Below are 115,343 nucleotides of genomic sequence, written 5' to 3'. Positions count from 1 at the left end.
GACTGGCAGGTCGAGGTCAAGCGCATCGAGTCCGGCCTGCGGGCGGGCCTGTCGGGCGCGGTCGGCGCCCCGGGCGTCGCGGACGTCCGGGTGCTCGGCGCGATCGGGGTCGTCCAGCTGGACCACCCGGTGGACCTACGGGCCGCGACCGAGGCCGCCGCCCGCGAGGGCGTCTGGCTGCGGCCGTTCCGGGACATGGTGTACACGATGCCGCCGTACGTGACGGGCGACGAGGACCTGGCCCTGATCGGGGCGGCCGTGACGGCGGCGGCGGCGGCCGGATGACCGTCCTCTTCGTCACCGGCACCGGCACCGAGGTCGGCAAGACCGTGGTGACGGCGGCCGTCGCCGCGCTGGCGGGCCCTCGGGTCGCCGTACTGAAGCCCGGCCAGACCGGGGTGACGCCCGGCGAGCCCGGCGACGCCGCCGAGGTCACCCGGCTGGCGGGCCCGGTGACCGCCGTCGAGCTGGCGCGCTACCCCGAGCCGCTGGCCCCCGACACCGCCGCCCGGCGGTCGGGGCTGCCGCCCGTCGGGCCGAAGCAGGTGGCCGAGGCCGTGGCCGAGCTGGCGCAGCGCCACGACCTGGTCCTCGTCGAGGGCGCGGGCGGGCTGCTCGTCCGCTACGACGACGAGGGGCACACTCTCGCCGACATGGCTCTTGCCACGGCCGACCTGGGCCTGCCGGTCCAGGTGCTGCTCGTGGCCTCGGCCGGGCTCGGCACCCTCAACACCACCGCGCTGTCCGCCGAGGCGCTCCGCGCGCGCGGACTGGAGCTGCGCGGCGTGGTGGTCGGCTCCTGGCCGGCCGAACCCGACCTGGCCTCCCGCTGCAACCTCGCCGACCTCCCCTCGGTCGCGGGCGCCCCGCTGCTGGGCGTCCTGCCGCAGGGCGCGGCCGCCGAGGGCGGAGCGCCGTTCCTCTCCCTGGCCCGCGCGGGACTGGCTCCCGCGCTGGGCGGCGGGTGGGACGCGGCCGACTTCACCGCCGCGCAGCAGGCGTCCCGTCCCGCCGAGGGAGCGCTCACTTCAGGGGCTTGACCCAGCGGCTCCACTGCGGCTCGGCCGCATAGCCGGCCGCCTGCCAGGCGTGCTGACCGAGTTCGTTGTGGTCGAGGACCATCGCATCGGCCCGCCGTCCGCCGAGGGCGGCGAACCTCGCCTCGGCCGCGGCCAGCAGGGCCGCGCCGATGCCCTGACGCCGCTGGTCGGGGTCGACCGCGAGGCGGTAGAGATGGCAGCGCCAGCCGTCGTGCCCGGCAATGACGGTGCCCACGACGGCGCCCGCACGCTCGGCCACCAGCAGCGCCTCGGGGTCGCGGGTGATCAGCCGCGCCACGCCGTCCTGGTCGTCGGTGATGCTGGTGCCCTCCGCCGCCCTGGCCCAGAAGGCGAGCAGCGCGGGGATCTCGTCGAGGGACGCGTTACGGATCTTCATCTCGCTCATGAGGCCTGTCTACCAGCAGCTTCGCAGCGGGTGCGGCGAATTTCGACCCCTGGAACGGCCGGTGACCGACGGCCCGTCAGGTGGCACAGGGCGCCCGGTTGTCTCAGCCGACCTGCGAGAACGCCGGAGTGAGCTGCCAGACGGTAGTGGTCTTGAGCGCCGTGTCTTCGAGATCGGCCACGACCGGCACCTCGTAGGCGGCCAGAGCCGTGAACCGCTCGCGCGGGAGGTACGCCCTCCCCGGGTCGCCGACGATCACTCGGGCTCCCCTGGCCTGCGCCCGCTCGAGAAACGGCAGGAACCGGGCGGCCATCGCCCGCTCGTAGAACACATCCCCGGCCAGCACGACCTCGGCAGGACCGCCGTCGCCGTCGAGAAGGTCCTCGACCGCCGCATCGACCCGGACTCCGTTCGCCTCCGCGTTGATGCCGATGGCTGCCACGGCGTAGGCGTCGATCTCAGCGGCCCGTACCGACCTCGCACCGGCCAGGACGGCTGCGATTCCGACCAGTCCTGATCCGGCCGCCAGGTCGAGCACCGTCCGCCCCTCCACCAATCCGGGGTGGTCCAGCACATACCGGGCGACAGCCACCCCACCGGCCCATGCGAACGCCCAGAACGGGGGCGGCAGCCCGATCTCGTCGCGCGCCGACTCCGTCGCCTCCCAGAGGGCAATGGCGTCGTCGGCCATGTGCAGGCTGACCTCGGGAACGAAGGGAACGAGAGTCAGCCGGGTCTCCTCCTGCACGAAGGCCGTGTCCGACAAAGTGGTTGTGCCCGGATGCAGGGTACGAAGCTCGTTCGGCATGCCCGCAGCATAGAGCCCCGCAGCATAGGGCTCCGCCCATCCACCAGGGACGACGGACGGGTGGGGTTCCGCGCCGGTACGGCACCAGAACCCCAACCGTCCGTCCACCTCCTGCACGCCCTGGCAACCCGCTTCTGATCGCCGGACAGGCCGCACCGCACTCAGCGGATCCCCCCATTCGGCCCCCGCCATCCGGCGGGGATTCGTTTCCCAATCGCCCCTTCCGAAAATGATGGAGAGTCACATTGCGCCCACTCTGTGCAATTTCACTATTTGACGGCGCATCTAACAGCAGATCACGAAGTATAACGTTTGCATAAAGTCACCATCCTCGAATCGCCGCCGAGGACTAGACCACTGGCGGGATGAAGTGTCAACTCAGCATGATTACAAGCCAGTTGACGATACGATGCGAGCAACCGTTCGATGGTTGAACTAGCTACATCTTCGCGCGTAGAGCAACGGCGTTCAAGACAGCCCGCCCTTCTGGCAGGATTCCCGGCACTCAACCCCTCCATAGGAATGAGGTGTGGTTTGTCCGGACGTAGAAGAGTGGTCAAGAGGCGGCGCAACACCCGTGTGGTGCTTGTCGCTGCGGTCGTGGCCGCCGCGGGGGTCTTCGTCGGCACGGCCGCGATGGGCGGTGCCTTCAGCGACGAGCGGACGGTGGCCTCGGCCGGCGTCTCCGGCGCCGATGCCGCGGCGGCGTCCGAGCCCGAACACGACGAGTCGCCCCAGCCGGTGGCGTCGATACCCAAGAACGACCCGCCGCACGGCATGGTGTACACCGGCCTGCGAGCGGCGCCGAAGGGCGACCGCTGCGTCGGCGTCCTCAGAACGGCCGACGGTCACTGCACCCACGGCCCGGACGCCCCGCCCAAGGGCGTCGACATCGGCAAGGACACCCCGCCGGTCGTGAAGACGGAGCTGCCGGCCACGGACCCGAACCGGTCCGGCACGCCGCAGCCCTCCACGCCGGGGGCGTCCGCATCCGGGCCGGCCGACGACACGGCGACGCCCGCCGTCGACGCACAGTCCGGCCAGTCCGCGGCGGCCGCCGCTCCGCCGGCTGCCCCGAGCTCAACTGCCGCTCCGCGCAAGGCGGCTGCCGCCCAGGACGGCCAGAACGTGCCGTGCGACGGCGACGGCAGCACCGGCAACCGCGTGCAGGTGGTGTACGTGCACGGGCCGGGCCGGGACCGGTACTCCCAGTACGCCGGCTCGTTCCGCAAGTGGGCCGCCGACGCCGACACGATCTACTTCGCCAGCGCCCAGGAGACCGGCGGGGTCCGGCACATCCGGTTCGTGACCGCTTCCGACTGCACCCCGACGGTGCTCAACGTGGAGCTGTCCGACGCGGCACTGTCGGAGTTCAGCGCCATGAACTCCGCGCTGGCGTCGAAGGGTTTCAATCGCCGCGACCGCAAGTACATGGTCTTCGCGGACGCCAACGTCTACTGCGGCATCGGCACCTTCAACGGTGACGAGCGCCCCGGTCAGGACAACCTCAGCAACTTCGGCCCGTCCTACGGCCGTACGGACTCCGGCTGCTGGAGCGGATCCACCGCCGCGCACGAACTCGGCCACAACCTCGGCGCGGTCAACAACAGCGCGCCCAACAGCAGCCGGGCCGCGCACTGCACCGACGAGTGGGACGTCATGTGCTACTCGGACGCTCCCTACTACCCGGCGATGCGGACCGTCTGCCCGGACCGCGGGCACGACGAGCGGCTCGACTGCAACCACGACGACTACTACAACACCAGCCCGCGGCCCGGTAGTTACCTGAGCACGCACTGGAACGTCGCGAACAACCAGTTCCTGATGACCGGCAACGGCACCAAGCCCGACCCGAACCCCACACCGAATCCGAGCCCGTCACCCACCCCGAGCCCCAGCCCGACCGGCAGCACGGGGCCGTCGACCGGGCCGGACGCGACGGTGGGCCAGCTCGCGCCGGACTCGGCCGTCATCAGCTGGCAGGCCGTCAACTCGGCGGCCTGGTACCAGGTGTTCCTGAACGGCGGCCACCTCGCCTGGGTGCAACCCAACTCGGTGCGGATCTACAACCTGCGGCCGGACACCGACTACACCGTCGCGGTCTCGGTCCGGGACCGCTCCGGTCGTGACTCCAGCCCCGGCCGCACGGTGTCCTTCCACACCCCGCGCACAGGCGGCACCACCACCCCGGCCACCGCCTACACGATGACCAACGGCGCGACCGGCCTGGCCGCGACGATCTGGGGCGGCAAGACGGCCGACAACACCGTCCTGGTCGGCTCTCAGGCCACCGGCTACGCCGACCAGCGGTGGTACTTCGACGACGCCGGCAGCGGCTATCTGCGGATCCGGTCCGCCGTGTCGGGCAAGTGCCTCCAGCTCGGCGGCGCCCCGGCCGTCGGACAGTGGGTGGCCCAGCAGCCCTGCGACGGCAAGGCCTCCCAGCAGTGGCGCCTCGCCTCGTCCGGCAGCGCGCTGAGCGTGACGGCCAAGGACAGTCCGCTGGTACTGGGTGTCGGCAACCGGCCCTACTACGGGGCGTGGCTGCTGGAGCTCCAGGACCCGGGCAGTGCCGGGCAGCACACCTGGACCGTCCAGAAGGCTTCCTGACGATCCATCAGCGACTGGGGGCCCGCGCCTCGCCCGAACGGGGCGTGGGTCCCACCGCGAACCTCCCCCACCCACAGGAGCCTTCGTTGATGCCTCACCGCAGCTCCGTCGTCGCGTGCACCGCCCTGGCCGGCCTCTTCGCACTGGGCCCGGCCGCCACGGCATACGCCCACGGCGACACCATCCGACTCACCGTCACCGGCGTCGCAGCCGGGCACCCGCAGTTCACCGCCGCCTGGGAGAACGACAACGACCCCGTCGACGAACGGATCGCCGGCACGCTGAGTGCCACCGCGGTCGACGGCACCGCCGTCGGGCCGTGGCGCCTGGTCCCCGTCCCCGGCCACCCCGGCGCCCTCACGACCAACGAGGTACTGCCGCCCGGCCATTGGACCATCACGGCGGAGACCGCCTTCCCCGGACTCGGCCGGGGCGAGGGCGTGGTGGACGTACCGGTCGTCGACCCGCGGCCGGCCACCACCCCGTCCGTCGCGACCTCCACCGCCGCAACTCCGCCCGTGGCAACCCCGCCCGTCGGTCCGACCGTCCCCGGCGGCTCGCCGACGAGCGGGCCGTCCGGGCAGCCGACGGACCAGTCCCCGAACGGTTCGCCGAAGGCGGCCTCGGACCATCCCTCCGGGTGGACGCGCACGTTCGCCGCCCTCGGTGTGGCGGCCGTGTCCGTGGCCGCCATCGCCGCAGGCGTGTGGTTCCTGCGCCGTTCCGCCCGACCCTGACCCTTCGTCAAGCCGGGGCCGCCGGCCCGCGCAGGCCGGCCCCGTCCCGGATTCCGGATCAAGGAGCACGATGCACAGACTCCGCGCGTCCCGCCGCAGGAAGACCCTGATAGCCGCGATCGTCGCCGCGCTGTCCGGTGCCCTGGTGTTCGGCATCGCGACCTTCGCCCAGGCCGGCCTGGTCACCGGTACCGTCATCGGCGGCCAGGGCCGCTACAGCACCGTCAACCACCGCGCCCAGCCGTCGGTCTCGGCCCAGATCAACGGCTCCTCCCGGGTCGGCGACAAGGTCCCGACGGCCTGCAGGACCACCGGCGACACCGTCGAGAACGACTCCCGGTGGATCTGGTCCGGCTCGTACTACGTCGCCGACGCCTTCATCCAGGAGAACACCAACGGCCTTCCGGTCTGCGGCTCCACCCGGCCCACCGGGCAGACGACGCTCAACATCAGCATGCAGAAGCAGGTCAAGGACCAGTGGTGCTGGGACGCCTCCGGCCTGACCATCGCCAACTACTGGGGCCGGACCGGCTACTCCCAGGCCGACTTCTGCCGGCTCGCCGCGCAGGGCACCTGGGTCGACTGCAACGACCAGCCCGCCACCCTGGAGGACATGGCCAACGGCCTCGCCCGGATCGGACTCGCCAACAGCGGTCGCAGCCTGTACCGCACCGCCAGCTTCAGTGAGACCAGTGGCGAGATCGCGGGCGGCCGTCCGTTCGCCGTCCGGATCGGCTGGAGGTCCGGCGGCGGCCACATGAACGTCATCTACGGCTACGACAGCAGCAGCAACATGATCGCGGTCGGTGACCCCTGGCCCAGCACCCAGACCTACACCTGGTGGAACTACTCCACGTACTCGAGCAACAACTCGTTCCAGTGGACCCACTCCCGCATAGGCATCCACGGCTGAGGAGACGACCGACCATGCAGACCATCCGACGCCCCCACCGTGCGGCCGCCCGGGCCGCCGCCATAGCCGCCGCAGCGCTCGCCGTGCTCTGCGGCACCGCCCCGGCGCAGGCCGCCGGCGGTGACGACATCCCCGACTACAAGTCGGCGCAGCAGGTCCTCCGGACCGGACAGCTGCGGGACACCGTCTCCCGCTTCCTTGTCGCAGCCCCCCACGCCGGGACCCCGGCCGCGGCCGCGGCCGACGGCGGCACCGTGGGCGCCCCGGGGAACGCGCCCGCCGCGCCGCCCAGGTTCGATCTCAAGGACCCGGTGCCGATGTTCGAACTCAGCCCCGAGTTCGTCTCCGGCAAGGTCCAGCCGACCGCGCAGAACGCGGTGCGACTCTCGTACCTGGCCTCTCGGGTGAGCGCCGCCGACGGCCACCAGGCCGCGGTGCTGCTCGCACCGCAGGCCGCACCCCAGGCTTCGAACGGCCAGAACGGCACGGCTCAGAACGTCGCCCAGCAGGGCTGGCAGCTGGCCGGCATCCGGGACGGCGATGCCGAGGTGAGCCTCGCCGAGCGCGGCACCCCACAGGCCCGCACCTTCACCGAGCCGCAGATCCACGCCTGGTACCGGATCACCGAGCAGGGCACCGTGGAACCGCTCAACCAGGAGGCGACCACCAGCCTCGGAGGCAAGCGCAGCGTCACCCTTGCCGCGTACCAGAAGCTGGTCGCCTCCCGGTACGGCGACAAGCTGCCCGGCTCCGCCTACGACCGCAAGGGACTGGCCGGCGGGTTCGGACTCGCCGAGGACAAGCCGGTGCAGGAAGCCGGCCGGTCCTGGCAGCCCGCCGTCGGCACCGGGGCCGCGGCCCTTGCGGCGGTCGCCGGGGCAGCGGCGTACCGAGCTCGCCGGCGGTCGGCAGCCACGCGCTGACCGAACCGGTGGCGGTACCGGCCGGCGCCTGTCCACCCACAGGGGGGTGGACAGGCGCCGGCCCGTTGCTCGCGCTCAAGCCGGGCCGCGTCCGGGCCGGTGCGGCGCCTTCCCAGTCAGCTCTCCGGCAGGAAGAAGGTGTGCCGGTCGGCGACCTGCTCGTATGCCTCCAGTCGTGCCTGCGTGCGCTCGGGAAGGGCGTCGGCCATCGCCTGCAGAAGCGTCGCGGTGAGAACCACGGGTGCGGCGTAGGAGTCGAAGACCAGGCGGGAGCCGGTGCCGGCGCTGAGGACGATGTCGGCCGTGTGGGCCAGCGGGCCGAGCGGCTGGTCCGTGATGAGTGCGACCTGCAGACCCGTCTCCTTGGCTGCCTGGACCGCGGCCAGGGTCTCGTTCGAGTAGCGCGGCATGGCGAAGGCCAGGGCCCAGGTCCCGCCTGCCTCTTTGACCTGGAGAAGAGCGTCGTTGGCGACGCTGCCGCCGCTGGTGATCACCCGTACATCGGGGTGGATGCGCTTGGCGGCGTACGCGAAGTACTCGGCCAGCGACACGGAGATACGCACGCCCAGTACCGCCATGGGCACCGAGTGGGCGAGGTTGTGGCCGACCTCGATCACGGGGGACGGGTCGCTGAGGAGCCGGCGCAGGCTCTCCAGGTTGGCGATCTCGGCGTCGACGGCAGCCTGCAGCTCGTTGCGGCGGATCTCCTCCGGGCTGTCCGGGGACGCGGCGATCGCGCTCAGGGCGATGGGGTGCAGGGCGTCCCGCAGCGCGGGGAAGCCGCTGAACCCCAGGGCCGAGGCGAATCGCGTCACCGACGGCTGGCTCACCCCGACGCGTTCCGCGAGGTCCGTGATCGAGAGGAACGCCGCGTCGGTGATGTGGTCCAGCAGGTACTGGGCGATACGCCGTTGGGCGGGCGACAGGCGGTGCCCGTCGAAGATCGCGAGAAGGCGGGCGGTCGGAGCCGCTTCCGCGGCAGGCTGCCGCCCGCGCGCCCCTGCCGGCGAGGTACCTGTTCGGCGCCTGTTCTCCACGATCCACCCTTCCCTCGGATTCCCTCGCGGGCCGCTGAGTACGAGCGTATTCGTGCCGGGGTTCGGCCGGGACAGCGGGCGACACCGAGCGCACCCCCGCAGGATCGGGGTCTGTCTGCCGGCACGGCCCGCACGGGTGCCGCTACCAGGTGGTCCGGGGCAGGCCGGCGCCGTTCAGGAGGGCCCGGGTGACCAGTCGAACGCTGCGGGCGGTGTCGTGGAGCACCGAGAGCTCAGTGGCGTACAACCGGATCGTCTGCTCTATGACCTGGTCGGAGACACCCATCGTCCGCAGGTCGACGCGAGCCGTGTGCAGCCCTACCCGAAGGGCACGCTGCTCGTGCTGGAGCTGAAGCTGGACGTGCCGGGCGAGGACGGTGTACTGGCCCGTCATCGTCGCGTAGGAGGAGTAGCGGGCCGGCAGCAGTCCACGCAGCCAGCGTGCGGCGCTGTGCTCCCAACCCGGGGTGCCGAACGGCGTGATCTGTCCGGGCCAGTCGGGGCTGCGGTAGGTCGATGTACAGGCTGTTGTCTGGGCTGACAGGAGCATCGTCGCCACCTTCTCGTCGGATCGGCGCGGGCTGCTGTTGACCCGGCGCAGCCGCGCATGCCCAGCCAATATGCACATATTCTCACATGATGGCAAGGGTATGAATGAATTCATGCACTGCCCGATGGCGGATCTGAAGGACCGTCCGGTGAAGACCGCGATGGCGTGGCGCCTGTCCACCCGAGCGGCACGGGGCTACGTACCGTTTCGATACCGAAGCCGTTATGAGCTGCGGAAACGCTCGCGGCCGAGGTGGCTCGCGGGTACGATCCGGCTCACGCCCTCCGGCGCCGTGACCCCGCGCGGTTGATGAGCAGGGCACGCTGCCCGGTCGGCGAAGTCTCGCGGGGTGTTTCGGTGGTCCCCGCGCACTCGGCACCGCGCGCCAGAGCTGTGGCGCGCACGCGGAAGGGCAGCGTCTTGGCGGATCGGCTCACCGGAGGAGACTCCTCCCTGCTGCGTCGGATCAACGCTGCGGTCACGTTGCGCGCACTGCGTGACGGCCAGTCGGTCACTCTCACTCAGCTGGTCGGCGACACCGGGCTGTCCCGGCCGACGGTCGAAGGGGTGATCGAGGGTCTGATGGAGTCCGGTCTGGTCGCCGAGGTCGAGCACACGCAGGACAACGGCCGTCAGCGCGGGCGGCCCGCACGCTGGTTCAGGTTCCGCGCCGAGGCCGGGCACATCCTGGGCGTCGAGGTCGGGGTGCACGACATCCGGGTGATCCTCGCCGATCTGACGGGTGAGGTGCTGGGCACCCACGCCAAGCCGGTGGGCGAGACGCTCGACGCCGACGAGCGGCTGAGCTGCGTCCGGACGACCGTCGCCGAGGTGCTGCGCAAGGCCGGGGTCTCCCGGGACAGCCTCTGGGCGGTCGCCGTCGGCACCCCCGGGATCGTCGACCGTGAGGGCACCGTCCGGCTCGGCACCGCGATCCCCGGCTGGACCGGCCTGGACCTGGGAGCCCGGCTGCGGCGCTCCTTCCGCTGCCCGGTGGTGATCGAGAACGACGCCAACCTGGCCGCCATCGCCGAGCACTGGCAGGGGGCGGCGGTCGGCAAGGGCGATGTGGTCTTCGTGATGGCCGGCCTGAGCCCCGGCGCAGGCTCGCTGATCAACGGCCGGCTGCACCGCGGCTTCGGCGGCGCGGCCGGCGAGATCGGCGCGCTGCACCTGCTCGGCCAGGAGGCCACGCCGGAGCGGCTGCTCTCCACCACCGGCAAGCCGCTCGACCCGCTGGACGAGGCGGCGGTGGCGCGGGTGCTGCGGCTGGCCCGGGAGGGGGACGAGGTCGCGCAGGTGGCCATGGACCGCTTCCTGCGGCGGCTGGTGCACGATGTGGCGGCGCTGGTCCTCGCGCTGGACCCGGAGTTGGTGGTGGTCGGCGGCTGGGCGGCCGGTCTCGACGGCGTACTGGAGCCGCTGCGGGAGCAGTTGGAGCTCTACTGCTTGCGGGCGCCGGAGGTCGCGCTGGCGTCGCTCGGCTCGGAGGTGGTCGCGATGGGCGCGCTTCGGGTGGCACTGGACCACGTCGAGGAACAGCTCTTCGCGGTCGACCCGCCCGGGGCCTCGGCACGCTGACGCCGGCTCGCCCCGAACATGCCTCGGGCCCGTACGCGAGATCTCTGTCGCGTACGGGCCCGAGGCCTTGGAGCCGTGTGGTCAGGAGGCGGTGCGGACGGCCCCGGCCTCGACCGGGGTGACCTCGACCAGGCCGGTCTCCCCGAAGGTCAGCTTGCAGGTGTCGGCGCGGTAGGTGGAGACGGCGAGCGCGACCAGCCGGCCGGCGGCGGCGTACTGGGTGGTGACCACCAGGACCGGGGTGCCCGGCGGGCGCTCCAGCAGGGTGGCCTCCTTGGCCTCGGCGACGCCGAGCTCGACCGAGCGGGACTCACCGTCGACACCGAGGCGGTCCAGCTGGCGCAGCACCGAGCGGGCCCGGTCGCTCTCCGCCGCCCCACCCACCACATGCGGGACGGCGGGCAGGAGCGGCACCGCCGAGTCCGGGACGTGCAGCGACTCGGCGGCCATGATCTGACCCTGCACCAGCCGCAGCCGGCGGACGGTGTGCACCGTCTCGCCCGGCGGGATGCCGAGGGCCAGCGCGAGCTGGGCGGAGGCCGGGGCGCTGACGCAGTCGACCGCGCGCCAGGCCTGGGTACGGGTGGTGCCGGGCCAGCCCTCCTCGCGACGGCTGACCGGGACGCCGACGCGCGGCGCGGCGATCAGCGTGCCGATGCCACGGCGGCGGACCAGTCGGCCCTCAAGCTCCAGCTGGTCGAGCGCCTGCCGGAGAGTGGCCCGCGCCACACCGAAGCGGGCGGCGAGCTCACGCTCGTTCGGAAGTACCTGGCCGGTGGAGAACTCCGAGTCGATGGTGCGCACCAGGACGGTACGCAGGTGCCAGTACTTCGGCTCCGGTGCTGCCGTGAGCTGTCCTTGCCCCACCGTGTCCTCCACCCTGAAGGAGTGCGGGCCTGCCCCGTGCCCCGGTGTTGCGGCAGGTGGGAGGGGCGGGCTTTATCCGTCCTTCTTTATTAAAGGTCTTTGCAGTAAGCGACCCTAGGGGGTGCCCGAGGAGATGGTCAAGACCAATGACGCAGTGCGGTCGGGCACACCCGCCGGGCCGCGCCGGTTACCCTTCCCCGGTGACTGTGGTGACGAGTGTCAATGTGAACGGTGTGAGGGCGGCCGCCAAGAAGGGCTTCCTCGAGTGGCTCTCCGCCACCCGGGCGGACGTGATCTGCCTGCAGGAGGTACGGTGCGAGCCCGGTCAGCTGCCCGTCGAGCTGCGGGAGCTGCCCGGCTGGCACGCGGTGTGGGCGCCCGCGGCGACGAAGGGGCGCGCGGGCGTCGCCTTGCTCTCGCGGAAAGCACCGGAGCGGACGGCGATCGGATTCGGATCCGCCGAATTCGACAATTCGGGCAGATATGTGGAAATCGACCTGCCGGGAATGACGGTGGCCAGCCTCTATCTCCCCTCGGGTGAGGTCGGTACGGAGCGCCAGGACGAGAAGGAACGCTTCATGGCGGAGTTCCTCGTCCACCTCACCGAGCTGCGCCAGCGCGCCGCCGAGGACGGCCGCGAGGTCGTGGTCTGCGGCGACTGGAACATCGCCCACCGCGAGGCCGACCTCAAGAACTGGAAGGCCAACCAGAAGAACGCCGGCTTCCTCCCCGAGGAGCGCGCCTGGCTCACCCGGGTCCTCGACGAGGCCGGCTACGTCGACGTCGTCCGCCAACTCCACCCCGACCAGGTCGGCCCCTACTCCTGGTGGTCCTACCGCGGCCGCGCTTTCGACAACGACTCGGGCTGGCGGATCGACTACCAGATCGCCTCCCCCGGCCTGGCCGAGCGGGCCGTCAAGGCCTACGTCGAGCGTGCCGCCACCCACGAGGAGCGCTGGTCCGACCATGCGCCGGTCACCGCGGTCTTCGACCACAGGTTCTGACCCTGGCCCGCTGTCCGTCCTGGCATGCTGAGTGCCCTCGCTCCTCGACGCCCTGCCGTCGGTCCACCGCCCATGCAACCCGCGCCAGCCTGACCCCACCGACCAGGACGCACTCTTCTGAGCTCACCTGGACATAAGTGTCTGGTGCTTCGAACTTTTCGCAGCCGACATCCTCTGCGCGAAGTCCGGATCGCGGTTACGTTGACGGGATCTGCTGTCAACCCGTCAGAGGTGGACGATGAAACCGAGGGTCCTGCTCCACGAGGTGAAGGGCGAGGGACCGCCGGTGGTCCTGGTGCCCGGCGGGCTCACCGGATGGGTGTCGTGGACACCGCTCGCGGACGCCCTGTCAGCGAGACGCAGGACCATCAGGGTGCAACCAATCCACAACGAGCTCGGCTCCGCCGGCGAGCGCGGCGACGCCGGATACACCGCGGCGATCGAGCGTGAATCGCTGCTCATGACCATGGACGCCCTCGGGATCGAGACCGCCGACTTCACGGGGTGGTCCGGCGGCGGGCGCGCCCTCATCGAGTTCGCCCTGGCCCATCCGGAGCGGGTGAGGACGCTGACGCTCGTGGAGCCCGCGGCGTACTGGATCCTCGACGGCCTCGGCGAGTCCGACCCCGAGGTCACCCGCTTGAACCAGTTCCTGCATGCGCTGGCCGGACAGGACGTGTGCGAGGACGACCTGGCCGAGTTCCTCGAACTCGCCGGACTCGCGCAATCGAAGGACCAGGCCCGCAACCACCCCGCCTGGCCGCGCTGGGTCCCGCACCGGATGGCCCTGTCCTGGAGCTCGGAGCAGGCCGACCGGCCCGACCGCGACGTCGCCGAACTCGCCGGCATCCGGTGCCCCGTCCTCCTGGTCCACGGCTCCGCGACCACCGACTGGCTCAAACGGGTCGTCGCCGTCCTCGACGAACGACTGCCCGATACCCGCATCCTCGAGCTGCCTGGCGACCACGCCTGTCACCTCGAGAACCCGGACGCATTCCTCGCTGCGTTGGAGCTACACCTGGAGTAAGCCGGCGGCGCCACCCACTCCGTCACCGGCCTCGTGACCTGGCTCGTGCTCGGTACGGTGCAGTGTCTGGCCAGCGGCCTGCGTGCGGCGCGTCAGTACTTCCGAGGGCGCCCACATCACCGGCCTCCACTACGTCTGCAACGCGGAGAAACTGAGCCGCGTCGTCGTCCTCGGTGGGGTGTCAGCGGCGGCGTCGATCGGCACCACGCGCCGGTTTGCGGCCTGGATGGCAGCACGCCCGTCGGCGGCGCCGCAACAGCCACCTCCACAGGCCGGCCGTTGCGGTCAACGCAGCAGCTGCGATCACCCACGGGTTGCCGAGCCACGCGGCGAGCGCGCCGGAGGCAGCGGCGATGATCAAGGCGGGCCCGGCGCAGCAGACGACCGCCGCGACGGCGGCCGCCACGAACAGGCCCAGCGGGCTGCTCGGGCCACGCGGGTCACGATGCGGGGTCCCGGTCGGCTCGGGCATCGGGCTCACCCGGGCTGTTCGATGCCGGTGGTCAGCAGTGGGCCGAAGATGGCGGTGCCGAGGCGCTCGGCCTGCGTCTGGGTGAGGATCTCGCCGCTGAGCCCCGGCCGGGCCTCGATCCAATGCGCGGCGGTGGCGCGGTCGGTGAAGAAGCGCAGGTACCCGCAGCACGCGGACGCAGCTGGTCCGCCTGCGGCACGTACACCGTGGGAGACCACCGCCGAGGCCGGCTGCCAGCGGGCCCGTCCGCCGGTGAACTCGACCCGGATGGGCCGGCCGGTGACGGGGTCGGTGGAGGTGATGTCCGCGTCGCGGCCGAGCATGACCGGGATGCCCAGCGCGTCGATCGCGCACATCGCCCACACCGAAGATCCGCCGGCGATGTGGACCACGTGATCGGTCTCGGTGGCCAAGAACGGGTACGCGGCCCGGATCCGGCCCGTCTCGTCCAGGGTGAGGAAGTCCTCGGCGGCCAGTTCCGCGAGCACCTGCGCGGCCGGCACGCCGTACGGCCGGGTAACCCGGTCCAGATCGGCGGCTTCGGGCGCACGGCCGACGACCGCGAACGATCGCAGCACGGCCTGCTGGACCGCCCGGTGTCCGCCCTCGACGGGGGCGAGCCTGCCCCGGCCACCCCGCCCGGCCGGGCCCGTCGACGGATCGGCGGCGGCTGGCGTGCCGGACTGACCGAGCACGCGCCGCAGCTCCTCGACGCTCGGGGCACCGTCCACGCGACCGTCCGCAGTGCGGTAGAGGCGGCAGGACACACTTGTCGGCGTGCCCGGTGCAGCGAACGGGTCGATCCCGTCGACCAGCAGCGTCGGCGAGCCACGCATCCCGAGTCGCCCAGCCGCCCCCTGGTCCTCGACCACACGGTGCAGCACCTCGACACCTGGACGGTCCGCCAGCACCACGGCAAGCCGCTCCTCCAGAACCGGGCCGTTCGGGCACTCCGGGACCGTCAGCATCTCCACCCGCACAGCCGGCACCTCCCTCGTCCTCCACTGCTGCCAACGCTAGACCTTCCATCGCACTGGAAGGTCAAGAGCTACCGTGGAGGCATGCGCATCGGAGCCCTCGCCGGAGCCACCGGCACCACGACCAAGACCCTGCGCTTCTACGAGCAGGCCGGGCTGCTGGACGCACCACCGCGCACACCCGGCGGCTACCGCGATTACCCGTCCCGGGCCGCCGCTCGGATCTCGTTCATCCGTGCTGCGCAGACCGCCGGCCTGAGCCTCGCCGAAATCCGCAGCGTGCTCGCAGTCCGCGACGGCGGCCAACCCCCGTGCGAGCACGTCACTGCGCTGCTCGCCGAGCACCTCGCCGACGTCGAGCGCCGCCTCGCCGAGCTTGCCGTGACCCGCGCAACGCTCCGCGACCTGGTCGACTCCGCCTCCGCCACGGACCCGGCCACCTGTACCGAGGGAGACATCTGCCGCATCATCACCGGCCGATGAGATCCGAGCGCTTGGTCCGAGCCTCCTCGGATCACCACTGCGGTCCCCATCGGCGACCTCCCCGCGCCCACCCGCCAGGTTCGCTGATGCGGGATTGCTCTTCAGCCTGCTCCCGACCGACAGCACCTTATGCCGGAAAGTCGACGGGCATGCCCCCGCGCAGACCGGGTCGCGGCCTGCACGCGGATTCAAGATCCCGGCGGCGTCAGGTCCTCAGCGCTGCGGGCGTGTGAAGCTGTCGCGCGCCCACTCGGCCCTGGAATGACGGATCACGCAGGCTTCCGCGTGATCGTTGATCAGCCCCATCGCCTGCACGCCCGGCGTCCGTTCTCTCAGGCGGTGAGTCGGAGCTCGAGGTCGCGCAGGTCCTTGGTGATCGAGCTACGGACCTGGCGCCCCATCAGGGGAGCCGCGAGCCGGAGGTACCCTCGCGCGTCTCCCCGGAGGTGCCGGCGGTGAGTGGACAGTGCGATCTCCCCGCGGGTCAGCGGCGCAGGTGGAAGGTGAGCAGGTCCGAGGCGGCCCCGTTGATCGTGGTGAGGGTGATGTCCACCTGCCCGTGGGCGCCGCTGAAACGCTCGGTGCCGCCGGTGACAGCGAAGGTGGAGTGCTCCATGTGGGCGAACTCCTCGCCGCCGGAGAAGACGAGGTTGCCGTCCGCAAGTCGGACCGTGCAGTCGAGGAGGTAGCTGCCGCCTTCGAGAAGCTGGACCCGGGTGAGCGAGTCGCCGATCTGGTGTCCGTCGCCCGGGTCGACGGCGGGCTCCTCGAACAGCAGGACGTCACCGGGCTTCATCGAGTTCGGGTCCCCGAACACCGGCGGCTGCTCGACCAGCGCCACCGCGACGGTGTACTCGCCGCGGCCGTGCCCGCCGTGACCGCGGTCCTGGGCGACCGCCGGAGTGGCCGCTCCCAAGCCGACCGCGAGCATCGCCGCAGCGGCGCAGGCGGACGCCGCGCGCAGCCCCAGTCCTCGGGAATGAGCCTTGATCATCTGTCAGTCCGTTCTGTATAGCCGATGGTCCGGATGCGGGGGTCGTCGTCAAGCTGCCCCTCCCCACTTTGCGGCCGTCAGACTTCGTGCCGGCGGCTCGAACACGACCGCCGCGAGGAGATTCACCCGCATGCCGGAGAGAGCCCCTGCCCCGCAGGCGAGCGGATCGGGAGGACCCCGCGGCGCGTCCTCCCTCGCCCGCAGAATCAGGAACTACGTCGTTTGCTGGAATGGCGCGAACAGCGATGACGACCCGTTCGGCGGACGGTGCAGAGCCAGCACGGACGACACCCCGTGGTAGACAAAACGGACAAGCCTCATCACGGGTGAAGGAGAGTCTCCGCATGCGTCCCTCACGCAAGCTCGTCGCCGTCGCCGGCCTGGCCTCACTCCTGGCTGTGACGGCCCAGGCCACCGCCTCGGCCTCCGCCCCCGACGAACTGCACACCTACCAGGTGACCTTGGAGAACCTGACGCATGGACAGCCGTTCTCGCCGCCCGTCGCCGCCACCACCCGGCACGGTGGCCCGCACATGTTCCAGGTCGGGCGGCTGGCGTCCAGAGAGCTCGAAGAGATCGCGGAGGACGGCAACGAGGTACCGATGTTCGACCTGTTCGGCGGCGCATCCGGGGTGACGGATGCGGTGGACGTCGGACGCCCGCTGACCCCGCAGGGCACCAGCAAGGGCGCGTTCGACGACCGGGTCACCTTCACCATCAAGGCCCACCGCGGCGACCGCCTGTCGCTGGCGACCATGCTGATCTGCACCAACGACGGCTTCCTCGGCCTGGACCACGTCCGCCTCCCGCTCAAGGGCCACCCGTCCGAGTTCCAGCTCAAGGGCTACGACGCCGGCACCGAGCGCAACACCGAGCGCACCGAGGACATCGTCGACCCGTGCAGCGCACTGGGCCCAGTCCAGCTCGCCGGCGACCCGAACGGCAATATCGACGACGCCGTCGACGAGACGCCCCACCAGCAGATCCGCCTGCACCCCGGCATCCAGGGCAACGGCGACCTCTGCCCCGAGCTGCACGGCTGGGAGAACCCGGTCGCGAAGGTGACCGTGGAGGAGATCGACGGCTGAGCCACGGTCAGCGGTCTGCTGCGAGCACCAGCTGCCGGGCGGTGCGCCCTTGCCTCCGGGGCATGGTCGCTCGTCCCCGCGTCCCGGGACCGGAGTGCCTGTGGGCCGGAGGCGCACTGCTGGGCCAGCTGCGGACCGCCCGCCTCGGCAGCCCGGCCCCTGCGACGGTACCCGTGGCCGGTGAGCAGGTGTAGCTGGTCAGAGAAGTCCGTACGGACCGCCGTCGGTCTGGCAGGCACGCTGGGCGGCGCGCAGCTGCTGGTCGGCAACGCCACCGAGATCGCCGACCGGCTGGGAGTGGCACGGACAGTATCGGGTTCACCCCCGCTCACAGTCGCCCTCGTGAAGGCCGGGCAGCAGAGGAAGGGCGAACAGTGTCGCGATCACGGCTGCTGGAGCCACTCCTCGAGCGCTGCGCGAGCCAGGAACCAGCCTGTAGGGAAGTCGGCCGTCGGCTCCGGTGCCGGCTCACCGGGCGAGGGAGCCGATGGCGGAAGGAGAAACGCGAACTTCTCGATCCCCGCAGCGTTGTACCGGGGGATGATCTCGTCCTGCCGCCACTGCGCGGTGTCGGGGTTCGGCGAGAAGGCAAACCGAGTCACATCGATCATCACGTGGCGTGGCCGGTGCTCTTCCGAGAGTTCGGCCAGCCGTTCCAGACTGCGCCGAAAGTCCTGGTCGGCCATCCTCTCGGTGGACTCGAACCACTCGAGCTCAAGCCTCCTGGCGGACGGATCGTGTGTGATCCGACCGAAATCGTCGCGGTCGAGTTCAGTCGTCATGCCAACTCCTCGGATCAACTGGAAATCCGTCGGCCAGGCTCTCTACCCAGCACCGCATCACGGCCCGCGCAGGCCCGCGCGTCGATCACCCACCCGGCTGCGGCCACGAACCGGATGCGTGGCCGTGCCGGCCGGCACGCGCGCCGGCCCGTCAGTGGGACGCCCGGCACACCTGGACTCTATGCGCTTTTCCAGGAGAGACCCGATGGGGCGCACCGAGTTGCGGGCAGCCCGGGCGCACCCATCCGGCTGAGCCTCATCGGCCGGGGACCTCTGCCTCGCCTCGGGCTCGGCGCGGCAGCGACGTCGGTGTCCCGCGCAGTGGGAGGCCCCCGAGAACCACCCGGACCGCGCTGACCACGTGGCGCGCCAGGGCGCCTGCCGTCACTTGGCTGCGGGCGTCAGGTCTGCGGAGCCGAAGCCCACGGAGAAGCGGCTGCACCAGATGACCGCGCTGTGGAACTGGGAGAGGTCGGTGCCGACTGGGATCGTGTAGTTCTGGTTGCCGCGATTGCCCTTGAGGTGGTCGAGCTCCACCGCGCCGTCGCCCAGGGTGTCGGCCTTCGACTCGGCGGCGGGCCGCTTGGAGAGATACACCCGCACATCGGGGCCCTCCGATGTCCGCAGGTCCTCCAGGCGCAGCACGATGCCGCCGTCGCTCAGCCGCACGACGCGTGCCGTACCGCTGGTGTCGTGCTCACCGGAGACGAAGCTGCCCCTCGCAAGCTCGACCGGGGCGGCCGCAGGCGTCGACGTGTTCCCCGGCGTGCCCTGCGTCTGGGCCACGGTCGGGGCTGAGCCGGCCGGCTTGTTATGGCCGCGTATTCGGCGAGGGGGCGGGCATCGGCGATGCAGGCGATCCGTGCGGCGAGAGTGGTCAGCTCGGGCGGCAGCAGGTCGGGGTCGGCGGTCACGTCGGTGATGCCGGATCAGCCTGTGAGGAACGGAGTGGCGATGTCGCGCGCAAAGTCGGCGAACCCGCGGGCCTCACGACCGGTCAGTTCCCCGAACGTCTCGGTGGTGTGTGAGTTCACGCCCGCTCGGAGGGACTGGAACACGGCCACGATCTGCTCGGCCAGCCAGGCCGGCACACCGCCCTCGGCCAAGCCCGCAAGAGCCGCGTCGTCCGGCACGTCGACGTACTCGATCGCACGGCCCAGGGCAGCGGACAGTTGCTCGGCGACGTCCGCATGGGTGATCGCCTCAGGCCCGGTGATCAGGCAGGTCTGCCCGTCATGCCCGCCCGCCGTGAGGACGGCGGCTGCCGCGGCGGCGACATCGCGCGGATCGATCATGGCCACGTGCGCCTCGCCGGCGGGCAGGAAGAACTTTCCGGTCCGGGCGATGGTCTCCGCCGAACCCAGGATGTTGGACATCAGATAGCTGGACTGAAGGATCACAGCCGGTACGCCGCAGGCGCGCAGGTGCTGTTCGATACGGCCGTGCTGGTCGGCGAACGCCGCCGGTGCGCCGGCCTTCGCCCCGACTGTGGAGAGCATGACGATCCGCCCCACGTGCTCGGCGGCGGCCGCGTCGATGACGTTCGTCTCGTACTCGACCTGCCGAGGATCGTTGCCGCACATCAGAAAGACGGCGTCGACCCCGGGCAGGGCCCGCCGGATCGAGTCGGGCTCGGCGAAGTCGCCGGCCGCGATCTCGACATCGCCGCCGAGGACGGCGACGGCTCGATCCGGATCGCGCACGAACGCACGTACGAGGACCTCGCTGTCTCGAAGCTCCGCGACCACTTTCGATCCGACGTTTCCCGTCGCCCCGGTCACCAGGACTCTCGTCATCGCAGGTAACTCCTCATGAGGGCCGGCAGCATCGGCCACACTGCCAGGACAGCAGGTCAGACCGGCGCGTTCTCCATCCAGTGGTCGGGGCCCGGGTCGCCGCCCTCGGCGCGTACGGCCAGCCGCTCGACGTAGTGGGCCCAGCCCTGCTCGTGGGGCGCGCGGGCCTGCGCCGGGAGGTCATGGTGGACCAGGCGCAGCAGGGTGCCCTCGCCGTCCGGGTGCAGGGTGATCTCGACGGTGGTGGAGCCGGGCGGGACGGGCATGCCGCCGGTCTCCCAGCCCCAGGTGAAGACCACGCGCTTGGGCGGGTCGAGCTCGAGGAAGCGGCCGGCGGCGTGATTGTCACCGGTGACGTTGGTCCGGTAGGCGCCGCCGGGTTCGAAGGAGAACTCGCCGTCCTTGCCCATCCAGGAGAGCCAGCGCTCGCGGTCGGTGAAGAAGGAGAACACCGTCTCGGGACGCGCGGCGATCCTCCGCTCGACGGTCACCGGTTCTGCGGTCATCAGGTCGTGCCCTTCTCCTGCGCTGCGCGTTCGGCCTGTTCGGCGAGGTCGGCCAGCGTGTCGAGCCTGGCGGCCCACATGGCCTGCAGGTAGTCGGCGAGCGGCCCCATGGCCGCCCGGTCGGCCCGGTAGTAGCGCTTGCGGCCTTCCTGGCGCAGCGTAACCAGGCCGGAGTCCCTCAGCACCTTCAGATGCTGGGACACGGCGCCGAAGGTGACGTCGAACTGCTCGGCGATCTCGCCCGCGGACAGCTCGGTGTCCCAGACCAGTCGCAGGATCTCGCGCCGCCTGGGCTCGGCGACCGCTTGCACCGCTTCCATGAGCCTCATTTTAGCCATGGCTTGAACTTGCCACCGCGCCCGCTGTCGTTTTAGTGTTGACTAAAGCGATGAGAAAGGGGCACTGCCATGGCGGACATCGCGATGCAGCTGCACATCGAGGCCGACGCGGACACCGTGTACGCGGCGATCTCCACCACCGAGGGCATCCGGAGCTGGTTCACCACGACCGCCACAGCCAGTGACGCTCTGCACGAGCTGTCCTTCCTCGGCGTGCCGGAGCCGTGGCGGCTGCGCGTCACTGAGGCCGAGCGCGGCAAGCGGCTCGTCCTGGCGGGTGAGAACGGCCCCTGGGCCGGCACCGAGCAGGCCTACGAGCTGCTGCCGGAGGCCGCGGGCGGCGTGGTCCTCCGCTTCACCCACAGCGGCTTCCCAGCCGTCGACGACGCCTATCGCAACTTCACCTACGGCTGGGCGACCAAGTTCGTGCAGCTCAAGGCCTACGCCGAGACCGGCGAGCCGTCCCCGTTCTTCACCGGCTGACCTAACCCCCCACGAGAGAGACCGCCATGCATACCGCCATTCAGGAATTCGCTGCCGCCTTCGCCGAGACCGCCTCGGCCGTACGGGTCGAGCAGCTCTCCGACCGCACCCCGTGCAAGAAATTCACCGTCGCCGAGCTGCTGGACCACCTCGCCGGCGTCCTTCCGTCCTCCGAGCGCGCGGCCCGCAAGCTGCCGCAGCCGGTAGCCGGTGACCCCGCGCCGGCCACCCCGGCGGCCGTGGCCGGGTACGCGATGAGCGCGGCGGCCGCGTGGGCCGACCCGGCCGCGTACGAGGGCCTGACCGAGTTCGGCCCCGGTGAGATGCCCGCCGACTTCGCCGCCGCGATCACCCTCCAGGAGCTCGCCCTGCACGGCTGGGACCTGGCCACTGCCACAGGCCGGCGCTTCACCGTCGGCGACGACTCCGCGAAGGCCGCGCTCGCCGTCGTCGAGCAGATCGCGGAGAACGCCCGCGCCACCGACGCCTACGGCGAGCCCGTGGCCGTACCGGCCGATGCGAGCGCCTTTGACCGCGCGCTGGCCGCCAGCGGCAGGAATCCTGGCTGGAGCGCCTGACCTGCCCGGCGCGGGTGAGCGGCGACGAGACGAGGAAGCAGCGATGACGATCGATGAGACGGCGCAGCGGGTGATCCCGCTCCCGCCCGAGCAGGTGGCCGCGTACGCCATGGACTGGCGCCACGACCACGAGTGGACGCAGGGCATTCGGACAGCGGAGCTCACCCGGGAGGCCGACGGCGGAGGCTTCGGCGTCGGTGCCGAGGTCACGCGCACCGCGTACTTCCTGGGCAAGCGGATCGACTACGTCCTACGGGTGGCCCGGCACGACCCGCCCACGCTGCTCGACATGGTGTCGGTGGCCGGTCCGATGCCGATGCACGTCACCTATTCCTTCACCCCGGACGCCGGCGGCACGCTCGCCCGGATCCAGGTGCAGGGCGACGCGGGCGGCTACTACCGGCTCGCCGCGCCCCTCATGGCGCGCAAGGTCCGCTCCTCCCTGACCAAGGACCTGCGCGACCTCGAACACAGGCTCACCCCAGCACCATGACCCCCGATCCCCACACCACGCACCGCACCACCCTGAGCACAAGGAGCACGACGATGTCCGAAATCGCCTTCCAGGTCGAGATCGCGGCCGACCGCAAGACCGTCTACGAGGCCCTGAACACGCACGACGGCCTGACGGGGTGGTGGACAAACGGCGTCGACCGCAAGGACGAGATCCTCCTCTTCGACTTCCCCATGGTCCCCGAGCCCTTCCAACTGCGCCGCGACGAGGCCACCGAGAGTCGCGTCGCCTGGACCTCCATCGGGGCCTTCCCGCCCCACTGGTCCGACACCACGATCACCTGGGAGCTCTCCGACAGCCCGGAGCTGGACGGCGGCACCCGCATGCTCTTCCACCACCGGGGCTGGCAGGACGGCGACCCCGGCCTGCCGCCGGCCGCCTACACCTGGGGCCAGCTGATGACCCGACTCAAGGAGTACGCCGAAACCGGCGTGCCGCAGCCGCTGTTCACCCTCTGAGAGGCTGCCATGGCCATCGACGAAGGCCTTGCCCAGCGGATCCGCGAACAGCTGGGCGAGGTCCCCGGCCTCACCGAGAAACGCATGTTCGGAGGCCTGGCGTTCCTCATGAACGGCAACATGGCCGTCGGAGTCCACAACGACGAACTCATCGTCAGGATCGGCCCCGACGACACGGACGCGGCCCTGGCTCGCCCGGGCGTCCGCCTCTTCGACATCACCGGGCGCCCGATGCGCGGCTGGGTCCTCGTCGACTCCTCCGCCCTCACCGAGGACGCGACCCTCCGCGACTGGATCGACCGAGGCCGCAGCTTCGCGGCGACCCTGCCACCCAAGTAGCGGGCCTTGGGCGAATACGGCCTCGCCCGGGTCCGCCGGCGAGGCCACCGAGGTCCGGCACACGCGCCTCCATGACACGGTCACCGCTCTCGGTTGGCGAGTCAGTCCTCGTCGGTGTGGCGCTCGTCAGCCGCACCGCGGTCTTGAAACGCGCGATGCGCCAGGGCCTCTGCTGTCACTTGGCTGCGGGCGTCAGATCTGCGGCGCCGAAGCCCACGGAGAAGCGGCTGCACCAGATGACCGCGCTGTGGAACTGGGAGAGGTCGGTGCCGACTGGGATCGTGTAGTTCTGGTTGCCGCGATTGCCCTTGAGGTGGTCGAGCTCCACCGCGCCGTCGCCCAGGGTGTCGGCCTTCGACTCGGCGGCGGGCCGCTTGGAGAGATACACCCGCACGTCGGGGCCCTCCGATGTCCGCAGGTCCTCCAGGCGCAGCACGATGCCGCCGTCGCTCAGCCGCACGACGCGTGCCGTACCGCTGGTGTCGTGCTCACCGGAGACGAAGCTGCCCCTCGCAAGCTCGACCGGGGCGGCCGCAGGCGTCGACGTGTTCCCCGGCGTGCCCTGCGTCTGGGCCACGGTCGGGGCTGAGCCGGCCGGCCGGCTTGTTGCCGCAGCGGTGGTGGCGGGGGCCGGCAGGGCCTCGTCGACCGTGGTGCTCGTGAACGCCTTCCACGGCTGGAACAGGTAGAAGCCGCCGCCGGCGCCCGCCAGGACGAGCACCGTCATCAGGACCAGCAGGTTGCGCGGGATCCTGCCGAGCAGCGGAACACGGTCGAGCATCACAGCCTCCACAAGCCATCACCACGGTGTCGTGCCTGCTCATGGATACACCACGTCAGAGCAGGTCAGCACCATCATGAGCGCGCTGTAAGACTCCGATAATGCGGTGACGTCGCACGAACCGGTTCTCCTCCGCGGGCGGGGCTTCGGCTGCCGGGTCATTCATGATTGTTCGCGGCCTCGTTCGGCGATGAGCAGTGCGTAGCCGAGTGTGCCGTCGGCGACGGCGGTTCGGGCCGCCGCAAGGACGGTCGCGGTCGCGTCGGGGCTCAGGCCGGTGGAGGTGAGTGCGCCTGGGGCGGTCATCTTGAGCAGGCCGAGCCGGGCTTCGATCTGGTCGATCATGCGGGTCAGGGCGGTGTCGTGCCGCTCGGTCAGGATCACGCCCAGCCCTACGGCCTTCAGGATGGCCGCGTAATCGGCGAGGGGGCGGGCGTCGGCGATGCATGCGATCCGTGCGGCGGGGGTGGTCAGTTCGGGGGGCAGCCGGTCGGGGTCGGCGGTCACGTCGGTGATGCCGAGTCTGCCGCCCGGGCGCAGGACCCGGGTGAACTCGGCTGCGGCGGCCGTCTTGTCGGGGAAGGTGCAGAGTGCACATTCGGAGAGCACGGCGTCGAAGGTGTCGGCCGGGTACGGGAGTTGCTCGGCGTCACCGTGTGTGAAGGTGGCCCGGTGGCTCAGCTCCAGGGCCTCGGCGGTGGCCTGTGCGCGGGCGATGTTGGTGGCGGAGTAGTCCAGGCCGTCCACCTGGAGGCGGTAGGCGTCGGCGAGCAGCAGGGCGCTAGTGCCTCGGCCGCAGGCGACGTCGAGGACCCGGCTGCCGGCGGTGAGGCCGAGGGCATCGACGAGGCGGCGGGTCAGGGCGGTGCCGCCAGGGTGATAGGAGTCGCCGAGGATCTGGGCGACGGCGTCGCAGGAGTACGCGGCGGCGCAGCACGCCTTCATCTCCTCGCCCTTCATGAGTTGCCGCCGTCGGCGCGCGCGATCTTCGAGCCGTACGGGGAGTCGGCGAGGACGGGTGCCAGGGGCAGGGCGTTGGGGACGACGTCGGCGACAGGGACGCCGGACATCTGGGCGCGGATCTGTTCGCGGTAGCCGACGGAGTTGTAGGCGCAGAAGGGGATGAGCCGGCCGTCGGGGGTGATCTCCTCGACGCAGCACTTCATCAGCTGTTTGACGTTGAGGGTGTAGGGGTCCTGAAAGTCCTGAACGACGATCATGAATGCCTTGTCCTTCAGGTCCCGGATGGCGGCGGGCAGGTCGACGCCGCAGGACTGCGCGCAGTCGAGCGCCTCGGCGGCGGCCCGGAGCTTGGCCTCTGTGATGGCGGTGCCCATGAAGGCGGAGGCGGACCAGAGCTTCTCCAGTGCCTCGCGGATCCCGGCGTCCGGCAGGACCCTGTTTGCGACGTAGTCGAGGTAGTCCTCCATCTGGACCAGGCGCGGAAGGGGGACGACGGCAGGATTGCCGGGTTCACCGTCGGTCAGCAGATAGGTGATGGACCGGCAGGTCGGGAAGCAGCACGGTACCGGGAAGAAGTCCTCTCGCTTGATCCACTGCGGTAGCTGAGCTGCCATCAGTTTGATGACGTCCGGATTGGTGAGCCGGTTCAGCGGGTCGAAGGCGAGGTGCCGCCCGGAGTGGGTGACCGGCTGGAACACGACGGCGCGCACGGCCGGATGGTCGAGGCCGAACTCGACGATCGGGCCCACCTCGTGCTCGTTCAGTCCACGCTCGACGGCGGCGGCCAGGCTGACGTACAGGCCGGCCTCGGCGCAGTTGTCCAGCGCCTGCTGCTTGAATCGCCGCAGGTCGCGGCCACGGATCTCGACATGGGTGCGCTCGTCGAAGCCGTCGAACTGCAGGTAGACGGTGACGGTCTTGCCCGGGGTGCGGTTGCGCTCGCCGAGTTCGGCGACGAAGCGCTTGTCGGTGGCGATGCGGATGCCGTTGGTGTTGAGGGCTACGTTGCGGATCGGGCGCTCAAGGGCGAGGTCGATGAAGTCCAGGATGTGCTGGTGGATGGTGGGTTCGCCGCCGGAGAACATCACCACCTCCGGCTCGCCCTCGCTCTCGACGAAGACGTCCAGCATCGTGGCGCACTGCTCGTGTGTGATCGAGTAACCGTCGCTCTGGTGTCCGGAGTCGGCGAAGCAGATCGGGCAGTCGAGGTTGCAGCCGGTGTTCACCTCGATGATGCCCAGGCAGGCGTGCTGCTTGTGCTCCGGGCACAGCCCGCAGTCGGTGGGGCAGCCGTCCTTCACCTCGGTCTGGAAGGTCAGCGGGATCGTCCCTGGCTTGTTGAACCGCGCCGAGGCGAGGTACTCCTGCGCGTCCCCGTAGACGAGGGCCTCGAACTCGCCATGTTCCTTGCAGCGTTTGCGCAGATACACCTTGTCGTCGCGGAGGTTGACCTGCGCGTCGATCGGTGTCTTGCACACCGGGCAGATGGACTTGGTGAACTCCACGAACACCTCGTCCCGATCGCGCTTCCCACTCGCCCGTTGGGTTGTTCCGTCCACGGTCATCGCGTCTCCACGGTCTCGTCGTGTTCGTGCCGGCCGCGCCCCGGGGGCGCTGTGCCGAGGGTCGGCGGCCGGTCCGGAGCGGCGCAATCGCCGTGGGGCCAGTGGCGCGTTGCGTCCGGTCATCGGCGAACCTGCCTGCGTACGCCGAGCAGTGCCCCGGTGATCCGGTGCATCCGGGGCGAGGCGATTTGGTCGTACACCTCTGCGAGGGCCGCGTTCCACGGCCCGTCGGCGTAGGTCGGGTAGGGGTGGATGGTCGCCGCGTAGCGGGAGGGCGTCCAGTGCAGGCGCACGGCGGTGGCGAGGTGGGCGATGGTCTCCCCGGCTCGCGGGGCGACGACGGTCGCACCCACGATCCGCCCGCGAGGGCCGAGCACCAGTCGGGTGAAGCCGTCGGTGCGGCCGTCCGCGACGGCCCGGTCCACCAGCCCGTGGTCCAGCTCCCTGACCCGGACGCGGTTCCCGTACTGCGTGCGGGCCTGCGCCTCGGTCAGACCGACACGCGCCACCTCGGGGTCCGTGAACGTCACGACGGGAACCGCCAGGTACTCGATCCGGCGGCGTACGCCCAGCAGCGCATCCACGACAGCCACGGCCGCCTGCGCTCCGGCGAGATGCGTGGACGCGGACTGTCTGGTGATGTCCCCGGCCGCATAGACCCGGTGATTGGTGGTCCGGAGCCGGCTGTCGACCCGAACGTGGCCGCGCTTGCCGAGCACTACACCGGCGTCGGCCAGGCCGAGCCCGCCGCTGCTGCTGGCACTCCCGGTGGTCACCAGCAGGCGGTCGAAGGGAAGCTCCCGCCCTGCCCCGTGCACCGCGCCCCCGCTGACGCGCTCGGCAGTGAAACCGGTCAGCACGGCGATGCCCTCATCCTCCAACCGTTGCCGCAGCAGCCGCGAGACACCCGGCTCCTCGCGCGGGAGCAACCGGTCCACCGCCTCCACGATCGTCACTCGCGAACCGAGGCGTGCGAAGGCCTGCGCCAGCTCGCAGCCGGTAGGACCGCCGCCCATGACCACCAGCCGCTCCGGGAGGTCTTCCAGGTCCCAGACGGTGTGGCTGGTCAGTGGCTCGGCTTCGTTGAGGCCCGGAACCGGCGGCAGCGTTGGGATCGATCCGGTGGCGAGCAGCGCGTACCGGAAGCCGATCGCTGTCCCGTTGACCGTCAGCGAGCGCGGTCCGGTGAAGTAGGCCGCGCCGTGCTTCACCTCGACGCCCAGCGGGCGCAGAGCCTCGGCCGAGTCGTGCGGGGCGACCACCGCGATGGCGCGGTGCACCTGGGCCATGACCGATCGCAGCTCAACCGGCCCGTCCCGGGACGCAAGCCCGTACGCTCCGACGCGCCGTGCGGCGTGCACATCGGCGGCGGCGTGCAGCAGCGCCTTGCTGGGCACGCAGCCGGTCCACAGGCAGTCGCCGCCCAAGCGGTCCCGTTCCACCAGCAGCGTGCGGGCACCCAGGCGCCCGGCTATCCGTGCCGCGGTCAGCCCAGCGCTGCCGCCCCCGACCACCACCATGTCGTAATCACCCACGAGCCCTCCGCCAAACGGGTGCGCGCCGCCTCAGAGCAAGCAGGAAACCCGGCACGGCACTCGGCTCCTTCCACCGTCGACGGCGATCCACCACGGCAGGACTTCCGGATGTCCGCTCTTGCGCGGGCAGCGCGAGCCTCCGAGGACGTCGGGGCGATCAGTTCTACTGTGCGCTCCATGGGAGAACCCGCACACTCGACCCGCCTCGAGCGCATCCTCGGCGTTCAGCTTTCGGAGGATGCCGTGCGCCAGTGGCCGCAGAGCGGCGAACTCATCAGGGGGAGGTCACGGATCGCTGACGTGGAGTCCCACTTCGTCGGGCTGAGACTCGGGGTGGGAAGGCGGCTTGCCTGCTTCAACACCGTCGTCGTCGAGTGGAGCACCGACTACGGCGACGGCCGGGTGTACCGGAACGTCTCCCTCGCCGAGCTTGACGACGGAATGGCGGTCCGGGTGACCGACTACTGGGGCGAGCCGTTCACCCCACCCCCGTGGCGGCAGACGCTGGCAGAAGGCCTCGAGATGCCCGCAGACGGCACCTGGCCCGCCGCCGACGCCCTCACGCAGGACTGAGCCGCCGGCGTCCGGCAGCCGTCACAGCCGCACGGCGACGATGCGCCGCAGCGGCACAGGTAGGTCCGCACGGACCCTGACCAGCGCGTTCAGCCACCGCTGGGCCGCTCGCAGCCGCGCGGCAGACACGCCGGGCAGGTAGAGGGAGGACAGCAGCAGGTCGGCGTCCTCGCGCGTGCCCAGGCGGTAGGCGAACCGCCGGCGCCTGTCGTCGGCCAGGCACAGCCCTGCCGCGTCCAGCAGCTGCGGCAGTCGACGCCTCAGCGCCCGGTCGTTGGGGTAGCCGATCGGCCGACCGAGCGCGCCGAGGAGACCGCCCAGCCACAGCGGGTCGATGAGGTGCAGCGGCCGGCGGTCGGGCACCAGTGCCACGAGTCTGCCGCCAGGAACCAGCACCCGGCGGATCTCGGCCAGGGCGGTGGGCAGCGGCGTGATGATCTGCAACGCCATCGCGCACACCACCGTGTCCACGCTCTCCGCGCCGAGCGGGAGCGCTCTGGCGTCGGCGAGCAGGAGCGGACCGGCTCCTCGGCTGCGGGCGAGGGCCAGCTCCCCCGGTGAGATGTCCAGGCCGAGGTAGCACTGCTGCCCCAGGGCCGGCCACAGCGGCGCGCTACCGCAGGCCAGATCCAGCAGCCGCCCTGCCGGAGGCACCTCCTCGAACAGCCACTCGTAGCCGGTTCCACCCTGGCAGTAGGCGCGGGACAGCACCGCCTCGGTGATCCCGGGCCGCCGCTGGTGAAACTCGGCGAGATACCTCTGCCACATCACACCGTCCACTATCAGGGCACGCTGCGAGCCGCTGCAGCGCCCGCAGGGCATGTCGCCGCTGGCGGGCCAGGGTGCGCCGCTGTCCGCCGTACAAGACGTGGCCGTCGGACGGGAAGGGCGCCCGTAGGCGTGACCAAGACTGGTCAGCGCATGGAAAGTGCTGATACGGGCATGCTGTACGCGGTGCAGGCGAGTTCCCCGAGCAGGACGCTTCGGCCGTCGCCGAAGCGTCTGGAGGGTACGCCGGCCCCGGCGGCCATACGCTCGACGGTCACCTGTGAGATGGCGACGAAGCTGTGGACAGCCTCGCCGGCCGCGTACTCGGCGGCGGCTGCAAGGAGGCGCTGGGTCAGTTCGTACCCGCTGCCGCGCACGTGTGCCGGCCGGGTGACGCACAGTCGGCTGATCTCCCAGGTCTGCGGGTCGCAGGGTGCGGGTGCTCCGCGCAGGGCCTGGGGGAAGACGTCGCGCAGCATGTAGGGACCGGTGGTGGGGAGCATGCGCAGGCTTGCGGTCACCGTGCCGGATTCCGTGTGGCAGCCGATGACATAGACGGGGTCCAGGTCGTCGAAGCTGTCCCGCTCACGGCCGTTTCGGCTCCGCACCTGCCACCGCAGCCGCTCGTGGAAGACCTGGTGCCGCAGGCGGAACATGGCGTCGCGCAGCTCGCCGGGCAGATGGGGGTCCGCTGGACGACCGGCGACGATGCGATGCACAGCGGAGGTTCCTTGCTTGGCGGGCGGGGTGCTGGTCAGCCAGCCGGGACCGGTTCCTGACTCGGACGCAGACTCCCGCGCCGGTAAGCGGGTCTGTACGGTGCTCACTCCGATCCGGGCTGGCGCTTGGTGGCGGCTCGGTGCTTGTGCCGGCGCAGGCGGTGACGGTGTGCTCTGAGCAGTAGACGGGTCGCGAGGACGAGGGCGGAAACGGTGAACAGGCCTGTGGTGATCAGCGCCCAGCGTGGCAGGAACACGGATTCGTCCAGGTCCGTGGTGACTGCATAGCCGTCGACGAGGTTCAGGATGAGGGGCAGCCAGACGAGGAGGAGCAGGACGGAGATGAAGGCGGGAAAGCGCAGGTAGTTGAGGTAGGCCGGGGCTTGGTCGGGTTCGGCGCCGGAGGCCGGCGCGGTCTGTGCGGTGCGATCGGCGGCCGTGTACAGGGGGAAGAGGACGAGATCGTGGACGACGGCCGCACCGACGAACCAGACCACGACGAGGAGCGCCTCCTGGTCCAGCATGCGGGTGCCGGCTTACCAGGCGAGGGCGAAGGAGGCGGCGAGGGCGAGCAGGTGCAGCGGGCTGGAACCGTACCAGCGTCGGAAGCGTTCACGGTCACGTCCTGAAGGTCAGGCCGCCCACCCACTTGGTGTTGTGCACCCCTGGGGCGGCGGGAACGATGGTGCGGGCCGGGAACCCGTGGTCCACGGAGAGGTCGGCGCCGTTCACACGCAGCGCGAGCAGCGAGCGCCCGTCGTGGATCTGATTGCGGGCCAGCACCGCTGTGCGGAAAGTGCCCTCGGGCTGGACGGATTCGACCAGGACCGTCGAGGCGTCCGGAACACCGGCCAGCGCGGCGAGGGCCGCAAGGGGGACGCCGGCACCGGGCGCAGAGGTCGGACCGGGCCAGATCGCCACCTGGGGACGCGCCACCACCCACCGGGCGGACGCGTTCGGCTTCACCTGGGACCGCACCGGAACGTCCAGCAAGCACTTCCCGTTCGACTGGAGCGGCCCAAACTGAGCGACATCCCGCGCTCCGACGCTTCAAGCTGCGACTGCCTGGTAAGGCCGGCCGCGCGCGGCGCGCCGGTTCGCCGGAGTCCTACGGCTGACCACGCTCAGAACACCGGTACTTACGGACGCCGCCGACCGCGGCTAGCGTGGAAGTACGCCGCTCCTCGGCCGATCCCGCGGAGCGGAACCAGCCATGAACACCTCCCGCTCACCACCGCCACGACCAGCCCCGAACGCCGTCCGGAAGGACCGGACGACGGGGCCGCGAGTGAGAGGGAGGAATTTCATGACGTACACCATTTCCGGTAACTACCTGGCCGCCTGCTCCTGCGCCGTGGTCTGCGGCTGCAGCGTCGACGCCCAGCCCAGGGACCCGCAGGGCGGCACCGAGTGCCTTGGCGCAGCGGTGTTTCACATCAGTGAGGGCCGCCTGGACGACACCGACCTCGCCGGGGTCGACTTCGCCTTCTACAACCAGTTCCCCTCGCACCTGACCGCCGGTAACTGGAAGGTCGGCCTGGTCATCGACAGCGGAGCCAGCGACGCCCAGGCGGATGCGGTCGGCCGGATCCTGTCCGGCCAGGAGGGCGGCCCGTTCGGCGAACTCGCCCAGTTCATCGGCGAGTTCCTCGGAACCGAACGCGGCGAAGTGTCGCTCACCGACGACGACGCACCGGGCCTGGACGTGCCCGGGCACAGCCGGGTGACGTACGAGCCGCTGCTCGGCGTCGACGGCACCCCGACCACCGTCAAGAACGCGATGTTCGGCTTCTCCGCCGAGTACGGGATCGGCAAGGCCGGCGGCACCTCCAGCGCCTTCGGCCTGACCTTCGAACCCGTCTACGGCGAGAAGGCCGATTTCGTCTTCAGCAGCGAACAGGAGGCGGGAGCGCCCAAGGGGCGGGTGTGAGCAGCCCCGACGCACCGCGGAGGAGGTCTTCCCGGCCTCCTCCGCGATCCGAGCCGCCGCCGCGCCTGCTGGCCACCGTCTTCTCGCGGGCCTCACTGGCGAAGTGTGTCCCGATCGCGTTGGTGGTCGGCACCCTGCTGTCGTTGGTCAACCAGGGCTCGGTGCTGTTCGCGGGTACCGCCACGGGCGTGACCTGGCTGCGGGTAGCGGTCAACTACCTCGTGCCGTTCTGCGTCTCCAGCGCCGGCTTCTACGGAGCCCGCCGCTCCCGGCCGTGAGGGCCACATCATCGGGGGCTACATCATGTCGCCCGGGGTGAGGCCCGGCAGCAGCCAGCTCTGGAAGGGCGCCAGCACCGCCAGCACCAGGAACGCCACCCCGCTGACCCGGGCCAGCAGCGGGCGCGCCGCCACAGCTTCTCCAGGAAGATCACCACCGCGATCCCGGCCATGGCCGCCACGTTCATCACGCCGAGCGGCACCAGGACCACCATCAGTGCCCAGCAGCAGCCCAGGCAGTACCCGCCGTGGTGCAGCCCGACCCGGAGGTCCCGCAGCGGCGGCCGGTAGCCCGCGTAGTGCATCAGCTGAGCCATCGGGCTGCGGCAGTGCCGCAGGCACACGTACTTCAGCGGACCCAGCTGATACAGCCCGGCCAGCGCGAAGGCGGCCGCGCCGATCCACTTCCCGACGTCCGGATCGCGGTCCACCAGGTGCCCGGTGAGGGCCAGCCCGCCGTAGGCCAGCAGCCCGAAAGACGTCCACACCAGCAGGTAGCCGCCCAGGAACTCCGCGGTACGGACCGCCCGCTCCGCCCCGCTCGCCTGCCGGCCGATCCCGCGCGCCCAGGTCACCGCCACCGGCGCGACCGACGGCAGCATCATCGCCGCCATCATCGCCAGCCACAGGACGAGAAACAGCGGCAGCGCCATCCCCATCGTGCCCGGCTCGATCCCCATGTCCCGGGCCTGCCCGACCGTGAACACCCAGGCCAGGGCCGCGATCACCACGATCAGGCCCCAGGCGAGGGCCAGGTCCCTGGCGGGCATCAGCACCCCAGGGCGCAGCGGCTGCTTCTCCACGGTGACGGTACGCATGCTGCTCTCCTGCCTGGTCCTTCCAGGACAGCACACGACGCCGACGGCAAAACCCGGCCACAGTCGCCGCGAAGACTCGTGTACCACCTTCCCCGAGTGACGCCCGCGCCATCCGCGCATACAGGCGTCAGCCTGGCACCGTGTGCCAGGGGGCGTCCGAGCGTGTCGGGTTGGGGCTCGCGGCCAGTCGGAGGGCGTACACATCAAGGTCGCCGTGGTCGGCGACGGGACCGAGGTGGCCGAGGTAGGTGTGGCCGGTGAGGTGGCACCAGGCCGGCAGGTCGAGCGGGGCGGCCGGGTCGGTGGCGACGACGTGGACCACAGTGCCAGCCGGGACGCCCGCGATGCGCTTGCGCAGGTGCAGGAGCAGGGCCACGCAGAGCATGCCGGTGCCGTCCACGACGACCGGCTCGTCGTCGGCGGTGCGGGGGCCGGTCATGCGGCGCCGGCCTCGACGGGCAGAGCGGCGAGGCGCCATTCGAGCATGCCGTCGGCGAGCCGCTTCGCGGTGCGGCCGCGGGCGGCCAGGAGTCGGACGGCGTCGTGGGCGAGGACGCAGTTGGTGCCCCGGCAGTAGGCGACGACTTCCGTGTCGGCGGGCAGGTCGGCGAGGCGCGCTTCGAGTTCGTCCAGGGGAATGGAGATGGCGCCAGGGATGTGGCCGGCGGCGTACTCCTCGGCGGGTCGGACGTCGATCACGATCGCCGTGCCGGACCGCACCCGGTCCAGCAGCTGTTCGCGGGTGAGGTGGTCGGTGTCCTCGGGCCCGAGGTAGGCGGCGCGCGCCTGCTCGGTGGCCGCAAGGTGCGTACGGGCGACCTCCTGCAGTAGTGCGTACAGGGCGGCGACGTCGTCCCCGGCGAGCCGGTAGTGGATGCGCACCCCCTCGCGGCGGGTGGTCACCAGCCCAGCCTGCTTGAGGGTCTGCAGGTGCGCGGAGGCGGTGGTCAGCCCGAGACCGGCGGCCTTGGCGAGGGCGTCGACGCTGCGCTCGCCCTGGGCGAGCAGGTCCAGCAGTTCCAGCCGCTTGCCGTTGGACAGCGCCTTGCCGGCGGTGGCGAGAGCGTCGAACAGCGCGGCCTTGCGGGTGGGGTCTCCCATGGCATCCTCCATAAATCCATGGAATATTGTATGAGTAGTCGGGTGGGGACGCCACCCGCACCGCCACAAGGCTGGAGGACGCCATGGGCTTCGCCGACGAGCACCTGATACCCCTGGTCGACGCGGGGCTGGGCAACAGCGCCTACCTGGTCGACCTCGGCGACGGCCGCGCCTTGGCCGTGGACGCCTCCCGCGACCTGCGGGCCCTGCGGGCCGCGGCCGCGAAGCGCGGCCTGACGGTGGCGTTCGCCGCCGACACCCACCTGCATGCCGACTTCCTCACCGGCGCGCTCCAGCTCGCGGCCGACGACGGCGCCACCGTGCTTGCCTCCGCCGCCGGCCACCGCGCCTTCCCGCACACTCCGCTGGTCGACGGCGACGAGGTGGACCTCGGCGGGCTGGCCCTTCGGGCGCTCGCCACCCCCGGCCATACCGACGAGCACGTGTCGTTTCTGCTTCTCGACGGCGCCCGGGAGCTGGGGGTGTTCACCGGCGGGTCGCTGATCGCCGGCTCCGCCGCCCGCACCGACCTCCAGGGTGCCGACCGGGCGGAGGAACTGGCCCGCGCCCAGTACCGCTCGCTACGGCGCCTGGTCGCCCTGCCGGACGCGACCGCAGTGTGGCCGACCCACGGCGCCGGGTCGTTCTGCTCGGCCCCGCCCGGCAGCGAGCGGACCACCACCATCGGCGCGCAGAAGCGGGCGAACGACCTGCTCGCGGCCCCGGACGAGGACACGTTCGTCCGCAGCCTGCTCGGCTCGCTCGGCTCCTACCCCGCGTACTTCGACCGCCTCGGCGAGATCAACCGTCGGGGCCCGGCCCTGCTGAGCACCACGCCAGGCCTTCGGCCGCTCACCGCCGCTGCCGTGCGTGGCCTGCTGGCCGACGGCGCGTACGTCGTGGACGCCCGACCGGTCGCCGAGTTCGCCGCCGGACACATCCCGGGCGCGGTCTCCAACCCATTGCGGCCGGCGTTCGCGACCTGGCTCGGCTGGCTGCTGCCGCCGGACGTGCCGCTCGTTCTTGTCCTCGGCCGCGGCCAGGACGGCGCCGAGCTCGCCTGGCAGGCCGCGAAGATCGGCTATGACCGGCTCGCCGGTCAGCTGGCAGGTGGCATGGACGCCTGGCACGCCGACGGCGGCCCGGTCGAGTCGATCGAGCTGGTGACGGCCGAGAAGATCGGTACCCGTCCGGTGCTGGACGTACGGCAGGACACCGAGTTCACCAGCGGGCACATCCCCGGCGCCGCCCACCGCGAGCTCGGCGACCTGGTCGCCGACGGCCAGGAGGTGGGCGACGGGGTGGTGGTGATGTGCGGGCACGGCGAGCGCGCGATGACTGCCGCCAGCCTCCTCGCTGCTCGCGGTGCCCGCGACCTCGCGGTGCTGGTCGGCGGAGCCCAGGACTGGGCGGCCGCGACCGGCCGCCGGCTGGAGGACGGCCGGTGACCGCCCCCGCTCCCGCAGAAGCCCCCACCGGCGAGATTCGGCTCGGACTGCGCGTCAACCTCGCCCAGTTCTCCCTGCTGGTGGCGGTCAACGCACTGGTAGGCGGAATGCTCGGCCAGGAACGCACCGTCCTGCCGCTGCTGGCCGACCAGACCTTCCACCTGTCCGCCTACACCGCCGCGCTCACCTACATCGTGGCGTTCGGCGCGACCAAGGCCGTCACCAACTTCTTCGCCGGCACCCTCTCCGACCGGTACGGCAGAAAGCCCGTCCTGGTCGCCGGCTGGATCGTCGCGCTGCCGGTGCCGCTGCTGCTGATCTGGGCTCCGTCCTGGGGCTGGGTCGTGTTCGCCAACGTGCTGCTCGGCGTCAACCAGGGCCTGACCTGGTCGACCACCGTCATCATGAAGATCGACCTCGTCGGCCCGGCCCGCCGCGGCCTGGCGATGGGCTTCAACGAGGCCGCCGGCTACGGGGCACTCGCCGCCACCGCGATGGCCACCGGCGCCATCGCCGCCCACTGGGGACTTCGACCCGAACCGTTCTTCCTCGGCATCGCCTACGCCGCCCTCGGCCTCAGCCTCTCCGCCCTCGCCGTCCGCGAGACCCGCGACCACGCCCGCGCCGAGGCCGCCCTCCACCCGGTACCGGCCAACCCGGACCACCACGGCGAGCTGACCACCGGACAGATCGCCCGCACCACCAGCCTCACCGACAAGGCCCTGTCCTCCGCCAGCTGGGCCGGGATGGTCAACAACCTCAACGACGCCCTCGCCTGGGGCATCTTCCCCCTCCTGTTCGCCGCGCACGGGCTCAGCATCGGCCGGATCGGCCTGCTCGCCGCCCTCTACCCCGCCGTCTGGGGCATCGGGCAAATCCTCACCGGCTGGTGGTCCGACCGCATCGGCCGCAAACACCTCATCACCGCCGGCATGCTCCTGCAGGGCGTCGCCATCGCCCTGGTGGCCGCCGGCACCGCCTTCCCCGTCTGGGCCACCGCGCAGGTCCTGCTCGGCGCGGGCACCGCGATGGTCTACCCGACCCTGCTCGCCGTCATCGGAGACGTCGCACACCCCGCCTGGCGCGCCCGCGCCGTCGGCGTCTACCGGCTGTGGCGCGACGGCGGCTTCGCCGTCGGCGCCCTCCTCGCCGGAACCCTCGCCGACGCCTACGGCCTCACCACCGCCATCTGGACCGTCGCCGTGCTCACCGCCGCCGCCGGCGTGGTGGTCGCGGTGCGGATGTACGAAACCCATCCCCGCACCTGACCCAGCAGCCGCCGCCTCCGCCGCGGCCGGTGGTTCACCGGCGGGCGAGCTTGGCGGCGTACGCCGGGCCGAATCCGGTGCCCTCGCGCTGCCACACGTCGGCAGTGCTCTGGGTGGTAGCCGAGCAGACCTCTCGCAACGACGGTATCGGCAAGCCCGGCAATCGGAACTTGCGGAAGTGGGGACCTTGCTGACGCGCCGCAGGCCACGCGGCCGACAACGGATGCCGCTCGGATGCCCGCGCGCTGACAGCCGGGTTGGGGGTTCGGGTGATCTTCGCCGCGCTCGCGGAGTTCATCCGCGAGCTGTCGGCGTAAGCCCTGGCACTCTCTACAACCACATCCGCGACATCAGAAACTCCGCGCCTCCGGGCGGGTTCCGAAGCAGCTCACCGCTGGCTGACCGCTACCGCCGTGCTCCGGCCCGACACCCAGCCCGGGGGTTACTCATCCTGGGCGGTCGAATCCGCTGGGCCTCGGGCCGGATCGTGCAGTCCCGAGCGTGGTCGTTGATCAATCCCATGGCCTGCATGAACGCGAACACCGTGGTCGGCCCGACGAACTTCCAGCCGCGCTTCTTCAGGTCCTTCGACAGGGCAACCGAGGCCGGGGAAGTCGACATGGTCTGCGGCTCGGCCAGGTCGGCTGCGTCGGGTTCGAAGCGCCAGACGAACGCCGCCAAAGACCCCTCCCGTTCGACCAGTTCCTCGGCCCGGCGGGCGTTGTTGATCACCGCCTCGATCTTGCCGCGATGCCGGACGATGCCCGCGTCACCCAGGAGACGCTCGACGTCGTACTGGTCGAATCGGGCGACGGCAGGGATCTCGAAGGCCGCGAAGGCCGAGCGGAAGTTCTCGCGCTTGGCCAGGATCGTGCGCCAGCTCAGCCCGGACTGGAAGCCCTCCAGGCTCAGCTTCTCGAACAGGCGCTGGTCGTCACCGACGGGGAAGCCCCATTCGGTGTCGTGGTAGGCGAGGAACTCCGGGGCCGTTCCGCTCCACGCGCAGCGCGGCGCGCCGTCAGGTCCGAGGAATGGTGTCGTCACAGCAGGAAGCTCAGTCGCTCGTCCGCCATGCCCGGCGCGATCTCGATGATCTCCGGCGTGACGACGTCGTGGGCGACGAACGGGTCCTCGTCGACGCGCTTCTGCAGCTCCTCGAGCGAGGTGTTGTGGGCGAGGACCGCGCCGCCGAGGCCTGGCTGGATGCTGCCGACCAGCAGGAAGACCCCGTCGTCCAGGCCGCGCTTGATCCACTCTTGATGGCCAGCCATGTGCTGGCCAGCGGCGGACTTGTTGTCGGAGAAGCGAAGCAGGACCACGAACATGCGATCTCTCATTTCTCGTAGGTGTGCAGCCAGTCGCGCATCCGGTCGACTTCCCGCTGGATGAACGCCTCATCGCGGAAGGCGTTGGCCATGACGGCGACGCCCTGGCTGAAGGCGAGCACGTGCATCGCCAGCTCGTCGGCCTGCTCCGCCGGCCCGATCAGCGCGAACTGCTCGCGGAGCCAGGTGCGGAACACGGCGAACAGGCGGCCGGCTTGGCCGAGCATGGCGTGCTCCAGCTTGGCCAGCTCCGTGGTCAAGGTGCCCACGGGGCAGCCGTAGTCCTGGATGTCGGCACGGTTCGTCAGCACGATCTCGATGTACCGCATGATCCGGCCGGCCGGGGTGGATGCTTCGGCCTCCCACTGCTCGAGCATCCGCCGGGTGTCGGCGAGGCGGGCGTCGATCACCGCGTCGAGGATCGCGTCCTTGGACTTGAAGTGGTAGTAGAAGTTGCCCCGCGACAGCCCGACGGCTCCGGCGATGTCCGCGAACGAGGTGTGCTCGTAGCCGTGGTGGTAGAAGAGCCGGTCGGCCGCCGCCACGATCTGTTCGCGGGTAGCCACAGCAGCCACGGTGATCCCCTTCCGATGCTGTAGGACAGTCGACCTAGAGCCACAACGTAGGTCAGCTGTCCTAGATCGTCAAGCCGTTGACACCACGGAGGCGGCAGACCTAGCGTGACGGCGCTCTAGGACGACTGTCCTACGATGTTCGCCGCAACGCTGGAGCTCTGCATGCACCTCGACTTGTTCACGCCGTTCGACCTTGGCGGTCTCACGCTCGCCAACCGGATGGTGATGGCGCCGATGACCCGTAACCGCGCCAACGCCGACGGGTGCGTTTCTCCGCTGATGGTCGCCCACTACCGGCAGCGTGCCACCGCGGGCCTGATCATCGCGGAATCCACCACGGTCTCGCTGCAGGCGGTGGGCTACCCCTTCACGCCCGGGCTGTACACCGACTCCCACGCGCCGAGCTGGCGGCGCCTGACCGACGCGGTGCACGCGGAGGGCGGCCGCATCTTCGTCCAGCTGCAGCACTGCGGCCGCGTCTCCCATCCGAGCCTGCTGGACGGGCAGGCGCCCGTCGCCCCTTCGGCGCTCGCACCCGCGGGCCAGGCCGTCACCTACGCCGGCCCGCAGGACTTCGTGACACCCCGCGCGCTCGACGCCGACGAGCTGCCGGGAATCGTCGACCAGTTCCGCCGCGCCGCCGAGTTGGCCAGGCAGGCGGGCTTCGACGGCACCGAGGTCCACGCCGGGAACGGCTACCTGTCGACCAGTTCCTGCGTGACGGGACCAACCACCGCTCCGATGTGTACGGAGGCAGCGCAGCCAACCGCATGCGCCTGCTGAACGAGGTCCTCGAGGCCGTCTGCGAGCAGTGGCCCGCCGAGCGGGTGGGGGTTCGCCTGACGCCGGAGAACGGCTTCAACTCGATGTCGGACTCCGACCCGCAGCGCCACTTCGAGTACTTCCTGGGGCAGCTGAGCGCGCGAGGCCTGGCGTACGCGCACGTCCTAGAGGGCGACATGGCGACGACGACCGCCTCCGTCGACTACCGCGCGCTGCGGGAGCGGTTCGCCGGCCCGTACATCGCCAACAACGGCTACGACCTCGCGCGCGCCCGGGCAGCAGTGTGCGCCGGGTACGCCGACCTGGTTGCCTTCGGCACGCCGTTCATCGCCAACCCGGACCTGGTCCGCCGCTACCGCGAGAACCTCCCACTGGCCGCGGCCGCCCCCACCACGTTCTACGGCGGCGGCGAGGCCGGCTACACGGACTACCCGTTCTACCAGGGCGACGAATCCCGGACAGGCGCCCTCGCGGCTGATGCCGATGACCGGCACGACCTACCGCCGCTGCCCGCTCTGCAGGGCCTGCCGCCGGTCGGCTGAGGGCGAGGCCCTGGCCGGGGTCTTCGGCGATCATGGCCGGCGCCATGTCCGTCCCGGAGGTGACGCCGGCGCAGGTCCGCACGTGCCCGGAAGGCGACGATCACGACGCGGTGCGGTGGGGGCACGCCTTGATCATTCCGCCCGGCCGGAGATGGCTGCAACGACGACGACCGGCAACGGCGCTCGTGGCGTCGACCACCGGCGGCTCGAGCCTCGGTGGTGAAGGCCGAAGGCCGAGCGGGTCAGGCGTGCGTCCGTCCGGTCACCGCGGCGAGGGCCGCCGCGGCCGTCTTCTGCAGCTGATGTGCGTCGGCCCCGGCACGGGAGCGGAGGTTCACTCCGTAGGCGAGCAGGGCCAGCACGTCGGCGGAGGCCACAGGGTCGACGCCCGGGGCGAGCTGGCCCGAGGCTCCGGCCGTCAGCAGGGCAGCGCGCAGTGCATCGCGAAGTCGATCGTGGTGCCGGTCCACGATCTCCCGAACCCCCGGATCTCCGCTCTCGGCCCCCGCGTGCGCGTTGGAGACCATGCAGCCCCACCGCGCGTACTCACCGGTGCAGCGCGCCGCGATCAGGGCGTCGAAGAACTCCGAGATCGCCGGCAGCCCCCGCGCATCGTCGGCGAGCCGGCCGAACATCGGCTGGGAGCGCTGCTCGAGGTAGCGCCGCAGGGCGGCGAGGTAGAGGTCCCGCTTGCCGCCGAAGGTGGCGTACAGGCTGGAACGGCCGACCCCGGTCGCGGTCACGATGTCCTGGATTCCGGTCGAGGCCATGCCCTGCTGCCAGAACAGCTTCTCCACCGTCTCCAAGGTCGCGTCCGGATCGAAGTGCTTGATGTCCGGCATCCCGCCACCCTTCAACTTGAAATGATGGTTCCAAGATACTCCCCCAGGGTGCCGCCCCGGGCTATCTTGGACCGATCGTTTCAGGATAGTTGCAGCGCCCAACGCGCTGCCCTGCCAAGGGAGAACGCCCCGCCATGGCCCAGTTCCCGCTCCACGACGAGACCACCGCACCCGAAGCCGCCCGCCCCCATCTCGCCTCGGCGAAGCGCCGGATGGGCTTCATCACCACGCTCAACGCCGTGATGGCCGAGTCCCCCGAACTGCTCGCCGGGTACAACGCCCTCGCCGAGCAGTTCGGCAAGTCCTCGCTCCCCACCCCGGCCAAGCACGTCGTGTGGATCACCGCCAGCGTCGAGAACGACTGCGCGTACTGCGTGGCCGCACACTCCACCATGGCCCTGCGCTCGGGCCTTCCGCAGGAGACGGTGGACGCGCTCCGCGAGGCCAAGCCGCTGCCCGACACCGCCCTGGAAGCCGCCCGCCGCCTCACCCGGTCGATGGTCACCAACCGCGGCTGGGTGTCCGACGAAGAGGTCGACGCCTTCCTGGCCGCCGGCTACACCGAGCGCCACGTCCTCGACATCGTGCTCGGCGTCGGCATGAAGACGCTGTCCAACTACACCAACCACGTCGCCCACACCCCGCTCGACCCCGCCTGGGAATCCCAGGAGTGGACCAAGGCCTGAACAGAGCAGGACGTGACCCGCCGCGGCGCCAACGGCCCCCGCGAAGTCGGCCTCACCGACATCGAGCTGGTCGAGGTCATCGCGCACGTCGCCCGCAACATCTTCATCAACTACGTCAACGAAGCGCTCGACGTCACCGTGGAACGGCCGATCGTGCGGCCCCTCGATCGGCAGACCGCACAGCAGTGACACCGTGTCCGCCGCCGGGCCCAGCAACCCCGGCGGCGGACCGTCGTCTAACGAGACCTTACGAACCTCGGACCGCTGTCGCGAGGGCCTGGCGCCGGGGCCGTCGGCCGGATATCCCTGACGGGACACCCACAGCCGACCATCCGGAGTCACCCGATGCCGAACACCCGCCGTCGCCGCCCCTTGCTCGGCATCGCCACGGTCGCCGTACTCCTCGCCGCCGCTGTGGGCCTCTACCTCTTCCAGCCCTGGAAGGCCTTCACCAACACCACCGTCGACGAGGCCCTCCCCGCGGTCACGGCCACCACCGCGCCCACGAGCACCGCCGCCGCGGCACCTCCGAGCGCCTCCCCCGACGCCACCAGATCCACGAGCGGCCCCGCCGACCTCGCCCGCGGCACCTTCCGGTCCGGCGAACACGCCACGACCGGAACAGCGCGCCTCGTCCGCCTCCCCGACGGAAGCACCGTCCTGCGACTCGAGGACCTCGACACCTCCGACGGCCCTGACGTACACGTCTACCTGTCCACCGCCCCCGCAACCGAGTCCAAGTCGGACCACCTCGGCGCCAAGCCCCTCGAACTCGACCGCCTCAAGGGCAACCACGGCAACCAGAACTACGCCGTCCCCGCCGGCACCGACCTCACCGCCTACCGAAGCGCCGTCATCTGGTGCAAGCGCTTCTCCGTCGGCTTCGGAGCCGCCGACCTCACGCCCGTACCGAGCTGACCCTCACCGCACCACGGGCCCGGCCGATCCCGCGCCGCCCTGCGCCATACCAAAGAGGCCGCCGGTGCCTCCGTCCCGGAGTTTCCCCGGCCCGGGCGGCTGTCATCGCAGCGCGGCTGGGTTCAGTCGGCTTCGGCCTGGGCCTCGATGTCCTCGATGCCGCTGGGGCTGCCCGCGCGTATCCAGCGGACGAAAAGGCCGCCGCCGATGAGGAGGGTGGCGACGAGGGAGAGGATCGGCCAGCCGCGCAGCAGGTTGACGAGCAGGGTGAAGGCGACGGCTGCGGCGGCGATGGCGTTGACGGCGGCGAGCAGGGGCTTGCGTTCGGTGCGGGCGAAGCGGGTCATGGCGAGCAGGCCGACGAGGAAGCTGACGAACACCGAGACGGCGTAGAAGAGGACGAGTTCCTGTTCCTGGCCGGCGGCGGCGACGATGATCACTGCGGCGGCAGCGAGGTAGACCACGACGGACCAGTACGGGGTGTGGTGCTTGTTGGTGTGGCCGAGGATCGGCGGCAGCACGCCGGGGCGCTCGTCGGTGCCGGCGAGGGCCTTGAGGAGTCCGGGGCCGGCCTGGAAGGAGGAGCTGGCGGCAGCGAGCAGCAGCAGGGAGCTGGTGAGCTGGAAGGCGCCGTAGAGCCAGCCGGGGCCGGCGGCGGCGTGGGCGATGTCGGCGATCTGGGTGGAGTCGGCACCGGGCAGGCCGATGTGGAGCTTCACGGCGAGGGCGGTCAGGGCGAGGGTCAGGCCGCCGACGATGACCAGCAGCAGGGCCAGGGTGCCGCGGCCGAAGCGGCGCCGGTGGGTGTCGTCCAGCTGGCCGAGCTGGGCGATGGCGGTCGACGGGGCCTCGATGCCGGTGGCGAGGGCCATCGCGACGGGGAAGGCGAGGACGACCGCGAAGACCGCGGAGCGGCCCGGGTCGGTGTGGGCTGGCGCGGTGCCGATGCTGTGCGGCGCTGCGAAGCCGAGCACCACCACCGCGACGGCGGCGAGGACGAACACCACGGTCATCGCAGCGAAGAGCAGCCGGCCGCCGTGTCCGAACCAGGTCAGCCCTGCCACGATCACCAGCAGCACCAGGGCCAGCGGGATGCGGACCGGCGCGAGACCCGGGAACAGGGCGATCATCGCGCTCGCCGCCGCGGCGATCGAGATGCCGATGGTCAGCACGAAGTCGACCACGAGCGCGCCGATCGGCAGGAACGTCCACCGCGGACCGAACGCCCGCCCGGCCGCTGCTGCGGCGCCGCCGCCCTTGGGGAAACGCCGGACCAGCTGCCAGTAGTTCGCGGTGACGACCACGACGAGGCCGACCACCAGCGCCATGGTGGGCAGCAGCAGTCCCAGGTCGCCGTGGAGGGCGTGCAGGGCGGCCTCGATCGCGTACGCGACGGATGAGACCGGGTCGGCGATCACGGCGAACGCGAAGGCGAAAAACAGCACCGAGCGGCGCGGCCCGCGCGCGACCGGGATCGGCGGCGCGGCGGTGGGTGCGGCGGTCTTGGGGAAGGTCACGGCAGGACCCTTTCCGGGAAGAGACGGATTCCATCGCCGACCAGACTTCCCGGCACACCAGGCCAGAACAGTACGTCAATAGCCCGCCAGTAGCGCGTCAAGGAGTCGTTAAGACTTTGGCCCTGGAGCGATGCGTGTGCGCTCTGTACGCTGCCCTGCGCACGGCAGGGGGCCGGTGCAACGTGGGGGGCGGCTGTGGCGGTTGCGGTGGTGCTCGTGCTGGCGGGCCTGGTGGTGCTGGCGTGGTGCGCGGACCAGTTGGTGCTGGGGGCAGTGCGGATCGGCGAGCGGCTGGGTCTGTCGCCGGCGTTCGTCGGGGTGGTGGTCGTCGGCATCGGCACGAGTCTGCCGGAGCTGGCGGTCTCGGCTCTCGCGGCCGGTCGGGGTGAGACGGGCCTTGCAGTCGGCAACCTGGTGGGTTCGAACATCTTGAACGTGACCCTCGTCCTGGGCCTGGTCGGCATCGTCGCTCCGGTGGTCGCCGAGCCGCGCGTGGTGCGGACACTCGGGCCGCTGTCGGTCGGTGCGGTGGGGCTCTTCGCGGTCCTGGTCGGCGGCGGGCTGGGCCGCTCCGAGGGCACGGTGCTGGCGACACTGCTGGTCCTGGCGCTGCTGGCCCAGCTGCGGACCGCCCGGCTCGGCAGCCCCAGCGTCATGGCGGTGCCCGTGGCCATCGGACAGGTGTCCCTGGTGAGGGAGGTGCTGCGGACTGCTGTCGGTCTGGTGGGCACGCTGGGCGGTGCGCAGTTGCTGGTCGGGAACGCGACGGTGATCGCCGACCGGATGGGGATGTCGCAGGCGGTCATCGGGTTCACGCTGGTGGCCCTCGGCACGTCCCTGCCGGAGCTGGTGACCTCGCTGCAGGCGCACCGGCGCGGCGCGTCGGAGCTGCTGGTGGGCAACCTGCTGGGCAGCAACCTGGTCAACAGCCTCGCGGGCGGCGCGACCATCGCCCTCGCCACGCCGACCACTGCGGCGGGAAGGGTGCCCGGAGTCGGGGGTTCGGTGCTGACCGCGATGGCGCTGACCGGTGTGCTCGCGTGGATGCTGCTGGCCGGCGGGCGGCTCAGCCGCGGCGGGGCGCTGGTGCTGCTGGCGGTGTGCGCGGTGGTGCTGCCGCTGCTGACCGGCTGACCCGGCAGCTCACGCGCGGCCGCCGCCGGTGTGGGGTGGTTCGTCGTTCTGGAAGGTGGCGAGGCGGTCGAGTCCGACGGCGCGCAGGGCGGCGCGAGGCTGCGGGGCGGCGTTGCGGATGACGATCTCGCTGCCGGTCTCCCGGGCGGTCCGGGTGAGGGCGAGCAGGGCGGTGCTTCCGCTCGGCGTGATGTGCGGGACGCGGGCGAGGTCGATCTCGATCCGGGCGGGCGCGCTTCGCAGCGCGGCACGCAGGCGGTGGGCGACCTGGTCGGCGTTGGCGGTGTCGATGGTCCCGCGCAGCCTCACCAACACGGTCCTCGGGCCCGGCGCCCGAGCGCGGCCCGGCCGCAGGCGCTGGAGTGCGGCCCTCATCTCCCGGCCCGCCCGCTGCACTATCCACGCGCACGCGACCAGCAGGGACGTCTTGAACCATGTCTGGTCCACGATCGCCAGTGCGATCCAGGCCGTGGCTACGGCGCCGGCCAGCCAATCGGCCGCGACGGTGGCGGGCCATGCGAGGCGGTTCATCGGCGCTCGCCCGGGGCGGGCAGCGGGCCGGGGTAGATGAGCAGGAAGATCCCCCCGAGGGCACACAGGCAGCCAGCGGCGATGCCGAGCAGCACGACGGCCTCGGAGGTGTGCAGGGCGCGGGGGATCGTGTTGAGCGGGATGTTGCCGTAGAGCAGGAGCAGGCCGATGCCGCGGCGGCGGACCGGCTCGAGCCAGCCCCAGCCGCGCGGCACGCGGCCTGCGGCCATCAGGACGGCTGCCGGCACCCACACCAGGGACAGGATCGCCAGCAGGGTCCAGAGCACGGTGGCGGTGTTCACGGCCGCACCGCCCGGACGCAGGATGGTGCCGGTTGGCGGGGGCGGCGGGGGTGTGGCACGGTGCGGCTCCGGGGCGCGTCAGGTCATGACGCCGACCAGGCTTCCCGGCTCACCAGAACGCGATCGTAGCCGCCGGGCCGGCCTGCGGCGACAGGTGGACCGCGAGTCCGTCCCGCGTTCGGCCGTCAAAAGACTGTCAGAGAACCGTAAAAGTCGGATAAAGTCCGTGGTGGAGTGCCGGAAAGCCTGGTCGGCGAGCAAGGGGACAGCCCTCTTTGCTCCTCGCCGATCCGGGGGTGACCCATCGTGGTACTCGTCGCGTGCTTCGGGGCCGCACTGCTCGTCGCGGTCCTGCTGTCGGGCCTGGCGGCCCGCTCCGTGCTCTCCGCCTCACTGCTCTTCCTGGTCTCGGGCGCGCTGGTGAGCGACGGATTCCTCGGCCTGATCCACATCACCCCGGACAGCCCGATCGTGGCGGCGACCGCGGACCTGGCCCTGTTCACGGTGCTGTTCACCGACGGCATGCACGTCTCCTTCCCCTCCCTGCGCGCCGCGTGGCGCAACCCCGCCCGCGCGCTCGGGCTCGGGATGCCGCTCGCGTTCGTCGGCATGGCACTGGTGACGCACTTCCTCGTCGGGCTGGATTGGACGACGTCGTTCCTGGTCGGGGCGGTGCTGGCGCCGACGGACCCGGTGTTCGCCTCGGCGATCGTCGGCCGCAAGGAGGTCCCGGCCCGGCTGCGGCAGCTGTTGAACGTGGAGTCGGGGCTGAACGACGGACTGGCGCTGCCGGTGGTGCTGGTGCTGATCGCCGCCGCCGGACCCACCTCCCCGGGCGCCGAGTCCTCGCTCGGCGCGATCGGCCTGGAACTGGCCGGGGGCCTGGCGCTGGGTGTCGTGCTGCCGATCCTGGTCAACCTGCTGGTGCGCGTACCAGTGCTCGGCGCCGAGGCGAAGCTCCAGCCGCTGCTGCCGCTGGCAACCGGCGTCATCTTGTACGCCGTCTGCCACCTGACCGGCGCCAACCCCTACCTCGCCGCGTTCTCCGCCGGCGCGGTCCTCGCCTCGGTCTCGCCGGAGTCCAAGCACGCCTTCGAACCGCTCGGCGAGGCACTGGCGGAGCTGTCCAAGTTCGCCGCCCTGCTGGTCTTCGGCGCCCTGCTCACCCCACAGCTGTTCGGCGACCTGAGCATCGGCGGATACGTGGCCGTCGGCCTGGCGATCCTGCTGATCCGCCCCGCCTCGCTGCTGATCTCCCTGATCCGCTCTCGGATCGACCGGCGCGAGCAGCTGGTCGCCGCCTGGTTCGGCCCCAAAGGCTTCGCCTCCGTCGTCTACGGCCTGCTCGTCCTGCAGGCCGGCATCCCGCAGGGCCGGCAGGCGTACACCCTGATCGCGGTGTGCATCGCCGTCTCGATCGCGGTGCACTCCAGCTCGGACGTTCCGGTGGCCCGGCTCTTCGACGTCGAGGAGCCGGCCCCGTCGGCCGGCGCCGACGATGGAGCAGGAGCGGCTGCGGCGGATTCGTCGCGCTCGGCACCGACCGGGGCCATCCCCGCCCAGGCGACCGCCTCGTCCCTCTCGAAGGAGCACCCCGATGCGCGCACGTGACCTCGCCGAGCCCTACCCCACGGTCGCCCTGGATGACCAGGCCCTGGACGCCGCCCGTCTTCTCGCCGTGCACCGCCTGCCCGGGGTCCTGGTCGTGGACGGCCCCGGCACCCCGCGCGCCCTGCTGCCCGCCTCACAACTGGTGCGGCTGCTCGTGCCCGGCTACATCATGGAGGACCCCACCCTTGCCGCGGTGATCGACGAGGCCCACGCCGACCGGCTGTGCGAGGCCCTCACCGGCCTGCGGGTGCGCGACTGCCTGCCCACCGACGCACCCGCGCCATCGGTCGCCGACGCCGACGACACCGCGGTGGAGATCGCCACGCTGATGGCCCGCACCCGCAGCCCCCTGGTCGCCGTCGTGGAACGCGCACCCAACGGCCCACGCAACCCGGCACCCGGACGGCTGCTCGGCGTGATCACCGCCTCCCACCTGCTCCACCGTCTCCTGGGAAACCCGTGAACAACTGGCAAGCCTGGGCGTCACTGGCCGTCTTCGCCGCCGCCTACGTCCTGATCATCACCGAGTGGGTCCACCGCGTCGCCGCCGCCCTCGGCGGCGCAGGCGCGATGCTCGCCCTGCGGGCCACCGACGACGAGGCCGCGTTCTTCTCCACCCACTCCGGCATCGACTGGAATGTCATCTTCCTCCTCACCGGGATGATGATGATCGTCGGCGTACTCCGGCGCACCGGCCTGTTCGAGTACCTGGCCATCTGGGCGGTCAAGCGCGCCCGGGCGAAGCCGTTCCGGGTGATGGCCATGCTCATGATCATCACCGCCGTCGCCTCCGCCCTGCTCGACAACGTCACCACCGTGCTGCTGGTCGCCCCGGTCACCCTGCTGGTCTGCGACCGCCTGAAGCTCAAGGCCGCGCCGTTCCTCATCGCCGAGGTGTTCGCCTCGAACGTCGGCGGAATGGCGACCCTGGTCGGCGACCCACCGAACATCATCATCGCCAGCCGAGCCGGCCTGTCGTTCAACGACTTCCTCGTCCACCTCGCCCCGCTCGCCGTAGTCCTGACCGTGGTTCTGGTGGCGATGTGCCGCCTCCTGTTCCGCCGCTTCTTCGTCTACGACGAGGACCGCGCCGCCGAGGTCATGTCGCTCAACGAGCGCGAGGCCATCCGCGACCCTCGCCTGCTCGTCCAGGGCCTGGTCGTGCTCGCCCTGGTCATCGCCGGGTTCGTCCTCCACTCTGTCGTGCACTACGCGCCGTCCGTGGTCGCCCTCCTGGGCGCCGGACTGCTCGTCGCGATCTCCAAGGTCGAGATCAAGGACGTGCTCGGCGAAGTCGAATGGCCCACCCTCGCCTTCTTCGCCGGCCTGTTCATCATGGTCGGCGCCCTGATCGAGACCGGCGTCATCGGCGAGGTCTCCCGGGCCCTCGCGGACGCGACCGGCGGCGCGCCCCTCGGCTCCGCCATGCTCCTCCTGTGGGCCTCCGCCGTGCTGTCCGCGATCGTCGACAACATCCCCTACGTCGCCACCATGGCCCCCATCACCGCCGACCTCGTCCACACCGTCGGCGACACCCACGGCCACGTCCTGTGGTGGGCCCTCGCCCTCGGCGCCGACCTCGGCGGCAACGCCACCGCCATCGGCGCCTCCGCCAACGTCGTCGTCCTAGGCATCGCCGAACGAAACCGACAACCCATCAGCTTCTGGACCTTCACCCGCTACGGCATCCCCGTCACCGCCGTCACCATCGCCATCTCAGCCCTCTACCTCTGGCTGCGCTACTACGCCCTGGCCTGACACGGACGGACCGCCCGGCGCAGGTCCTGCGGCGGGCGGCTCCGAGTCGCAGAGCGCCCACGCGGTGCCCCGTTTGTGTGAAGGCGAACCGGATGCTCCGGAGATGGCAGTACGCGCTGCCTGCGCGCTGCTGTTCGCCGCCGCCTAGACGGGCGTACTCGCCTGCGAGCGGCACATCGCCTGGCTCTCCGTGCTCTGCCCACCGGCATCGGCCCGGTCATGGTTGGCCGTGTCGTCCTGCCGGGGCGTCTGCGGGAAGCGGTATTCCGCGTCCCTCCAGTCGGCGAGGACCTCGGTCGCGGCGGGCAGGCATCCGACCGGGGCCGGGCGAGATGACGGTCGGCGGCGCGCGCCCGCGTTCCCGGTCCGACGCGCGGGGTAGGCGGGCGATCGGGTGCGCCTGGCCCTGGGAGCGCGAGGCGGTGCGGCGGGACAATCGGGGCAGCCTCGATGGCGCGAGGTTGCAGGAGCCGCGCAGGAGGTGCCATGAGCGGTGCGAGGAATGCCCGCCGTAGGCGGCGGCTCGGATGGTGGCACCACGTGGTGCAGGCCTCGGGGCTGGACCGACGCGAGCTGCGCCGGCCCGTCGACCGGACACGCAGCCGTCTGAAGCTGGCGCTGCCGCTGCTGCTGGCACTGGCCGCGGCCTGCTCGGTATTCGCGGCCGTGGCCAACTTTCACCACGGGCAGGCCGAGGCCCGCGCGCAGGCGGCTCACCTGCACCGGATGGACGCTGTCGTGGCCTCCCTTCCGGCGCAGCAGGTACGGCGGCACATGACGCACCCAGCCGCGGGCGCGCGGACGCCTCGTGGGTGGCCCCGTCCGGCCAGACAGTGACCGGGTGCATACCCGTCGCGGCCGGGGTAGGGCCAGGTTCGACGGTCGCCCTGTGGGTCGACGACGCGGGTGCACCGGCACGCGTTCCCCAGTCTGAGGTGGAGCTGCGCGGCAGCGCCGTCGTGATCGGCATCGGCACCATGTCGGGCCTGTCCCTGGCCGTGGTGGCCGCGCTCGCGGAGGTCGGGCGGCGCGTCGAGCGCCGGGCCGAGGCGCTCTGGGAGCGGGAGTGGGAGCGAGTGGAGCCGGGGTGGTCCGGCCGTGCCCCCAGCCCGCCGAGCGGTTTCGTGTCCTGAGCACGCGGCAATTCACGGCGCGGCCGTGCCCGCGCGCAGCGGGGAGGAGGTACATGATGGCCTCGACGATCGGGGCGGCGTGTGGCGGGTCCGCCAGCCTGACCTTCGTCACCGCCCAACTGCGCACGGGCCGCGGCAGGGTCACCGTCTACCGGGTCACGGCCACCATCTCCAGCGCCCTCAGCAGCGCCGTCTACGACGGCCGGCTCGCCCGCAACCCCGCCAAACCCTCACTCCTCCGCCGCCCCACCTGAGCCCCCAGACGCCTGTGTAGCGAGGAGCAGGCCGCCCGCTTCCTGCGACCGGCGTCCCCCGCATCGCCATCCACGACCTGCGCCACGTCATGACCAGCTTCGCCCTGGCCGCCAGCGTCCCCCTGCCCGTCATCTCCAAGACCCTGCGTCACCGCACCCTGTCGACCAGCGCGAACACCTACGCCGACCTCACCCGCCTCGCCGCCCGCGCGGCCGTCGACGCCGTCGCGTGGACCCTCGACAACGCCGACCGCGCCATCCTCGGACGACCCGTCTGCCGCGCCCAGCGACCCTCGCACCAGCACCCACGCCCAAACCGGCAACTGCCCGCATATCAGCAGGCACGAACAGAAGAACCATCGCCGCCATGGCCGATGTGGCCCGGCGACCACAATGCGACCACCAGCTGACGCAACAACAGAAAGAGCCGACACCTGCTTCCCAAGCACCTGCTGTCACACGGCGGATTCGTATCACCGGCCGACCGGTTGACGTCAGATCGGCCGGCCTTCGCCACCATCCTGTTCGCGCCGCAGCGACCGGCGGCGACCCTCGATGTCGCGTACAACCGCAGGGCGGCGCGACGACCATCCGGTCGGGGGTGGCCCGGACAGTCAGCCCTCCCACGCCGCGACACGCGAACGACCGACAGAAGACGCCGACACGCGATCGTCGTGGCGGCCTCGACCCGCCCTCCGGGGCAGTGTGACCCGCCCCGGGATCCAGAGGCAACCTCACCGAGCAGGTCCTCGCCGCGGCCCGCCCGGAGGATCATCGTCAACCTGGTTTCCTGTCAGGCGCTTTGGCGACTCGACAACGATGCGGCATGGCGGATCGACTACCAGATCGCCTCCCCCGGCCTGGCCGAGCGGGCCGTCAAGGCCTACGTCGAGCGTGCCGCCACCCACGAGGAGCGCTGGTCCGATCACGCCCCTGTAACCGTGCACTACGACCACTGACTCTGGTCGGTTCGGCCGAGCTGCTTCACGCGCGCGCAGCGGGGGAAGCTCAGCGCCGACGGCCTTTCGCCGTCACCCCGCCCCATCCGCAAAACGCATACCAACGGCATAGCGCGCAGATGACCGGCAGTCAGCTGGACGAACAGGCCAATCACCTCGAAGCGCCGAAATCAGTAGCGCCACCGAGCGCCCTGCGGCTGCACCATCACTGGCGTCGTGACCCTGCCAGGAGGCGCCGCGGGGCGTCGGTTGTCATCGGGGCGCGGACTCAGCGGAGTTCCGTTGCAGCCATCGCTCGGTGTTGCCGACGTGCATCAGTGCGGCTGCCTTGCTGAGAGAGGCGTCACGACTGGCCAGGGCCTCGTAGATCGCCTCGTGTTCGACGAGGGTTCTCCCGGCGGCTTGGGCGTCGACCAGGCCGCGCCAGATGCGGGCGCGAAGGGTACGGCCGGAGATGCCCTCCAGCAGGGTGAGCAGTGACTCGTTTCCGGTGGCCGCGATGACGGCATGGTGGAATGCCGCGTCGTGTGCGTTCAGCTTCTCGACGTCGTCCTTTGCCTCCCGCATGGCGTCCAGGTGGCGCTTCACCTCGGCAAGTCCCTCGTCGGAGATCCGGACGGCGGCCAGCGCGGTGGCTGCGGGTTCGAGGAGTCGCCTGACCTCCATCAGGTCGAGCAGGGCATCGGAGTCACCCTGGAGGAGATCCACCGCACCGCCGAGGCCCTCGAGCAGGAGACTCGGCTGCAGGCTGGTGACGTAGGTGCCGTCGCCTCGCCTGACCTCGAGTACCCGTGCGACGGCCAGCGCCTTGACCGCCTCGCGTGCGAGGTTACGTGACAGGCCGAGCTGAGCCGCCAGCTCCTGCTCCGGGGGCAACTTCGAGCCCGGAGGCAGTGCACCCGAGCGGATGAGCTCACGGATCTGTGCGATGGCCCTGTCCGTGAGAGACAACGGGAACTCCTTCCGTGAGTGTTTGCCGTGCGGCACCCGGTCCGCTGGAATCGACGCGTGTGTCGGACCTGATCAGGCCCCGACTGCGGAGATCCTCCCAGAGGCCTTCGGGGATGTGCTGTCCGTACAGCGCCGCGTTACGCGACACCTGTTCCGGATTCCGCATGCCGAGGGTGACGTTGATGATACTGGCGTGAGTGAGCGGAAATGCGATCGCTGCGGCGGGGAGGGTGGTGCCGTGCTGCTCACAGACCTCGGCGATCGCCCGGGCACGGGCGACAAGTACGGTCGGGGCGTCCTGGTAGTCGTACTTCATGCCCTGCGCGGGCCGGTCACGGGAGAGCAGCCCCGAGTTGAACACGCCGACCGCCACGACGCTCTTGCCGTGCTCCTGAGCGGCGGGCAGGACGTCGTCCAGTCCCGACTGGTCGAGGAGGGTGTAGCGCCCGGCCAGCATGACCACGTCCGCGGCGGTCTCGCGAAGGAAACGCGCCAGCATGGCCGACCGGTTCATCCCGGCGCCGATGGCACCGAAACCCCTTGATCGCGCAGTTCCGCCAGGGCGGGCATGGCTTCCTCGGCTGCCTGCGGCCAGTGGTCGTCGGGGTCGTGCAGGTACACGATGTCCAAACGGTCCAGCCCCGTGCGCTCCAGCGTGTCCTCGATGGAACGGAGGACGCCGCCCCTGCTGAAGTCCCATTGCCGGCGCAGGTCGTCCGGTACGGCGAAGCCTTCGGTGTCCGTGCCTCTCGGCTGCTCGTTGGGCACGAGCAGCCGGCCCACCTTGGAGGACACCACGTACGAGTCACGCGGGCGATCCCGGAGGGCAGCTCCCAGGCGGTGCTCCGAGAGCCCGAGTCCGTAGTGCGGTGCCGTGTCGAAGTACCGGATGCCGGCGTCCCAGGCCGACTCGACGGCGGCTGCAGCGTCACGGGTGGATGTGATCCGGTACAAGTTGCCGATGGCCGAGGCACCGAAGCCGAGTTCGGTGAGCTCGACGGAGGTGTTCGTGATCTTCCGATGTCGCATGAGGTCCTCCTCGGGACGCGGTGATTCGGCCGGGGATCAGCGTCTGACGTGGGCGGAGGCGCCCGCCATCAGTTCCTCGACCTCGGCGAGTGAGGCCATCGAGACATCGCCGGGCGTTGTCATGGTGAGCGCACCGTGGGCCGTGCCGTAGGCGAGGGCGCGCTCCAGGTCGGCGCCGGTCAGCAGGCCGTAGATCAGCCCGGCGGCGAAGCCGTCGCCGGAGCCGATGCGGTCCAGCACATGGAGGCCGGACATCCGGGGGCCGGTGACGAGACCGGTGTTCGGTGACCAGGCCGCCGATGACCAGTCGTTGACCCCTGCGGAGGGCACGTCGCGCAGGGTCGTGGCCAGCACACGAGCCCCGGGCAGCAGGGCGGCCACGTCGGCGAGTACGTCCGGCAGTTCGTCCGCGCCGATGCGGTCGGCCCCGGGGTGCTTTCCGGCCAGGCCGAGGGCACCCACCACGACGTCGGCGTGCCGGGCGAGCCGCAGATCGGTCTCGCGCGCCCGGTCGGCCCCGCCCCGGCCGGCCCACAGGCTGGGGCGGTAGTTGGGGTCGTAGGAGACGGTCACCCCGTGCCGCCGAGCCGAAGTCATCGCCTCGTCCGCCACCTCGACGGTGGTGTCCGACAATCCGGCGAAGATGCCGCCGGTGTGGAACCAGAGCGGGGCTGCCGAGAACACCGAGTCCCAGTCGATGTCTCCCGGCCGCAGTTGGGACACGGCGGTGTTGGCACGGTCGCTGACGCCGAGCGCGCCGCGGATGCCGAAGCCGCGTTCGACGAAGTTCAGTCCGTTGCGGGCGTTGCGGCCGATGCCGTCGCCCTGGACCCAGCGGATGAGCGAGGTGTCGACACCTCCCTGCAGGATCAGGTCCTCGGCGAGCCGGCCGACCGGGTTGTCGACCAGGGCCGTCACGACGGCGGTACGGAGGCCGAAGCAGCGGCGGAGGCCGCGCACGACGTTGTACTCGCCGCCGCCTTCCCAGACCTGGAAGGAGCGGGCGGTCCGGATCCGGCCCTCGCCCGGGTCGAAGCGCAGCATCACCTCGCCCAGGGCGATCACGTCGGTGCCGAGGCGGCCGCGCCCGGTCACGTCCTGCCCCTGTCCACGGCGTCGGCGGTGAGCCGGCGGATCTCCTCGTACTCGCCGCGCTCCAGATGACCGGCGGTCGCCATCCAGCTGCCGCCGACGGCCAGGACCGCCGGGTGCGCGAGGTAGGCCGGAAGGTGGGCGGGACCGATGCCGCCGGTCGGCACGAACCGCATCCGGGGAAACGGTGCCGCCAGGGCCTGGAGCATCGACGTGCCGCCGAGGGGTTCGGCGGGGAAGAGCTTGACCGTGTCGAGGCGGGCCCGCACGGCGCACATCAGCTCGCCGGCGGTGGCGATGCCGGGCACGACCGGCACGCCCAGCTCCCGGCACCTGGCGACGACCTCCGCGTCGAAGCCGGGCGACACCACGAAGCGGGCACCGGCGGCCACGGCCCGCTCGGCTTGCTCGGGTGTGAGCACGGTGCCGGCCCCGACGGCGAGCCCGCCGTGCGCTGTCATCGCCTTCAGCACCCGCTCGGCCGACGGTGTGCGGAAGGTGACCTCGGCGGCCTGCGCGCCGCCTCGCATGAGCGCGTCGGCCAGCGGGGCGGCGGTCGCTTCGGAGGGTACGGTCAGCACCGGCAGGATCCGGCTGCCGAGCAGTCCGGAGATCGGGTCGGTGGTCATCGGCCCAGCCAACCGCCGTCGACCGGCAGAACGGTGCCGTGGACGTAGGCCGCCGCGTCGGAGGCCAGGAACACGGTGGCGCCCGCGAGGTCGTCGGCGGTGCCCCAGCGTCCGGCCGGGATGCGGTCCAGGATGGCCTTGCTGCGCACCGGGTCGTCCTGCAGGGCCTGGGTGTTGTCGGTGGCGATGTACCCCGGGGCGATGGCGTTGACGTTGACGCCGTGCGGGGCCCATTCGTTGGCCAGTGCCTTGGTCAGGCCGGCGATGCCGTGCTTGGCGGCGGTGTAGCCCGGGACGGTGACGCCGCCCTGGTACCTGAGCAGCGAGGCGGTGAAGATGATCCTCCCGTGACCGCGGGCCACCATCGCCGCGCCGACGGCCCGGGTCAGCGTGAACTGCGCGGTGAGGTTGACCTGGAGCACCAGGTCCCAGTCTGCGTCGGTGTGTTCGGCGGCCGGGGCGCGGCGGATGGTGCCGGCGTTGTTGACGAGGATGTCCACCGGCCGCTCTCGTCCGGCGAGTTGCTCGCCCAGGGCGCGTACGGCGTCGGGGTCGGCGAAGTCGGTGCGGATCGCCTCGAAGGAGCGCCCGGTGGCGAGGACGTCCTTCTCCACCGCGCTGCCGGACTCCTCCAGGCTGGCGCTGACCCCGATGATGTCGGCCCCGGCCTCGGCGAGGGCGCGGGCCATGGCCCGGCCGATGCCGCGCCGGGCGCCGGTGACGACGGCGAGCCTGCCGGTCAGGTCGAAGACGCTCATGCGGTCGCTCCCCGCTGCTGGCTGGTGCAGTCCACCAGGATCTTCATCACGTCGCCGCCGGCTTCCAGGGCCTCGAACGCCGAGGGGGCCTCGGTTAGCGGCACCACCTTGCTGATCAGCCGCTCTGCGGGGACGGTGCCGTCCGCCACCAGCGCCACTGCCCGTTCGAAGTCGGATCGGTCGTACAACCGGGCGCCCACGAGGGTGAGTTCACGCCAGAAGAACCGGTGCAGGTTCACCTCGCGGGGGCGCGGATGGATGGCGACCAGGCACAGCCGGCCCCGTACCCCCAGGACTTCGACCGCCGTGTCGACACCGGCCGCGGCGCCGGACACCTCGAACGCGACATCGGCGCCCGCGTCGCCGGTCTAGTCCTGCACCAGCTTGGGCACGTCGTGCGTGGCGGGGTCCCAGGTGGTCAGGCCCAGTTGCTCGGCGAGCAGCCGGCGGTGGGCGCTCAGCTCCACGATGCGGACATCGGCTCCGGCGGACCGCGCGACCAGGGCGATGAGGAGGCCCACCGGTCCGCCGCCGACCACGACGACCCGTTCGCCGTCCTGGACGCCGGCCCGGCCGACGTCGTGCACGGCCACCGCGGTGGGCTCGACGAGAGCGGCCCGGTCCAGGGAGACGGAGTCGGGCAGGCGCACGAGCGTCGAGGCGGGCACGGTCCAGCGCTGCTGCATCGCGCCCGGGGAGTCGATGCCGATGAAGTCCAGGTGCTGGCAGATGTGCCGGTGGCCGGCCTGACAGGCCGGGCAGCTGCCGTCCCAGCGCACCGGCATCACGGTGACCGCGTCGCCGGGCGCCCAGCCCTCCACGTCCGGTCCGACGCGCACGATCCGGCCGGACATCTCGTGCCCGAGGACGGCGGGCGTGCTGACGCGGGCATCCATGTCGCCGTGGAAGATGTGCAGGTCGGTGCCGCAGATGCCGACGTAGGCAGGGGCGAGCTCCACCTCCCCGGGGCCGGGCGGTGAACTGACGGCGGGAGCGGTGTCCAGGGTTCGGGCGCCGGTGTAGCGGACGGCGAGTGTCGTCATCGTGAGATCAGGGTCCCTTCAGCGCGGACGCCGATGGTCAGCAGCAGGTTGGCGTAGGTACGGGTGTCGGCGGTGACGATCGCGAGCGCCAGGTCGGGCGAGCGCGCAGCGTCGTAGAACTCGTGGCGGCCGAGCGTGTCCACGGGCACGGGTGCCAGCAGGGCGCGGTACTCGGCGATGACCGGCGGCTCCGGCTCACCCTCGGGCGGCACCATCACTTCGGTCAGCAGCATCGGGCCGTCCTCTCTCAGAGGGCTCTGTCGGGCACCAGCCCGTAGAAAGCGGTCACGGTGCCGGCCAGGACCGCCTGGGTCTCGCCGTCGGAGCAACCGTGCAGGAGCTCCTCGACGGTGGCGGCCCAGCGGTCCCAGCCGCCCGCGAGGATGCAGACGGGCCAGTCGGAGCCGAACATCAGCCGCTCGGGTCCGAACGAGGAGAGCAGGACGTCCCATACCGGGCGGACGTCGGTGATCGTCCACCCGTCGTGGTCGGCCTCGGTGATCAGCCCGGACAGCTTGCACGTCACCTGCGGGTGTGCGGCCAGCAGCCTGACCTGCCGCTCCCACTCCGCGAGGTCCTGCCGGGCGATGGGCGGCTTGCCCGCGTGATCCAGCACGAGGGGCAGGTCCGGGAGGCGTTCGGCCAGTCGGATCGCCTGCCGGAACTGGTGGTCGCGGATCAGTACGTCGTAGGCGAGGCCGCGTTCGCACACGGCCTCCAGGCCTCGTTCGACCTCGGGGCGCTGCAGCCACTCGGGGTCGGACTCGCCCTGCACGAGGTGCCGAAGGGCTCGCAGGTATCCGCCGCCGGGCCCGGCGCGCAGCTCGTCCAGCAGGTCGCCGAGCGCCGGGAAGGTGAGGTCCGCCCAGCCGACGACGCCACCGATGAGCGGGTCGTACTCGGCCAGGGCCAGGAGTTCCCGTGTCTCCGGGACGGAGGGCATGCACTGGACGACCACGGTGCTCTCCAGCCGCCGGCCGGCGATCGTCCGGGTGGCGGTCGCGCGCAGGTCGTCGGGGCCGGAGGTGCGGCGGATCGGTTCGTGGGCCGGCTCGTCCAGCCACGGCTGCGGAGGGCGGGCCAGGTCCCAGAGGTGGTGGTGCGCGTCGACGAGCCCTGCTGACACGACGTCAGACACGGGTGCTCCAGACGGGGCCGTCGGGGTAGGCGTACTCCTTGAGGGACTCGGGGAGCATCTGGGCGCTCAGGCCGGGTGCGGTCGGCGCGAGGTAGTTTCCGTCACTGATGCGCACCGGGTCGAGGAAGTGCTCGTGCAGGTGGTCGACGTACTCGATGACGCGGTCCTGCAGCGTTCCCGAGACGGCGACGTAGTCGAACATCGACAGGTGCTGCACCATCTCGCACAGGCCGACCCCACCGGCGTGCGGGCAGACCGGCACTCCGAACTTCGCGGCGAGCAGCAGGATCGCGAGGTTCTCGTTGACGCCGCCGACCCGCGCCGAGTCGATCTGCACGATGTCCACCGCACCGGCCTGCAGCAACTGCTTGAAGACGACCCGGTTGGCCACGTGCTCCCCGGTGGCGACCTTGACGGGCTCGACGGCCTTGCGGACCGCGGCGTGGCCGAGGATGTCGTCGGGCGAGGTGGGCTCCTCGATCCAGTACGGCTGGTAGGGGGCGAGCTCGCGCATCCAGTCGATCGCCACTGCGACGTCCCAGCGCTGGTTGGCGTCCACGGCGATGCGGATACCGTCGCCGACCGTCTCGCGGGCGGTCCGCATGCGCCGCACGTCGTCCTCCAGGGACGCGCCGACCTTCAGCTTGATCTGGGTGAACCCGTCCGCGACGGCTTCGCGGGCGAGTCGGGCCAGCTTCTCGTCGGAGTAGCCGAGCCAGCCGGGGGTGGTGGTGTACGCGGGGTAGCCGCGCTCCAGCAACCGGGCGGTCCGCTCCGCGCGGCCGGGTTCGGCCCGCTGCAGGATCTCCAGTGCCTCCTCGGGGGTGAGGGCGTCGCTGAGCCAGCGGAAGTCGACCTGCGCGACCAGTTCCTCCGGCGACATCTCGCCGAGGAACTGCCAGACGGGCTTACCCGCGCGCTTGGCCGCCAGGTCCCAGGCGGCGTTCACGACCGCGCCGGTGGCCATGTGTATCGCGCCCTTCTCCGGGCCCAGCCAGCGTAGCTGGGGGTCATGGATGAGGGTGCGGGCGAATGTTCCGAGGTCGGCGCAGACCTCCTCGACGGACAGGCCGACCACGTGCGGGGCGAGGGCCGCGATGGCGGCGGCCTGCACGTCGTTTCCCCGTCCGGTGGTGAAGGCCAGGGCATGGCCCTCCAGCCCGTCGCCGGCGTCGGTGCGCAGGACGACGTAGGCGGCCGAGTAGTCGGGTTCGGGGTTCATCGCATCCGACCCGTCCAGATGCTCGGACGTCGGGAACCGGACGTCCAGGACATCGAGGGCGGTGATCCGGGCGGATGCGGACACAGTTGACGGCATGGCAGCAACTCCTGTGAAGGCAGGTGGGACATCGCCCCCTGCGGCGCGAGCGGCATTCGATTCGGCCCGCGCTTCGAGATTGGTGAGAGCCTAGGGCGACAGACATCCCATGTCTAGTGATGGATTTGATGCTGTGGTGGGAGTGGAAGCGCAAAAGGACCGATCAGGCGCTCAAATAAATCGGATGTATGTCGGCCGCCGCCTGCCGGTCCGCTCACTCCTGGACCCTGCCGCCGGTGATGCGCGAGATGGTCAGGGCGGCCAGGATGATCAGGCCGTTGAGGGCGCCGATCCACCGCGCCGGGACGCCCGCGAGGGTGAGCACGTTCTGGATCATGAAGAGCAGCAGGATGCCGGTGAAGGCTCCGAGGACCGTCCCCTTGCCGCCGTTGAGGCTGATGCCGCCGATGACTGCGGCGGCGAACACGGTGAAGATATAGCCGTTGCCCTGCCCGGAGGCGACCGAGGCCAGCCGTCCGGACAGCATCAGCCCTGCGAGAGCGGCCAGCAGACTGCCGGTCACGATGACGATCCACAGCACACGGTCGGTACGGATGCCCGCCGCCTTCGCCGCGTCGACGTTTCCTCCGATCGCGTACAACGAGCGGCCGAAGCCGGTCCAGCCCATGACGACGCCGGCGACGGCGAACAGGGCCAGGCAGATCCAGATGGAGACGGGCACGCCGGCCCAGTCGGCGTCTGGCGGCCTGCGGGGCGGCATCCGCTGCGGGGGTCTGCGCGAGGACGGTGCCGTGGGGTCGTGCGGGGAGGGAGGAGGGGCGGCGGCGGGTGTCGCGGACCCGCCTCCGCCCTTGCCGGATGAAGCGGTCAGGCCGCGCGCCGCTCGAACTGCTGGTTGAGGCCGGATCCACACGGCCACTGGATGAGCTTGGCCCCGTCGGCGGTGGAGTTGCCGGACACGTCGAGGCACTTGCCGCTGCGCCTGGCCACTAGCGATTCTCGCCGAACCAGTAGAAGTACGACCCCACCTTGATCACTCCGCCGCCGTGCGCGTGCACGACGGCTCCGGTGGCGTCGGTGAACTGGGTCGCGTTGGTCACGGTGACCGGAGCCGCCTGGGCCGGCGAACCGGCGACGAGCAGTGCGAGCACGGCCACGGTGGCCGCGAGCACACAGGCGAGAGTGCGTCGAAGCATCTGGGTTCCTTCGGAACGGCCCCTTCGGGGAGTGGGCAGGGAGCGACACGCACCCGCCGACACCTGCGGCGCGGGGCGGCTTCTTCCCGTGCCACGGTTTGTGAATTGTTGAAATATGTGCGGCTCTGTTGCAGGACGGTAGGCAGTTCACGCGGCCGCGTCAACGCTTCGGACAGGAATGGCCGACCGCCCGCTCGATGCGGCGACGCTGACCCAGGTCGACACGCAGGGGCAGCGATACATCCCATGTTCATCGCCGTTGGGTCGGTCGAATCGCCTCTCCGCCGTCCGATCCAGCGTCAGAAGCTGTCAAACCTCTAGACAAGCACCCGACCTATGCGCCTTAATCCATCCCATGTCATGGACGCCTCGGTGAACCGCTGTGCGGCTCCACATGTGGTTCGCCGTAGCGGCGACCCCTCCGGAACGCCGGCCTTCTGGCTCGACCCGAACCTCCGTCCACGCTGTCCCGGGACAGCCAGGAGAGACGCCTCAACAGAATCCACCAGCTGCCACGCGTGCTGGCCGGGAGCATCGGCGCGATGACCCACTTGATGCCCCGCACGTCTGCCGGCAACAGGTCGTGGCCGTGCCGCGCTGAAACACGTCCTCATAGGAGAGGTGAAACCTTTGTTCCACAGTCCTTCACGCGACAGCCGGAAGGTCAGCCGGTGGCGAACCGCACTCGCCGGGCTTCTCGCCCTGCTCGGTGCTTTCGCGGCAGTGCTGCTGCCCGCCGCACAGGCCCAGGCGGCCTCCGTGGGATTCACCCTGGGAGCCACCCGCACCGACCAGAACGGCAAGACACTCCAGCTGCACGGGCTGGGCATCGTCAAGGTGGGGAGCACCTGGTACGGCTTCGGCGAGGACAAGACCGGCGAGACGTCGGCGAACACCTCGTTCCAGGACATCCCCTGCTACACCTCCGGCGACCTCGGCACCTGGACCTACCAGGGCATGGCACAGGCCAAGCAGAGCAGCGGCGATCTGGGGCCGAACCGGGTCGTTGAGCGGCCGAAGGTCATCTACAACGCGTCTACCAGCACGTATGTGATGTACGTGCACATCGACAACTCCGACTACTCCGACGCGAAGGTCGGCGTGGCCACCAGCAGCACCCCCTGCGGCCCGTACAACTACCGGGGCAGCTTCCGGCCGCTGGGCAACGTCAGCCGTGACCTGGGTCTGTTCCAGGAGAGCGACGGCACCGGGTATCTGCTGACCGAGGACCGCAGCAACGGCGGCCTGCGGATCGACAGGCTCTCCGCGGACTACCTCTCGGTGGACAGCTCGGTGGCGCTCCTGGGCGGCGGCAGCATCGAGTCCCCGGCCATGGTGAAGGTGGGCGGCATCTACTACATGCTGGGGTCGCACCTGACGGGCTGGAACCTCAATGACAACGTCTACGCCACCGCCACGTCCCTGAGCGGACCGTGGTCGGCCTGGCGGGACCTGGCCGCCCCCGGCACCAACACGTACGCGAGCCAGACGGCCAACATCATCACCGTCCAGGGCTCCGCGGGCACCACGTACATCTACGCGGGCGACCGCTGGAACACCGGTGACCTGGGCAACTCCCAGCTGATCTGGCTCCCGCTGACCATCAGGGAGACGACGGTGAACCTCGGCCAGTACCCCACCTGGTCGCTCGACACATCCGCGGGCACCTGGTCAGCCGGCAGCGGAATCCCCTCCCCCGGCACCTACACCCTGACCAACGCGGCCAGTTCGATGCTGCTGGACGTGTCCGGTGCCTCCACCGCCAACGGGGGCGGGGTCATCCAATGGCCGTCGACCGGCGGTGCCAATCAGAAATGGACGCTCACCAAGGTGGCGGACAACATCTACACCCTGACCAGCGTCAACAGCGGACTGTGCCTGGACGTCCCCAACCACTCGACCAGCACCGGCGTGCAGTTGCAGCAGTGGACCTGCAACGGCGGCGCCAACCAGCAGTGGGCGCTGGACCTCACCGGCAGCCTCACCGGCAGCAAGTACGTGCTGGTCGGCGTCGGCAGCGGCCTGACCATAGGCACCGGCGGCTCGACCACGCAGGGCGTGGCAGTGGACCAGGAGACCGGCGGCAGTGCGAGCGCTGCCAGCGAGAGCTGGACCCTGTCCTGACCGGCTGACGGCAGCGGGCCCGGCCGGCGACCGGGCCCGCCCGGCGGGTGGCCCCACGCGCCGGGCCACGGACGCCGACAACCTCAACACCGTTGTTCAAGGACGAACAGTAAGGATTCACGGTGCCGGATTACATCTCACGCAGGTCGGTGCTCGCCGGTATGGCGGCCATGACGGTCGCCGCCTCGGTCGGCTCCGTCGCCATGACGACGCCCGCGTACGCCGCGGCGGCCGCCGACCCACTGCCGCTGCCTCCCCTGCGGATCCCGCAGATCGACCTGGGACTTGAGCAGCAGCCGGACTCCAAGATCCAGTGGCTGCAGGACGCCAAGCTGGGCATGTTCATCCACTGGGGGCCGTACGCGGGTCCGGCCAAGGGCGAGTGGTACATGCACAACGCCGCGGTCACCCCGGCGAACTACCGGAAGTACGTCACCGACGCGACCAGCGAGCAGTTCACCGCCGACGCCTACAACCCGGCGGCCTGGGCGCAGTTGGCCAAGGACTTCGGCGCGAAGTACGCGACGCTGACCACGCGTCACCACGACGGCTTCGCGCTGTGGCCGCTGAACCACCCCAACGCCTGGAGCTCCGGGCAGGCGCCGCTGGGCCGCGACTTCGTCAAGGACTATGTCGCCGCGGTGCGCGCGGCCGGTCTGAGGGTGGGCCTGTACTACTCGCCGATCGACTGGCGCTACCCCGGCTACTACGACGTGACCGGTACCAACTGCGCGACGAACCCTTGGGGTTACACCACCGATCCCGCGCACAAGGAGAACGCGCGGATCATGAAGACCGAGGTGTACCAGTCGGTCAAGGAGCTGGTCACCCAGTACGGCGTGATCGACGACTTCTGGTGGGACGGCGGCTGGGTCGCGGAGCAGGGCACCGACGCGGCCGGCGCGTTCTTCTGGGAGCCCGGCCAGTTCCGCGAAACTGCCAACCAGTGGCCGGTGGACGCCGCGTACGGCGAGACGGACGCCAGTGGCAAGCCGCTGGGACTGATGGGCATGGTCCGCAAGCACCAGCCCGACATCGTCGCGACCTCACGCTCCGGCTGGAAGGGCGACTACGACAGCGACGAGGGCCCGGGCGTCCCGAGCGGGGCGATCCGCACCGGCAGGCTCGTCGAGAAGGTCTTCAGCGTCGGTGGCACGTGGGGCTACTCCAACTCCGCTGTCATGGGCTACGGCACCGCCATGGACATCCTGGTCAACTGCTGGGTGCGGAACATGACCGTGATGGTCAACGTCGGCCCGGACCGGCACGGCACCGTCTCCACCGCCCAGGCCAACCTGCTGCGGCAGATCGGCACCTTCATGACCGCCTGCGGCCAGTCCGTCTACGGCACCCGCGGTGGCCCGTGGAACCCGGTCGACGGCCAGTACGGCTTCACGTACAAGGACAACACCTTCTACGTCCACCTGCTGTCCGGCTACAGCGGAACCACCTTCACCACCCCGCCGGTCGGCGACGCGCAGGTCACCCGCGTGTTCGACGTCCGGTCCGGCGGCAACCTCTCCTACACCGTCAGCGCCGACGGCCGGGTCGCCGTCACCGGCATCGACCGCACCACCCACCCCCAGGACAGCGTCGTCGGCGTCGTCCTCGACCGGAGCGTGCAGCCGGCCGACATCGCCGCCGGCCGGACCGCGACCGCCTCCAGCGAGGAGAGCTCCAAGGGCAACACCGCAGCCAAGGCGGTCGACGGGGCCACCGCCACCCGATGGTGCGCCAACGACAGCAACACCGGCCACTGGCTGAAGGTCGACCTCGGCTCGACCCGCTCGCTGACCGGCACCCGGATCGCCTTTGAGCTCGACAACACCAACTACCGCTACAAGATCGAGGGTTCCACCGACAACAGCACCTGGACCACGCTGGCCGACCTCACCACGACGACCAGCACCAGCCAGGTCCAGATCGCCCAGTTCCGCACCCAGGCACGGTACGTGCGCGTCACCGTCACCGGGCTACCGGACAGCGTCTGGGCGTCCATCCGCAACCTGGAGGTCTACGACCGGCCCTTCGGCGCGGACCTGGGCACATTCAAACTGGTCAACCGCAAGAGCGGCAAGGTGATGGACGTCAGCGACGCCTCCACCGCCGACGGTGCCAACCTCATCCAGTGGCCCTGGACCGGTGGCACCAACCAGCAGTGGAAGCTGGTGCCCAACTCGGACGGGTCCTACCGGCTGTCCAACGTCAAGAGCGGCAAGGTCCTCGAGAGCCCCGGCAACTCCACCCAGGGCGCGGACCTCGACCAGTGGACCGGCAACGACGGCGACAACCAGTGGTGGAAGCTCGTCCCCTCCGCGACCAGCGGCTACTACCGGCTCGTCAACGTCCGCAACGGCTGGTGCGCCGACGTCAAGGACGCCTCCACCGCCGACGGCGCCCATGTCATCCAGTGGCCCACCACCGGCGGCGACAACCAGGACTGGCAGATCCTCGCCGTCTGACGGACGCCTCGCCCCGCTCACGATGTCAACGTGGAGGACGTCGACAGCGAGGATCCCTTGAGCTCCGGCCTCGAGGAAAATCGACCAGGATCGGTCGGCACGCAGGGGCGCCGGGTCGATTCCGGCCTGCTTCAGGATCTCCCGGACGGTGGAGGCGGCGATCCTCCAGCCCATGGTTCGCAGTTCGCCGTGGATCCTGCGGTACCCCAGGTGTCGTTCTCGCGGGCCCGGCACAGCACCAGGGCGCGTAGTGCCTTGGTGCTGTGCCGGGCCGGCCTGGTCGGCGGGGCGGGTAGGTCCACTTTCGCGCGACCAGCCGGGCGTGCCAGCGCAGCACGGTGCGCGGAGTGACCACCAGGGTGGTCAACGGCTCGCTGGTGCGAAACGCATTCGGCGGACCTGTATCAGCGGCCGCGCCGAGGGCGGCGGCTGATGCGCCCACGCATGCGCCTGCGGACAAGAGCGACGACACCGGCCGAGGCCACCAGGGCCGCGACGGCCGAGGCGAGCGTCACCCAGCCCGCGCCGCCGGCCCGGGCTCCCGGGGAACCGCCAGCGGTCTCGCTGATGGTGGACCCCACAGAGGCTGAACCGCCGGCCTGGCCAGCGGGCACGCCCGTGGAGCTCGCCGACGCCGAGGCTGATTCGGTGCTCGCCGTCAGGGCCGTCAGCTCGATGTGACCGGCTGTACGGGCAACTGAGAACACAGCTCCTCCCACGCTGAGCGTGTCGCCGGAGAGCGCGGCGTCCTGGGAGCCCACAGTGAAGCTTTGGATTCCGCCGGGCAGAATGATCTTCGCGCCCGTGACGACCTCCAGCTTGCGCAGCTTCGTCGACGTTGCCGTGCCGAGATCGAGGACGGCTGACGCACCGGTAAGGGCGACATCGCTGGACGAGGAGAGCGACGCACCGACCACCGCGAGCGTTCCGTTGGCCACGGTGGTGGCACCGGTGTAGGAGGCGGCGGTCAGCGTCGTTGTCGCGGTGCCGTTCTGCGTGACCGATCCGGAGCCCGACACCGCCGGCAGGGTCGCGGGCGTCCGGACGTTCTGAATGATCAGCGACCCGTTGTCGCTGATCGCGTCGAGAGCGCCTTTGGTGTAGAGACTGCCGTCCGCTCCTGCCGTCCCGGATCCGAGGCGCAGCCTGGCACCCGGCTGGATGGTGGTGGAGCCGTCGTAGAACTGAGCGGCGGCGAAGGTCACATCGTTCCCGGGCGTGCCGGCGATGACGATGTCACCCGCTCCGGGAGCGGCGAGGGTGTCGTGGTACTTCCCCCCGCCGATGGGCAGGCCAAGGGTGACCGCGCCGTTGTAGTTGAAGGTCAGCCGCGAGCGCTGGGAGTTGGCGTGCAGGTTGATGTACGCCGTTTCGGCCGTGCCCGGCATGAAGATCTGGTGGGTGGTGCCGTCTCCCCACTGGACGTCAGCACCCTCGATGTTGGTGCCGCGCTTGTTCAACTGGTGCGCGACCGAAACCCAGTTGAGGTTGCTGTTGCTCAGCGCCGGCGAGGTCGTGCCGGTGTTGTCGCTGTAGCTGTAGGTGCCCGTCAGGATCACCTTGCTGCCGGGCCGGGAGTGGACGTTGACGTCGTTGCCGTACTCACGGCTGTAGAAGTTCTGGCGTTGGACGACCGTGTGGTTCAGCGGGGTGTCGATGATCCATGAGCCCCGGTTGAGGACGGCCTTGGCATTCGGCAGGTCGGCCGCGCAGGTGGTGCCGGCGTAGTTGGCGCCGGTGCCGATGTCGAGCACCCCCGAGAAGGGACTGCTTCCGCACAGCTGGAGCGTCCCCCACATGTTGCGGGGCTGGACAATCGTCCCGGAGCCGCTGATGGTGCCCAAGTTGAACAGGCGAGTGAGCGACAGGTTCAGAGTACCGTCCACCCTGATGTTGTCCTGGTTCTGCTGGTAGCCGGGCGAGTTGTAGGGGAAGGCGCCGATCAGGCCCGTGGTTCCGCCGTTGCCGTATTGCAGGGTGGCGCCGGCGTCGACCGTTATCGCCGGTCGGTCGGGATTGCTGACGACCACATAGGGGTGGTTTCCGCCGGGGATGCTGACGGACTGGCCCTGCTGGGAACCGGGGAGCGTGAAGGTGCTGTCCTTGGTGAGGATCAAGGTGCCCGTACCGGAAATCCGCAAGGACCCCTGCCCGCTGATGACCCCCGAGTACGTGTGGGTCCCGGGCGGTACGTTCACGACGGCGTTTCCGCCAAGGACCACGTCACTGTTGGAGAGTATCGACGATGTGATGTCACCATCAGCCGCGACGGCGCTCGCCGGCGCCAGGGCCAGGGGCATGGTCGTCGTCGCCGCCACAACCGCGGACGCCAGCAGTGCATGCCATGAACGCTTCATCGAGAGTGCTTTCTGGAGTGCCGATGCAGGTGCTCCTGAAGACCGCAGCCGGCGCGTGGTTCCGACGGATGCGCGGCCGGGCGGCCGTCGAGCAGGCTTGCCGAGTCGTGAAAGAGGAGCATGCGGACGGGCGACACGAGCATGCCCTGGAGATCGGGGCAGCCTTCCGGCGGATGGCGATACACCTGAACCGGTGAGGCTGCGCGAAGGTCCGCTCGACAAGGTAGCGGAGCTTTCTGAGGCCGATGCTATCGCGCCACCGTTGCGGGGGACGCCCGGCACCCTTGCACGCCTCGGATTGCCGCCCCGACCCCGCGCGTACCCGGGCCACGGTGGCCGGCCCCCGAGGCCGGACGGTGGCGAGCCAGCCCAGGCCAGGAGGCTGGCGTCTGGCCCCGCCTGCACGAGGGATCCTCGCCGAGCTGCGAACAGGCGACCTGACCCGTCGATCGCGGCCGCCCAGTGCGTGGACGCCCACGCAACTACGGTGGGACGGTCGCCGACTGCGGACGCCCCTCCACGTCGACAAGCACCGCCGCTTGGCGTGACGTCGTGCCGGTTCCCGTCCAGCCAACGTGTGCGGCGGTGCTCTTCAGCGCCGCCGCATCCGATGTGACTGCTCAGCCGTGTTCTTGAGCCGCTTGTGAGGACGCCGATCCTTCTGGGGCACGCGCGTGTGGAACGTCGACGCCGAGAGCGCCGACGTCACCTTGACGCTGATCAACGTCTACCTCACCACGAAGTGACCTGAAAAAGTTCCCGGCTCGCGGCAACCCTTTGCGGAGCCTGTGACCACAAGGAAGTAGATCCGGCCAGTTCCGGTGTCCGGATCCGCCTTTCTCTCGTCCACGGTTCGCAAGGAGAACGTCTACCCATGAGCAACCCCCCGAACGGCGCGCGCCGCGGGCGTCACCGCCGTCGCTTGAGCGCCACCGCTCTGGCGCTCGGTGTGCCCCTCGCAGTCGTGTCGTACTTCGTGTTCACACACGAGGACTCCCAGGCCGCGACGGTCGACAGCGGTGCCTACTACAGGCTGGTCTCGGTACGCAGCGGCAAGGTGTTGGACGTCAACGCCTTCTCTACCGCCGACGGCACCCGTATCCAGCAGTGGACCGACCAGAACACCGCCAACCAGCAGTGGAAACTGAAGTCCACCGGGGACGGCTACTTCGAGCTGGTGAACCGCAACAGCGGCAAGGTGCTAGGGATAGCGGGCGACTCGACCAGCCAGGCGGCTGCCGCCGAGCAGCAGACGGACAGGTCCTCAGCGTCCCAGCAGTGGCGGATCGACGATGTGCGCGGTTCCGACGCGGTCACCTTCACCTCCCGCAAGAGCGGTCAGGTCCTGGACGTCTCCGGAAGCTCCACGGACCGGGGCGCGCAGGTCATCCAGTGGCCCGGCTGGGGCGGCGCCAACCAGCAGTGGAAGCTGGTGAAGGTGGCGGAGAGCGGCGGCGGCGCGCAGACCGGGTCCGGATCGTACGTGTGGAAGAACGCCCCGGTGGCGGGCGGCGGTTACGTGACCGGCCTGGTCTTCAACCAGAAGGAGAAGGGCCTGTTGTACGCGCGCACCGACATGGGCGGCGCGTACCGCTGGGACACCGGGGCCGAGCAGTGGATACCGCTGACCGACTGGATTGGCGAGAAGGACTGGAACCTGCTGGGCATAGATGCGCTGGCCACCGACCCCGTCGACCCCAACCGGCTCTACCTCGCGACGGGCACCTACACCAACGAGTGGGCCGGCAACGGCGTGATCCTGCGCTCCACCGACCGGGGCCGCACCTTCCAGCGCACCGATCTGCCGTTCAAGCTGGGCGGCAACGAACCCGGCCGCGGGGCGGGCGAACGGCTCGTGATCGACCCCGCGAACCACGGCACCCTACTGCTGGGCACCCGCAAGAACGGCCTGTGGCGCAGCACCGACTACGGCGCGACATGGAGTCAGGTCTCCTCGTTCCCCGTTAAGGACGGGGCGAGCAGCGGCGCGGGCATCTCCTTCGTGACGTACGGCCCGGCCGGCAGCAACACGATCTACGTCGGCGTCAACGACAGGTCCACCTCCCTGTACCGCTCCACCGACGGCGGCAACACCTGGCAGGCCGTCTCCGGGCAGCCCACCGGCCAGATGCCGCAGCACGGCGTGGTCTCCGGTGACGGCTCGCTGTACCTGTCCTACAGCAACAGCATCGGCCCCATGGACGCGACGGCGGGCTCGGTGTGGAAGTACACGCCGTCCGGCGGCGCGTGGAAGAACATCTCCCCCTCCCAGGGCGGTTACGGGTTCTCCGGTCTGGCCGTCGACCCGCAGAGACCGTCCACGGTGATGGTCACCACCCTCGACCGCTGGTGGCCCGAGGACGAGGTCTACCGGACCACCGACGGCGGCACGACCTGGAAGGCACTGGCCGACAAGTCGCAGCGCGACGCCTCCGGCGCTCCTTACGTCGGTACCGGCACCGGGCACTGGATGACCGCGCTGGCCATCGATCCCCTCGACTCCGGGCACGCGCTGTACGGCACCGGCAACGGCATCTGGCGCAGCAAGGACGCCAACGCCTCCGACAGCGGCGGCACCAGCCACTGGGCCTCCGGGGCCCGCGGGCTGGAGGAGACCTCGCTGGCGGACGCGATCGCCCCTCCCGGCGGCACCACCGTCATCACCTCCATGGGCGACCAGGGCGGCTTCCGCCACGACTCCCTGACCGAGGTGCCCGCCGGACGGCTGAAGAACCCGCTGATGAGCAGCAGCACCGACATCGATTTCGCTCAGTCCAACCCCTCGATGATGGTGCGCGTCGGCCGTGGCGGCGCGCAGGACGGCGCCTACTCCACCGACGGCGGCAGCAGCTGGAACGGCTTCAAGTCAGAGCCGGTCAGCAGCTCCCAGATGGGCCATGTCGCGCTTGCGGCGGACGGCTCCACCATCGTCTGGACCGAGGACGGTCAGGTCCCGTACCGCTCGACCGACAAGGGCTCGAGCTGGTCGAAGGTCAGCGGCCTGGGCACCGACGCCGAGGTCGTCGCCGACCGCTCCTCCGGCAACACCTTCTACTCCCTGTCCGGCGGCACCCTCTACGCCAGCACCGACGGCGGCGCGACCTTCACCGCCCGGACCGGCAACCTGCCCTCCGGCCGGCTCATGGCCGTCCCCGGCATCGCCGGGGACCTGTGGATCTCCGGCGGCGGCAAGGGGCTGCTGCACTCCACCGACGGCGGCCGCACCTTCACCCCGCTCGGCTCGGTGCAGTCCGCCTCGGCCCTCGGCTTCGGCAAGGCCGCACCCGGCGCCAACTACCAGGCCCTGTACCTGATCGGCACCGTCAAGGACGTCACCGGAGTCTTCCGCTCTACCGACAAGGGCGCCACCTGGCTCCGCGTCAACGACGACGCCCACCAGTGGGGCGCCATCGGCAGCCTCGGCATCATCACCGGCGACCCCGACACCTATGGTCGCGTCTACATCGGCACCAACGGACGCGGTCTCCAGTACGGCGACCCTTCCTGACCCCGACGCCCGAGCGGGGCCGCAGGCACAACGGCCTGCGGCCCCGCCATGGCTGACGGAACGCGCTTCGTCTTCACCGGCATGCTGGTGGCGGCCGGCTTCGCGGTGACCGCCGTCGTCCAGCGCCCCCCAACACCGCGGACGGGCCGCTGCGGACGGACGGCTCGGTCGACCCGCACAGCACCATCTACTGGGCGCAGAGCAACATCACGCTCAAGACCACCCAGCCACTCACCGCACTGACCCTCGAACTGCGCATCGCCCAGACCGGCGGCGTGCAGAGCACCGGCAGCCGGCGACCCCTGCCCACGGACGACGTCACCGTCGCCGTGCAGGAGGAGAGCGGCGCGCTGGTCCACCGCTGGGTCCTCAAGCCGGGCCCGTATGGTGCCGCCCGGACAGCACGTCGTCGCCGGCCGGTACAACCACGCCACCGGCGGACGGGACGCCAAAGGATGACACCTACCGCGCCGACGCCGGGACCGCCGCAGGCCCCCTCGCGGTCCGGGGCGGCTTCGCCCCGACGGGATGAGGGCCGCGCCAATCTCTGGCTCGACAAAAGATTCCTCCCGATCACGGCAACCTTTGTGCGCGCGGCGCCAACTGGCAGGTAACCAGGGCCGAGACCAAGGCCCGCTGCGCCAGAAGGAGAAGCCGTTGCCAGATCAGAACCGCTCTCATCGCCGCCGTCCGGCAACCCGCCGCCTGCTCGCCGCCACCGTGGTTCTCGCCGCCGCGGGTGCTGCCATACCGCTGGTCGCTCAGGCCGCATTCACGCCGAACGCCGGCACGCCGGCTGTGGTCGGCGACGCAGCTGCCGGCAGCGGCCGCTACTTCGGTACGGCAGTGGCCGGGGGCAGGCTCGGGGACTCGACGTACTCCACCATTCTCGACCGGGAATTCAACATGATCACCCCGGAAAACGAGATGAAGTGGGACACCACCGAACCCTCCCGCGGGTCGTTCAACTTCGCCTCCGCCGACTCGATCGTCAGCCACGCCTCCGCGCACGGCCAGCGCACGCGCGGCCACACCCTGGTCTGGCACTCCCAACTGCCCAACTGGGTCGGCTCCATCACCGACGCCAACACCCTGCGCGGCGTGATGAACAACCACATCACCACCGAAATGACCCACTACAAGGGCAAGATCTACGCCTGGGACGTGGTCAACGAGGCCTTCGCCGACGACGGCAGCGGCCGGCACCGCAGCTCCGTGTTCCAGAACGTGCTGGGCAACGGCTTCATCGAGGAGGCCTTCCGCACCGCCCGGAACACCGACTCCTCGGCCAAGCTCTGCTACAACGACTACAACATCGAGAACTGGACCGACGCCAAGACCCAGGGCGTCTACACCATGGTCAAGGACTTCAAGTCCCGCGGCGTGCCCATCGACTGCGTCGGCTTCCAGAGCCACTTCGGCACCGGCGGCCCGCCGGCCAGCTTCCAGACCACCCTGTCCAACTTCGCCGCGCTCGGCGTGGACGTCCAGATCACCGAGCTCGACATCGCCCAGGCATCCACCACCGCCTACACCAACACCGTCAAGGCCTGCCTCAACGTCGCCCGCTGCACCGGCATCACCGTGTGGGGCATCCGCGACAGCGACTCCTGGCGCACCGGCGAGAACCCGCTGCTGTTCGACAACAACGGCAACAAGAAACCCGCCTACAACGCGGTGCTCACCGCCCTGGGCAGCGCCAGCAGCGGCGGCGGGACGCCGGACGGCGGCATCGCCTCCGGCACCGTCTACACGCTCTCGGACGTGGCCGCCGGACGTGTTCTCGACGAGCCTGCGGGGCAGAACGGCAACGGCACCCCGCTCCAGGTGTGGGACGCCAGCGGCGCCTCCAACCAGCAGTGGCGGGCCGGCAAGAACGGCGACGGCTCCTACACGCTGACCAACGTCGCCAGCGGCCGGGTCCTGGACGAGCCGGGCGGCCGGACGGGCAACGGGACGAGGATGATGGTCTGGGACTCCAACGGCGGCGCCAACCAGCACTGGCGCGCCGCCCGGAACGGCGACGGCTCCTACACGCTGACCAACGTCGCCAGCGGCCGGGTGCTGGAGACCCCCGGCGGTCAGACCGCCAACGGCACCGCCGTCCAGATCTGGGACTCCAAGGGCGGCGCCAACCAGCACTGGAACTTCAAGTCGGCCGCGCCGACGGACGGCACGTGTGCTCTTCCGTCGACGTACCGGTGGTCCTCGACGGGTTCGTTGGCGCAGCCGGCGAACGGGTGGGCGTCGGTGAAGGACTTCACCGACGTGGTGTACAACGGCAAGCACGTGGTCTACGCGTCGAACGTGTCGGGATCGTCGTACGGTTCGATGATGTTCAGCCCGTTCACGAACTGGTCGGACATGGCGTCGGCCGGGCAGAGCGGGATGAGCCAGGCCGCGGTGGCGCCCACGCTGTTCTACTTCGCGCCCAAGAACATCTGGGTGCTGGCGTACCAGTGGGGTGCCTGGCCGTTCATCTACCGCACGTCGAGCGACCCGACCAACCCCAACGGCTGGTCCGCGCCGCAGCCGCTGTTCACCGGTAGCATCCCCAACTCCGGCACCGGCCCGATCGACCAGACCCTGATCGCCGACGGCCAGAACATGTACCTGTTCTTCGCCGGTGACAACGGCAGCATCTACCGGGCCAGCATGCCGATCGGGAACTTCCCGGGCAGCTTCGGCTCGTCGTACACGACGGTCATGAGCGACACGGCGAACAACCTGTTCGAGGCGCCGCAGGTCTACAAGGTCAAGGACCAGAACCAGTACCTCATGATCGTCGAGGCCCAGGGCGCGAACGGGCGCTACTTCCGCTCCTTCACCGCCACCAGCCTGAACGGCTCGTGGACCCCGCAGGCCAGCACCGAAAGCAGCCCCTTCGCGGGCAAGGCCAACAGCGGTGCCACCTGGACCAACGACATCAGCCACGGCGACCTGGTCCGCAGCAACCCCGACCAGACCATGACCATCGACCCCTGCAACCTGCAGTTCCTCTACCAGGGCAAGTCCCCCACCGCGAGCGGCCCCTACGACCAACTGCCGTGGCGGCCGGGCGTCCTCACCCTGCAGCGCTGACCCGCCTGATCCACGGGTGATCGCGATCGGGTGCAGTCTGCCGGCACGTGGACGAGCGGTTTACGGATTCACGCCCGCTCCACCAGGCGAACAGCCGGCCGTGTGAATAGGGGATGCCGGCGCTCTCCTCGGAGGCGCCGGCATCCCGGTCGGGTCAGCTGGTCACGCGGAAGGTGGCGTCACCGCGTGCGGTCGCGGTGGTGATCGGGTCGAGCCGCAACTCGTACGCGTAGTGCCGGATGTAGTGGTCGGGGTGGTTGTACGACTGGAACGACGACCAGGTCGAGTCGGCCAGCCCGGCGACCTGGCGGAAGGTGGCGTCCTGGGCGAACTGGCTGCTGCCGTCGTTGTAGACGAGCTGGAAGTCGTAGTTGGAGTGCCGCAGGAAGTACCCGGGGAAGTTCACCGACTCGAAGGAGACGGTACCGGTGCCCGCGAGGCCGGGCCGCAGCCGGAACCGGGAGTCGTCGAGGGGGTTGACGTTCGGGTCGATGCGAGCATCGAAGTTGGTGTGCCGCACGTACCGGTCCTGGAAGTTGAACGACTGGAGCCGCTGGGCGGGGGTGTTGGGCCAGCGGGCGAGCACCCGGCTCTCCTCGGCGGCCGTCAGGTTCAGGATCCAGCCGTGGCGCTTCTTCGTGCCGCCCATGTTGTAGCTTCCCGATGCCTGCTTCTGGTAGGCGGCGGGGTTGGACGGATCGGTCGTCAGGACCGGCATGTAGCCGCCTCCTGAGGCGTACTGGTCGAGGTAGAGGGCCCACTTGTCGGTGCCGTTGAACTTCATCCACATTGGGCCCTCGACCTGGGACCCGGTCAAACCGATGCCGGAGAGGTTGCCGAGGTTGGTCCACGTCCCCAGGATCGAGTTGCTGCCCTCGAGCGTGATCTGTCCGTCACCGGAGGCCCGCACGTAGCGGTAGTTGCCGACGCCCGACGGCACCTCGATGATCTGGGTGTCGATGATGTTCTGGGTGCCGGGGCGGTCGATGTAGAGCTGCGGGGTGGTGATGGTGCGGAAGTCGCTCGTGCGGGCGTAGTAGATGCGGTGCTTGAGCACGCCGTTGAGCGTCGCATTCGTCGCCCAGTACAGGACGTAGTCGTTGGTCGTCGGGTCCCAGATCGCCTCGGGCGCCCACGCGTTGCGGCCGTCGGGGATCGCGCCGGCGACGTTGAGCAGCCACGGCTGCGACCAGTTGACCAGGTCCGTGGACTCCCACACCACGAGGTTGCGGCTGGCGTTGTTCTGGGCGGTGTCCCAGTTCTGCCCACAGCCGATGCACAGGTCGGTGGCGATGATCCAGTACCGGCTCCCGTCGGGCGAGCGCACCAGTGCCTGGTCACGCACGCCCTGCGTGCCGACCGTGGAGCGCAGGACCATGCCACCGCCGTTGAGGTCGTTCCAGTGCACACCGTCCGTGCTGTGCGAGAGGTAGGTCTGCTGACCGGTCGACCCGTCACCGGTGAAGTGCACCATCAGGTAGCCCGGGTCTGCGGCGGCGGCCCGCTGTGGTGTGGCCACAGCCAGGCCGGTGAAGAGGAGGCATACGGCGAGCACTACCGCCGACAGCCGTGCGCGAAGCGCGGACATGGAACGTCTCCTGTTAGTTGTGGGAATGCCACCAGGGTGAAGGGGGGCGCAGTGCGACGGGGAAGCTCGATCTCGGTGGGGGCGGTGCCGGGCGACCTGTGTCTCCGCGTGTGGTGCATGTCGCCGTGGTGACAGCTGGGCCGTGCGCAGTCCGGTCCGGCGCGGTTCGGGCAGCACCGCATCCAGGTCGTTCGTGTGAACCGGAGGTGACGCCGCTGTTTCGCGCTTGTGAGATTGTTAACGCTCACAATTTGGCGGGACAAGAGGTAGGATCCGCCGTTACCCAATCTTGACCCGCTGTGCCCAGGCCGACTGAATCCGGCGACCGTGGCACCGCGCGCAGTTCCGCCTGGCGGGCGCGGTCTACGGCTCCCAGACCGGCAACATCGTCAACCTCGTCCCCGGGCAGCAACACCGACGGTTTCGCCACCAAGGAACCCCAGCGGGTGTCGCGGTCGGTGGTGTCGTCGAGCGAGCCGACGTAGCCGCAGGCCAGCAGACCTACCCGACCCATCCCCGCCCGAACGGGTGGACCTTTTGGAAGACACGTCTGCCCGCTGACGGATCGACTACCTGATGGCCAGTCAGGGACTCGCGGCCAGGTGCATCGAGGCCTACGCCGAGCAGCCCGCCTCGCACGCGGAACGCTGGTCCGATCACGCACCCGTCACGGCATTCTTCGACCGCGGATAACTAGGCCGGGAAAGCGGAAGGTCGTGCCGTGACGTCCTGTCCCCTCGCTGCCCGGAGCGCATGCACCGGGCGCCGGACCTAGGCTGGAGCCAGAGACCGGATTCCCGTTCCGGTATGCACGGCTGCCTGGACGGAGGCGCGCATGGAGACGGCCGGCGTGCAGGACGCACCCACTGCCGTTGTCGTGGTCGATCCGGACGGCTTGGTGAGCGGCTGGAGCGAGGGTGGGCTGCTGTTGCTGGGCTGGGCGGCGGAGGAGACCGTCGGCCGCCCCGTGACCGACCTGCTGGTCGATCCCCCGCCCGGCTTCCCCGACGACGCCGGCACCGACAGCACCGGCTTGATCGCCCTGCGCCACCGGAACGGTTCCACGGTGGACGCCGTGGTGACGGCTCATCCCCTGGGCGGGAGCAGCGGCCGGGCGCTGGGCCTCGTCCTGACCGTCCAGCGCTGGGGACGGCGCCCCGTGATCGCCGACCGGGCCTTCGAGCAGTGCCCCTTCGCCCTGGGGGTGTACGACCCTGACCTGCGGTTCCTGTGGGTGAACGCCGCCGCGTCCCGGGTGATGGCGCACTCGGAGGAGCAGGTGCTCGGTGAGAAGTACCGCGAGCTGTTCCCCGAACTGGACGATGCCGCGTATACCAACAAGCTCTCCGAGGTGGCCAGGACCGGCGAGCCCGCGCGTCTCATCACGATCTTCCGCCCGCTCGGCAGCGCCTACGCCAATGCCTGGGCCACCAGCATGTGGCCCGTCCGGGACGCCGAGGGCACGGTGCGCGCGGTCGCGAACTGGGGATTCGACATGAGCGCCGAGTACTGGGCCCGCCAGCGCCTGCTCATCCTCAACGAAGCCAGCAGCGGCATCGGTCGGACCCTCGACGTGGTCAGCACCGCCCGGGAGCTGGCGACGGCCCCGATCCCGGGCTTCGTCGACCTGGCCATCGTCGATCTCTTCGACGAGGTGCTGCGCGGGGAGGAACCGCCCGTCCCCGCCGCGGTCACCGCCGCCGGCACCATCACGCTCAGCCGCGCCGCCCAGCACAGTGCGAAGGAGGATCCGGACCGGCCTCCCGGACCGGCGACGCCGGTCGGCTACGCCTCCGGCTCCATCGTCGCCCGCTGCATGGCCACCGGCAGGTCCACGGTGCAGCTCGCCGCCGAACCCAGCCAGGGCGGCGAATGGGCCTTCGGCCCGGGTCTCGCCGCCGACCCCGCCCACTGGCCGCCCGGCACCCCGCTGATCGACCCGTCCATCGCCGCGAAGGGGCTCACCGGCAAGATCACCGTGCCGCTGCTGGCGCGCGGCGCCGTGCTCGGCGTCGTCGCGTTCGCCCGCCGCGACCGGCCCGAGGCCTTCACCGCCGACGACCTGATCCTCGCCGAGCAAATGGCCGCCAAGGCCGCCGTGGCCATCGACAACGCCCGCCGCTACTCGCACGAGCACACCACCGCGCTGACCCTGCAACGCAGCCTGCTACCACAGCGGCTGCCGCGCCAGGAGGCGATCGAGGTCGCCTCCGGCTACCTGCCCGCCGGAGCCGGTGCGGGCGTGGGCGGCGACTGGTTCGACGTCATCCCGCTGTCCGGCGCCCGGGTCGCCCTGGTGGTCGGCGATGTCGTCGGGCACGGCCTGCACGCCTCGGCCAGCATGGGCCGGCTGCGAACGGCGGTCCGCACCCTGGCCGACGTGGACCTGCCGCCGGACGAGCTGCTGACCCACCTGGACGACCTGGTCCTCCACCTTCCCGACGACCTCCAGCCCGAAAACCGTTTCGAATCGACCGGCGAATCCGGGGCCACCTGCCTGTACGCCGTCTACGACCCGGTCTCCCGCCGCTGCGCCATGGCGAGCGCGGGGCACCCGCTGCCGCTGATCATCGCGGCGGACGGCAGCAGGACCTTGCTGTCGGTACAGCCTGGACCGCCGCTCGGCGTCGGTGGGCTGCCGTTCGAAGCGACCGAGGTCGAGGTGCCCGAGGGCAGCCTGCTCGCCCTCTACACCGACGGACTGGTGGAGAGCCGCGAACGCGACGCCGAGCAGGGGATCGCCGAACTGCTCCGGGTCCTGAGCGAGCCGGCCACCTCGCTGGAGGCCCTCTGCGACACGGCGATCGCTGTCCTGCTCCCCGACCACCGCACCGACGACGCGGCCCTGCTCCTCGCCCGAACCCACGCGCTGACCGCCGACCGCGTCGCCGATTGGAACGTCGAGCCCGACGTCTCGCAGGTGCCGCCCGCCCGGCGGTTCGCCTCCGGGCAGCTGGCCGTCTGGGGCCTGGAGGAGGAGGCGTTCGTCACCGAGCTCGTCGTCACCGAGCTGGTCACCAACGCCATCAAGTACGGCGAGCCGCCGATCCGGCTGCGGCTGATCCGCGACACCGCGCTGATCTGCGAGGTCTCCGATGCCAGCGAGACCACACCGCACCTGCGCCGGGCCCGCGCCTTCGACGAGGGCGGCCGGGGCCTTATGCTCGTCGCCCAGCTCACCCAGGGCTGGGGCACCCGGCACACCACCAGTGGCAAGACGATCTGGTGCGCGCAGACCATCGAGTCGAGGTAGCGAGCGTCGTACGGGGGGCCACGGTCTCGCGCCGGCGGCGCTCGTCGCCGGCGGCTCCGATGTGCACTCCGCGGCCGTCTCAGAAAATTTTTCGAGGGGCGGCAACCTTTTCTCCACCGGCGACCACTGGGAGGTGAAACAGCGACCTGACCTACCGAACGGACGAGCATGAGCACAACGAAGCACGGCGCTCAGCGGGAGCGGCGCACGCGGAACCGCGGACGAGCAGTCGGCATTCCGCTGGTGTTGACCGCAGTGGCAGCGGTGGCCTGCCTGGCCGTCGCGCTGGTCCCCGGGAGCGGCACCGACACCGGCCGGCCGGCCGGCGCGGCCGTGGCGGGGACCCCGGCGGGCGACCCGACGGGTTCCGGCTCCGCTGAGCCGGCGACCGGCGCGCCGACCGACTCGGCGCAGCCGTCGGCCTCTGCTTCCGCCGCTGCCTCCGCCTCCCCGTCCGCTTCGGCCTCGGCCCGGCCCTCCGCCTCGGCTTCGGCCTCGGCCACTTCGAAGTCCGCGGCGGCGCCTGCGACGGGGCGGATCCGCCCCGGGGTCAGCTACCAGGGCGTGGCCACCGCGTACGAGGCCGCCGACGGCAACGGTGCCTGCCTGTTCGGCCCGTCCGGCGACATGATGATCGCGGCGATGAACACCACCGACTACGAGACGTCCCGGGCGTGCGGCGCGTACGTGCTGGTCAAGGCCGCCAACGGGGCCTCGATCACGGTGCGGATCGTCAACGAGTGCCCACTGCCCTGCGCGCCGGGGCAGCTCGACCTCAGCCAGCAGGCGTTCGCCAAGCTCGCCGATCTGAAGGTCGGCCGGCTCTCGATCACCTGGACCCTGCTGAGCCCCGCCAGTGCACCGGACACGCTCTCCGTCCGGTACAAGACCGGGTCCAGCCAGTACTGGTGCGCCATCCAGGTGATCGGTCACCGCAATCCGGTCGCCGCCCTGGAGATGCGGACCGCGAGCGGCTGGCGGCGGCTGTCGCGTACCTCCTACAACTACTTCCTCGCCGCCGACGGCAACGGCTGCGGCGCCTCGATCAGGATCACGGACATCTACGGCGAGCAGCTGACCGTGGACGGCCTCGCGGTGAAACCGGAGGTCGCCCAACCCACTCGAGTCCAGTTCGCCCGGCACTGATCGTGGCATCCATCCACCACCACGGTTACGCCGCCGTAGGCGGCCGCCGTTCGGTCGTGGTGACGGGCGCTGTTACGCTTCGGCCGATTGTTAACGCACACATCGCAGGGAGAGGGCGACCGAGGGAGATGCGCCTAGAGGAGGCGTCCGAGGAGTTCCACGACTTCTTCGACCGCCACTATGCCGAACTGGCCCGACTCGCCTACCTGCTGACCGGCGAGCCGGACGCGGCCGACGACATCGCCGCGGACGCCCTGGTGGCGCTGTGGCAGCACTGGGACCGCTTCCGTGCGGCCCGCCACCCGCTCGCCTATGCGCGCGGCGTGGTGGCCAACCTGGTGCGCGAGCGCATCCGCAGCGCCGTCCGCGAGCGGCGCCGGATCGCGCTGTTCTGGTCACGCGCCCCCGAGGCGATCGACCTGCCGGACATGCCCGGCACCCTGGACGTCCGGGCGGCGCTCGCCCGGTTGCCGTTCCGCAAGCGGGCGTGCGTAGTGCTGCGCCATGCCTTCGACCTTTCGGAGAAGGACACCGCGATGGCACTGGGCATATCGGTCGGTACGGTGAAGAGCCAGACTTCGAAGGCGATGGCCGAGTTGGAACGACTGCTCGGCGCAGCGGCGACCGGCGAGCCGGTGATGGGAGGGAGGACCCGGTGAACGAGGAAATCAGCCGACAGCTGCGAGAGGCTGCCGCGTACCACCACCCCGACCGAGCCAAGATCATCGCGCTGGTTGAGCAGCGCGCCGCCGGCCCGGCGCTCCGACACCGCGCACCCTCGATCGCCCGGTCCGGGCGCAGGGTGGCCCTCGCCGCCCTCGCCACTGCCGGCATCCTGGCCACCGGCGGCCTCGCCGTCGCCGGTATCGTCAGCGGCCCGTCACCGTCGCCCGCCGTGACGTCCCCCGCCGCACCGTCCCCCGTCAACAGCCCCACCCCGTCGACGCCCTCCACAGCCACCGGTCCGGCGCCGAGCGCCACGGGCGGGTCGCGGCCGAGTCCGAGTCCGTCGCTCCCGACCGGGCGGGTCCAGAACGGTCCGCTGTGGACCGAGGGTTCGGTGGACGGGCACAGCACGATCTACTGGGGCCAGAGCAACCTGGTCCTCGGAGCCTCCCAGCCGCTCACCTCGCTCACGGTGGAGCTGCGGGTCGCGCAGACCGGCGGGGTGCGTGACACCGGCACCTGGCGGACCCTGCCGGCCGACGACTTCACGGTCACCGTCCAGGAGTCCGGTGGCTCGCTGGTCTACCGCTGGGTCCTCAAGCCGGGCCGTACCGTGCCCGCCGGGCAGCACGAGTTCGCCGCGCAGTTCAACCACGCCACGGGCGCCCGCGCCGCGGCCGGCGACAGCTACCGTGTCGACGCCCGGACCGCCGGCGGCTCCGTCACCCTTCGAGGAGGTTTCGCCTCGGCCCACTGAGGGTTTCGCTCGGCGCGCTGAGGGTTTCGCCTCGGCGCACCGAAGGGTCGGGGATGAGTGTGAGCGTTCACTGAGTTCCCGTCAATTGCCAGTCGTGCTCCTTGGAATCCTGTGCTCGACTTGCCACAGATCCGTACAGAACGTATTGACAGCCCCTCAGAGCCGTGCGTTTCTCCTGGCGAACGCCGGAGAGCCTGTGGTGGTCGGCCGGGTGCTCGGCGCGGAGCTTCTCGTAGTCCTGACCCCCGGCGCCCGCCAGCCACCGGCGGGCCTCGGCGAGCGCAGCCTGCGGGCCGTCGGGCTGCTCGCGCCAGCCCCGGTAGCCGGTGCCGACGGCGACCAGCACCACCGCTCGTCGGCGCCGGTGACGGCGAGTGCGCGGTCGCGCAGCACGGCCGCGCGGACGGCGCACGGGTGCTCGGCGGCGCCCGCCCGGTCGCGGGGGCCCGGGCCGCCCGACCACAGCGTGTCGGCGTTGAGGTCGATCCGCTCGGTGGCGATGCCTCCATGGGTCATCGCGCCGAGCCGGCCGTTGCCGAGCGGGAGCGCGTCGAGGAAGTCGTCGGCGGGGTAGCGGTACCAGAGCGGGTCGGCGGGGGCGTGGTCATTGAGAGACACATCGACAAGCTAAACAGGTCATCCCATGTCTTGGGGACGAATACCGAACGGCGAGCAGCTGAAGCCATTGCCTGCTGCCGCCTCAACTTTCCCTGAAACCTGGCGCTTTGTGGCCTCATTCGTCACACCCTCTGGACGGATCACGGCCGCTCCTTCTATAAATACATCCTATGTATTGAGGAGGAGGAGCAGCCATGGGTGAGCCCGACTTCGCGGGCCTGGCGGCCGTCGTCACCGGCGGCGCCTCGGGCATCGGGCTGGCCACGGCCCGCCTGCTGGCGGCCCGCGGCGCGCGGGTCGCCTGCCTCGACGTGCGACCGGACGGCGTCCCGTCCACGCTGGTCCGGGCGTACGCCGATGTCGCGGACGAGCAGTCGGTCCGCGCCGGGGTGGCCTGGGCCGCCGAACTGCTGGGCGGCATCGACATCCTGGTCAACTGCGCCGGCGTCGGCGCCCGCGACGGCGTCGAGCTGGGCGGCGAGGAGGAGTGGCGCAGGATGTTCGAGGTCGGCGTCCTCGGGGTGATGCGCACGACCCGGGCCGCGCTGCCGTACCTGCGGCGCTCGCCGGCCCCGGCGATCGTCAACACCTGCTCGGTCGCGACCGCCGAGGGACTGCCCGCCCAGGTGCTGTCCTCGGCGGTGCTGTCCTCGGCGTCCAAGGGCGCGGTCCGGTCGATGACCCGGGCCATGGCCGCCGATCTGGCCGCCGACGGCATCCGGGTGACCTGCGTCGACCCGGGCTCCCTGACCGCGCCGGTTCCGGAGCCGCTGCCCGACGCCGGCTCCGGCCCGAGCCCCGACCGGGCCTCCGCGGAGGCCCGCGGCCGCACCGGCCACCCGGTGACCGCCGAGCAGGTGGCCACCGCCATCGCCTACCTGGCCGGCCCGCACGCCGGTGCCACCACCGGCACCGACCTCGCCGTGGACGGCGGCGTGCGCGGCCCGCGCCTCCTCCCCCGCGACTGAGGCCCCTTCCTCGGCTCGCAGGCCCCGACTTCCGTACGCGTACGCGAGGAGAACACCTTGTCCCGCCCCACTCCGCCCGACCCGAGCCGGTTCCCGCGCCGCACGGTGCACCTGGACTTTCACACCGGGCCCGACATCCCGGACGTCGGCCGGGACTTCGACCCGGCGGCCTTCGCGCAGACCTTCAAGGACGCCGCCGTCGACAGCGTCACCGTCTTCGCCAAGTGCCACCACGGCCTCCTCTACCACGCCACCGACCGGCCCGAGCGCCACCCCGGCCTCGACCCCGGCCTCGACCTGCTGGCCGAGCAGGTCGACGCCCTGCACGCGGTGGGGATCCGCGCACCCATCTACCTCTCCCTCCAGGTCGACGAGTACGCCGCCCGGGAGCACCCCGAGTGGATCGGACACGGCGAGGACCTGAAGCTCAACCGCTGGACCACCTCCGCCTTCGAGGCCGGGTGGAACGTGCTCGACATGTCCAGCCCGTACGCCGACTATTTCGCCGACCAGTTGGACGAGGTGCTGCGGCGCTTCGCGCCGGTCGACGGGATCTTCATCGACATGTGCTGGGACCAGCCGAGCGCGAGCCGCTGGGCGGTCGACGGCATGCGCCGCGAGGGCCTGGACCCGGCGGACGCCGACCACCGGGCGCGCTACGCCACCCTGGTGGCCCACCGCTACATGGCGCGCTACTCCGCCATGGTGGAGAAGGCGCTGCCGGCGGACGCCGCACAGGGCGTCTGGTTCAACAGCCGGCCCAAGTCCCGGCTGTCCGAGGAACGGCAGTTCGTGCGCCACGCCGAGATCGAGGGTCTGCCGACCGGCGGCTGGGGCTACACCTTCCTGCCGTACGTGGCGCGCTTCGTCCGGCCGATGGGTCTGCCGACCCTCAGCCACACCGGCCGGTTCCACGAGAGCTGGGGGGACAACGCCGCCCTCAAGCCCCGGGCCGCCCTGCTCTACGAGTGCAGCCAGATGCTCAGCCACGGGCTGACCGGCGGCGTCGGCGACGTCCTGCACCCGCGCGGCGCGCTGTCCCCGGCGGTGTACGAGCTGATCGGCTCGGTCTACCGGCACATCGAGCGGTGCGAGCCGTTCGTCGAGGGCGGCCGGGTGCTCAGCGAGGTCGCGCTGCTCTCCGACTCCGCGCTCGGCGACAACCCCGGGGCGAGCATCATCGGCGCGGTGCGCGCCCTGCAGCAGCTGCGGGTGCAGTTCGACGTGGTCACCCCCGAGTCGGACCTGAGCGGGTACCGGGCCGTGGTGGTGCCGGAGACCACCCGGGTCGACGACTCCCTCGCCGACCGGCTCCAGGAGTACCGCACGGGCGGCGGGGCGGTACTGCTGATCGGGGCCGCGCTGCTGAACGGCACCGAGCCGACCCTCCCCGACCTGCCGGTCGAGGGGCTGGCGCCCGCCCCGGACGGCGAGTCCTTCCTGGCCTGCCAGGGCGTGCCCGGCGCGCCGGAGGACTTCCCGGTGATCAGCCACGGCGCCCGGCTGTCCGCTCGGGCCGGGGCCGGAGCGGAGGTGCTGGCCAAGGTGGTGGCGCCGTACTTCCCCCGCAGCTGGGACCGGTTCTGCGGCCACTCGTACACGCCGCCGGCCGACCCCACGGACGAGGTCGCCGTGGCGGTGGCCGACGGGGTGGGAGCGGTGACCGTGAACCTGCTGGAGGCGTTCCACGAGCACGGCGTGGAGACGTACCGGCAGCTGCTCGGCGCGGTGCTGGACCGGCTGCTGCCCGATCCGCTGGTGCGGATCGGCGGGCCGGTCCACCTGGAGACCGGCGTGGTCAGCACGCCCACCGGCACGGTGGTGCACCTGATCAGCTTCGTGCCCGCCCGGGAGACCCCGGCGCTGGACCTGGTGCACGACGCCTTCCCGCTGGTCGACGTGCCGGTCTCGGTGCGGGTCACGGGCGAGCCGAGCGCGGTGCGGCTGCAGCCGTCCGGGCAGGAGCTCGACTGGCAGTACGACGGCGAGTACGTCCACGTGCGAGTGACCAGCCTGGACGGGCACGCGATGGTCGTGGTCGACCACGGCTGACGGTGAGCATGCCGACCACGGGGCGGGGAGCTGCGCGACCGGCCCCGTGGTCGGCGCCACGGCTCCCCGCACGGCGGCTACCCCAGGGCCCGGACGCGGTCGACCGCCTCGGCGACCATGCCCCGGCAGAACGACACGTGCTCGCCCCGGTAGCCGCGAGGGCCGCACTCGACGACCAGCAGCAGGGCCAGGTACAGCTGGTAGAGCGCCAGCCGGTGCCGGAGGGCGGGGGTGAAGTCGAGGCGTCCGCCCGCGCCGGTGTAGCCCGCCACCAGGTCGCTGTCCGGTCCGGTGTCGCCGCCGAAGGCCAGCGAGACCAGCTCGGCGGCGGGGTCGCCCCAGAACGCGCGCTCGTGGTCGATCAGCCCGGTGATCCGGCGGCCCGCCGGATCCACGAAGATGTTGCCCGGCCACAGGTCGAAGTGGACCAGCTTCGGCTCGGTGACCTCCGCGAGGGCCTGGCCGCCTTCGGCCACCAGGGTCCGCAGCTCGCCGGGCCGCACGCCGAGCGGGGCCTGCCAGCGGTCGGCGTCCTCCAGCAGCGCCTCCACCATCGCGGTGAACGCCGTCCGCCAGTCGTCGGCGGACAGCGCGGACTCGGCCGCGGGGTATCCGAAGCGGCCGTCCGCCGAGGCCAGGGTGTGCAGGCGCGCGGTGATCGCGCCGAGTTCGCGGCGCAGCCCCGCCTCCGCACCGGCGGTCAGCCGCTCCCCCGCCTTGTCCCACGGTGTCCCGTCCAGGACCGACAGGACCAGGAACTCCTCCCCCTCGTACAGCAGTCGGGGTGCCGGTACGGCGCCGGCCGGCAGGGTGGCGAGACGGCGGTAGACCATCGCCTCGGTGGCGAGGATGCCGCGTTCGTACCGGAGCACCGGCACGTCGGGCGGCGGGGCGAGTTTGACCACGGCGGGCCGGCCGTCGTCCAGCCGGACGCGGTGGACGCTGTTGAACCAGCCGTCGGTCAGTTCGGCCTCCACCCGGCAGCCGAGGCCGGTGGAGGTGCGCAGCAGGGTGTCGAGTTCGTCGGCGGTCAGCCGGCGTTTGGTCAGGCTTTCCATGGCGGCTCTTCCGGATAACGGGTACGGGGATGTGCCGAAGGCGGGGTTCCGGGTCGGAACCCCGCCTTCGGTGCGGTTCAGGCCGGGTATGGGAGGGTGGCCTCCGGGGTCCCGGCCGGCTGGGTGTGCAGGGGGCCGTCCGGGCCGCCGATGCGCACGTGCCACGGGTGCGGGCTGTCGGTGGTGACGGTGAGCCGGTCGGCGGTGCGGCGCAGGTGGAAGCGGGCGCTGTCGCCGACGCCGTCGCTGCGCGGGATGGTGACGGTGCGTTCGGCGCCGTCGGCGAAGGCGTGGACGCGCAACTCGACGCCGTCGGCCCAGGCGGAGACCGGGCGCTGGTCGTCGGCGGCGAGCGGGATGATGGAGTCGGGGCGGGCGAGCAGCGGCAGGGTGTGGAAGCCGTGCTGCTCCTTCACCCAGCGTGGGCCGACGACCTCGCGGCCGGTCAGGACGTTGGTCCAGGTGCCCTCGGGGACGTAGTACTCGACGGTGCCGTCGTCGGTGAAGACCGGGGCGACCAGCAGGTCGTCGCCGAGCAGGTACTGCCGGTCGAGGGTGGCGGCGGCGGGGTCGTCGGGGAACTCGAGCACCATGGCGCGCATCACCGGGATGCCGGTGGCGTGCGCGTGTTGGGCGGCGCGCTGCAGGTAGGGCGCGAGCCGGTGCTTGAGCAGGGTGAACTCGCGGGTCACCTCCACCGCCTCCTCGCCGTAGTCCCACGGCACCCGGTAGGACTTGCTGCCGTGCAGCCGGCTGTGCGAGGAGAGCAGGCCGAACTGCACCCAGCGCTTGAAGACGGTCGGGGTCGGGGTGCCCTCGAAGCCGCCGATGTCGTGGCTCCAGAAGCCGAAGCCGGACAGGCCGAGGGAGAGTCCGCCGCGCAGGGACTCGGCCATGGCGTTGAAGTGGGACTCGCAGTCGCCGCCCCAGTGCACCGGGTACTGCTGCCCGCCGGCGGTGGCGGAGCGGGCGAACAGCAGTGCCTCGCCCTCGCCGCGCTCCTCGCGCAGCAGCTCGAAGACGGCCTGGTTGTACAGGTGGGTGTAGAAGTTGTGCATCCGCTCGGGGTCGGAGCCGTCGTGCCAGACGACGTCGGTGGGGATGCGCTCGCCGAAGTCGGTCTTGAAGCAGTCCACGCCTTGCGCGAGCAGGGTGCGCAGTTTGTCGGTGTACCAGTCGCGTGCGGCCGGGTTGGTGAAGTCGACCAGGGCCATGCCGGGCTGCCACAGGTCCCACTGCCACACGCTGCCGTCGGCTCGGCGCACCAGGTACCCCTCGCGCATCCCCTCCTCGAACAGCGCGGACTTCTGGGCGATGTACGGGTTGATCCACGCCGAGATCCGCAAGCCCTGCTGCTTGAGGCGGGCCAGCATGCCGGCCGGGTCGGGGAAGGTGTCGGCGTCCCAGTCGAAGTCGCACCACTGGTACTCGCGCATCCAGAAGCAGTCGAGGTGGAAGACGCTGAGCGGGATGCCGCGTTCGGCCATGCCGCCGACGAAGCGGTTGACGGTGGCCTCGTCGTAGTCGGTGGTGAAGGAGGTGGTGAGCCACAGGCCGAGAGCCCATGCGGGTGGCAGGGCGGGGCGGCCGGTGAGCGCGGTGTACCGCTCCAGGATTTCCTTGGGCGTGGGGCCATGGACGACGAAGTACTCGAGCGACTGGTCCTCGACGCTGAACTGCACCTGTCCGACCGACTCGGATCCGACCTCGTAGCTGACCTTCCCGGGATGGTTGACGAAGACGCCGTAACCCCGGTTGGTCAGGTGGAACGGGATGTTCTTGTAAGACTGTTCGCTGCTGGTGCCGCCGTCGGCCTGCCAGATGTCGACCACTTGGCCGTTGCGGACGAACGGGGTGAACCGCTCCCCCAGCCCGTAGACCAGTTCGCCGACACCGAGTGCGAGTTGGCCGAGCATGTGGTGCCGGCCGTCGGCGTCGGTGACGAAACCGGTGCCGCGCTCGCCGACGCTGGTCAGCACCCGGCCGCTGGCGGTGAACTCCAGGCACCAGGGCTGGGAGGTGTCCACGCGCAGCGTCAGTTCGCCGGCGATGAGCTCCACCACCGCCCCGTCGCGGTGGACCTTCCCGCTGCCGTCCTGCGCGCCGGGCAGGGCGAACTCCGGTCCGCGGCGGACGGATCCGGCGTGGTGGGTGGCGCGCACCCCGATCACGCCGTCCGCCGGGGACCAGCACTCGACGGTCAGCAGCGGGCTGTTGAGCGTGTCGCCGCGGCCGCGCACGTGCTTGACCGGCGCGTAGAGGGTGAGCCGGTGCTCCTCGGCCCGGACGTCGGCGACCTCGGCGGCGTAGCGGGCGGTGCAGCCCGGGCGCATCAGCCAGTAGCCGTCGGTGAACTTCATCGGGCGGCTTCCTCCGTCCGCGCACGGTGCGCGGTGAACAGGCCCCGGTACCAGTGGTAGCTGTCCTTGGGCGTTCGGGTCAGGGTGTCGTAGTCGACATGGACCAGGCCGAAGCGCTGCTGGTAGCCGCGGGCCCACTCGAAGTTGTCCAGCAGCGACCAGACGTAGAAGCCGCGGACGTCCACCCCGGCGGCGACCGAGTCGGCGACGGCGGCGAGGTGGTCGGCGAGGTAGCCGGTCCGCTCCGGGTCGTGGACCCTCCCGTCCGGGCCTAGCACATCCTCGAATGCGGCCCCGCTCTCGGTGATCCACACCGGTGGCATCTGCGGGTAGCGGGCGTGCAGCTCGCAGAGCAGCTCGGTGAGCGCGCCGGGGACGATCGGCCAGCCCATGGTGGTGTGCGGGGTGCCGTACTGGTCGAGCTCGGTGACGCCGATGTCCACGGCGGTGCGGGCTTCGATGTCGTCGGCGCGGTGCGGGGCGGCAGCGACGGTGATCGGGCGGTAGAAGTTGACGCCGAGGAAGTCCAGCGGCGCGCCGATCACCTCCAGGTCGCCGGGCTGCCGCCAGGGGCCTTCGGCGAGACCGGCCCAGGTCTCGGCCTCCTGCGCGGGGTAGCGTCCGGCGAGGAGCGGATCGGTCCAGACGTCGTTGTGCAGCACCTCGGCGCGGCGCAGGGCGGCGAGGTCATCGGGGCGGTCGGAGGCGGCGTGGATGCGGTCCAGGTTGAGGGCGATGCCGACCTCCCGAGCGCCGGCGGCGCGCAGCTCCCGTACGGCCAGGCCGTGGGCAACCAGCAGGTGGTGTGCGGCGGCGAGCGCGCCACGGCCCTCCTGGACGCCGGGGGCGTGCCGGCCTTCGGCGTAGCCCACGAACGCGGAGCAGTACGGCTCGTTGAGGGTGATCCAGCGCTCTACCCGGTCGCCGTAGCGTTCGGCGGCGAGGGCCGCGTACGACGCGAACGCCTCGGCGGTCTCCCGGACGCGCCAGCCGCCGCGGTCCTCCAGGGCCTGCGGCAGGTCCCAGTGGTAGAGGGTGACGGCGGGTCGGATCCCGGCAGCGAACAGCTCGTCGATCAGGCGGTCGTAGAAGTCCAGGCCCTTCTGGTTCACCGGGCCGGTTCCCTGGGGCAGCAGGCGGGGCCAGGCGATCGAGAAGCGGTAGTTGTCGACGCCGAGCCCGCGCAGCAGGGTCACGTCCTCCCGGTAGCGGTGGTAGTGGTCGCAGGCGGTGTCGCCGGTGGCGCCGCCGAGGGTGCGTCCGGGTGTGTGGCTGAAGGTGTCCCAGATGGAGGGGGCACGGCCGTCCAGGTCGTGGGCGCCCTCGATCTGGTACGCGGCGGTGGCGGCGCCGAAGCGGAACCCGGCGGGCAGTGCGGGGAAGTCCGGCTCCTCCCAGGAGTTCAACGCGGTCACCGCCCCGGCGCGAGGCCGCGCTCGTGGAGCCAGGCGAGCTGGGCGGGCGGGTTGGAGCCGCAGCCGCCGCCGTGGTCGGCGAACGGCCAGACCGTCATGGTGCGGTCCTCGCCCGCGTAGCGGTTGAAGGCGGCGTAGACGGTGGAGGGCGGGCAGACCGGGTCCATCAGTCCGACGCTGAACAGGGCGGCGGCGGTGGCCCGCCGGGCGAAGTGGACGCCGTCGAAGTGGTCGAGGGTGTCGAAGGTCGGCCCGACCCGGTGCCGGCTATGCCAGCGCAGGTACTTGGCGATCTCCGGGTACGGCCCCTCGCCGGCGATCTGCGCGGCGTGGCGGAAGTGGCACAGGAACGGGACGTCCGGCATCACCGCCGCGACGCGGTCCCCGGTCAGGCCGGCCACGGCGAGGGACAGGCCGCCGCCCTGGCTGCCGCCGGTCACCACGATCCGGTCGCTGTCGAGTCCGGGCAGGTGCGCGACCGCGTCCACGGCACGCACGCAGTCGGTGATCAGCCGCCGGTAATAGTAGTTCTCGGGAGAGTCGATACCGCGGGTCATGAAGCCCTCGACCCACTGGGTTCCGTCGCCCATGCCGCGGTCGGGGGTGTCGTGGCCCTGGCCGCGGCTGTCCACGACGAGTTGGGCGTAGCCGGCCGCGGGCCAGAACAGGTGCTCCGTGGGCAGGCCGCGGCCGGCGCAGTAGCCGAGGTAGGTGACGACGACCGGCAACGGCCCGTCGGCACCGCGCGGGCGCAGCAGCCAGGCGGCGACCGGCTCGCCGTTCCAGCCGGGGAAGCGCACGTCGTCGACCTCCACGGTGTGCAGGAGGTGCTGGGAGGTGACGCGGTCGGCCTTGACCTCGCCGCCGTGCGAGCGCGCTTCGGCGAGGGTCCGTTCCCAGAAGGCGTCGAAGTCCTTCGGGGTGGTCAACTCCGGTTGGTATCCGACGAGTTCGTCGACTCCGAGGTCTGTGAGCGGCATGGGGGCGTCCTCCGGGTGCAGCGATGACGAGCTGATGTGGTGGGGGATGAGCAGCGACATGGCGGCCGCCTCCTGGCGGCGGGGTAGCGGGCTGGAACGGATGCGGCACCGGGCGCGCCGTGCAACGTCGGAGACCGGGCGGGACGAGTGGCGGCCCGCCCATCCGATGAGCGGGCCGCCGGTCCGTGTGCGACGGGGCGTCAGTCGGCTGTGCCGGCTGCGCCGAAGCGGAACGCGGCCAGGCGCACGCCGCCATGCAGGGTCAGCCGCAGATCGTGGACGCCGAGGAGCGGGGCGGACAGGTCGGTGCCGACCGTGGTCCAGCTGTAGCGGTCGCCGGTGACCGGGACGTCGATCTTCGCCAGCAACTGGTCGCCGGCCCGGAACTCCAGCCGCGCCTCGCCGGTACCGACGGACTCCCGGGCGGTCTCCGCCTCGACCCGGACGGCACCCGAGAGGTCGACGCCGCGGAAGAGCAGCACGGCCGGCTGGGCCGGGTCGGCCGGGGTGACGGCGTCGCCGTCGGTGCGGGTGACGTCGACGACGGTGCTGTCCGCGTGGTCGTCGAAGTCGACCGCCAGGATGCGGCGTTCGACCAGGGAACGGGGCTGCGGCGCCGGTCCGGTGACGGTGAGCGGCGCGGTGAGCACCGGGTGCTCGGCCGAGCGGGCGACGACAATCTCGTACCCGCCGGGGTCGACGGTGAAGGCCCCAGTGGCGACGTCCCAGTGGGCCAGGCGGTCGGCCGGCAGGTGGAAGGTCAGCTCGCGGCTCTCGCCCGGCTCCAGGCGGATCTTGGCGAAGTCCACCAGCCGCAGCCGGGGCGCCTGGTAGCGGGCGTCCAGGGCCCGGACGTAGAGCTGGACCACCTCGCTGCCGGGTCGCTGGCCGGTATTGGCCACGGTCAGGGTGGCGTCGAGGGCGCCGTCCTGCTCGATCGACGCCTCGGACACGCGCAGGTCGCGGTGGGCGAACTCGGTGTAGGAGAGCCCGTGACCGAACGGGTAGAGCGGCGCGGCCCGGTGGTACTGGTAGGTCCAGCCGGCCTTGATGATGTCGTAGTCCAGCGGCGCCGGCAGGGTGTCGTCGCCCCGGTACCAGGTCTGCGGGAGGCGGCCGGCGGGCTCGGCGTCGCCGAGCAGCACGGCGGCCAGCGCGTGGCCGGTCTCCTGGCCGCCGTGGGAGGTCCACAGCACGGCGGGCAGGTGGGCGTCGGCCCAGTCCACGGCGTACGGGTAGCTGCTCATCACCACCAGCGCGGTCTGCGGCCGGACCGCGGCGACGGCGCGCAGCAGCGCCTCCTGCCCGGCGGGCAGCGCGGTGTCGATGCGGTCCTCGGTCTCGCGGCCGTTGATCAGTGGGTGGTTGCCGAGCACCACGACGGCGACGTCGGCGTCCTCGGCGGCGGCCCTGGCCTCGGCGGTGCCGTCGCGCAGCAGGTCGCGCTGGAAGCGCTCGGCGGCCTCGGCGTTCTCGGCGGTGACGGTGATGCGGCCGTCGACGACGGCTGCGTAGCGGCCGGTGAAGACGGAGCGCACCAGGACGGTGTCGTCCTCGGCCGCCTCCAGCTGGAAGGTCTCCTGGACGAACCAGCTCTTGATCACCTGTGTGGAGGCGACCAGGGTGGCGTCGTCCTGGAGGCAGAGGTAGCGGCCCGTGTCGGCGTCGCGCAGGGTCACCCGGTCGCGTCCCCAGTCGGTCACGTCGAACGCGGCGCCGCCGAGCAGTTCGCCGGTGGTGCGCGACCGCAGCGTGATCCGGTCGCTGCCCTCCACCCGGACCACCTCGCCGCCGTGGGTGCCGAGCGCGGCGGTGAGGCCGTCGGCGACGGTGGCCTGGTAGGGCAGGGTGCCGCTGTACCAGTCCTCGCACAGCGTGTCGGAGAGCGGGCCGATCACGGCGACCCGCGAGGTGCGGGCGAGGCCCAGCGGGAGCAGACCGTCGTTCTTGAGCAGCACGGTCGTCTCGACGACGGCGTGCCGGGCGAGCTCGCGGTGCTCCGGGCAGTTGACCACGTCCGGACCGATCCCCGCGTACGGGTCCAGCTCCGGGTCGAACTCGCCGAGGCGGAAGCGCACTTCGAGCTGGCGGCGGACCGCGCCGTCGATGTCGTCCTGCGAGATCAGGCCGCGCTCGAGGGCTTCGCGCAGCCGGCCCACGACCGTCTCGCTGTCCTCGCCGTGGTCGGTGAAGCTGTCGATGCCGGCCTTGAGCGCGGCTCCGTGGCCCTCGGCGTGGTCGTCGAAGTAGTGCTCGGGGTCGACCAGGTTGGACGGGGCCTCGGCGTCGCTGACCACGAACAGCTCGTGCCCGGTGCCCCGCGCCCAGCGGCGCAGCTCCTCCTCGATCAGCGGACTGACGTGGCAGGGGCGGCCGTTGACCAGGTTGTAGGCGGCCATCGCACCGGTCGCGACGCCGGCGGCGACCACCGGCCGGAAGGCGGCCAGGTCGTACTCCTGCAGCACCCGCGGGCGCAGGCCGGAGGAGGTGGTGCAGCGGTCGTCCTCGTTGTTGTAGGCGAGGAAGTGCTTGAGCACCGGCGCCGAGCGCAGGTAGGTCGGGTGGTCGCCGGCCAGGCCGCGGCAGTACGCCTCGCCGAGCCGGGCGGTGTGCACCGGGTCCTCGGAGTAGCCCTCCTCGTTGCGCCCCCAGCGGGGGTCGCGCAGCAGGTTCAGTACCGGGGCCCAGGCCTGCAGGCTGTTGGGGCCGCGGTCGGCGGCGATGGCCGGCGGGCGGTGGTAGTGGAAGGCGCGCAGCTCGACCGAGACCGCCTCGGCGACCCGGCGCAGCAGCTCTTCGTCCCAGCTGGCGCCGAGGCCGACGGCCTGCGGGAAGACGGTCGCCTCCCCGAGCCAGGAGACGCCGTGGAGCGCCTCGCTGCCGGTGCGGAACGGGGCGACGCCCAGGCGCGGGACGGCCGGCGCGTACTGGTGCAGCATCGCGATCCGCTCGTCGGGCGTGAGCCGGTGGAGCAGATCGTCGACACGCTTGCGCAGGGGAAGCGTGGGATTGCGGTAGGCGGGCAGGCCGGCGGCGGACGCGGGCACGGAACTCACGTGGAATACCCCTCGAGCGGGCTGGGTGGCGGTCAGACGTCGAAGCGCTTCGACGCTGGCACGCTCCAACACGACTGTCAACTGCCCAGGCACAAACGGCCTTTCATTTGTTCATCCCCTTGCCCAACCGGTAACGCGTCATTAGTCTCGCCGAAACATGCAAGCGCTTCGACAGTTCGAGCGCGCTTCGACGAGAGGGGCCATGCCACCATGAGATCCGGGTTGAACCGCAGGAGCTTCCTGACCACCGCCGCCACGGTCGCGGGAGCCGCCGCGATGGCGCCGATGCTGTCCGCCTGCGGCAGCGGCTCGGCCAAGAAGTCCGGCGCGAACACCAAGGAGGGCCTGAAGGCGGCGCTGCCGGCCTACGTGCCGAACGGCAACGCGGTCAAGCCGGACATCGCCTCCGTGCAGGGCGGACCCGACGCCGCGACCGACCCGGCCTACCTCTCCTACCCCGCCTCCCCACCCTCCAGCGTCTCCGGTGTCCCGGGCAAGGGCGGCAGCTACACGGCGGTCACCCCGCTGTGGGGCACCAACCCGCCGGCCGGCAACTCCTTCTTCCAGGCGATGAACAAGGCGCTCGGGGTCGAGCTGACCGTCAAGCCCGCGGACGGGAACACCTACGACACCATCGTCCCGACGATGACCGCCGCCAAGAAGCTGCCGGACTGGATCAACCTGCCGGCCTGGTGGAACGCCAAGTTCAACACCGGTTCGCTGGTCGGCAGCCAGCTCGCGGACCTGACCCCGTACCTGTCCGGCGACAACATCAAGAAGTACCCGAACCTGGCCGCCCTCCCCACCGGCGCCTGGCAGAACGGGGTCTGGGGCGACAAGCTCTACGGGATCCCGTGCTTCTCCACCAGCTTCGGCATCCCGGGAGCCACCTTCTACCGCCGGGACATCCTCGAAGGCCGGGGCATCACGGCCGAGCAGGTCAAGTCCGCCGACGACCTGATGAACATCGGCAAGGAACTGACCGACGCCAAGCGCGGTGTGTGGGCCTTCGACGACGTGTGGACATACCTCCAGTTCAGCTGGGGCGTCCCCATGAACTGGAGGGTCGACAACGGCAAGCTGGTCCACCCGTTCGAGACCCAGGAGTTCCTGGAGGCCCTCGACTGGCACTACCGCCTGGCCACCGCGGGCTACATGCACCCGGACGCGCTCGCCGGTGACAACGCCAACGGCGCGACCCGCTTCTACAGCGGGAAGGTGCTCATCGCGGGCGGCGGACTGGGCGCCTGGAACCTGGCCGACCACCAGTCCGGCACCGCCGCGGACCCGAACTACCGGCGCGGCGCCCTCAACGCCGTCACCGCCGGCGGAACAGGCACACCGGTGATCTACATGGGTGCCTCCGCCAGCATGATCAGCTACCTCAACGCCGACCTGAAGCCCGCGCAGATCGAGGAACTCCTCTCCGTCGCGAACTACCTGGCCGCCCCCTACGGCACCGCCGAGTACACCCTGGTCAACTTCGGTGTCGAGGGCGTCCACCACACCCGGGTCAACGGCGTGCCGACCTTCACGGAGGAGGGCAAGAAGGACGTCCAGGCGACGGCCTTCCCGTTCCTGGCCGCCTCCTCCTCCGTGATCAGCAACCCGGGAGGTGACCAGGTCACCAAGGACTACGCGGCCTGGTCGGCCGCCAACGTCAAGTACCTCACCAAGCCGCCCTTCTGGGGCATGAACTTCACCATGCCCCAGGCGATCTCCTCGGCCGCGGCGGCGCAGAACGTCAACGACACCATCAAGGACTGCTACCACGGCAAGAAGAAGGTCTCCGAGGTGCAGGACGCCATCTCCAGCTGGCGGTCCGGCCCCGGCGAGAGGCTCAAGCAGTGGATGACCGACAACGTCCTCGACAAGTACGGCACCGGCCAGTGAGCAGCGCAGCACCGCAGCGCCCGGCCGGCAGCGCGCGGCTCAACTGGCGGATCAGACTGCGGCGCGACCGGTCGCTCCTGTTGATGACGGTGCCCGCGGTCGCCCTGCTCCTGGTGTTCAACTACGTCCCGCTGTTCGGCATCGTCACCGCCTTCCAGGAGTACGACCCGCTGGTCGGGGTCTGGCACAGCGAGTGGGTCGGTTTCGACCAGTTCCAGCAGCTGTTCGGCGACCCGGCGTTCTGGGCCTCGATGAGGAACACGCTGTACCTGAGCTTCGTGCAGCTGGTCCTGTTCTTCCCGGTCCCGATCGCGCTCGCCCTGCTGCTCAACTCGGTGATGAGCGAGCGGATCCGCAACCTGTTCCAGTCCGTGGTCTACCTGCCGCACTTCTTCTCGTGGGTGCTCGCGATCACCATCTTCCAGCAGATGCTGGGCGGCGCCGGCGTGCTCAACCAGTTCCTGCGCCAGCACGACATCGGCACCTGGGACATCATGACCAACCCGCACACCTTCGCCCTGTTGGTCACCTCCCAGGCGATCTGGAAGGAGGCCGGCTGGGGGATCATCGTCTTCCTCGCGGCGCTCAGCGCGATCAACAGTGAGCTGTACGAGGCCGCGGCGGCGGACGGCGCGGGACGGCTGAGGCGGATGTGGCACATCACGCTGCCGGGCCTGCGCGGGGTGATCGTCCTGATGCTGGTCCTGCGCCTCGGCAACGCGCTGTCCGTCGGCTTCGAGCAGTTCCTGATCCAGCGCGACGCGGTCGGCCACGAGGCGGCGGACGTCCTGGACACCTTCTCCTTCTACTACGGCATCGCCACCGGCGGCTACAGCTACGGCGCGGCGGCCGGGCTCTTCAAGAGCGTGGTCTCGCTGCTGCTCATCTGGGGCGCCAACAAGCTGGCACACGCCTTCGGCGAGGACGGGCTGTACCGAAAATGACCAACGCACTCACCATCGGTTCCCGGCGCGAACGGCGCGGCCGGGAAGCAGGCACCACCCGGCGCAGGGCGCGCTCCGCCCGCCCGCCCTGGGAGGAGCCGCCCACCATCGTCGGTCGAACCGCCAAGGGGCTGACGCTCGGGACGACGCTCGCCGTCATCCTGGTCCCGCTCTGGATCATAGTGCTGACCAGCTTCTCCACGCCCGGTGCCGTCAACCGGGCCGGCGGTCTGGTGATCTGGCCGGACGGCCTGAGCACCGAGACGTACCGTCAGATGCTCAGCGACCCGACGGTCGTCACCGCACTGATGGTGAGCCTGGGCATCACCATGGTCGGAACGGCGGTCTCCATGGCCGTCTCGGTCCTGTGCGCCTACGGCCTCTCCCGGTCGCGCTCCTTCGGGCACCGCTTCATCCTGATGGTGCTGATCGTCACGATGTTCGTCGGCGGCGGCCTGATCCCGAGCTTCCTGGTGGTCACCGGGCTGGGCGGCTACGGCCAGTGGTGGGCGCTGATCCTGCCGGGCGCGGTCTCCGTCTTCAACATCCTGGTGCTGCGCGCGTTCTACCAGGACACCTCCTCCGAACTGATCGACGCCGCCCGAATGGACGGCGCCGGCGACTGGCGGATCCTGTGGTCCGTCGTCCTGCCCACCTCGCGCGCCGTCACCGCGGTCACCGCGCTCTTCTACGCCGTGGGCTACTGGAACTCCTTCTTCAACGTGATGCTCTACATGCCGACGGACAGTCAGAAGTGGCCGCTGCAGTACGTGCTGCTCACCTACGTCAACCGGGGCAACGGCCTACCCGGTTCCGTCAACTCCGGCTTCGGCAGCGCCCACGCGCAGACCGCCCCGCTGTCGCTGCAGATGGCGGTCGTGGTCCTCACCCTCGTACCGCTGGTGATCGTGTACCCGTTCGTGCAGAAGCACCTGCGCACCGGTGTCCTGACCGGCGCGATCAAGGGCTGAGCCCTACCGGAACCCAATCGAAGGAACAGCACGATGGTGACACTCGCCGATGTGGCCAAGCGCGCCGGCGTCTCGTCGAGCACGGTCAGCTACGCCCTCAGCGGCAAGCGGCCGATCGCGGACCTGACCAGGACCCGCATCGAGCAGGCCATCACGGAACTCGGCTACCACCCCAACGCTGGTGCCCGGGCGCTGGCCGGCAAGCGATCGCACATCATCGCCCTGGTGGTGCCGCTCCACCCCGAGGTGCACGTGCCCACCATGATGGAGATCGCCATCGCGGTCACGGTGGCCGCCCGCGAGCACGGCCACGACGTCCTGCTGCTCACCAACAACGAGGGGCCCGACGGCGTCCGCCGGGTCGCCGCCACCGGACTCGCCGACGGCGTCATCCTCATGGACGTCCGACTGGACGACGACCGCGTCCCGGTCCTGCGCGCCGAGCAGATCCCGGCCGCCCTCATCGGTCTGCCCGACGATCCCGCCGGCCTCTCCTGCGTCGACCACGACTTCGCCACCGCGGGCGCCCTGTGCGCCGACCACCTGGCCGACCTCGGCCACCGCGACATCGCCTTCATCGGCTACAGCAGCGGCGTCTACCGGCGGCACGCCGGCTACGCCGAACGCACCCTGAGCGGCTTCCGCGCCCGCGCCGAGCGGCGCGACCTGCGCTTCCTCCACCGACCGTGCGAGGGCAGCTACGAGAGCACCGCCGGCACCCTGGCACGCATCCTCGCGGACCGCCCGGAGACCACCGGGTTCGTGGTGCAGAACGAGGCCGCCATCGGCCCGCTGCTCACCCTGCTGCGCGCCAGTGGGCGGACCGTGCCGGAGGACGCCTCCGTCATCGCCATCTGCCCCGACCCGATGGCCGAGCAGTACTCCCCCCGACTCACCTCCGTGACCAGCCCGAAGAAGGACCTCGGACAGGTCGCCGTCGAGCAGGTCATGGCAAGGATCGCCGCGACCGCCGCGGGTGACCGGCCCGAGGACCAACTCCTCCTGATGCCACCGGAGCTGGTGGTCCGGGAAAGCACCGCCGGGGCCCCGCGCCGCACTTGACACCGCTCCCGGAAGGACGGTTCCCAGATGGACATCCGACGGCTCACCGACCGACTCGGCGGCCTCGCCTTCGGCGGGGACTACAACCCCGAGCAGTGGGACGAGCAGGTCTGGAAGCAGGACGACGAACTCATGCGCCGGGCGCGGGTCAACCTCGCCACCGTGGGTGTCTTCTCCTGGGCTCTGCTGGAGCCCGAGGAGGGACGGTACGACTTCGACTGGCTCGACGCCCACCTCGACCGCCTGCACGCCAACGGCGTCGCCGTCGACCTCGCCACCCCGACCGCTTCCCCGCCGCCCTGGTTCACCCTCGCCCACCCCGACGCCCTGCCGGTCCGCCCGGACGGTACCCGCCTGACCCACGGCAGCCGGGACACCTACTGCCTCACCGCCCCTGCCTATCGCCGGGCCGCCCGCCGCATCGCCGGCGCCCTCGCCGAACGCTACGGGGACCACCCGGCGCTCGCCCTGTGGCACGTTCACAACGAGTACGTGACGCTCTGCCTCTGCGACCACACCGCCGCCGCCTTCCGGGTCTGGCTGCGTGCCCGCCACGGATCCCTTGACGCCCTCAACGAGGCCTGGGGCACGGCCTTCTGGAGCCAGCGCTACACCTCGTGGGAACAGATACTGCCGCCCCGCGACAGCCAGTGGCACCGCAACCCCGGCCAGGCACTGGACTTCAGCCGCTTCTGGTCCGACGAGACCCTCGCCGCCTACCGCGAGCAGCGCGACGCGATCCGCGCCCACAGCGACCGCCCGGTGACGACCAACCTCATGGTGCCCAGCTACCAGAACCTGGACCTGTGGGCCTTCGGCCGCGAGGTCGACCTGGTCTCGATCGATCACTACCCCGGCGCACCCGGCGTCGACGCCGCCGCCCATGCCGCCTTCGACGCGGACCGGGCCCGTTCGTTCGCCGGCGGCGGCCCCTGGCTGCTGATGGAACAGGGCACCAACACCGTCTACGCCGGCGGCCGCGTCCTGGCCAAGGAGCCGGGGGACATCCTGCGCCACTCGCTCGCCCACATCGCCCGAGGCTCGGAGGGCGCGCTGTTCTTCCAGTGGCGCCAGTCCCGAGCCGGCGCCGAGCAGTGGCACTCGGCGATGGTCCCGCACGCCGGGGCGGACAGCCGTACCTTCCGCGAGGTCACGGCGACCGGGGAGGCCGTCGCCCGGCTCGGCGAACTCGCCGGCTCCACCGTCCGGGCCGAGGTCGCCGTCCTGCACGACTCCGACGCCTGGTGGGCGATGGACATCGACGGGCTCCCGTCCTCCGAGCTCGACTACTTCGCCGCGCTGAGCCGCGCGCACCGGGCGCTCTGGGAGGCCGGACGGACGGTCGACTTCGCCCACCCCGAGCACGATCTGAGCCGCTACCGGCTGGTGATCGCCCCGGCGCTGTTCCTGCTCACCGACGCAGGCGCCGGGAACCTGCGCCGCTACGTCGCCGCCGGTGGCACCCTGCTGGTGCAGCACTTCAGCGGCATGGTCAACGAGCGCCTGCACGCCCGGCTCGGCGGCTACCCGGCCGCCCCGCTGCGCGAGGCGCTCGGCATCCGGGTCGAGGAGTACCGCCCGCTGCGCCAGGATGAGCAGATCACGCTCTCCGACGGCTCGACGGCCGACTCCTGGAGCGAGTCCCTGAGCACCGAAGGTGCCGAAACGCTCGCCGCCTACACCCACGGCATGCTGGCCGGCAGCCCCGCGCTCACCCGTCACGACTTCGGCTCCGGCTACGGCTGGTACCTCTCCACCCGCCTCGACGACACCGGCTACGCCGCCCTGGTCGGCCGGCTGCTCACCGAGGCCGGGGTCGCCCCGGAGCTGCCGGGCCTGCCGCCCGGCGTCGAGGCCGTCGCCCGGCACGCCCCCGACGGCCGGCGCTGGCTCCTGCTGCTCAACCACCGAGACGACGCGGTCCCGCTGCCCCGCCCGGGCCACGACCTCCTCACGGACGGGCCCCTGCGCGAACTGCCGCCCGGCGGCTGCGCCGTCCTGCGAGCGCACTGACTCCGCACCCGACGTCTCCCCCATCGAGGAAGGCCGCCATGACCGACCCGCTCGAGACGATCCGCTGGGGTCACGCCGCCCTGGAGCTGGAGATCGCCCTGGACGAGCCCGGCCCGCCGCGCCTGGTCCGCATCGGCGCACCCGGTGAGAAGACCGCCGCCCCACGCCCCGCCGCACCGCTGCCGCTGGTGGAGGTGACGACCGCCGGCCTCGGCCGCTACTGGTCGGGCCGCCACCTCGTCAACACCGTCCTCGGCTCGCGGCTGCGCCACCGCTCCCACCACGCGATTAGGGACGGCGACTGGCACGTACTCACCGTCGACCTCCACGAGCCCGAGACCGGCCTGACCGCCCAGGCGGTCTACCGGTCCCCGGACGGCCTGCCGGTGCTGCGCAGCGAAGTCCTGCTGCGCAACGAAGGGGATCGGACTCTCCACCTGGAGTCGGTCGGGTCGCTCGTCGCGGGCTGCCTCACCGGGGGCGACCCGGCGGCCCTGGACGGCGCGGAGCTGTTGTGGGCGGAGAACGAATGGTTCGCCGAATGCCGCTGGCAGCGCCGGCCGCTGCGGGTGTCCTCGCCCGAGCGGGGCGGCCGCTTCCACACCACAGCCGGCCGCAGCACCCGCGTCGTCGCCGGTCAGGGCGTGTGGTCCAGCTGCGGCCGGCTGCCGATGGGCGGCCTGACGGAACGCGAGTCCGGCCGTACCTGGCTGTGGCAGATCGAGCACAACGGCGGCGGCTGGCGCTGGGAGTGCGGCGTGCGCGACGACACCGCGTACGCGGCACTGTACGGCCCGAACGCCGCCGACCACGGCTGGCGCCACCCGCTGGAGCCCGGCACCGAGTTCCGCACCGTGCCGGTGGCCCTGGCGCTGGCTGCGGAGGGCGGCCCCGACGGAGCCTTCGCCGCCCTCACCAGCTACCGCCGCGCCACCCGCCGACCGCACCCCGACCACCGCCGACTGCCGGTGATCTTCAACGACTACATGAACTGCCTGATGGGCGACCCCACCACGGCCAAGCTGCTGCCGCTGGTCGAAGCCGCCGCCGAGGCCGGCGCGGAGTACTTCGTCATCGACGCCGGCTGGTACGACGACGGCGACAACTGGTGGAGCTCCGTCGGCGCCTGGGAGCCGTCAGCCTCCCGGTTCCCCGGCCCGAACGGGATCCACGAGGTGCTGGACCGCATCCGGGAGCGGGGCATGGTCCCCGGCCTGTGGCTGGAGCCCGAGGCGGTCGGGACGAACAGTCCGGTGGCCGCCTCCCTGCCGGAGGAGGCGTTCTTCCGCCGCGACGATCGGCGCGTGGAGGAGGGCGGTGGCCGCTACCACCTCGACCTGCGTCACCCGGCCGCCCGGGCCCACCTGGACGGCGTGGTGGACCGCCTGGTCGGCGAGTGGGGCATCGGCTACCTCAAGCTCGACCACAACACCGACCCCGGGTCCGGCACCAGCAGCCACCCGGCCGAGGCCCCGGCGGCCGGCCTGCTCGGCCACAACCGGGCCCAGCTCGACTGGCTGGACGGCATCCTGGACCGGTACCCGGACCTGGTGCTCGAGAACTGCGCCTCCGGCGGCATGCGGATGGACTACGCCCTGCTCTCCCGGCTCCAGCTGCAGTCCACCAGCGACCAGCAGGACCTGCTGCGCTACGCCCCGATCGCGGCGGCGGCCCCCACCGCCGTCACCCCCGAGCAGGGCGCCGTCTGGGCGTACCCGCTGCCCGAGGACTCCCTCGACGAGGTCGCCTTCACCATGGCGAGCGCGCTCCTCGGCCGCATCCACCTCTCCGGCCGCCTCACCGAACTCTCCCCGGAAGCCCGGGACCTGGTCCACGAGGCGGTGGCCGTCCACAAGTCGATCCGCGCCGATCTCCGCGAGGCGGTGCCCGCCTGGCCGCTCGGGCTCCCCAACTGGGAGGACCCGTGGATCACCCTGGCGCTGCGCACCCCGGACACCACCTACGTCACCGCCTGGCGGCGCACCGGCGAGGAGACCGTCAGGGACCTCGACCTGCCCCACCTGGCCGGTGCGGACGTCCACGTCGAGGTGCTCTACCCGGCCTCCAGCCGGGCCGGCACTGTCTGGAGGCCGGATGCCGCCGAACTCGCTCTGACCCTCCCGGCGGCGCCGTCCGCCGTCCTGCTGCGCCTCACCAGGACCTCTCCCGAACGGAGTTGACCATGCGCTCGGCGAGCGCGCGCGCCCCACCGCGCCGGCCCGCATCCGTACCGACCACGCTTCTCGTCCGGGCCCGACCCCGTGCAACCGTGCCGGGCCCACCGTCCAGAACGCAGGAGTTCGACCCCCAACCGAACTCCACGCACCCCCACCCCCTGGAGGGACGCAATGAGAAGGTCAGTCCAGTCCTGTCATGGGCGCGCCATAGCCGTCGCGGCGGCCCTCGCGCTCGCCGCCACCGGCGCGATCGCCGCCGTCGCACCGCCCGCCGTCGCCGCGAACTCCGTGTCGGTGTCCGTCGACGCCGCCCTGCAGCTCGCCACCGTCCCCGCCACCGGCGTCGGCGTGAACATCCCGGTCTACGACGCCAACATGAACTCCGCCGCCACCCCCGGCCTGCTCAGCACGGCCGGCTTCAACACCGTCCGCTACCCCGGCGGCAGCCACTCCGACGTCTACCACTGGCAGACCGGCACCGCCGAGGCCGGTGCGTACGTTGCCCCGAACACCGGCTTCGACGCCTTCATGGGCACCGTGCGCGCCGCCGGAGCGCAGCCGATCATCACCGCCAACTACGGGTCCGGCACCCCCCAGGAGGCCGCCGACTGGGTCCGGTACGCCAACGTCACCAAGGGCTACGGCGTCAAGTACTGGGAGATCGGCAACGAGGTCTACGGCAACGGCGAGTACAGCAACGGCAACGGCTGGGAGTACGACACCCACAGCAGCAAGAGCGCCACGACCTACGCCAACAACCTGGTGCAGTACGTCTCGGCGATGAAGGCGGTCGACCCGGGCATCAAGATCGGCGCCGTGCTGACCACCCCCGGTTACTGGCCGGACGGCATCGTCGGCCCGGGCGACACCATGGACTGGAACCACACCGTCCTGTCGATCGCCGGCTCGAAGATCGACTTCGCCATCGTGCACGCCTACCCGACCAGCACCAGCCCGGCCGACCTGCTCACCAAGCCGCAGGCCCAGAACCCGGCCATCGCCGGCGCCGTGCGCTCGCTGATCAACCAGTACGCCGGAACCAACGCCCCCAACGTCGGCATCGCGGTGACCGAGGCGAACGCCCAGGCGTACCTGGACACCTCCCCGAACGGCCTGTTCGCGCCGGACAACTACCTCACCTGGATCGAGAACGGCGCGTTCAACGTCGACTGGTGGGACCTGCGCAACGGCACCGACTGCACCAAGGTGACCACCGTCGAGGGCGCCACCGACTACAACGACGGCGGCATGGTCTCCAGCGGCGCCGGCTGCGAGCCGACCGTCAACACGCCCTTCCCCGCCTACTACGGCACCCAGATGATCTCCAAGCTGGGCGCGCCCGGGGACACACTGGTCAAGGCCGCCAGCTCGTCCTCGCTGCTCTCCGCACACGCCGTGCGGAAGGCCAACGGCGACGTGACCGTCATGCTGATCAACAAGGACCCGAACAACGCCGCCACGGTCAGCCTGTCGTACACCGGCTTCACCCCGTCCTCCGCCACCCCGACCGTCTACTCGTACCTGAAGAACGGTCACTCGATCGGCTCGGCCCAGTCCGGCAGCACCACCGCCCAGACCGTGCCGGCCTACGGGATCACCGTGGTGCAGATGCACCCGACCAGCGCGCCCTGCCGGGTCGTCTACAACAAGAACGAGTGGCCGGGCGGCATGGTCGGCACCGTCACCGTCGTCAACAACAGCCTCGGCCAGGTCAACGGCTGGAGCCTCGGCTTCACCTTCCCCGGCGACAACGCCATCACCAACACCTGGAGCGCCTCGGTGTCGCAGAGCGGCACGAGCGTCAACGCCGCGAACGTGTGGTACGACGCCGCCGTCCCGCAGGGCGGGAGCGTCCAGTGGGGCTTCAACGCCACCTGGTCCAGGAGCGACGCCAATCCCTCCGCCTTCTGGTTCAACGGCGCCTCCTGCGCGATCGGATGAACCCGACCGGTGGTGCCCCGGACTCCCCGGGGCACCACCCCCGAACGCGAACCACCGAAAGGAACCGACCACGTGTCAGAGCAGATCCAGCCGTCCGGCACCGTCCCCAACCCGGTGATCCCCGGCTTCCACCCCGACCCCAGCGTCTGCCGCGTGGGCGACGACTACTACCTGGTGTGCTCCAGCTTCGAGTACTTCCCCGGCATCCCGGTCTTCCACAGCCGGGACCTGGTGAACTGGACGCAGATCGGCAACGCCCTCGACCGGCCGAGCCAGCTGCGCCTGCCGCGCGACATGCCGTCCTCCGGCGGCATCTACGCGCCGACCCTGCGCCACCACGACGGCCGCTTCTGGCTGATCGTCACCAACGTCGGCGACGGCGGCAACATGCTCTTCACCGCCACCGACCCGGCCGGACCCTGGTCCGACCCGGTCCGGCTGCCCGGGGTTCCCGGGATCGACCCCGACCTCGCCTGGGACGAGGACGGCACTTGCTGGTGCACCGTCGCCGGCGTCTCCCAGGTCCGCCTCGACCCGACGACCGGCGAGACCCTCGGCGAGCCGTACCGGATCTGGTCCGGCACCCCCGGCTCAATGGCCCCCGAGGCCCCCCACCTGTACCGGATCGGCGACTACTGGTACCTGATGATCGCCGAGGGCGGCACCGAACGCGGCCACGGCGTCTCCATCGCCCGCGGCCTGACGCCCTCCGGCCCGTTCGAGCCGTGCCCGGCGAACCCGGTCCTGACCCACCGCGGCACCGCCAGTCCCATCCAGAACACCGGGCACGCCGACCTCGTCCAGGCGCCCGACGGCTCCTGGTGGATGGTGCTGCTCGCGGTCCGGCCGCGCGGCGGCACTCCCGGCTGGTACGTCCTCGGCCGGGAGACCTTCCTCGCCCCCGTCGAGTGGGTGGACGGTTGGCCGGTCGTCGGCGAGGTCACCGCCGAACTGCCCACGCCCGCCTGGCCGCTGCACTCCGCCCCCGCCGTGCCGGCCCGGGACGACTTCGACCAGGCCGAGCTGCACCCCCGGTGGATCTCGGTCCGCGAGCGCCCGGAGGGCTCGTGCACCACGAAGGAACGATCCGGCTGGCTCACCCTGCGCGCCGCCGGCGCCTCCCTGGACGAGACCGACACGGTGTTCGTGGGCCGCCGCCAGCAGCACCTCGCCTGCCGCGCGAGCACCCTGATCGATCCCGCCGACGGCCGCGGCGGCCTGGCCGTCCGCCTGGACGAGGAGCACCACTACGAGATCGAGGCGGCCGACGGCGTAGTGAAGGTGTTCGCCCGGATCGGCCCGCTGCGCACCGAGGTCGCCACCCGGCCGGTGCCCGCCGGAGCGGTGGTGCTCGGGGTCGAGATCGTCCCGCGGCCGACGCGCGGCCCGCGCACCGGACCTGACGACGTCATCTTCGGCATCGAGGATCCCGACGGCACCTTCACCGTGCTCGCCGGCCTCGACGGCCGCTACCTGTCCACCGAGGTGGCCGGCGGTTTCACCGGCCGGGTCATCGGCGTGTACGCCGCGGCCGGCACCGTCCACTTCGACCGGTTCGACTACGAGCCGCTCCCGCTGCCCTGACCACCCGTCAGGGGCTCCCCGCGCCCTGTCCGCGACGAAAGGGACATCCCGTGAACGACGCACAGCAGACCACCCGCCCGCGCGGCCGCCGCCTCCACCGCACGGCCGCCCTCGTGGTGGCCCTTGCCACCACCGGCAGCCTCGCCTACGGCACCGCCGTCGCCACACCGGCCGACCAGGCCCGGACCCGGGGCCGGGCGGTCGCCGTCCCGCAGGACCCGATGGCCGCCGTGGCCGCGATGCAGCCGAGCTGGAACCTCGGCAACACCCTGGACGCCATCCCCGACGAGACCTCCTGGGGCAACCCGCTCACCACCAAGGCCACGTTCGACGGCCTCCGGGCCCAGGGCTTCCGCAGCGTCCGGATCCCCGTCACCTGGTACCCCCACCAGTCCGCCACCGCCCCGTACACCATCGACCCGGCGTACCTGAAGCGGGTCAAGCAGGTGGTGGACTGGGCCCTGGCGGACGGCCTCTACGTCGAGATCAACGTCCACCACGACTCCTGGCAGTGGATCGCGAACATGTCCACCGACCACGACAACGTGCTCGCCCGGTTCAACGCGACCTGGCAGCAGATCGCCACCGCCTTCCGGGACGAGCCGCGCGCGCTGCTGATGGAGAGCATCAACGAGCCGCAGTTCAACAACGCGACCGACGCCCAGAAGACCCAGTACCTGCGGGAGCTCAACACCTCGTTCCAGCGGATCGTCCGGGGCAGCGGCAGGGGGAACAAGGACCGCCTGCTCGTCCTGCCCTCGGAGGAGACCAACAACGCCCAGCACTGGCTCGACGACCTGTCGACGACGATCAACTCGCTGCACGACCGCAACCTGGTGGCGACCGTGCACTACTACAGCTGGTACCCGTTCAGCGTGAACATCGCCAACGGCCCGAGCTACGACGCCACGGCGCAGAAGGACCTGACCGAGGGCTTCCGCCGGGTGCACGACACCCTCGTCGCCAAGGGCGTCCCCGTCTACCTCGGCGAGTACGGCCTGCTCACCTCGCCCTACTCGGGCGTCGTCGAGCGCGGCGAGATGCTCAAGTACTTCGAGCACGTCAACTACGAGGCCCGGGCCAACGGCATGACCACCGCACTCTGGGACGCCGCCAACGACTTCCTGAACCGCAGCACCATGCAGTGGCAGGTCCCCGAGATGGAGGCCCTGATCAAGTCGGGCTGGCGGACCCGCTCGGGCACCGCCTCCAGCGACAACGTCTTCGTGCCGAGCTCCGGCCCCATCACGGCGCAGACCATCACGCTGAACCCCAACGGGCTCTGGTTCACCGGGCTCTGGCAGGGCGACGTCCCGCTGATGCCGATGCGCGACTACACCCTCAACGGCAACCAGCTCACGCTGACCGCGGGGGCCCTCACCCGGCTCGCCGGCAACCGGGCCCTCGGGCTCAACGCGACCCTCCAGGTCCGGTACTCCGACGGAGTCCCCTGGAAGCTCTTCGTGCGCTCGTACGACAGGCCGGTCCTCTCCGGCGCCACCGGAACGGCCGACGGGCTCACCATCCCGACCCGGTTCAACGGCGATCTGATGGCCAACGTGGAGTCCACCTACGCCGACGGCACGGCCGCCGGGCCGGCCTCCTGGACCACCTTCCAGTCGTTCGACAACTACCGCGCCGACTACGGCGCCAACACCACCACCGTCAAGGCCGACTTCCTCAAGTCGCTGAAGGACGACGCCCCGGTGACGCTCACCTTCCGCTTCTGGACCGGCGCCACCGTCACCTACCACCTGACCAAGTCCGGCACCACGGTCACCGGCACCGCCGGCTGACCCCCACCCATCCACCCGAAAAGGGGCACACCTCGTGAACAACGCGCAGCAGACCTTACGCCGGCGGAGCCGCCTCCGGCTGACGGCCGGACTCGTGGTGGCGCTGGTCACCGCCGGTGCGCCGGCCGCCGTCCCCGCCTTCGCGGCGCCGGCCGCCCCGGGCGCCGCGCAGCCCGCTAGCATGTTCGTCCCCAAGGACCCGGTAGCCGCGGTCGCCGCGATGCAGCCCAGCTGGAACCTCGGCAACACCCTGGACGCCATCCCCGACGAGACCTCCTGGGGAAACCCGCTCACCACCAAGGCCCTGTTCGACAGGATCAGGGCGGAGGGCTTCCGCAGCGTCCGGATCCCCGTCACCTGGTCCGGCCACCAGTCCGCCACCGCCCCCTACACCATCGACCCGGCGTGGATGGCGCGGGTCAGGCAGGTGGTCGACCTCGCCCTGGCGGACGGCCTCTACGTCGAGATCAACGTCCACCACGACTCGTGGCAGTGGATCAACAAGATGTCCACCGACCACGACAACGTGCTCGCCCGGTTCAACGCGACCTGGCAGCAGATCGCCACCGCCTTCAAGGACGAGCCGCGCAAGCTGCTCATGGAGAGCATCAACGAACCGCAGTTCGCCGACTCGACCGACGCCCAGAGGACCCAGTACCTGCGGGAGCTCAACACCTCGTTCCACACCATCGTCCGGGGCAGCGGCGGGGTGAACAAGGACCGCCTGCTCGTCCTGCCCTCGGAGGAGACCAACAACGCCCAGCACTGGCTCGACGACCTGTCGACCACGATGAGCTCGCTGCACGACCGCAACCTGGTGGCGACCGTCCACTACTACAGCTTCTGGCCGTTCAGCGTGAACGTCGCCAACGGCACGACCTACGACGCCAGGACCCAGGCCGACCTGACCGAGGGCTTCGCCCGGGTGCACGACACCTTCGTCGCCAAGGGCATCCCGGTCTACCTCGGCGAGTACGGCCTGCTCAGCGAGCCCAACTCCGGCATCGTCGAGCGCGGGGAGATGCTGAAGTACTACGAGCACGTCAACTACGTCGCCCGGGCCAACGGCATCACCACCGCGCTCTGGGACGACGCCAACTACCTGAACCGCGCCACCATGCAGTGGCGGGACCCCGCCCTCATGGCCCTGATCAAGTCGTCCTGGCGGACCCGCTCCGGCACCGCCTCCACCGACAACCTCTTCCTGCCGAAGTCCGGCCCCATCACGGCGCAGACCGTCACGCTGAACCCCAACGGGCTCTGGTTCGCGGGGCTCTGGCAGGGCGACCGCCCGCTGATCCCGTTCCTCGACTACACCCTCAGCGGCGACCGGCTCACGCTCACCGCGGACACCCTCACCCGGCTCGCCGGCGACCGCGCCCACGGGCTCAACGCGACCCTCCAGGTCCGGTACTCCGACGGAGTCCCCTGGCAGCTCAACGTGCGCACCTCCGAGCAACCGGGGCTGTCCGACGCCACCGGAACCGCCGACGGGATCACCATCCCGACCCGGTTCAACGGCGACCTGCTGGCCAACGTGGAGTCCACGTACGCCGACGGCAGCGCCGCCGGCCCGTACGGCTGGACCACGTACCAGGAGTTCAACAACTACGCCGCCGACTATGACGCCAACACCACCGCCGTCAAGGCCGGCTTCATCCAGTCACTGAAGGACGACGCCCCGGTGACGCTCACCTTCCGCTTCTGGAGCGGCGCGACCGTCACGTACCACGTGACCAAGTCCGGCACCACGGTGACCGGCACCGCCTCCTGACCCGTACCCGTCCCCGCCCCGGCCGTCGCTCCCGGCGGCCGGGGCCTCGCCCTGCCGAGGTTTGCGCATGTTCCCACTGTCCCCGCGCGTCCTGTTCGGCGCCGCCTACTATCCCGAGTACCAGCCGTACGACCGGTTGAAGGAAGACCTCGACCTGATGGCGGCGGCGAAGTTCACCGTCGTCCGGGTCGGCGAGTCGGTCTGGTCCACCTGGGAGCCCGAGAGCGGCCGGTTCGAACTGGACTGGCTGCAGCCGGTGCTCGACGGCGCCCACGAGCGCGGCATCGCGGTCGTGCTCGGCACGCCCACCTACGCCGTGCCGCCATGGCTGAGCCGGCTCTACCCGGAGATCGCCGTCGAGCAGGCCACCGGGCGGCCCATGGGCTGGGGCGCCCGCCAGGAGGCCGACTTCAGCCACCCGGCCTTCCGCTTCCACGCCGAGCGCGTCACCCGCGCCGTCCTCGCCCGGTACGCCGCGCACCCCGCCGTGATCGGCTTCCAGGTGGACAACGAGCCCGGTCTGCGGCTGCCGCACAACCGCGGTGTCTTCCAGCGATTCGTCGACCACCTACGGCAGACCTACGGCGACGTGGAGACCCTCAACCGCGCGTGGGGGCTGGTCTACTGGTCGCACCGGCTGTCCACCTGGGCCGACCTGTGGACGCCCGACGGCAACCAGCAGCCCCAGTACGACGTCGCCTGGCGGGCCTTCCAGGCACGGCAGACCACCGAGTTCGTCGCCTGGCAGGCCGCCATCGCGCGCGAGTACGCCCGCCCCGACCAGTTCGTCACCACCTGCCTCGCCTACGAGCACCCGGCGATGGAGGACGACGAGGTGACCGACGCGCTGGACGTCACCGCGGCCAACCCGTACTACGCCATGCAGGACGGCCTCGCCCTGCCCGACCCCACGCCCGACGACCACGAGCAGCAGTGGATGACCACCGGCGTCTGGGCGCTCTACCGGAGCGCGGACCGGATCTTCTCCTCCCGGCAGGAGCCGTTCCTGGTCACCGAGACCAACGCCCAGGCGATCGGCGGCACCTCGGACAACCGGCCGGCCTTCGACGGCCAGTGGCGGCAGGCCGCCTGGGCACTGGTCTCCCGCGGCGCCCGGATGATCGAGTACTGGCACTGGCACACCCTGCACTTCGGCACCGAGACCTCCTGGCTCGGCATCCTCCCGCACAGCGGCCGGCCGGGCCGGGTGTACGCCGAACTCGCCCGGCTCGGCGCGGAGTTCGAGACGGCGGGCGGGCTGGTCGCCGGCCTCGAGCCGGACGCCGACATCGCCATGGTCTACTCCGTGCCCAGCAAGTGGCTGATGCAGAAGTACCCGCCGCTGGCGCGCGCCGACGGCAGCCCGGACGCCGCCTCCTACCAGCGCATCTTCGACCCGTTCTACCGCGGTGCCTTCGAGGCCGGCCGCCAGGTGCGGATCCTGCACGCCCGTCAGCTCCACGACGCCCGCGGAGAGCGCGAGGGCGTGGCGCCGGAGGAGGCGGCGCGGCGCCACCCGGTGCTGATCGCCCCGGCGCTCTACCTGGCCGAGGACTCGCTGCTCGACTGGCTCGCCGCCTACGCCGAGGCCGGCGGGCACCTGGTGCTGGGCCCGCGCACCGGCTACGCCGACCAGGAGGCCAGGGCGCGCCACGAGCCGGCCCCCGCACGGCTCGTGGGGGCCGCCGGGGTCTGGTACGACGAGTTCAGCAACCTCTCCGCCGACCTGCCGGTCCGCGCCGCGCCCGGCAGCCCGCTGACGCTGCCCCCCGGCAGCACGGCGACCCGCTGGGTGGAGGGCCTGACCGCCGCCGACGCCACCGCGCTGGTCGAGTACGACCACCCGCACTTCGGCCGCTGGCCCGCCGTCACCACCCGCCGCCACGGCGCGGGCCGGGTGACCTGCGTCGGCACCGTGCCCGGCCGCGACCTCGCCCGGGAGCTGGCCGCCTGGCTGGCCCCGGTCGCCGTCGGCGGCTGGCACGGCCTGCCGGAGTCCGTCACCGCGATCACCGGTACCGCCGCCGACGGGCGCCGGGTCCACGTGGTGCACAACTGGAGCCGGCAACCGGCCGAGGTCCGGACACCCGCCGCCCTGACCGACGTCCTCGACGGCAGCGCGCTCGACGCGGGCGCCCCGGTCCGGCTGGGCGCCTGGGACGTACGGCTCCTCACCTCAGGCTGACCTGGTCGCAACGGGTGCCGGCGGGCCCACGGAGCACCGCGGCCGGCCTCGCCACATCTCCTCGGGCAGCCGCCGGGTGAGCAGCGCCCGCCCCGGGGTCGGGCTACTTCCCGCCCGCGTGCGCCGGAGCCGACGATCGCGCGGCCACCCCTTCGTCGTAGACGAACAGCGCCAGTCCCAGCGTGAGGAGGCCGACGAGGGCCCACAGCGTGCGAGCACCCGCGGTTGCCGTCAGCAGGCCGCCTCCGGACGCGCCGGCGAGGAAGGCGGCGATGACGGCGGCGAACTGGCGCGCTCGGCGTGCCGCTTCGCGATCGCGGTCGACGACGGCCTTGTAGGCGCTCTGGGTCGCGGTGCGGAGGTTCCCCGTCGTCATCGTGGTGTTGTACGCGGTGTCCACCAGCTTGCGGAAGGTGGAGACCTGAACCGATGCGGTGAAGGCGATCACGACGGTGACGAGCATGTCCGGAGTGTCCGCGGGGGCCAGCCCGACACCGGCGAGCACCACGATTTCGAGGACGAGGGCCGCGCGGGCCGGCCATCGAACGGCTGCGGCCACCCGGGGTCGTTTGAGAGACTCTGCGACGACCACGCCCATGACGAAGGCGATGATCGCCGGGAGCTGGTTCAGGGCCTGTGCCCACTGCCCCCGCGCGGCCGCGATGCCCAGCAGGACGATGTTCCCGGTCTGCGCGTTGGCGAAGACCCCACCGTGGGCGACGAAGGTGAAGGCGTCGAGCGCACCGCCCACCAGAGCCAGCAGTACGCCCAGCCGTACGGAGTGCGACGTGGGGAGCGGCGGCTCCGGAGCGAGGGTCTGTACCCGGCGGTCCGGTGCCGGCCTGCTCCGCGGTGAGGTCGGTTCGGGCAAGGTCTGGTGCCTCCGATCGGCGCGCCCGGCCGCGTGCCGTCCGGCTCGCCTTCCGAGCACGGACGCCGGATCTGCGGCCTGGTCCGCCGGGTGGTCGAAGATGGAAGAGGGTCGGCCCGGAGCAGGTGCTCCGGGCCGACCGGGTGGCCGTCTGGTTCAGGCGACGGCGGGAACGGCGCCGATTGCGGCCTTCGGGGCCGGTTCGTGGACCGCCGGGGCGGAGGCGGGGACGAAGGGGATCTCGCCTCGCAGCACGGCCCGTGCGCGTTCCTGGTCGAGCTGGCCCTCCCAGCGGGCCACGGCCAGGGTGGCGACGCCGTTGCCGACCAGGCTGGTCAGGGCGCGGGCCGTGGACATGAACCGGTCGATCCCGAAGATCAGCGCGAGGGCGGCCACCGGAACGTGCGGGACGGCGCTCATGGTGGCGGCCAGGGCGATGAAGCCGGAACCGGTCACACCGGCGGCACCCTTGGAGGTGAGCAGCATCACGCCCAGCATGGTCAGCTGCTGGCCGAGGCTCAGGTGCACGCCGACGGCCTGGGCGAGGAAGACCGACCCCATGGTCAGGTAGATCGCGGTCCCGTCGAGGTTGAAGGCGTACCCGGCGGGCAGCGTGATGCCGACGACCGGCTTCGAGGCGCCCGCGTGCTGCATCTTGCCCATCATGCGCGGCAGGACGGGCTCGGTGGACGAGGTGCCCAGGACGATCAGCAGCTCCTCCTTGATGTAGCGCAGGAACGGCAGCAGCCGCAGGCCGTTGAGGCGCATGACCGAGCCGAGAACGATCAGCACGAAGAAGAGCGCGGTCAGCCAGAACGAGCCGACCAGGAGCGCGAGGTGGCGCATCGTCCCCAGGCCGTACTTGCCGATGGTGAACGCCATGGAGCCGAGGGCGCCCACGGGGGCCAGCCTCATGATCCAGTTGATGAGCGCGAAGATCACCTTGGACAGGTTCTCGATGCCGCGGGAGATGGGCGCACCTGCTTCGCCGGCGGCCTGCAGGCCGAAGCCGAAGAAGATCGAGATGAACAGCACCGGCAGGATCTCGTTGCCGGTGAGGGCGCTCACCAGGGTGCCGGGGATGATGGCGAGCAGGAACTGCGCGAAGTCCTGGTGACCCTGCGTCGCGGCCTTGGGCAGTCCGTGCGTGGAGAGCGTCGAGGGGTCGACGTGCAGGCCGCTGCCGGGGTGGACGACGTTGACGACGATCAGGCCGATCAGCAGGGCGAGGGTGGTCAGGACCTCGAAATAGACCAGCGCCTTCAGGCCGACCCGGCCGACCGTCCGCATGCTGTCCATGGAGGCGATGCCGTGGACGACCGTACAGAAGATCACCGGCGCGATCATCATCTTCACCAGGGCGATGAAGCCGTCGCCGAGTGGTTTCAGGTCGGCGCCGACGGACGGCCGGAGCCAGCCGATGAGGGCGCCGACGACGACGCCGATCAGGCACTGGACGTAGAGGGGGGCGAGCAGTCGGCGGGTTCTGGATCGGGTGGTGACGGTACCCGGGGCTGCGGCGTTGCGGCTCATCTGGGACGGCCTTCCAGGACAGGGACGAGGAGTTCTGCTCGGGCGATGCGCCGGGCGGCGCGGTGCAGGAGCACGGTGGGGGACGCGCCGTCCGGGGTGGGGACGGT

101 protein-coding genes and 10 pseudogenes (2 of these 111 cut by a window edge) are annotated in these 115,343 nt (G+C 71.1%); 58 read left to right on the top strand and 53 right to left on the bottom strand.

Annotation, left to right across the window (positions count from 1 at the left end; translation table 11 throughout):
* Positions 1-285, top strand: partial view of an adenosylmethionine--8-amino-7-oxononanoate transaminase gene (locus tag FB465_RS32540; protein ID WP_145796362.1) — the end only. It extends 1,017 nt beyond the left edge of the window; only the last 285 of its 1,302 coding nucleotides appear in the window; the start codon falls outside the window, past its left edge; it ends in the stop codon at positions 283-285.
* Positions 282-1,040, top strand: coding sequence for a dethiobiotin synthase (gene bioD / locus FB465_RS32535; RefSeq protein ID WP_145796360.1), 759 nt, complete (start codon positions 282-284; stop codon positions 1,038-1,040). The genes FB465_RS32540 and bioD overlap by 4 nt, the downstream gene beginning before the upstream one ends.
* Here bioD and FB465_RS32530 read toward each other — a convergent pair.
* Complete coding sequence (locus FB465_RS32530; RefSeq protein ID WP_145796358.1) at positions 1,024-1,446, bottom strand: GNAT family N-acetyltransferase; 423 nt, start codon at positions 1,444-1,446, stop codon at positions 1,024-1,026. The two genes, bioD and FB465_RS32530, sit on opposite strands and share 17 nt — an antisense overlap.
* A 103-nt stretch (positions 1,447-1,549) precedes the next feature.
* Positions 1,550-2,254 (bottom strand): class I SAM-dependent methyltransferase, encoded by a 705-nt coding sequence (locus FB465_RS32525; RefSeq protein ID WP_211785903.1) that lies wholly within the window; start codon positions 2,252-2,254, stop codon positions 1,550-1,552.
* Between the two features lie 582 nt (positions 2,255-2,836).
* Here FB465_RS32525 and FB465_RS32520 point away from each other — a divergent pair.
* The 4 genes from FB465_RS32520 (at position 2,837) to FB465_RS32505 (ending at position 7,437) form a co-directional block, all read left to right on the top strand.
* Positions 2,837-4,864: an RICIN domain-containing protein gene (locus FB465_RS32520; protein ID WP_246193008.1), complete on the top strand. Its 2,028-nt coding sequence runs from the start codon at positions 2,837-2,839 to the stop codon at positions 4,862-4,864.
* An 89-nt stretch (positions 4,865-4,953) separates the two neighbouring features.
* Complete coding sequence (locus FB465_RS32515; RefSeq protein ID WP_145796356.1) at positions 4,954-5,601, top strand: hypothetical protein; 648 nt, start codon at positions 4,954-4,956, stop codon at positions 5,599-5,601.
* 70 nt (positions 5,602-5,671) lie between these two features.
* Positions 5,672-6,514, top strand: a complete 843-nt coding sequence (locus FB465_RS37245) for a papain-like cysteine protease family protein (RefSeq protein WP_246193006.1) — start codon at positions 5,672-5,674, stop codon at positions 6,512-6,514.
* Between the two features lie 14 nt (positions 6,515-6,528).
* A complete protein-coding gene (locus FB465_RS32505; protein WP_145796354.1) occupies positions 6,529-7,437 on the top strand; it encodes a hypothetical protein in 909 nt (302 codons plus the stop codon).
* A 116-nt stretch (positions 7,438-7,553) separates the two neighbouring features.
* On the opposite strand, the gene FB465_RS32500 is transcribed toward FB465_RS32505, so the two are convergent.
* Both FB465_RS32500 and FB465_RS32495 read right to left on the bottom strand, forming a co-directional pair.
* Complete coding sequence (locus FB465_RS32500; RefSeq protein ID WP_211785902.1) at positions 7,554-8,474, bottom strand: MurR/RpiR family transcriptional regulator; 921 nt, start codon at positions 8,472-8,474, stop codon at positions 7,554-7,556.
* 142 nt (positions 8,475-8,616) lie between these two features.
* Positions 8,617-9,024, bottom strand: coding sequence for a hypothetical protein (locus FB465_RS32495; protein WP_145796351.1), 408 nt, complete (start codon positions 9,022-9,024; stop codon positions 8,617-8,619).
* 420 nt (positions 9,025-9,444) lie between these two features.
* Here FB465_RS32495 and FB465_RS32490 point away from each other — a divergent pair, with 420 nt between their 5' ends.
* The gene (locus FB465_RS32490; protein WP_246193004.1) at positions 9,445-10,605 is read left to right on the top strand and encodes an ROK family protein; all 1,161 of its coding nucleotides are present in this window, start codon (positions 9,445-9,447) and stop codon (positions 10,603-10,605) included.
* A gap of 81 nt (positions 10,606-10,686) precedes the next feature.
* Here the strand turns inward: FB465_RS32490 and FB465_RS32485 are convergent, their stop codons facing one another.
* On the bottom strand, positions 10,687-11,472 hold the full coding sequence (locus FB465_RS32485; protein ID WP_145796347.1) for a GntR family transcriptional regulator: 786 nt from the start codon (positions 11,470-11,472) through the stop codon (positions 10,687-10,689).
* A 200-nt stretch (positions 11,473-11,672) separates the two neighbouring features.
* On the opposite strand from FB465_RS32485, the gene FB465_RS32480 reads away from it, so the two are divergent.
* Both FB465_RS32480 and FB465_RS32475 read left to right on the top strand, forming a co-directional pair.
* Positions 11,673-12,476 carry an exodeoxyribonuclease III gene (locus FB465_RS32480; RefSeq protein ID WP_145796345.1) on the top strand — a complete coding sequence of 268 codons (804 nt, stop codon included), beginning with the start codon at positions 11,673-11,675 and terminating at the stop codon, positions 12,474-12,476.
* A 238-nt stretch (positions 12,477-12,714) separates the two neighbouring features.
* Positions 12,715-13,503 carry an alpha/beta fold hydrolase gene (locus tag FB465_RS32475; RefSeq protein ID WP_145796343.1) on the top strand — a complete coding sequence of 263 codons (789 nt, stop codon included), beginning with the start codon at positions 12,715-12,717 and terminating at the stop codon, positions 13,501-13,503.
* 477 nt (positions 13,504-13,980) lie between these two features.
* On the opposite strand, the gene FB465_RS32470 is transcribed toward FB465_RS32475, so the two are convergent.
* Positions 13,981-14,964 (bottom strand): alkylmercury lyase family protein, encoded by a 984-nt coding sequence (locus FB465_RS32470; protein WP_246193002.1) that lies wholly within the window; start codon positions 14,962-14,964, stop codon positions 13,981-13,983.
* A gap of 72 nt (positions 14,965-15,036) precedes the next feature.
* Here FB465_RS32470 and FB465_RS32465 point away from each other — a divergent pair, with 72 nt between their 5' ends.
* Positions 15,037-15,435: a heavy metal-responsive transcriptional regulator gene (locus FB465_RS32465; protein WP_145796341.1), complete on the top strand. Its 399-nt coding sequence runs from the start codon at positions 15,037-15,039 to the stop codon at positions 15,433-15,435.
* A gap of 484 nt (positions 15,436-15,919) precedes the next feature.
* On the opposite strand, the gene FB465_RS32455 is transcribed toward FB465_RS32465, so the two are convergent.
* A complete protein-coding gene (locus FB465_RS32455) occupies positions 15,920-16,429 on the bottom strand; it encodes a hypothetical protein (protein ID WP_145796338.1) in 510 nt (169 codons plus the stop codon).
* 344 nt (positions 16,430-16,773) lie between these two features.
* Here FB465_RS32455 and FB465_RS32450 point away from each other — a divergent pair, with 344 nt between their 5' ends.
* Together FB465_RS32450 and FB465_RS37610 are read left to right on the top strand one after the other, a co-directional pair.
* A complete protein-coding gene (locus FB465_RS32450) occupies positions 16,774-17,517 on the top strand; it encodes a spondin domain-containing protein (protein ID WP_145796336.1) in 744 nt (247 codons plus the stop codon).
* A gap of 62 nt (positions 17,518-17,579) precedes the next feature.
* A complete protein-coding gene (locus FB465_RS37610; protein WP_281292370.1) occupies positions 17,580-17,711 on the top strand; it encodes a hypothetical protein in 132 nt (43 codons plus the stop codon).
* Between the two features lie 189 nt (positions 17,712-17,900).
* Here the strand turns inward: FB465_RS37610 and FB465_RS32445 are convergent, their stop codons facing one another.
* The 5 genes from FB465_RS32445 to FB465_RS32420 form a co-directional block, all read right to left on the bottom strand.
* Entirely contained in the window at positions 17,901-18,299 is a 399-nt protein-coding gene (locus tag FB465_RS32445) for a hypothetical protein (RefSeq protein WP_145796334.1), read from the bottom strand.
* A gap of 384 nt (positions 18,300-18,683) precedes the next feature.
* Positions 18,684-19,085, bottom strand: a complete 402-nt coding sequence (locus FB465_RS32440) for a DM13 domain-containing protein (RefSeq protein ID WP_170290735.1) — start codon at positions 19,083-19,085, stop codon at positions 18,684-18,686.
* A gap of 143 nt (positions 19,086-19,228) precedes the next feature.
* Positions 19,229-20,095: an NmrA family NAD(P)-binding protein gene (locus FB465_RS32430; RefSeq protein WP_145796331.1), complete on the bottom strand. Its 867-nt coding sequence runs from the start codon at positions 20,093-20,095 to the stop codon at positions 19,229-19,231.
* A 56-nt stretch (positions 20,096-20,151) separates the two neighbouring features.
* Positions 20,152-20,601, bottom strand: coding sequence for an SRPBCC family protein (locus tag FB465_RS32425; RefSeq protein WP_145796329.1), 450 nt, complete (start codon positions 20,599-20,601; stop codon positions 20,152-20,154).
* Positions 20,601-20,921, bottom strand: a complete 321-nt coding sequence (locus FB465_RS32420; RefSeq protein WP_145796327.1) for an ArsR/SmtB family transcription factor — start codon at positions 20,919-20,921, stop codon at positions 20,601-20,603. The genes FB465_RS32425 and FB465_RS32420 overlap by 1 nt, the downstream gene beginning before the upstream one ends.
* An 87-nt stretch (positions 20,922-21,008) precedes the next feature.
* Between FB465_RS32420 and FB465_RS32415 the strand changes: the two genes are divergently transcribed.
* Genes FB465_RS32415 through FB465_RS32395 form a run of 5 tightly spaced genes read left to right on the top strand, consistent with a single transcriptional unit; the run spans position 21,009 to position 23,311 of the window.
* Complete coding sequence (locus FB465_RS32415; protein WP_145796325.1) at positions 21,009-21,422, top strand: SRPBCC family protein; 414 nt, start codon at positions 21,009-21,011, stop codon at positions 21,420-21,422.
* A 26-nt stretch (positions 21,423-21,448) separates the two neighbouring features.
* Positions 21,449-22,000: a TIGR03086 family metal-binding protein gene (locus tag FB465_RS32410; protein WP_145796323.1), complete on the top strand. Its 552-nt coding sequence runs from the start codon at positions 21,449-21,451 to the stop codon at positions 21,998-22,000.
* Positions 22,001-22,043: 43 nt separating this feature from the next.
* Complete coding sequence (locus tag FB465_RS32405) at positions 22,044-22,493, top strand: SRPBCC family protein (RefSeq protein WP_145796321.1); 450 nt, start codon at positions 22,044-22,046, stop codon at positions 22,491-22,493.
* A 53-nt stretch (positions 22,494-22,546) separates the two neighbouring features.
* Entirely contained in the window at positions 22,547-22,972 is a 426-nt protein-coding gene (locus FB465_RS32400) for an SRPBCC family protein (protein ID WP_145796319.1), read from the top strand.
* Positions 22,973-22,981: 9 nt separating this feature from the next.
* Complete coding sequence (locus tag FB465_RS32395; protein WP_145796317.1) at positions 22,982-23,311, top strand: TfoX/Sxy family protein; 330 nt, start codon at positions 22,982-22,984, stop codon at positions 23,309-23,311.
* Between the two features lie 175 nt (positions 23,312-23,486).
* On the opposite strand, the gene FB465_RS32390 is transcribed toward FB465_RS32395, so the two are convergent.
* The 4 genes from FB465_RS32390 to FB465_RS32375 form a co-directional block, all read right to left on the bottom strand.
* Positions 23,487-24,092: a DM13 domain-containing protein gene (locus FB465_RS32390; RefSeq protein ID WP_211785901.1), complete on the bottom strand. Its 606-nt coding sequence runs from the start codon at positions 24,090-24,092 to the stop codon at positions 23,487-23,489.
* 162 nt (positions 24,093-24,254) lie between these two features.
* A complete protein-coding gene (locus FB465_RS32385) occupies positions 24,255-25,052 on the bottom strand; it encodes a class I SAM-dependent methyltransferase (protein ID WP_145796315.1) in 798 nt (265 codons plus the stop codon).
* Entirely contained in the window at positions 25,049-26,614 is a 1,566-nt protein-coding gene (locus tag FB465_RS32380) for a radical SAM protein (protein WP_246193000.1), read from the bottom strand. The genes FB465_RS32385 and FB465_RS32380 overlap by 4 nt, the downstream gene beginning before the upstream one ends.
* A gap of 125 nt (positions 26,615-26,739) precedes the next feature.
* Positions 26,740-28,155 (bottom strand): dihydrolipoyl dehydrogenase family protein, encoded by a 1,416-nt coding sequence (locus tag FB465_RS32375; protein WP_170290734.1) that lies wholly within the window; start codon positions 28,153-28,155, stop codon positions 26,740-26,742.
* Positions 28,156-28,332: 177 nt separating this feature from the next.
* On the opposite strand from FB465_RS32375, the gene FB465_RS32370 reads away from it, so the two are divergent.
* Positions 28,333-28,728 (top strand): nuclear transport factor 2-like protein, encoded by a 396-nt coding sequence (locus FB465_RS32370; protein ID WP_145796311.1) that lies wholly within the window; start codon positions 28,333-28,335, stop codon positions 28,726-28,728.
* A 21-nt stretch (positions 28,729-28,749) separates the two neighbouring features.
* Here the strand turns inward: FB465_RS32370 and FB465_RS32365 are convergent, their stop codons facing one another.
* From FB465_RS32365 to FB465_RS32350, 4 genes and pseudogenes are all read right to left on the bottom strand, one after another.
* Positions 28,750-29,496 (bottom strand): class I SAM-dependent methyltransferase, encoded by a 747-nt coding sequence (locus tag FB465_RS32365; protein WP_145796310.1) that lies wholly within the window; start codon positions 29,494-29,496, stop codon positions 28,750-28,752.
* Positions 29,497-29,642: 146 nt separating this feature from the next.
* Positions 29,643-30,215 (bottom strand): acyl-homoserine-lactone synthase, encoded by a 573-nt coding sequence (locus FB465_RS32360; protein WP_145796308.1) that lies wholly within the window; start codon positions 30,213-30,215, stop codon positions 29,643-29,645.
* A gap of 104 nt (positions 30,216-30,319) precedes the next feature.
* A complete protein-coding gene (locus FB465_RS32355; protein WP_246192998.1) occupies positions 30,320-30,739 on the bottom strand; it encodes a hypothetical protein in 420 nt (139 codons plus the stop codon).
* Between the two features lie 94 nt (positions 30,740-30,833).
* Positions 30,834-31,097, bottom strand: a pseudogene (locus FB465_RS32350) (molybdopterin-dependent oxidoreductase); the annotation flags it as partial.
* A 1-nt stretch (position 31,098) separates the two neighbouring features.
* Between FB465_RS32350 and FB465_RS38025 the strand changes: the two are divergent.
* The 3 genes and pseudogenes from FB465_RS38025 to nrtS all read left to right on the top strand — a co-directional run.
* Positions 31,099-31,242, top strand: a pseudogene (locus FB465_RS38025) (DUF1326 domain-containing protein); the annotation flags it as partial.
* A gap of 279 nt (positions 31,243-31,521) precedes the next feature.
* Positions 31,522-32,145 (top strand): DUF1326 domain-containing protein, encoded by a 624-nt coding sequence (locus tag FB465_RS32345; RefSeq protein ID WP_145796304.1) that lies wholly within the window; start codon positions 31,522-31,524, stop codon positions 32,143-32,145.
* Positions 32,142-32,423 (top strand): nitrate/nitrite transporter NrtS, encoded by a 282-nt coding sequence (gene nrtS / locus FB465_RS36415; RefSeq protein ID WP_211785900.1) that lies wholly within the window; start codon positions 32,142-32,144, stop codon positions 32,421-32,423. Before FB465_RS32345 ends, nrtS begins: the two co-directional genes overlap by 4 nt.
* Before the next feature lie 18 nt (positions 32,424-32,441).
* Here the strand turns inward: nrtS and FB465_RS32335 are convergent.
* The 3 genes and pseudogenes from FB465_RS32335 to FB465_RS32325 form a co-directional block, all read right to left on the bottom strand.
* Positions 32,442-33,241, bottom strand: a pseudogene (locus tag FB465_RS32335) (DUF2182 domain-containing protein).
* 127 nt (positions 33,242-33,368) lie between these two features.
* A complete protein-coding gene (locus tag FB465_RS32330) occupies positions 33,369-33,680 on the bottom strand; it encodes a sulfurtransferase TusA family protein (RefSeq protein WP_145796303.1) in 312 nt (103 codons plus the stop codon).
* Positions 33,677-34,342: an ArsR/SmtB family transcription factor gene (locus FB465_RS32325; protein ID WP_145796301.1), complete on the bottom strand. Its 666-nt coding sequence runs from the start codon at positions 34,340-34,342 to the stop codon at positions 33,677-33,679. The genes FB465_RS32330 and FB465_RS32325 overlap by 4 nt, the downstream gene beginning before the upstream one ends.
* An 83-nt stretch (positions 34,343-34,425) precedes the next feature.
* Here FB465_RS32325 and FB465_RS32320 point away from each other — a divergent pair, with 83 nt between their 5' ends.
* Positions 34,426-35,790 (top strand): MBL fold metallo-hydrolase, encoded by a 1,365-nt coding sequence (locus FB465_RS32320; RefSeq protein ID WP_145796299.1) that lies wholly within the window; start codon positions 34,426-34,428, stop codon positions 35,788-35,790.
* Positions 35,787-37,058 carry an MFS transporter gene (locus FB465_RS32315; RefSeq protein WP_145796297.1) on the top strand — a complete coding sequence of 424 codons (1,272 nt, stop codon included), beginning with the start codon at positions 35,787-35,789 and terminating at the stop codon, positions 37,056-37,058. The genes FB465_RS32320 and FB465_RS32315 overlap by 4 nt, the downstream gene beginning before the upstream one ends.
* A 405-nt stretch (positions 37,059-37,463) precedes the next feature.
* Here FB465_RS32315 and FB465_RS32310 read toward each other — a convergent pair whose 3' ends face one another.
* Genes FB465_RS32310 through FB465_RS32300 form a run of 3 tightly spaced genes read right to left on the bottom strand, consistent with a single transcriptional unit; the run spans position 37,464 to position 38,958 of the window.
* On the bottom strand, positions 37,464-38,102 hold the full coding sequence (locus tag FB465_RS32310; RefSeq protein WP_145796294.1) for a DNA-3-methyladenine glycosylase I: 639 nt from the start codon (positions 38,100-38,102) through the stop codon (positions 37,464-37,466).
* Entirely contained in the window at positions 38,099-38,383 is a 285-nt protein-coding gene (locus FB465_RS32305) for a YciI family protein (RefSeq protein WP_145796292.1), read from the bottom strand. Before FB465_RS32305 ends, FB465_RS32310 begins: the two co-directional genes overlap by 4 nt.
* A gap of 8 nt (positions 38,384-38,391) precedes the next feature.
* Positions 38,392-38,958: a TetR/AcrR family transcriptional regulator gene (locus FB465_RS32300; protein ID WP_145796291.1), complete on the bottom strand. Its 567-nt coding sequence runs from the start codon at positions 38,956-38,958 to the stop codon at positions 38,392-38,394.
* Positions 38,959-39,093: 135 nt separating this feature from the next.
* Here FB465_RS32300 and FB465_RS32295 point away from each other — a divergent pair.
* Positions 39,094-40,283, top strand: a pseudogene (locus FB465_RS32295) (alkene reductase).
* 242 nt (positions 40,284-40,525) lie between these two features.
* On the opposite strand, the gene FB465_RS32290 reads toward FB465_RS32295, so the two are convergent.
* On the bottom strand, positions 40,526-41,125 hold the full coding sequence (locus FB465_RS32290; protein WP_145796289.1) for a TetR/AcrR family transcriptional regulator: 600 nt from the start codon (positions 41,123-41,125) through the stop codon (positions 40,526-40,528).
* A gap of 134 nt (positions 41,126-41,259) precedes the next feature.
* Between FB465_RS32290 and FB465_RS32285 the strand changes: the two genes are divergently transcribed.
* The 3 genes from FB465_RS32285 (at position 41,260) to FB465_RS32280 (ending at position 42,729) form a co-directional block, all read left to right on the top strand.
* Entirely contained in the window at positions 41,260-41,811 is a 552-nt protein-coding gene (locus FB465_RS32285) for a carboxymuconolactone decarboxylase family protein (RefSeq protein WP_145796288.1), read from the top strand.
* 12 nt (positions 41,812-41,823) lie between these two features.
* Positions 41,824-42,000: a carboxymuconolactone decarboxylase family protein gene (locus FB465_RS36070; protein ID WP_170290733.1), complete on the top strand. Its 177-nt coding sequence runs from the start codon at positions 41,824-41,826 to the stop codon at positions 41,998-42,000.
* Positions 42,001-42,156: 156 nt separating this feature from the next.
* Positions 42,157-42,729: a DM13 domain-containing protein gene (locus FB465_RS32280; protein WP_145796286.1), complete on the top strand. Its 573-nt coding sequence runs from the start codon at positions 42,157-42,159 to the stop codon at positions 42,727-42,729.
* A 122-nt stretch (positions 42,730-42,851) separates the two neighbouring features.
* On the opposite strand, the gene FB465_RS32275 is transcribed toward FB465_RS32280, so the two are convergent.
* A complete protein-coding gene (locus FB465_RS32275; protein ID WP_145796284.1) occupies positions 42,852-44,246 on the bottom strand; it encodes an amino acid permease in 1,395 nt (464 codons plus the stop codon).
* Between the two features lie 195 nt (positions 44,247-44,441).
* Here FB465_RS32275 and FB465_RS32270 point away from each other — a divergent pair, with 195 nt between their 5' ends.
* Positions 44,442-45,380 carry a sodium:calcium antiporter gene (locus tag FB465_RS32270; protein ID WP_145796282.1) on the top strand — a complete coding sequence of 313 codons (939 nt, stop codon included), beginning with the start codon at positions 44,442-44,444 and terminating at the stop codon, positions 45,378-45,380.
* Positions 45,381-45,389: 9 nt separating this feature from the next.
* Here FB465_RS32270 and FB465_RS32265 read toward each other — a convergent pair whose 3' ends face one another.
* Together FB465_RS32265 and FB465_RS32260 are read right to left on the bottom strand one after the other, a co-directional pair.
* Positions 45,390-45,911 (bottom strand): STAS domain-containing protein, encoded by a 522-nt coding sequence (locus FB465_RS32265; RefSeq protein ID WP_145796280.1) that lies wholly within the window; start codon positions 45,909-45,911, stop codon positions 45,390-45,392.
* A complete protein-coding gene (locus tag FB465_RS32260; protein ID WP_145796279.1) occupies positions 45,908-46,213 on the bottom strand; it encodes a hypothetical protein in 306 nt (101 codons plus the stop codon). The genes FB465_RS32265 and FB465_RS32260 overlap by 4 nt, the downstream gene beginning before the upstream one ends.
* Before the next feature lie 306 nt (positions 46,214-46,519).
* Here FB465_RS32260 and FB465_RS32255 point away from each other — a divergent pair, with 306 nt between their 5' ends.
* From FB465_RS32255 to FB465_RS37240, 8 genes and pseudogenes are all read left to right on the top strand, one after another.
* Entirely contained in the window at positions 46,520-47,824 is a 1,305-nt protein-coding gene (locus FB465_RS32255) for a cation:proton antiporter (protein WP_145796277.1), read from the top strand.
* Positions 47,811-48,287 carry a CBS domain-containing protein gene (locus FB465_RS32250; protein ID WP_145796275.1) on the top strand — a complete coding sequence of 159 codons (477 nt, stop codon included), beginning with the start codon at positions 47,811-47,813 and terminating at the stop codon, positions 48,285-48,287. Before FB465_RS32255 ends, FB465_RS32250 begins: the two co-directional genes overlap by 14 nt.
* Entirely contained in the window at positions 48,284-49,582 is a 1,299-nt protein-coding gene (locus FB465_RS32245; RefSeq protein WP_145796273.1) for an ArsB/NhaD family transporter, read from the top strand. Before FB465_RS32250 ends, FB465_RS32245 begins: the two co-directional genes overlap by 4 nt.
* A 486-nt stretch (positions 49,583-50,068) precedes the next feature.
* Complete coding sequence (locus FB465_RS32240) at positions 50,069-50,419, top strand: hypothetical protein (RefSeq protein ID WP_145796271.1); 351 nt, start codon at positions 50,069-50,071, stop codon at positions 50,417-50,419.
* Positions 50,420-50,517: 98 nt separating this feature from the next.
* On the top strand, positions 50,518-50,715 hold the full coding sequence (locus tag FB465_RS32235; RefSeq protein ID WP_145796270.1) for a hypothetical protein: 198 nt from the start codon (positions 50,518-50,520) through the stop codon (positions 50,713-50,715).
* Positions 50,716-50,771: 56 nt separating this feature from the next.
* The gene (locus FB465_RS32230; RefSeq protein ID WP_145796267.1) at positions 50,772-50,969 is read left to right on the top strand and encodes a hypothetical protein; all 198 of its coding nucleotides are present in this window, start codon (positions 50,772-50,774) and stop codon (positions 50,967-50,969) included.
* Positions 50,970-51,058: 89 nt separating this feature from the next.
* A complete protein-coding gene (locus tag FB465_RS32225; RefSeq protein WP_145796266.1) occupies positions 51,059-51,379 on the top strand; it encodes a hypothetical protein in 321 nt (106 codons plus the stop codon).
* A 402-nt stretch (positions 51,380-51,781) separates the two neighbouring features.
* A pseudogene (locus FB465_RS37240) lies at positions 51,782-51,928 on the top strand (exodeoxyribonuclease III); the annotation flags it as partial.
* Positions 51,929-52,180: 252 nt separating this feature from the next.
* Here FB465_RS37240 and FB465_RS32215 read toward each other — a convergent pair.
* The 12 genes and pseudogenes from FB465_RS32215 to FB465_RS37230 form a co-directional block, all read right to left on the bottom strand.
* Positions 52,181-52,879 (bottom strand): FadR/GntR family transcriptional regulator, encoded by a 699-nt coding sequence (locus tag FB465_RS32215; protein ID WP_145796264.1) that lies wholly within the window; start codon positions 52,877-52,879, stop codon positions 52,181-52,183.
* Positions 52,842-53,908 (bottom strand): annotated as a pseudogene (locus FB465_RS32210) (aldo/keto reductase). The gene FB465_RS32215 and the pseudogene FB465_RS32210 overlap by 38 nt, the downstream one beginning before the upstream one ends.
* 36 nt (positions 53,909-53,944) lie before the next feature.
* Positions 53,945-55,003 carry a sugar kinase gene (locus FB465_RS32205; protein ID WP_281292368.1) on the bottom strand — a complete coding sequence of 353 codons (1,059 nt, stop codon included), beginning with the start codon at positions 55,001-55,003 and terminating at the stop codon, positions 53,945-53,947.
* A complete protein-coding gene (locus tag FB465_RS32200) occupies positions 55,000-55,629 on the bottom strand; it encodes a bifunctional 4-hydroxy-2-oxoglutarate aldolase/2-dehydro-3-deoxy-phosphogluconate aldolase (RefSeq protein ID WP_145796262.1) in 630 nt (209 codons plus the stop codon). Before FB465_RS32200 ends, FB465_RS32205 begins: the two co-directional genes overlap by 4 nt.
* Positions 55,626-56,387 (bottom strand): SDR family oxidoreductase, encoded by a 762-nt coding sequence (locus tag FB465_RS32195; RefSeq protein WP_145796261.1) that lies wholly within the window; start codon positions 56,385-56,387, stop codon positions 55,626-55,628. Before FB465_RS32195 ends, FB465_RS32200 begins: the two co-directional genes overlap by 4 nt.
* A pseudogene (locus tag FB465_RS32190) lies at positions 56,384-57,430 on the bottom strand (zinc-dependent alcohol dehydrogenase). Before FB465_RS32190 ends, FB465_RS32195 begins: the two are co-directional and overlap by 4 nt.
* Positions 57,427-57,663 (bottom strand): RbsD/FucU domain-containing protein, encoded by a 237-nt coding sequence (locus tag FB465_RS32185; protein WP_246192996.1) that lies wholly within the window; start codon positions 57,661-57,663, stop codon positions 57,427-57,429. Before FB465_RS32185 ends, FB465_RS32190 begins: the two are co-directional and overlap by 4 nt.
* Positions 57,664-57,677: 14 nt before the next feature.
* The gene (locus FB465_RS32180; protein WP_145796259.1) at positions 57,678-58,568 is read right to left on the bottom strand and encodes an amidohydrolase family protein; all 891 of its coding nucleotides are present in this window, start codon (positions 58,566-58,568) and stop codon (positions 57,678-57,680) included.
* Positions 58,561-59,886, bottom strand: coding sequence for an L-fuconate dehydratase (locus tag FB465_RS32175; RefSeq protein ID WP_145796257.1), 1,326 nt, complete (start codon positions 59,884-59,886; stop codon positions 58,561-58,563). Before FB465_RS32175 ends, FB465_RS32180 begins: the two co-directional genes overlap by 8 nt.
* Before the next feature lie 214 nt (positions 59,887-60,100).
* Positions 60,101-60,583 (bottom strand): annotated as a pseudogene (locus FB465_RS32170) (ABC transporter permease); the annotation flags it as partial.
* A gap of 131 nt (positions 60,584-60,714) precedes the next feature.
* On the bottom strand, positions 60,715-60,837 hold the full coding sequence (locus FB465_RS37235; RefSeq protein ID WP_246192994.1) for an RICIN domain-containing protein: 123 nt from the start codon (positions 60,835-60,837) through the stop codon (positions 60,715-60,717).
* A 2-nt stretch (positions 60,838-60,839) separates the two neighbouring features.
* A pseudogene (locus tag FB465_RS37230) lies at positions 60,840-61,043 on the bottom strand (beta-xylosidase); the annotation flags it as partial.
* 630 nt (positions 61,044-61,673) lie between these two features.
* Between FB465_RS37230 and FB465_RS32160 the strand changes: the two are divergent.
* Both FB465_RS32160 and FB465_RS32155 read left to right on the top strand, forming a co-directional pair.
* Positions 61,674-63,167, top strand: coding sequence for an RICIN domain-containing protein (locus FB465_RS32160; RefSeq protein WP_145796254.1), 1,494 nt, complete (start codon positions 61,674-61,676; stop codon positions 63,165-63,167).
* A 161-nt stretch (positions 63,168-63,328) separates the two neighbouring features.
* A complete protein-coding gene (locus tag FB465_RS32155; protein ID WP_425461269.1) occupies positions 63,329-65,629 on the top strand; it encodes an alpha-L-fucosidase in 2,301 nt (766 codons plus the stop codon).
* A 404-nt stretch (positions 65,630-66,033) separates the two neighbouring features.
* On the opposite strand, the gene FB465_RS32145 is transcribed toward FB465_RS32155, so the two are convergent.
* Positions 66,034-68,268 carry an autotransporter gene (locus FB465_RS32145; RefSeq protein ID WP_425461227.1) on the bottom strand — a complete coding sequence of 745 codons (2,235 nt, stop codon included), beginning with the start codon at positions 68,266-68,268 and terminating at the stop codon, positions 66,034-66,036.
* A gap of 592 nt (positions 68,269-68,860) precedes the next feature.
* On the opposite strand from FB465_RS32145, the gene FB465_RS32140 reads away from it, so the two are divergent.
* A complete protein-coding gene (locus FB465_RS32140) occupies positions 68,861-71,494 on the top strand; it encodes an RICIN domain-containing protein (RefSeq protein ID WP_145796250.1) in 2,634 nt (877 codons plus the stop codon).
* A gap of 657 nt (positions 71,495-72,151) precedes the next feature.
* Positions 72,152-74,575, top strand: a complete 2,424-nt coding sequence (locus FB465_RS32130) for a non-reducing end alpha-L-arabinofuranosidase family hydrolase (RefSeq protein WP_425461226.1) — start codon at positions 72,152-72,154, stop codon at positions 74,573-74,575.
* A gap of 154 nt (positions 74,576-74,729) precedes the next feature.
* Here the strand turns inward: FB465_RS32130 and FB465_RS32125 are convergent, their stop codons facing one another.
* Positions 74,730-76,163 (bottom strand): glycoside hydrolase family 43 protein, encoded by a 1,434-nt coding sequence (locus FB465_RS32125; protein WP_145796249.1) that lies wholly within the window; start codon positions 76,161-76,163, stop codon positions 74,730-74,732.
* A 561-nt stretch (positions 76,164-76,724) separates the two neighbouring features.
* On the opposite strand from FB465_RS32125, the pseudogene FB465_RS37220 reads away from it, so the two are divergent.
* The 5 genes and pseudogenes from FB465_RS37220 to FB465_RS36065 form a co-directional block, all read left to right on the top strand.
* Positions 76,725-76,856 (top strand): annotated as a pseudogene (locus tag FB465_RS37220) (exodeoxyribonuclease III); the annotation flags it as partial.
* 142 nt (positions 76,857-76,998) lie between these two features.
* Positions 76,999-79,416 (top strand): SpoIIE family protein phosphatase, encoded by a 2,418-nt coding sequence (locus FB465_RS32115; RefSeq protein WP_145796247.1) that lies wholly within the window; start codon positions 76,999-77,001, stop codon positions 79,414-79,416.
* 243 nt (positions 79,417-79,659) lie between these two features.
* Complete coding sequence (locus tag FB465_RS32110) at positions 79,660-80,562, top strand: expansin EXLX1 family cellulose-binding protein (RefSeq protein ID WP_281292367.1); 903 nt, start codon at positions 79,660-79,662, stop codon at positions 80,560-80,562.
* 128 nt (positions 80,563-80,690) lie between these two features.
* A complete protein-coding gene (locus tag FB465_RS32105) occupies positions 80,691-81,221 on the top strand; it encodes a SigE family RNA polymerase sigma factor (RefSeq protein ID WP_145796244.1) in 531 nt (176 codons plus the stop codon).
* A complete protein-coding gene (locus tag FB465_RS36065) occupies positions 81,218-81,985 on the top strand; it encodes a hypothetical protein (RefSeq protein WP_170290732.1) in 768 nt (255 codons plus the stop codon). Before FB465_RS32105 ends, FB465_RS36065 begins: the two co-directional genes overlap by 4 nt.
* Before the next feature lie 156 nt (positions 81,986-82,141).
* Here FB465_RS36065 and FB465_RS38020 read toward each other — a convergent pair whose 3' ends face one another.
* Positions 82,142-82,603, bottom strand: a complete 462-nt coding sequence (locus tag FB465_RS38020; RefSeq protein ID WP_145796240.1) for a glycoside hydrolase N-terminal domain-containing protein — start codon at positions 82,601-82,603, stop codon at positions 82,142-82,144.
* 194 nt (positions 82,604-82,797) lie between these two features.
* Between FB465_RS38020 and FB465_RS32085 the strand changes: the two genes are divergently transcribed.
* Positions 82,798-83,571: an SDR family NAD(P)-dependent oxidoreductase gene (locus FB465_RS32085; protein ID WP_145796238.1), complete on the top strand. Its 774-nt coding sequence runs from the start codon at positions 82,798-82,800 to the stop codon at positions 83,569-83,571.
* Between the two features lie 57 nt (positions 83,572-83,628).
* Positions 83,629-85,623, top strand: a complete 1,995-nt coding sequence (locus FB465_RS37605) for an alpha-amylase family protein (RefSeq protein ID WP_145796235.1) — start codon at positions 83,629-83,631, stop codon at positions 85,621-85,623.
* 77 nt (positions 85,624-85,700) lie between these two features.
* Here the strand turns inward: FB465_RS37605 and FB465_RS32075 are convergent, their stop codons facing one another.
* From FB465_RS32075 to FB465_RS32055, 5 genes are all read right to left on the bottom strand, one after another.
* Positions 85,701-86,681 carry a phosphotransferase family protein gene (locus FB465_RS32075; RefSeq protein WP_145796234.1) on the bottom strand — a complete coding sequence of 327 codons (981 nt, stop codon included), beginning with the start codon at positions 86,679-86,681 and terminating at the stop codon, positions 85,701-85,703.
* Positions 86,682-86,758: 77 nt separating this feature from the next.
* Positions 86,759-89,041 carry an alpha-xylosidase gene (gene yicI / locus FB465_RS32070; RefSeq protein WP_145796232.1) on the bottom strand — a complete coding sequence of 761 codons (2,283 nt, stop codon included), beginning with the start codon at positions 89,039-89,041 and terminating at the stop codon, positions 86,759-86,761.
* Complete coding sequence (locus FB465_RS32065; protein WP_145796229.1) at positions 89,038-90,447, bottom strand: GH1 family beta-glucosidase; 1,410 nt, start codon at positions 90,445-90,447, stop codon at positions 89,038-89,040. The genes yicI and FB465_RS32065 overlap by 4 nt, the downstream gene beginning before the upstream one ends.
* A 5-nt stretch (positions 90,448-90,452) precedes the next feature.
* Positions 90,453-91,436, bottom strand: coding sequence for an acetylxylan esterase (locus tag FB465_RS32060; RefSeq protein WP_145797715.1), 984 nt, complete (start codon positions 91,434-91,436; stop codon positions 90,453-90,455).
* A 200-nt stretch (positions 91,437-91,636) separates the two neighbouring features.
* The gene (locus FB465_RS32055; protein WP_246192992.1) at positions 91,637-94,492 is read right to left on the bottom strand and encodes a glycoside hydrolase family 3 protein; all 2,856 of its coding nucleotides are present in this window, start codon (positions 94,490-94,492) and stop codon (positions 91,637-91,639) included.
* A 210-nt stretch (positions 94,493-94,702) separates the two neighbouring features.
* Between FB465_RS32055 and FB465_RS32050 the strand changes: the two genes are divergently transcribed.
* From FB465_RS32050 to FB465_RS32000, 11 genes are all read left to right on the top strand, one after another.
* Positions 94,703-96,385 (top strand): ABC transporter substrate-binding protein, encoded by a 1,683-nt coding sequence (locus FB465_RS32050; RefSeq protein WP_145796227.1) that lies wholly within the window; start codon positions 94,703-94,705, stop codon positions 96,383-96,385.
* Positions 96,307-97,329: an ABC transporter permease gene (locus FB465_RS32045; RefSeq protein ID WP_425461268.1), complete on the top strand. Its 1,023-nt coding sequence runs from the start codon at positions 96,307-96,309 to the stop codon at positions 97,327-97,329. Before FB465_RS32050 ends, FB465_RS32045 begins: the two co-directional genes overlap by 79 nt.
* Complete coding sequence (locus FB465_RS32040; protein ID WP_145796225.1) at positions 97,326-98,300, top strand: carbohydrate ABC transporter permease; 975 nt, start codon at positions 97,326-97,328, stop codon at positions 98,298-98,300. The genes FB465_RS32045 and FB465_RS32040 overlap by 4 nt, the downstream gene beginning before the upstream one ends.
* Before the next feature lie 33 nt (positions 98,301-98,333).
* Complete coding sequence (locus FB465_RS32035; RefSeq protein ID WP_145796224.1) at positions 98,334-99,362, top strand: LacI family DNA-binding transcriptional regulator; 1,029 nt, start codon at positions 98,334-98,336, stop codon at positions 99,360-99,362.
* Between the two features lie 27 nt (positions 99,363-99,389).
* Positions 99,390-101,375 carry a beta-galactosidase gene (locus FB465_RS32030; protein WP_145796222.1) on the top strand — a complete coding sequence of 662 codons (1,986 nt, stop codon included), beginning with the start codon at positions 99,390-99,392 and terminating at the stop codon, positions 101,373-101,375.
* Between the two features lie 38 nt (positions 101,376-101,413).
* Entirely contained in the window at positions 101,414-103,555 is a 2,142-nt protein-coding gene (locus FB465_RS32025; RefSeq protein ID WP_145796220.1) for a glycoside hydrolase family 36 protein, read from the top strand.
* 168 nt (positions 103,556-103,723) lie between these two features.
* Positions 103,724-105,493, top strand: a complete 1,770-nt coding sequence (locus tag FB465_RS32020) for a cellulose binding domain-containing protein (RefSeq protein ID WP_145796219.1) — start codon at positions 103,724-103,726, stop codon at positions 105,491-105,493.
* A gap of 72 nt (positions 105,494-105,565) precedes the next feature.
* The gene (locus tag FB465_RS32015) at positions 105,566-107,077 is read left to right on the top strand and encodes a glycoside hydrolase family 43 protein (RefSeq protein ID WP_145796217.1); all 1,512 of its coding nucleotides are present in this window, start codon (positions 105,566-105,568) and stop codon (positions 107,075-107,077) included.
* 50 nt (positions 107,078-107,127) lie between these two features.
* On the top strand, positions 107,128-108,873 hold the full coding sequence (locus tag FB465_RS32010; RefSeq protein ID WP_246192988.1) for a cellulase family glycosylhydrolase: 1,746 nt from the start codon (positions 107,128-107,130) through the stop codon (positions 108,871-108,873).
* A 34-nt stretch (positions 108,874-108,907) separates the two neighbouring features.
* Positions 108,908-110,647, top strand: coding sequence for a cellulase family glycosylhydrolase (locus tag FB465_RS32005; protein ID WP_246192986.1), 1,740 nt, complete (start codon positions 108,908-108,910; stop codon positions 110,645-110,647).
* Between the two features lie 67 nt (positions 110,648-110,714).
* Complete coding sequence (locus FB465_RS32000) at positions 110,715-112,832, top strand: beta-galactosidase (RefSeq protein ID WP_145796215.1); 2,118 nt, start codon at positions 110,715-110,717, stop codon at positions 112,830-112,832.
* Between the two features lie 103 nt (positions 112,833-112,935).
* On the opposite strand, the gene FB465_RS31995 is transcribed toward FB465_RS32000, so the two are convergent.
* From FB465_RS31995 to FB465_RS31985, 3 genes are all read right to left on the bottom strand, one after another.
* Positions 112,936-113,703: a YoaK family protein gene (locus FB465_RS31995; protein WP_145796213.1), complete on the bottom strand. Its 768-nt coding sequence runs from the start codon at positions 113,701-113,703 to the stop codon at positions 112,936-112,938.
* Between the two features lie 156 nt (positions 113,704-113,859).
* On the bottom strand, positions 113,860-115,236 hold the full coding sequence (gene dctA / locus FB465_RS31990; RefSeq protein ID WP_145796211.1) for a C4-dicarboxylate transporter DctA: 1,377 nt from the start codon (positions 115,234-115,236) through the stop codon (positions 113,860-113,862).
* On the bottom strand, positions 115,233-115,343 hold the final stretch of the coding sequence (locus tag FB465_RS31985) for a PrpF domain-containing protein (RefSeq protein ID WP_145796209.1). Its footprint extends 1,008 nt past the window's final position; the window shows 111 of its 1,119 coding nt (coding positions 1,009-1,119); its start codon lies off the right edge, out of view — the gene reads right to left on this strand; the stop codon is at positions 115,233-115,235. The genes dctA and FB465_RS31985 overlap by 4 nt, the downstream gene beginning before the upstream one ends.

Source organism: Kitasatospora atroaurantiaca (assembly GCF_007828955.1).
In the GTDB taxonomy this organism is placed as follows: domain Bacteria; phylum Actinomycetota; class Actinomycetes; order Streptomycetales; family Streptomycetaceae; genus Kitasatospora; species Kitasatospora atroaurantiaca.
The sequence above is the reverse complement of the archived record's forward strand: the minus strand, read 5'-3'. Positions and strand labels throughout refer to the sequence as shown.

Excerpts from the sequence above, each read along its gene's own strand:
- FB465_RS32125 (WP_145796249.1), bottom strand. The coding sequence starts at position 76,163 with ATGTCCGCGCTTCGCGCACGGCTGTCGGCGGTAGTGCTCGCCGTATGC.
- FB465_RS32085 (WP_145796238.1), top strand. The coding sequence starts at position 82,798 with ATGGGTGAGCCCGACTTCGCGGGCCTGGCGGCCGTCGTCACCGGCGGC.
- FB465_RS32030 (WP_145796222.1), top strand. The coding sequence starts at position 99,390 with ATGGACATCCGACGGCTCACCGACCGACTCGGCGGCCTCGCCTTCGGC.
- FB465_RS32320 (WP_145796299.1), top strand. The coding sequence starts at position 34,426 with ATGGGCTTCGCCGACGAGCACCTGATACCCCTGGTCGACGCGGGGCTG.
- FB465_RS32035 (WP_145796224.1), top strand. The coding sequence starts at position 98,334 with ATGGTGACACTCGCCGATGTGGCCAAGCGCGCCGGCGTCTCGTCGAGC.
- FB465_RS32515 (WP_145796356.1), top strand. The coding sequence starts at position 4,954 with ATGCCTCACCGCAGCTCCGTCGTCGCGTGCACCGCCCTGGCCGGCCTC.
- FB465_RS32365 (WP_145796310.1), bottom strand. The coding sequence starts at position 29,496 with ATGTGGCAGAGGTATCTCGCCGAGTTTCACCAGCGGCGGCCCGGGATC.
- FB465_RS32445 (WP_145796334.1), bottom strand. The coding sequence starts at position 18,299 with ATGACGACTGAACTCGACCGCGACGATTTCGGTCGGATCACACACGAT.
- yicI (WP_145796232.1), bottom strand. The coding sequence starts at position 89,041 with ATGAAGTTCACCGACGGCTACTGGCTGATGCGCCCGGGCTGCACCGCC.
- FB465_RS32285 (WP_145796288.1), top strand. The coding sequence starts at position 41,260 with ATGGCCCAGTTCCCGCTCCACGACGAGACCACCGCACCCGAAGCCGCC.
- FB465_RS32305 (WP_145796292.1), bottom strand. The coding sequence starts at position 38,383 with ATGTTCGTGGTCCTGCTTCGCTTCTCCGACAACAAGTCCGCCGCTGGC.
- FB465_RS32280 (WP_145796286.1), top strand. The coding sequence starts at position 42,157 with ATGCCGAACACCCGCCGTCGCCGCCCCTTGCTCGGCATCGCCACGGTC.
- FB465_RS37610 (WP_281292370.1), top strand. The coding sequence starts at position 17,580 with ATGGTCGCTCGTCCCCGCGTCCCGGGACCGGAGTGCCTGTGGGCCGGA.
- FB465_RS32050 (WP_145796227.1), top strand. The coding sequence starts at position 94,703 with ATGAGATCCGGGTTGAACCGCAGGAGCTTCCTGACCACCGCCGCCACG.
- FB465_RS32395 (WP_145796317.1), top strand. The coding sequence starts at position 22,982 with ATGGCCATCGACGAAGGCCTTGCCCAGCGGATCCGCGAACAGCTGGGC.
- FB465_RS32115 (WP_145796247.1), top strand. The coding sequence starts at position 76,999 with ATGGAGACGGCCGGCGTGCAGGACGCACCCACTGCCGTTGTCGTGGTC.
- bioD (WP_145796360.1), top strand. The coding sequence starts at position 282 with ATGACCGTCCTCTTCGTCACCGGCACCGGCACCGAGGTCGGCAAGACC.
- FB465_RS32450 (WP_145796336.1), top strand. The coding sequence starts at position 16,774 with ATGCGTCCCTCACGCAAGCTCGTCGCCGTCGCCGGCCTGGCCTCACTC.
- FB465_RS32495 (WP_145796351.1), bottom strand. The coding sequence starts at position 9,024 with ATGCTCCTGTCAGCCCAGACAACAGCCTGTACATCGACCTACCGCAGC.
- FB465_RS32430 (WP_145796331.1), bottom strand. The coding sequence starts at position 20,095 with ATGACGAGAGTCCTGGTGACCGGGGCGACGGGAAACGTCGGATCGAAA.
- FB465_RS32415 (WP_145796325.1), top strand. The coding sequence starts at position 21,009 with ATGGCGGACATCGCGATGCAGCTGCACATCGAGGCCGACGCGGACACC.
- FB465_RS32390 (WP_211785901.1), bottom strand. The coding sequence starts at position 24,092 with ATGCTCGACCGTGTTCCGCTGCTCGGCAGGATCCCGCGCAACCTGCTG.
- FB465_RS32060 (WP_145797715.1), bottom strand. The coding sequence starts at position 91,436 with ATGCCGCTCACAGACCTCGGAGTCGACGAACTCGTCGGATACCAACCG.
- FB465_RS32420 (WP_145796327.1), bottom strand. The coding sequence starts at position 20,921 with ATGGAAGCGGTGCAAGCGGTCGCCGAGCCCAGGCGGCGCGAGATCCTG.
- FB465_RS32225 (WP_145796266.1), top strand. The coding sequence starts at position 51,059 with ATGACCAGCTTCGCCCTGGCCGCCAGCGTCCCCCTGCCCGTCATCTCC.
- FB465_RS32410 (WP_145796323.1), top strand. The coding sequence starts at position 21,449 with ATGCATACCGCCATTCAGGAATTCGCTGCCGCCTTCGCCGAGACCGCC.
- FB465_RS32385 (WP_145796315.1), bottom strand. The coding sequence starts at position 25,052 with ATGAAGGGCGAGGAGATGAAGGCGTGCTGCGCCGCCGCGTACTCCTGC.
- FB465_RS32370 (WP_145796311.1), top strand. The coding sequence starts at position 28,333 with ATGGGAGAACCCGCACACTCGACCCGCCTCGAGCGCATCCTCGGCGTT.
- FB465_RS32355 (WP_246192998.1), bottom strand. The coding sequence starts at position 30,739 with ATGCTGGACCAGGAGGCGCTCCTCGTCGTGGTCTGGTTCGTCGGTGCG.
- FB465_RS32240 (WP_145796271.1), top strand. The coding sequence starts at position 50,069 with ATGAGCGGTGCGAGGAATGCCCGCCGTAGGCGGCGGCTCGGATGGTGG.
- FB465_RS32455 (WP_145796338.1), bottom strand. The coding sequence starts at position 16,429 with ATGATCAAGGCTCATTCCCGAGGACTGGGGCTGCGCGCGGCGTCCGCC.
- FB465_RS32200 (WP_145796262.1), bottom strand. The coding sequence starts at position 55,629 with ATGACCACCGACCCGATCTCCGGACTGCTCGGCAGCCGGATCCTGCCG.
- FB465_RS32025 (WP_145796220.1), top strand. The coding sequence starts at position 101,414 with ATGACCGACCCGCTCGAGACGATCCGCTGGGGTCACGCCGCCCTGGAG.
- FB465_RS32075 (WP_145796234.1), bottom strand. The coding sequence starts at position 86,681 with ATGGAAAGCCTGACCAAACGCCGGCTGACCGCCGACGAACTCGACACC.
- FB465_RS32405 (WP_145796321.1), top strand. The coding sequence starts at position 22,044 with ATGACGATCGATGAGACGGCGCAGCGGGTGATCCCGCTCCCGCCCGAG.
- FB465_RS32530 (WP_145796358.1), bottom strand. The coding sequence starts at position 1,446 with ATGAGCGAGATGAAGATCCGTAACGCGTCCCTCGACGAGATCCCCGCG.
- FB465_RS32400 (WP_145796319.1), top strand. The coding sequence starts at position 22,547 with ATGTCCGAAATCGCCTTCCAGGTCGAGATCGCGGCCGACCGCAAGACC.
- FB465_RS32505 (WP_145796354.1), top strand. The coding sequence starts at position 6,529 with ATGCAGACCATCCGACGCCCCCACCGTGCGGCCGCCCGGGCCGCCGCC.
- FB465_RS32325 (WP_145796301.1), bottom strand. The coding sequence starts at position 34,342 with ATGGGAGACCCCACCCGCAAGGCCGCGCTGTTCGACGCTCTCGCCACC.
- FB465_RS32525 (WP_211785903.1), bottom strand. The coding sequence starts at position 2,254 with ATGCCGAACGAGCTTCGTACCCTGCATCCGGGCACAACCACTTTGTCG.
- FB465_RS32195 (WP_145796261.1), bottom strand. The coding sequence starts at position 56,387 with ATGAGCGTCTTCGACCTGACCGGCAGGCTCGCCGTCGTCACCGGCGCC.
- FB465_RS32290 (WP_145796289.1), bottom strand. The coding sequence starts at position 41,125 with ATGCCGGACATCAAGCACTTCGATCCGGACGCGACCTTGGAGACGGTG.
- FB465_RS32105 (WP_145796244.1), top strand. The coding sequence starts at position 80,691 with ATGCGCCTAGAGGAGGCGTCCGAGGAGTTCCACGACTTCTTCGACCGC.
- FB465_RS32185 (WP_246192996.1), bottom strand. The coding sequence starts at position 57,663 with ATGCTGCTGACCGAAGTGATGGTGCCGCCCGAGGGTGAGCCGGAGCCG.
- FB465_RS32345 (WP_145796304.1), top strand. The coding sequence starts at position 31,522 with ATGACGTACACCATTTCCGGTAACTACCTGGCCGCCTGCTCCTGCGCC.
- FB465_RS37245 (WP_246193006.1), top strand. The coding sequence starts at position 5,672 with ATGCACAGACTCCGCGCGTCCCGCCGCAGGAAGACCCTGATAGCCGCG.
- FB465_RS32155 (WP_425461269.1), top strand. The coding sequence starts at position 63,329 with ATGGCGGCCATGACGGTCGCCGCCTCGGTCGGCTCCGTCGCCATGACG.
- FB465_RS32000 (WP_145796215.1), top strand. The coding sequence starts at position 110,715 with ATGTTCCCACTGTCCCCGCGCGTCCTGTTCGGCGCCGCCTACTATCCC.
- FB465_RS32465 (WP_145796341.1), top strand. The coding sequence starts at position 15,037 with ATGCGCATCGGAGCCCTCGCCGGAGCCACCGGCACCACGACCAAGACC.
- FB465_RS32265 (WP_145796280.1), bottom strand. The coding sequence starts at position 45,911 with ATGAACCGCCTCGCATGGCCCGCCACCGTCGCGGCCGATTGGCTGGCC.
- FB465_RS32250 (WP_145796275.1), top strand. The coding sequence starts at position 47,811 with ATGCGCGCACGTGACCTCGCCGAGCCCTACCCCACGGTCGCCCTGGAT.
- FB465_RS32230 (WP_145796267.1), top strand. The coding sequence starts at position 50,772 with ATGGCCTCGACGATCGGGGCGGCGTGTGGCGGGTCCGCCAGCCTGACC.
- FB465_RS32175 (WP_145796257.1), bottom strand. The coding sequence starts at position 59,886 with ATGCCGTCAACTGTGTCCGCATCCGCCCGGATCACCGCCCTCGATGTC.
- FB465_RS32330 (WP_145796303.1), bottom strand. The coding sequence starts at position 33,680 with ATGACCGGCCCCCGCACCGCCGACGACGAGCCGGTCGTCGTGGACGGC.
- FB465_RS32020 (WP_145796219.1), top strand. The coding sequence starts at position 103,724 with ATGAGAAGGTCAGTCCAGTCCTGTCATGGGCGCGCCATAGCCGTCGCG.
- FB465_RS32425 (WP_145796329.1), bottom strand. The coding sequence starts at position 20,601 with ATGACCGCAGAACCGGTGACCGTCGAGCGGAGGATCGCCGCGCGTCCC.
- FB465_RS32475 (WP_145796343.1), top strand. The coding sequence starts at position 12,715 with ATGAAACCGAGGGTCCTGCTCCACGAGGTGAAGGGCGAGGGACCGCCG.
- FB465_RS32140 (WP_145796250.1), top strand. The coding sequence starts at position 68,861 with ATGAGCAACCCCCCGAACGGCGCGCGCCGCGGGCGTCACCGCCGTCGC.
- FB465_RS32040 (WP_145796225.1), top strand. The coding sequence starts at position 97,326 with ATGACCAACGCACTCACCATCGGTTCCCGGCGCGAACGGCGCGGCCGG.
- dctA (WP_145796211.1), bottom strand. The coding sequence starts at position 115,236 with ATGAGCCGCAACGCCGCAGCCCCGGGTACCGTCACCACCCGATCCAGA.